This window comes from Pararhodobacter zhoushanensis (genome assembly GCF_025949695.1).
Taxonomy (GTDB): domain Bacteria; phylum Pseudomonadota; class Alphaproteobacteria; order Rhodobacterales; family Rhodobacteraceae; genus Pararhodobacter; species Pararhodobacter zhoushanensis_A.
This window is the reverse complement of record NZ_JAPDFL010000002.1, coordinates 1-115,343: the sequence shown is the minus strand read 5'-3', so window position 1 is coordinate 115,343 and position 115,343 is coordinate 1. Positions and strand designations below refer to the sequence as shown.

At 64.6% G+C, this 115,343-nt stretch carries 100 protein-coding genes and 1 pseudogene (1 of these 101 running past the window's edge); 40 read left to right on the top strand and 61 right to left on the bottom strand.

From position 1 onward, the window contains the following. On the bottom strand, positions 1-709 hold the 5' portion of the coding sequence (locus tag OKW52_RS22630) for an SIMPL domain-containing protein (protein WP_264507856.1). Its footprint begins 146 nt before the window's first position; 709 of the gene's 855 nt are visible here — the first part of the coding sequence; the start codon lies at positions 707-709; its stop codon lies off the left edge, out of view. A 397-nt stretch (positions 710-1,106) separates the two neighbouring features. Between OKW52_RS22630 and OKW52_RS22625 the strand changes: the two genes are divergently transcribed. Beyond that, positions 1,107-2,897, top strand: coding sequence for a carbamoyltransferase C-terminal domain-containing protein (locus tag OKW52_RS22625; protein WP_264507855.1), 1,791 nt, complete (start codon positions 1,107-1,109; stop codon positions 2,895-2,897). Here OKW52_RS22625 and OKW52_RS22620 read toward each other — a convergent pair. The 10 genes from OKW52_RS22620 to OKW52_RS22575 form a co-directional block, all read right to left on the bottom strand. Further along, positions 2,887-4,182, bottom strand: a complete 1,296-nt coding sequence (locus OKW52_RS22620) for a cytochrome P450 (protein WP_264507854.1) — start codon at positions 4,180-4,182, stop codon at positions 2,887-2,889. The two genes, OKW52_RS22625 and OKW52_RS22620, sit on opposite strands and share 11 nt — an antisense overlap. Next, entirely contained in the window at positions 4,179-4,817 is a 639-nt protein-coding gene (locus tag OKW52_RS22615) for a hypothetical protein (RefSeq protein ID WP_264507853.1), read from the bottom strand. Before OKW52_RS22615 ends, OKW52_RS22620 begins: the two co-directional genes overlap by 4 nt. Further along, positions 4,769-5,320 carry a hypothetical protein gene (locus OKW52_RS22610; RefSeq protein ID WP_264507852.1) on the bottom strand — a complete coding sequence of 184 codons (552 nt, stop codon included), beginning with the start codon at positions 5,318-5,320 and terminating at the stop codon, positions 4,769-4,771. Before OKW52_RS22610 ends, OKW52_RS22615 begins: the two co-directional genes overlap by 49 nt. Beyond that, positions 5,317-6,102, bottom strand: coding sequence for a hypothetical protein (locus OKW52_RS22605; protein ID WP_264507851.1), 786 nt, complete (start codon positions 6,100-6,102; stop codon positions 5,317-5,319). The genes OKW52_RS22610 and OKW52_RS22605 overlap by 4 nt, the downstream gene beginning before the upstream one ends. A gap of 26 nt (positions 6,103-6,128) precedes the next feature. Next, positions 6,129-8,402 carry a tetratricopeptide repeat protein gene (locus OKW52_RS22600; protein ID WP_264507850.1) on the bottom strand — a complete coding sequence of 758 codons (2,274 nt, stop codon included), beginning with the start codon at positions 8,400-8,402 and terminating at the stop codon, positions 6,129-6,131. Between the two features lie 126 nt (positions 8,403-8,528). Then, positions 8,529-9,287: an SDR family NAD(P)-dependent oxidoreductase gene (locus tag OKW52_RS22595; protein ID WP_264507849.1), complete on the bottom strand. Its 759-nt coding sequence runs from the start codon at positions 9,285-9,287 to the stop codon at positions 8,529-8,531. Then, complete coding sequence (aliA, locus tag OKW52_RS22590) at positions 9,284-10,927, bottom strand: cyclohexanecarboxylate-CoA ligase (RefSeq protein WP_264507848.1); 1,644 nt, start codon at positions 10,925-10,927, stop codon at positions 9,284-9,286. The genes OKW52_RS22595 and aliA overlap by 4 nt, the downstream gene beginning before the upstream one ends. 74 nt (positions 10,928-11,001) lie before the next feature. Further along, positions 11,002-12,159, bottom strand: a complete 1,158-nt coding sequence (locus OKW52_RS22585) for an acyl-CoA dehydrogenase family protein (protein ID WP_264507847.1) — start codon at positions 12,157-12,159, stop codon at positions 11,002-11,004. 61 nt (positions 12,160-12,220) lie between these two features. After that, on the bottom strand, positions 12,221-13,003 hold the full coding sequence (gene badI, locus OKW52_RS22580) for a 2-ketocyclohexanecarboxyl-CoA hydrolase (protein WP_264507846.1): 783 nt from the start codon (positions 13,001-13,003) through the stop codon (positions 12,221-12,223). Between the two features lie 4 nt (positions 13,004-13,007). Further along, the gene (locus OKW52_RS22575) at positions 13,008-13,775 is read right to left on the bottom strand and encodes an SDR family NAD(P)-dependent oxidoreductase (protein WP_264507845.1); all 768 of its coding nucleotides are present in this window, start codon (positions 13,773-13,775) and stop codon (positions 13,008-13,010) included. A gap of 216 nt (positions 13,776-13,991) precedes the next feature. On the opposite strand from OKW52_RS22575, the gene OKW52_RS22570 reads away from it, so the two are divergent. Further along, positions 13,992-14,486 (top strand): MarR family winged helix-turn-helix transcriptional regulator, encoded by a 495-nt coding sequence (locus tag OKW52_RS22570; protein ID WP_264507844.1) that lies wholly within the window; start codon positions 13,992-13,994, stop codon positions 14,484-14,486. A gap of 21 nt (positions 14,487-14,507) precedes the next feature. On the opposite strand, the gene OKW52_RS22565 is transcribed toward OKW52_RS22570, so the two are convergent. Both OKW52_RS22565 and OKW52_RS22560 read right to left on the bottom strand, forming a co-directional pair. After that, positions 14,508-15,257 carry an SDR family NAD(P)-dependent oxidoreductase gene (locus tag OKW52_RS22565; RefSeq protein WP_264507843.1) on the bottom strand — a complete coding sequence of 250 codons (750 nt, stop codon included), beginning with the start codon at positions 15,255-15,257 and terminating at the stop codon, positions 14,508-14,510. Between the two features lies 1 nt (position 15,258). Next, positions 15,259-16,932: an FAD-dependent oxidoreductase gene (locus tag OKW52_RS22560; protein WP_264507842.1), complete on the bottom strand. Its 1,674-nt coding sequence runs from the start codon at positions 16,930-16,932 to the stop codon at positions 15,259-15,261. A gap of 186 nt (positions 16,933-17,118) precedes the next feature. Here OKW52_RS22560 and OKW52_RS22555 point away from each other — a divergent pair, with 186 nt between their 5' ends. Further along, complete coding sequence (locus OKW52_RS22555) at positions 17,119-17,967, top strand: helix-turn-helix domain-containing protein (protein ID WP_264507841.1); 849 nt, start codon at positions 17,119-17,121, stop codon at positions 17,965-17,967. Positions 17,968-18,019: 52 nt separating this feature from the next. Further along, positions 18,020-18,577: an NIPSNAP family protein gene (locus tag OKW52_RS22550; protein ID WP_264507840.1), complete on the top strand. Its 558-nt coding sequence runs from the start codon at positions 18,020-18,022 to the stop codon at positions 18,575-18,577. Here the strand turns inward: OKW52_RS22550 and OKW52_RS22545 are convergent. The 11 genes from OKW52_RS22545 to OKW52_RS22495 form a co-directional block, all read right to left on the bottom strand. Continuing rightward, positions 18,570-19,331, bottom strand: a complete 762-nt coding sequence (locus OKW52_RS22545) for an SDR family oxidoreductase (protein WP_264507839.1) — start codon at positions 19,329-19,331, stop codon at positions 18,570-18,572. The genes OKW52_RS22550 and OKW52_RS22545 overlap by 8 nt on opposite strands. Before the next feature lies 1 nt (position 19,332). Next, positions 19,333-20,631, bottom strand: coding sequence for a TRAP transporter large permease (locus tag OKW52_RS22540; RefSeq protein WP_264507838.1), 1,299 nt, complete (start codon positions 20,629-20,631; stop codon positions 19,333-19,335). A 4-nt stretch (positions 20,632-20,635) separates the two neighbouring features. Next, positions 20,636-21,196, bottom strand: a complete 561-nt coding sequence (locus tag OKW52_RS22535) for a TRAP transporter small permease subunit (RefSeq protein ID WP_264507837.1) — start codon at positions 21,194-21,196, stop codon at positions 20,636-20,638. Positions 21,197-21,253: 57 nt separating this feature from the next. Beyond that, positions 21,254-22,312 carry a type 2 periplasmic-binding domain-containing protein gene (locus OKW52_RS22530; protein ID WP_264507836.1) on the bottom strand — a complete coding sequence of 353 codons (1,059 nt, stop codon included), beginning with the start codon at positions 22,310-22,312 and terminating at the stop codon, positions 21,254-21,256. Between the two features lie 54 nt (positions 22,313-22,366). Then, the gene (locus tag OKW52_RS22525) at positions 22,367-23,143 is read right to left on the bottom strand and encodes an enoyl-CoA hydratase-related protein (RefSeq protein ID WP_264507835.1); all 777 of its coding nucleotides are present in this window, start codon (positions 23,141-23,143) and stop codon (positions 22,367-22,369) included. Positions 23,144-23,473: 330 nt separating this feature from the next. Beyond that, positions 23,474-23,743 carry a hypothetical protein gene (locus OKW52_RS22520; protein ID WP_264507834.1) on the bottom strand — a complete coding sequence of 90 codons (270 nt, stop codon included), beginning with the start codon at positions 23,741-23,743 and terminating at the stop codon, positions 23,474-23,476. A gap of 303 nt (positions 23,744-24,046) precedes the next feature. Continuing rightward, positions 24,047-25,102, bottom strand: coding sequence for an ABC transporter ATP-binding protein (locus tag OKW52_RS22515; protein ID WP_264507833.1), 1,056 nt, complete (start codon positions 25,100-25,102; stop codon positions 24,047-24,049). Continuing rightward, positions 25,102-26,829, bottom strand: coding sequence for an ABC transporter permease (locus tag OKW52_RS22510; protein WP_264507832.1), 1,728 nt, complete (start codon positions 26,827-26,829; stop codon positions 25,102-25,104). The genes OKW52_RS22515 and OKW52_RS22510 overlap by 1 nt, the downstream gene beginning before the upstream one ends. Before the next feature lie 59 nt (positions 26,830-26,888). Then, positions 26,889-27,926, bottom strand: a complete 1,038-nt coding sequence (locus OKW52_RS22505) for an ABC transporter substrate-binding protein (RefSeq protein ID WP_264507831.1) — start codon at positions 27,924-27,926, stop codon at positions 26,889-26,891. Positions 27,927-28,018: 92 nt separating this feature from the next. Continuing rightward, the gene (locus OKW52_RS22500) at positions 28,019-28,990 is read right to left on the bottom strand and encodes an NAD(P)/FAD-dependent oxidoreductase (RefSeq protein ID WP_264507830.1); all 972 of its coding nucleotides are present in this window, start codon (positions 28,988-28,990) and stop codon (positions 28,019-28,021) included. After that, positions 28,959-30,626, bottom strand: coding sequence for a UGSC family (seleno)protein (locus tag OKW52_RS22495; protein WP_264507829.1), 1,668 nt, complete (start codon positions 30,624-30,626; stop codon positions 28,959-28,961). The genes OKW52_RS22500 and OKW52_RS22495 overlap by 32 nt, the downstream gene beginning before the upstream one ends. A 108-nt stretch (positions 30,627-30,734) precedes the next feature. Between OKW52_RS22495 and OKW52_RS22490 the strand changes: the two genes are divergently transcribed. Continuing rightward, a complete protein-coding gene (locus tag OKW52_RS22490; RefSeq protein WP_264507828.1) occupies positions 30,735-31,664 on the top strand; it encodes a LysR family transcriptional regulator in 930 nt (309 codons plus the stop codon). Positions 31,665-31,942: 278 nt separating this feature from the next. On the opposite strand, the gene OKW52_RS22485 is transcribed toward OKW52_RS22490, so the two are convergent. Beyond that, a complete protein-coding gene (locus tag OKW52_RS22485) occupies positions 31,943-32,836 on the bottom strand; it encodes a LysR family transcriptional regulator (RefSeq protein ID WP_264507827.1) in 894 nt (297 codons plus the stop codon). A gap of 109 nt (positions 32,837-32,945) precedes the next feature. On the opposite strand from OKW52_RS22485, the gene OKW52_RS22480 reads away from it, so the two are divergent. From OKW52_RS22480 to OKW52_RS22470, 3 genes are read left to right on the top strand one after another with little or no spacing between them, the layout of a single operon-like run. Next, on the top strand, positions 32,946-34,025 hold the full coding sequence (locus OKW52_RS22480) for a 4-oxalomesaconate tautomerase (protein ID WP_264507826.1): 1,080 nt from the start codon (positions 32,946-32,948) through the stop codon (positions 34,023-34,025). 30 nt (positions 34,026-34,055) lie between these two features. After that, positions 34,056-35,144, top strand: coding sequence for a type 2 periplasmic-binding domain-containing protein (locus tag OKW52_RS22475; protein ID WP_264507825.1), 1,089 nt, complete (start codon positions 34,056-34,058; stop codon positions 35,142-35,144). 60 nt (positions 35,145-35,204) lie between these two features. After that, on the top strand, positions 35,205-37,151 hold the full coding sequence (locus OKW52_RS22470; RefSeq protein WP_264507824.1) for a tripartite tricarboxylate transporter permease: 1,947 nt from the start codon (positions 35,205-35,207) through the stop codon (positions 37,149-37,151). Between the two features lie 138 nt (positions 37,152-37,289). Here the strand turns inward: OKW52_RS22470 and OKW52_RS22465 are convergent, their stop codons facing one another. After that, positions 37,290-38,990, bottom strand: a complete 1,701-nt coding sequence (locus OKW52_RS22465; RefSeq protein ID WP_264507823.1) for an ABC transporter ATP-binding protein — start codon at positions 38,988-38,990, stop codon at positions 37,290-37,292. 295 nt (positions 38,991-39,285) lie between these two features. On the opposite strand from OKW52_RS22465, the gene OKW52_RS22460 reads away from it, so the two are divergent. Beyond that, positions 39,286-40,272: a siderophore-interacting protein gene (locus tag OKW52_RS22460; protein ID WP_264507822.1), complete on the top strand. Its 987-nt coding sequence runs from the start codon at positions 39,286-39,288 to the stop codon at positions 40,270-40,272. Between the two features lie 250 nt (positions 40,273-40,522). On the opposite strand, the gene OKW52_RS22455 is transcribed toward OKW52_RS22460, so the two are convergent. The 11 genes from OKW52_RS22455 to OKW52_RS22405 form a co-directional block, all read right to left on the bottom strand. Continuing rightward, entirely contained in the window at positions 40,523-41,341 is an 819-nt protein-coding gene (locus OKW52_RS22455; protein ID WP_264507821.1) for a ChaN family lipoprotein, read from the bottom strand. Further along, the gene (locus OKW52_RS22450; RefSeq protein ID WP_264507820.1) at positions 41,338-43,062 is read right to left on the bottom strand and encodes an ABC transporter ATP-binding protein/permease; all 1,725 of its coding nucleotides are present in this window, start codon (positions 43,060-43,062) and stop codon (positions 41,338-41,340) included. The genes OKW52_RS22455 and OKW52_RS22450 overlap by 4 nt, the downstream gene beginning before the upstream one ends. Positions 43,063-43,066: 4 nt before the next feature. Continuing rightward, positions 43,067-45,367, bottom strand: coding sequence for a TonB-dependent hemoglobin/transferrin/lactoferrin family receptor (locus OKW52_RS22445; RefSeq protein WP_264507819.1), 2,301 nt, complete (start codon positions 45,365-45,367; stop codon positions 43,067-43,069). Positions 45,368-45,890: 523 nt separating this feature from the next. Further along, positions 45,891-46,880 carry a branched-chain amino acid ABC transporter permease gene (locus OKW52_RS22440; RefSeq protein WP_264507818.1) on the bottom strand — a complete coding sequence of 330 codons (990 nt, stop codon included), beginning with the start codon at positions 46,878-46,880 and terminating at the stop codon, positions 45,891-45,893. Then, complete coding sequence (locus OKW52_RS22435; protein ID WP_264507817.1) at positions 46,873-47,796, bottom strand: branched-chain amino acid ABC transporter permease; 924 nt, start codon at positions 47,794-47,796, stop codon at positions 46,873-46,875. The genes OKW52_RS22440 and OKW52_RS22435 overlap by 8 nt, the downstream gene beginning before the upstream one ends. Further along, positions 47,789-48,514 carry an ABC transporter ATP-binding protein gene (locus OKW52_RS22430; protein ID WP_264507816.1) on the bottom strand — a complete coding sequence of 242 codons (726 nt, stop codon included), beginning with the start codon at positions 48,512-48,514 and terminating at the stop codon, positions 47,789-47,791. Before OKW52_RS22430 ends, OKW52_RS22435 begins: the two co-directional genes overlap by 8 nt. Further along, entirely contained in the window at positions 48,511-49,236 is a 726-nt protein-coding gene (locus tag OKW52_RS22425; RefSeq protein WP_264507815.1) for an ABC transporter ATP-binding protein, read from the bottom strand. The genes OKW52_RS22430 and OKW52_RS22425 overlap by 4 nt, the downstream gene beginning before the upstream one ends. 6 nt (positions 49,237-49,242) lie before the next feature. Next, entirely contained in the window at positions 49,243-50,556 is a 1,314-nt protein-coding gene (locus OKW52_RS22420; protein WP_264507814.1) for an ABC transporter substrate-binding protein, read from the bottom strand. Positions 50,557-50,658: 102 nt separating this feature from the next. Beyond that, entirely contained in the window at positions 50,659-51,543 is an 885-nt protein-coding gene (locus tag OKW52_RS22415) for an alpha/beta hydrolase (protein WP_264507813.1), read from the bottom strand. A 9-nt stretch (positions 51,544-51,552) separates the two neighbouring features. Then, positions 51,553-52,317, bottom strand: a complete 765-nt coding sequence (locus OKW52_RS22410; RefSeq protein WP_264507812.1) for a coniferyl-alcohol dehydrogenase — start codon at positions 52,315-52,317, stop codon at positions 51,553-51,555. Between the two features lie 81 nt (positions 52,318-52,398). Then, positions 52,399-53,868 carry an aldehyde dehydrogenase family protein gene (locus OKW52_RS22405; protein WP_264507811.1) on the bottom strand — a complete coding sequence of 490 codons (1,470 nt, stop codon included), beginning with the start codon at positions 53,866-53,868 and terminating at the stop codon, positions 52,399-52,401. Positions 53,869-54,076: 208 nt separating this feature from the next. On the opposite strand from OKW52_RS22405, the gene OKW52_RS22400 reads away from it, so the two are divergent. After that, positions 54,077-55,753 carry a sigma-54-dependent Fis family transcriptional regulator gene (locus tag OKW52_RS22400; protein ID WP_264507810.1) on the top strand — a complete coding sequence of 559 codons (1,677 nt, stop codon included), beginning with the start codon at positions 54,077-54,079 and terminating at the stop codon, positions 55,751-55,753. Positions 55,754-55,775: 22 nt separating this feature from the next. Here the strand turns inward: OKW52_RS22400 and OKW52_RS22395 are convergent, their stop codons facing one another. Beyond that, the gene (locus OKW52_RS22395; protein ID WP_264507809.1) at positions 55,776-56,750 is read right to left on the bottom strand and encodes a LacI family DNA-binding transcriptional regulator; all 975 of its coding nucleotides are present in this window, start codon (positions 56,748-56,750) and stop codon (positions 55,776-55,778) included. A gap of 269 nt (positions 56,751-57,019) precedes the next feature. Between OKW52_RS22395 and araD the strand changes: the two genes are divergently transcribed. The 4 genes from araD to OKW52_RS22375 are packed head-to-tail and all read left to right on the top strand — an operon-like array spanning position 57,020 to position 61,924. Beyond that, positions 57,020-58,762: an L-arabinonate dehydratase gene (araD, locus tag OKW52_RS22390; protein WP_264507808.1), complete on the top strand. Its 1,743-nt coding sequence runs from the start codon at positions 57,020-57,022 to the stop codon at positions 58,760-58,762. 1 nt (position 58,763) lies between these two features. Next, entirely contained in the window at positions 58,764-59,666 is a 903-nt protein-coding gene (locus OKW52_RS22385) for a dihydrodipicolinate synthase family protein (protein WP_264507807.1), read from the top strand. Positions 59,667-59,674: 8 nt separating this feature from the next. Continuing rightward, on the top strand, positions 59,675-60,397 hold the full coding sequence (locus OKW52_RS22380; RefSeq protein ID WP_264507806.1) for a ribonuclease activity regulator RraA: 723 nt from the start codon (positions 59,675-59,677) through the stop codon (positions 60,395-60,397). A 12-nt stretch (positions 60,398-60,409) separates the two neighbouring features. Then, positions 60,410-61,924 carry an aldehyde dehydrogenase (NADP(+)) gene (locus OKW52_RS22375; RefSeq protein ID WP_264507805.1) on the top strand — a complete coding sequence of 505 codons (1,515 nt, stop codon included), beginning with the start codon at positions 60,410-60,412 and terminating at the stop codon, positions 61,922-61,924. A gap of 5 nt (positions 61,925-61,929) precedes the next feature. Here the strand turns inward: OKW52_RS22375 and OKW52_RS22370 are convergent, their stop codons facing one another. Further along, entirely contained in the window at positions 61,930-62,874 is a 945-nt protein-coding gene (locus OKW52_RS22370) for a LysR family transcriptional regulator (RefSeq protein WP_264507804.1), read from the bottom strand. A gap of 100 nt (positions 62,875-62,974) precedes the next feature. On the opposite strand from OKW52_RS22370, the gene OKW52_RS22365 reads away from it, so the two are divergent. From OKW52_RS22365 to OKW52_RS22340, 6 genes are all read left to right on the top strand, one after another. Continuing rightward, positions 62,975-63,964: a tripartite tricarboxylate transporter substrate binding protein gene (locus tag OKW52_RS22365; RefSeq protein ID WP_264507803.1), complete on the top strand. Its 990-nt coding sequence runs from the start codon at positions 62,975-62,977 to the stop codon at positions 63,962-63,964. A 75-nt stretch (positions 63,965-64,039) separates the two neighbouring features. Continuing rightward, entirely contained in the window at positions 64,040-64,882 is an 843-nt protein-coding gene (locus OKW52_RS22360; protein WP_264507802.1) for an MBL fold metallo-hydrolase, read from the top strand. Next, positions 64,879-65,796, top strand: coding sequence for an alpha/beta hydrolase (locus OKW52_RS22355; RefSeq protein WP_264507801.1), 918 nt, complete (start codon positions 64,879-64,881; stop codon positions 65,794-65,796). The genes OKW52_RS22360 and OKW52_RS22355 overlap by 4 nt, the downstream gene beginning before the upstream one ends. A gap of 27 nt (positions 65,797-65,823) precedes the next feature. Then, positions 65,824-66,780 carry a Bug family tripartite tricarboxylate transporter substrate binding protein gene (locus OKW52_RS22350; RefSeq protein WP_264507800.1) on the top strand — a complete coding sequence of 319 codons (957 nt, stop codon included), beginning with the start codon at positions 65,824-65,826 and terminating at the stop codon, positions 66,778-66,780. Positions 66,781-66,835: 55 nt separating this feature from the next. Continuing rightward, complete coding sequence (locus tag OKW52_RS22345; protein WP_264507799.1) at positions 66,836-67,282, top strand: tripartite tricarboxylate transporter TctB family protein; 447 nt, start codon at positions 66,836-66,838, stop codon at positions 67,280-67,282. A 10-nt stretch (positions 67,283-67,292) separates the two neighbouring features. Then, positions 67,293-68,777 (top strand): tripartite tricarboxylate transporter permease, encoded by a 1,485-nt coding sequence (locus OKW52_RS22340; RefSeq protein ID WP_264507798.1) that lies wholly within the window; start codon positions 67,293-67,295, stop codon positions 68,775-68,777. Between the two features lie 151 nt (positions 68,778-68,928). On the opposite strand, the gene OKW52_RS22335 is transcribed toward OKW52_RS22340, so the two are convergent. Beyond that, on the bottom strand, positions 68,929-69,354 hold the full coding sequence (locus OKW52_RS22335) for a Fur family transcriptional regulator (protein ID WP_264507797.1): 426 nt from the start codon (positions 69,352-69,354) through the stop codon (positions 68,929-68,931). A gap of 215 nt (positions 69,355-69,569) precedes the next feature. Between OKW52_RS22335 and OKW52_RS22330 the strand changes: the two genes are divergently transcribed. From OKW52_RS22330 to OKW52_RS22315, 4 genes and pseudogenes are all read left to right on the top strand, one after another. Further along, positions 69,570-70,466 (top strand): metal ABC transporter substrate-binding protein, encoded by an 897-nt coding sequence (locus tag OKW52_RS22330; RefSeq protein ID WP_319800506.1) that lies wholly within the window; start codon positions 69,570-69,572, stop codon positions 70,464-70,466. After that, positions 70,463-71,365: a manganese/iron ABC transporter ATP-binding protein gene (locus OKW52_RS22325; RefSeq protein WP_319800505.1), complete on the top strand. Its 903-nt coding sequence runs from the start codon at positions 70,463-70,465 to the stop codon at positions 71,363-71,365. Before OKW52_RS22330 ends, OKW52_RS22325 begins: the two co-directional genes overlap by 4 nt. Next, on the top strand, positions 71,362-72,225 hold the full coding sequence (locus tag OKW52_RS22320) for a metal ABC transporter permease (protein WP_264507796.1): 864 nt from the start codon (positions 71,362-71,364) through the stop codon (positions 72,223-72,225). Before OKW52_RS22325 ends, OKW52_RS22320 begins: the two co-directional genes overlap by 4 nt. Further along, positions 72,222-73,054: pseudogene (locus OKW52_RS22315) on the top strand (metal ABC transporter permease). Before OKW52_RS22320 ends, OKW52_RS22315 begins: the two are co-directional and overlap by 4 nt. Positions 73,055-73,474: 420 nt before the next feature. On the opposite strand, the gene OKW52_RS22310 reads toward OKW52_RS22315, so the two are convergent. The 6 genes from OKW52_RS22310 to OKW52_RS22285 are packed head-to-tail and all read right to left on the bottom strand — an operon-like array spanning position 73,475 to position 79,411. After that, positions 73,475-74,920 carry an amidase family protein gene (locus OKW52_RS22310; RefSeq protein ID WP_264507795.1) on the bottom strand — a complete coding sequence of 482 codons (1,446 nt, stop codon included), beginning with the start codon at positions 74,918-74,920 and terminating at the stop codon, positions 73,475-73,477. After that, positions 74,917-75,870: a branched-chain amino acid ABC transporter permease gene (locus OKW52_RS22305; protein WP_264507794.1), complete on the bottom strand. Its 954-nt coding sequence runs from the start codon at positions 75,868-75,870 to the stop codon at positions 74,917-74,919. The genes OKW52_RS22310 and OKW52_RS22305 overlap by 4 nt, the downstream gene beginning before the upstream one ends. Continuing rightward, positions 75,867-76,724: a branched-chain amino acid ABC transporter permease gene (locus tag OKW52_RS22300; RefSeq protein WP_264507793.1), complete on the bottom strand. Its 858-nt coding sequence runs from the start codon at positions 76,722-76,724 to the stop codon at positions 75,867-75,869. Before OKW52_RS22300 ends, OKW52_RS22305 begins: the two co-directional genes overlap by 4 nt. Further along, positions 76,721-77,407: an ABC transporter ATP-binding protein gene (locus OKW52_RS22295; protein ID WP_264507792.1), complete on the bottom strand. Its 687-nt coding sequence runs from the start codon at positions 77,405-77,407 to the stop codon at positions 76,721-76,723. Before OKW52_RS22295 ends, OKW52_RS22300 begins: the two co-directional genes overlap by 4 nt. Next, positions 77,394-78,122, bottom strand: a complete 729-nt coding sequence (locus OKW52_RS22290) for an ABC transporter ATP-binding protein (RefSeq protein ID WP_264507791.1) — start codon at positions 78,120-78,122, stop codon at positions 77,394-77,396. The genes OKW52_RS22295 and OKW52_RS22290 overlap by 14 nt, the downstream gene beginning before the upstream one ends. Next, positions 78,119-79,411: an ABC transporter substrate-binding protein gene (locus OKW52_RS22285; RefSeq protein ID WP_264507790.1), complete on the bottom strand. Its 1,293-nt coding sequence runs from the start codon at positions 79,409-79,411 to the stop codon at positions 78,119-78,121. The genes OKW52_RS22290 and OKW52_RS22285 overlap by 4 nt, the downstream gene beginning before the upstream one ends. 207 nt (positions 79,412-79,618) lie before the next feature. Between OKW52_RS22285 and OKW52_RS22280 the strand changes: the two genes are divergently transcribed. Beyond that, positions 79,619-80,326: a TetR/AcrR family transcriptional regulator gene (locus tag OKW52_RS22280; RefSeq protein ID WP_264507789.1), complete on the top strand. Its 708-nt coding sequence runs from the start codon at positions 79,619-79,621 to the stop codon at positions 80,324-80,326. Positions 80,327-80,532: 206 nt separating this feature from the next. On the opposite strand, the gene OKW52_RS22275 is transcribed toward OKW52_RS22280, so the two are convergent. The 7 genes from OKW52_RS22275 to OKW52_RS22245 form a co-directional block, all read right to left on the bottom strand. Beyond that, positions 80,533-80,760 (bottom strand): hypothetical protein, encoded by a 228-nt coding sequence (locus tag OKW52_RS22275; RefSeq protein ID WP_264507788.1) that lies wholly within the window; start codon positions 80,758-80,760, stop codon positions 80,533-80,535. Next, positions 80,729-81,820, bottom strand: coding sequence for a M20 metallopeptidase family protein (locus tag OKW52_RS22270; protein ID WP_264507787.1), 1,092 nt, complete (start codon positions 81,818-81,820; stop codon positions 80,729-80,731). The genes OKW52_RS22275 and OKW52_RS22270 overlap by 32 nt, the downstream gene beginning before the upstream one ends. A gap of 15 nt (positions 81,821-81,835) precedes the next feature. Then, positions 81,836-83,128 carry a TRAP transporter large permease gene (locus tag OKW52_RS22265; RefSeq protein WP_264507786.1) on the bottom strand — a complete coding sequence of 431 codons (1,293 nt, stop codon included), beginning with the start codon at positions 83,126-83,128 and terminating at the stop codon, positions 81,836-81,838. Between the two features lie 64 nt (positions 83,129-83,192). After that, a complete protein-coding gene (locus OKW52_RS22260) occupies positions 83,193-83,669 on the bottom strand; it encodes a TRAP transporter small permease (protein ID WP_264507785.1) in 477 nt (158 codons plus the stop codon). Then, positions 83,669-84,685: a TRAP transporter substrate-binding protein gene (locus OKW52_RS22255; protein ID WP_264507784.1), complete on the bottom strand. Its 1,017-nt coding sequence runs from the start codon at positions 84,683-84,685 to the stop codon at positions 83,669-83,671. The genes OKW52_RS22260 and OKW52_RS22255 overlap by 1 nt, the downstream gene beginning before the upstream one ends. Before the next feature lie 46 nt (positions 84,686-84,731). Beyond that, positions 84,732-86,123 (bottom strand): aminotransferase family protein, encoded by a 1,392-nt coding sequence (locus tag OKW52_RS22250; RefSeq protein WP_264507783.1) that lies wholly within the window; start codon positions 86,121-86,123, stop codon positions 84,732-84,734. A gap of 175 nt (positions 86,124-86,298) precedes the next feature. Then, the gene (locus tag OKW52_RS22245) at positions 86,299-87,033 is read right to left on the bottom strand and encodes a TetR/AcrR family transcriptional regulator (RefSeq protein ID WP_264507782.1); all 735 of its coding nucleotides are present in this window, start codon (positions 87,031-87,033) and stop codon (positions 86,299-86,301) included. 257 nt (positions 87,034-87,290) lie between these two features. Here OKW52_RS22245 and OKW52_RS22240 point away from each other — a divergent pair, with 257 nt between their 5' ends. Next, complete coding sequence (locus OKW52_RS22240) at positions 87,291-89,282, top strand: acetoacetate--CoA ligase (protein ID WP_264507781.1); 1,992 nt, start codon at positions 87,291-87,293, stop codon at positions 89,280-89,282. A 612-nt stretch (positions 89,283-89,894) separates the two neighbouring features. Beyond that, positions 89,895-90,872 (top strand): hypothetical protein, encoded by a 978-nt coding sequence (locus OKW52_RS22235; RefSeq protein WP_264507780.1) that lies wholly within the window; start codon positions 89,895-89,897, stop codon positions 90,870-90,872. A gap of 161 nt (positions 90,873-91,033) precedes the next feature. Here OKW52_RS22235 and OKW52_RS22230 read toward each other — a convergent pair whose 3' ends face one another. After that, positions 91,034-91,720: a hypothetical protein gene (locus OKW52_RS22230; RefSeq protein ID WP_264507779.1), complete on the bottom strand. Its 687-nt coding sequence runs from the start codon at positions 91,718-91,720 to the stop codon at positions 91,034-91,036. A gap of 362 nt (positions 91,721-92,082) precedes the next feature. Between OKW52_RS22230 and OKW52_RS22225 the strand changes: the two genes are divergently transcribed. The 9 genes from OKW52_RS22225 to OKW52_RS22185 all read left to right on the top strand — a co-directional run bounded on the left by OKW52_RS22225 (position 92,083) and on the right by OKW52_RS22185 (position 101,219). After that, the gene (locus OKW52_RS22225) at positions 92,083-93,168 is read left to right on the top strand and encodes a LacI family DNA-binding transcriptional regulator (protein ID WP_264507778.1); all 1,086 of its coding nucleotides are present in this window, start codon (positions 92,083-92,085) and stop codon (positions 93,166-93,168) included. Between the two features lie 43 nt (positions 93,169-93,211). Further along, a complete protein-coding gene (locus OKW52_RS22220) occupies positions 93,212-94,087 on the top strand; it encodes a carbohydrate ABC transporter permease (RefSeq protein WP_127108301.1) in 876 nt (291 codons plus the stop codon). After that, on the top strand, positions 94,077-94,292 hold the full coding sequence (locus OKW52_RS22215; RefSeq protein WP_264507777.1) for a hypothetical protein: 216 nt from the start codon (positions 94,077-94,079) through the stop codon (positions 94,290-94,292). The genes OKW52_RS22220 and OKW52_RS22215 overlap by 11 nt, the downstream gene beginning before the upstream one ends. After that, a complete protein-coding gene (locus OKW52_RS22210; protein WP_264507776.1) occupies positions 94,289-94,909 on the top strand; it encodes a carbohydrate ABC transporter permease in 621 nt (206 codons plus the stop codon). The genes OKW52_RS22215 and OKW52_RS22210 overlap by 4 nt, the downstream gene beginning before the upstream one ends. Before the next feature lie 25 nt (positions 94,910-94,934). Then, positions 94,935-96,227 carry an ABC transporter substrate-binding protein gene (locus OKW52_RS22205; RefSeq protein WP_264507775.1) on the top strand — a complete coding sequence of 431 codons (1,293 nt, stop codon included), beginning with the start codon at positions 94,935-94,937 and terminating at the stop codon, positions 96,225-96,227. 75 nt (positions 96,228-96,302) lie between these two features. Further along, positions 96,303-97,745, top strand: coding sequence for an FAD-dependent oxidoreductase (locus OKW52_RS22200; RefSeq protein WP_264507774.1), 1,443 nt, complete (start codon positions 96,303-96,305; stop codon positions 97,743-97,745). Between the two features lie 24 nt (positions 97,746-97,769). Next, complete coding sequence (locus OKW52_RS22195) at positions 97,770-99,398, top strand: FGGY-family carbohydrate kinase (protein ID WP_264507773.1); 1,629 nt, start codon at positions 97,770-97,772, stop codon at positions 99,396-99,398. Further along, on the top strand, positions 99,398-100,468 hold the full coding sequence (locus OKW52_RS22190; RefSeq protein ID WP_264507772.1) for an ABC transporter ATP-binding protein: 1,071 nt from the start codon (positions 99,398-99,400) through the stop codon (positions 100,466-100,468). Before OKW52_RS22195 ends, OKW52_RS22190 begins: the two co-directional genes overlap by 1 nt. 1 nt (position 100,469) lies before the next feature. Further along, entirely contained in the window at positions 100,470-101,219 is a 750-nt protein-coding gene (locus OKW52_RS22185) for an SDR family oxidoreductase (protein WP_264507771.1), read from the top strand. Positions 101,220-101,348: 129 nt separating this feature from the next. Here OKW52_RS22185 and OKW52_RS22180 read toward each other — a convergent pair whose 3' ends face one another. From OKW52_RS22180 to OKW52_RS22170, 3 genes are read right to left on the bottom strand one after another with little or no spacing between them, the layout of a single operon-like run. Beyond that, positions 101,349-102,722: an efflux transporter outer membrane subunit gene (locus OKW52_RS22180; RefSeq protein ID WP_264507770.1), complete on the bottom strand. Its 1,374-nt coding sequence runs from the start codon at positions 102,720-102,722 to the stop codon at positions 101,349-101,351. Continuing rightward, positions 102,719-105,820 carry an efflux RND transporter permease subunit gene (locus tag OKW52_RS22175; protein WP_264507769.1) on the bottom strand — a complete coding sequence of 1,034 codons (3,102 nt, stop codon included), beginning with the start codon at positions 105,818-105,820 and terminating at the stop codon, positions 102,719-102,721. Before OKW52_RS22175 ends, OKW52_RS22180 begins: the two co-directional genes overlap by 4 nt. A gap of 5 nt (positions 105,821-105,825) precedes the next feature. After that, positions 105,826-106,989, bottom strand: coding sequence for an efflux RND transporter periplasmic adaptor subunit (locus tag OKW52_RS22170; RefSeq protein ID WP_264507768.1), 1,164 nt, complete (start codon positions 106,987-106,989; stop codon positions 105,826-105,828). Between the two features lie 102 nt (positions 106,990-107,091). On the opposite strand from OKW52_RS22170, the gene OKW52_RS22165 reads away from it, so the two are divergent. Beyond that, complete coding sequence (locus tag OKW52_RS22165; RefSeq protein ID WP_264507767.1) at positions 107,092-107,682, top strand: TetR/AcrR family transcriptional regulator; 591 nt, start codon at positions 107,092-107,094, stop codon at positions 107,680-107,682. A gap of 100 nt (positions 107,683-107,782) precedes the next feature. Here the strand turns inward: OKW52_RS22165 and OKW52_RS22160 are convergent, their stop codons facing one another. From OKW52_RS22160 to OKW52_RS22150, 3 genes are read right to left on the bottom strand one after another with little or no spacing between them, the layout of a single operon-like run. Next, positions 107,783-109,165, bottom strand: a complete 1,383-nt coding sequence (locus OKW52_RS22160) for an aminotransferase (RefSeq protein ID WP_264507766.1) — start codon at positions 109,163-109,165, stop codon at positions 107,783-107,785. A 12-nt stretch (positions 109,166-109,177) separates the two neighbouring features. Then, entirely contained in the window at positions 109,178-109,861 is a 684-nt protein-coding gene (locus tag OKW52_RS22155) for an aspartate/glutamate racemase family protein (RefSeq protein WP_264507765.1), read from the bottom strand. Continuing rightward, positions 109,854-110,786, bottom strand: a complete 933-nt coding sequence (locus tag OKW52_RS22150) for a 3-hydroxyacyl-CoA dehydrogenase NAD-binding domain-containing protein (RefSeq protein WP_264507764.1) — start codon at positions 110,784-110,786, stop codon at positions 109,854-109,856. The genes OKW52_RS22155 and OKW52_RS22150 overlap by 8 nt, the downstream gene beginning before the upstream one ends. Before the next feature lie 182 nt (positions 110,787-110,968). On the opposite strand from OKW52_RS22150, the gene OKW52_RS22145 reads away from it, so the two are divergent. Genes OKW52_RS22145 through OKW52_RS22135 form a run of 3 tightly spaced genes read left to right on the top strand, consistent with a single transcriptional unit; the run spans position 110,969 to position 113,866 of the window. Next, entirely contained in the window at positions 110,969-111,727 is a 759-nt protein-coding gene (locus tag OKW52_RS22145) for an SDR family NAD(P)-dependent oxidoreductase (RefSeq protein WP_264507763.1), read from the top strand. A 59-nt stretch (positions 111,728-111,786) separates the two neighbouring features. After that, positions 111,787-113,151 (top strand): glutamine synthetase family protein, encoded by a 1,365-nt coding sequence (locus tag OKW52_RS22140; protein ID WP_264507762.1) that lies wholly within the window; start codon positions 111,787-111,789, stop codon positions 113,149-113,151. A gap of 7 nt (positions 113,152-113,158) precedes the next feature. Further along, positions 113,159-113,866, top strand: coding sequence for a GntR family transcriptional regulator (locus OKW52_RS22135; protein WP_264507761.1), 708 nt, complete (start codon positions 113,159-113,161; stop codon positions 113,864-113,866). A gap of 419 nt (positions 113,867-114,285) precedes the next feature. Here the strand turns inward: OKW52_RS22135 and OKW52_RS22130 are convergent. Continuing rightward, on the bottom strand, positions 114,286-115,343 hold a 1,058-nt coding region (locus tag OKW52_RS22130), incomplete at its 5' end, for an AMP-binding protein (RefSeq protein ID WP_264507760.1).

Here is a 115,343-nt window from a genome sequence, read left to right as displayed (position 1 = left end):
GCAGGTCGCGAACCGTGATGACGGCACCCAACGAAAGACCAGACGACTCGGCCAGCACCTCGGCCTTGCGCCGCGCATCGGCTACGGCTGCGCGAAGGGCGTCATCCATGGCGTCCGCAGCGTTTTCAAGCGTGAAGGAGATGCCGTTGATCTCGTTGGCACCGGCGGCCACGATGGTGTCGAGAACCTCGCCGACGCGAGTCAGGTCCGACATGCGGACGCTGACCATATTTCTGGCCTGATACCCGGTGACGGTGGGCGGCTGGCCCTCGTTATAAGCCATTTGCGGGGACAGGGTCACGCCCGAGGTCTGCAGGTTCTCCCCGGCGATCCCGGCAGCGCCAAGGGCCTCAATCACCGCCGTCTGTTGTTGCGCGTTCAGGCGCATTGCTTCCGCTGCGCTGTCGGCTTGGGTGGTCACGCCGACCTGCACCGTCGCCAGATCCGGGGCAGCGCGTGACTGTCCGTCGCCCACGACACTGAGCCGCGAAGGACCAGCGGTGCCACAGGATTGCAGGTCTGGCATCGGCTGGGCCGTCGCCGAGGCCGCCATCAAAGTCGCCAGAGCTGCGGAGAAAGCAAGGTGACGTCCGCCAAATCGTTGAAAGTTCAGTCGCATGGGTAAGCCCTTCTGATCGTACGTAGATACCGATAGTGATGCTCTCTCGCGATGCGCATTCCAAGGCACCGCGCGGTCACTGGTGATCACATTCTCAGCAGCGCCAGATCGCGAAAGAGATCTGGCTTTCACCGATGGACGCCGCACGCGCGGTATCGCTGGCGAGCAGGGTCTGGACGATTTCCGCCTCGCAGTACCGCTCTGTGCTGCGGTTCTGACCGCACGAACCTTCGATCTTTCGTCGCGCCGCCGCCGCTCAGAACCTCCTTGAACCACAACCTCAAAGCTGTGCCACTGGCACTGACGGGCGACGCTCACACATCCACTCAGATAGTGCGCGCGACCTTTCCATATGCGATGGTCGCGTCTCATTTTCCGGGGGTGGCGTTTGACCATGACTTGCAAAGACGGCCTCTATCTTTCTGTATACGCTCACATTGATGCGCTCTGTCACGCGTATGAGATTGCGGTACGCCATGATCAGAACATGGCGCTCTGGCTCAAGACGGGCGAGCAGGTAACCCTTGTGCGGTATTGGGAGTTCGAGCGGTATTCCGGCCAGAAGCATCACAGCCGGTCATTCGCCAATCCTGCGCAGGCGCTGGAGGTGATTGACAGGTTGTTGGCTGAGGCCGGTGTCGACCGCTCTGATGTGCGGGCGATCTTCGGCACGCCCGGCTTGCCGCACAGTGACGGGGCATGGGACGGTGCTGATGATCTGAACGCGCATACAAGGGCGCATCTGTTCGGGGCCATGCTGGCTGAAACCGATCGCTATTTCGAAGGCGACATGATCGGGCTGGCGCTGGATGGAGGGCCTGACACCGTTCTGGGCAAGCCCGGCCTCAAGTCTCCCCTCTATGCTGGCGCTGTGTCTCGCAAGGGTGACGCCCGCTTGTTTTCGGTCAGCTCGCCGGCGCCTTTGTGGAGCGCAGCACGCCATCTGACAGGGATGGAAGAAGGGTCCCTGATGGCGCTGGGTTCTGCCTCGCGGACGGCGTACATGGGCTCGGTCGAGGATGCTCCCTCGGTGATCGCCATGCAGGATTACAAGGCCGCCTATGAGTGGGTGCAGCGCTTGCATGCCACCCTGTCGGGGCTCGACTCCAGCGCGAAGGGCACAGGGCACACCGGATTTGATCCGCAGTTCAGCGCGTCGGAAAACCGCATCGCGATGCTGATGAAGATCATCCAACGGGTTTCCGAGGCTCAGGTCTGCCGAACCGTGCGAGGGATACTTGAAAGCGAAGGCATGGACCCGGCGAAAACCACTCTGGCCATGGGAGGCGGTTTTGCCCTGAACTGCCGCAGCAATTCCCATGTGATGAGAACTTTTGGCTTCGCCGATTTTCAGGCCCTGCCCGCCGTGAACGACGGAGGAATCTCACTCGGATACGGGTTGATGTACTTCAAGGCGCGAATGGAACGCTTTCAGTTTTCCATGCAGAGCTCAGGACACGGCTCCCTTGCGTCGGTCGAAACGGCATCCGCCCCGGTCAGGACAGATGTAATTCTGGAAGATCTTGCGAAGGGTCCGATTGTCTGGATGGAAGGACGGGCCGAAATCGGGCCGCGCGCACTTGGCCACAGAAGTCTGCTGGCCGATCCTCGTCAGGACACGATGAAGGACCGGCTGAACCAGATCAAACGTCGCCAGTGGTGGCGGCCGGTCGCGCCGGTCATTCTGGCCGATCAGGTCAGGGAATGGTTCAGCGACGCGGATCGGTCGCCCTTCATGCTGCGCACGTTTACGCTGCGACCCGAGAAAGCCGCGCGCGTTCCCGCGATATCACATCTGGATCGGTCTGCGCGCATCCAGACCCTGACACGCGAAGAAGCGCCGCTTCTGTATGACCTTTTGCAGGCATTTCATGCCAGTACCGGTGTGCCGATGCTCTGCAACACGTCTCTGAACGACAAAGGCGAGCCGATCATAAACGTGCTGGAAGAGGCCCTGATCTTTGCCAGACGCCGTGGCCTTCCCGCCGTCTACGTGGACGGGCGGCGCCATGCCGTCGTCGCCGACGCGGTTCGTGATACCACAGTTCTGAGCGAGCGGTCGATAGCACCGCTGTTTCGCTCTGCGCCGGCAGAGATTGCGCGTCTCCGCGCCGAGGTCAATCCGCACGGGCTGGACAGAAACACTTTGGCAATGCGCCAGTTTCTTCCCGCGTTCGAGGGCGTGGACATCACGGTTCGGACGTCGGCAGAGCGCTTGCGCCGATATGCCGCGCGGCTGGCCAGAAACGGTGTTCAGGCCTGGTCTCTCATGCAATGACGGCCGCGCCGCGTGGCTCCAGTGCGTTGAGTGTCACTTTCATTTCGGATGTGGGGGACAACACAAGCTTGTTGGTCAGACCCATGTCCTCGGGCGCGTGTGTCACCCACTCAAACCGGTCCAGCATTGTCGCGAGGACGGCGGCCATCTCGTACATCACGCTGCGCGCTGCCGAACAGGTATGGCGGCCTGCCGCGAAGGGCAGATAAGCCATCGGGTGTTTGATCGGGCGCAAGAACCGCTCGGCGTCGAAGGTGTCAGGCTGGTCCCAGAGATCCCGGTGACGGTGAATCGCGTAGATGGGGACCACGATGACGCTGTTTGCGGGGATCGCTTGACCGCACAGGGTCTCGTCTTGTGTCGTGCATCGCACGGTGGCGGACGAGGGAGACAGGAGACGCAGGGTTTCCCGCAGGACCGCCATCAGCCGCGGCATCTTTCCGATCGCCTCGGGAGACAGCGATCCTGTGGCAGCTTGCGCGTCGCGGGTTTCGCTGCGCAGTCTGCTTTGCAATTCCTCGTCCTGCCCCAGGATCCAGAAGCACCAACTCATGGTCAGCGCCGTGGTCTCCTGACCTGCGTAAAGCAGGGCAAGACGGTTGTCGGCCAGGAAGGGCTCTTGCATCGGACGCGGGCGGGGTGGGAGTGCGCCCGCCATGTCAACGCCGGAGATCGCAGCAGCGCCGGGGCCGCGGGAGGTGCATGTCGTTGCCAACTCGTGAATATGCTGCATCGCCCCGTGCAGATCACCGGCGTGCTGCTTTTCGACCAGACCCTGGGCAATGGCGGCAAGGTGGTAATCTGCTGTTGCGTCCGCGTCATCGCCAACAAGGGTGCGCATGATCACATCGACCGAGATGGCTGTGAAGAACGCCTCGATGTTCACCGGATTGCACGTGGTGGTGGCGTCAAGCGTCGCATGTCGGGCGACATCGACAAGCAACGACCACCGGCTGCTGTGAAACAGTGGTTTGATCGCGCGGCGCAGCGGCGCCCAGTCCGCGTCCGTGGAGGCGAAGATCGTGCCGGTTCCCGTCTCGCGCGCTGCCGAATGGCGATAGATGGGCATCCATTTCGGAAATTGCTTTTCGCTTTCGACAAGGACGCGCGATACCTCGGCGGGATCGGCCAGAAGCACAACCGTTCTGCTGGTGCGCTGCGAAACACAGAGTCGACGATGCAGGATGTCCACGGGCCATGTCTGCTCGGGAAGGCGACACGCCTTGACCGCCGAGCGCAGCGTCGCCTCGGAACCGCGCAGGTTCAGTTTGGGGACGTGGATCATGCGTCGCTCTCAAAGGGAAAGGGATACAGAAAGATCTGGCCGATGGTTTCGATCATGCTCAACCAACCCTCGAAAGACCCCACATCGGCGAGGTGCTTTTGCGTCGGCTTGAAAAGTTTCGACCAGCTTCCGCTGTACAAGCGGCAATGATTGCAATCCACATCGGGCGTGCAGCATTTCATCTGTTTCTGCGTTCCTGCCGTGTCGAAATAACGCAGCGGATCGCGGATGCGGGAGCCGCAATCAAGCGGCAGGCCTGTTGCCGGATCCATGTCGTACAGCGGACCGGGCCGGGTGATCAGATCCGCATACTCGGCCGAAAAGATGACCGTGTCGGGATAGCGTTGCATGGCATCAAGCATCGCCTCATGGGCCTTGGCGAGATCAGCATCCGTAAAGACCGCCCGGGCCAACGAGGGGCCAAGGCGGAAATACTTGCTGTCTGCCGCAGTACCGGCGGTGAGTTTGGCAAGATAGGATGTGGTCGCCGAGTACATGGAGAACGTCAGCTTCACGTCATGATCTTCTGCTGCCTTCAAGACGTCCCCGACACTGTCGAGGTTCCACGGAGACAGCGTGAACAGCATCACGGCGCGGGGGTCGCCGGTATAATTCCGCATGGCCTTGCGCAGCACCGAGCCCCCCGAAGCACCGCATCGTCCGTCTCGTTGCCCCAGACCGATATGCCGATGCGAAAGCTGATGTCGCGGGGGATGACGACGGTGCCGTTGGTCCCGATCTTGCCGTACCGGATATTCTTTGTCGCCGCGCGCAGTCTGTGGGGATAAAGCGACGGTTCCGCCCCCACGAGATAGGCCATCGAGACACCCCTGTCGTGCTCGGCGGCAAAAAAGGCATCCCATCCGTCATCGGACATTTCGTTTCCGACAACCTGCCGTTTGTCGTTTTCGAAGTAGTAGCAGCCCTCGCACCAAAGATTGCACTTTTGGCTGACCTCGTAAAAACTGGGCCTCCGAAAGGCGCGAATGATCTTTCGCGCCGTTTCGTAGCGCGCTTGAAGATCCGGTGCCTGTGCGATCAATCCCTGAATGCGCGCGTTGGTTTGGCGCGCCAGTGTGATTGTCGTGTCGGTCAGCAGATTTTGGCCTGTCCCGGGCTTGGATGCGGATATCGTCACAGCGTCTTCCCGTCTGCCAGCGCGGCGCCGCCACCGTGCCTGTGAATGCTCCCGGCTATCGCTTCGAACAGCGCGTTGGGCAGGTTCAGGTTCTCAGGGCCTTGCTGCAAATACTGCTCCAGATGCGCTTTGTACTGTGACATCCAGATTTGTGCCCATTCGGCCCAGCCGGTTTCTTCGGTCGCATCCGGCATGCGCGCAAGGTCGAACCGGATCTTCCCTGCGTCCAGACGCGTTGCCATCCAGTAACTCGGCACGCGGTGTTTCCAGGCCAGTCGGGGAATCAGGGTGGACACTCTGATCGGCGGCAAATCGAAGAGGGACAGCTCTAGCGTGAAACGATCACTTTCGAACTTCTTGTCCGCGACAATGGGCTGATCAATCGACCCTGCGATTGCCGTTCCCTTCTTCAGCAGAGAAAGCAGTTCGCGCCCGCCCGAGGACGATCCGTCGATCACCAGCGGCGCGCCACTGATCGGAGAGTCCGTTCGTACAGCAGTCTGGTTGGACAAGATACGCAAATTTGGAAGGAATTTGGCAAGCCACCACGCGGCCAAATGCGGTCCCTGATGCGTGCTGGCAATCAGGAAGGGTTCACCGCGCGCGGCATGGTTCAGGAGAATCTGAGCATCCGGAAAGTCCACGAGGGGATCCAAGGCCGAAAAACTCTCAGGATGCTCCATGTAGCAAAGGTTCAACGACCTGGAGACGTTGGCAGCCTTCAGGATCTGCTTCAGCCACGTCTCATAACTGCCGATGCTCGGCTTGGCGATCCGCTTCACAATGGCGACCTGCTCGGAGGGCAGCGTCAGGGGCGCGTATGTTTCGCCGAATAGAATTTCGAGAAGAGGGGCGCGCCCTTGGTTGGGGTCGGCTGTTCATTTCCGGCATGATGACCGTCTGCCAGGGTGACATAGTGTCTGACGTTCTGCCGCAAATACGGAACGGACCCGAGGCGATCAGCGATCTTGAGGGCAGCGCCGTCACCCATCCTGTCGTAGGCTCTGTGAATGCGCATCAGGAAACTTGATCTCACGCTTGGATCTGCGACGCCCTGTACCGCATTTTCCAGACGGACCAGATGGGTTCGCGCCTGATCCCAGGATCGCATCTCGATAAGAAGGTTAATCAGTCGGAACGCCGCTTCATGCTGATCGTTGGGCTGGTCGTTCAACGCGGCCTTGAAGCGCTCAAGGTCGCCCATGGTCCACAAAAGATCCATCAGCCGTTCGCGAACCCGCTTGGATTTCGGGTAGGTGGCAAGAAAGCTTTCGCAAACGCGGACCGCCCCCTCGAAATCCCAAACCGCTGTGCGCAGGGACGTCATGGATGAGACCAGTTCCTCCGAAGCCGGAATGGCCTTCAGCAACGTCTCTTCAAGCGCACCCAGATCATCAAGTTGCAGCGCTGCGATCCGGACCTGAAAGAAGCAGAGCAAAGCGTCCGGGCTGTCCGGAAGCTCGGAAAGCCACGCCTGCACCAGATCGAGAGCTTTCGCAAGCTGCCCCGTTTCAAGACAAAACCTGATTTTCTGCTTTCGCATTTCACGCGCGTCACCGGGCGCTTCGACATAGGTACGCAAGACGGTATCGGCTTCGTCGAACCTGAAATCCTCGATCAAAGCAGCGTGCAGCGACCGGGCAACATGCGGCAACCCGGGCGTGATGGCATGAACCCTCTGCAACTGCTCGATCCTTGCGCTGTCCTTGCCCATATGGGTAAGGACGTCAGCGCGCTTGACACTGAGTGCGATGTTCTTGGGATCGGCTGCAAGGGCCTGATCGATCAACGTCAGCGCGTCATCCAGCTGATGATCTTGCAGCAAACCTTCTATGTGCCCGATCAAGGCACCCTGATGACCCGGTGCCTCGGCAAGAAGAGAGCGAAAAATTGCGGCGCTTTCGCGTGTTTCCCCGGATGCTCGCAGCGACGCGGCAAGGCTGTGGCGAAGGTCGGTGTTGCCGGGATTAAGCGCGAGCGCCTTGCGCAGGTCAGCGATGCTTTCATCGGTCCGCCCAAGCTGCTGCAGCGTGGCACTGCGTCTGCTCAAGACCATCACATTGTCCGGCAGACGCAGCAGGGCCCGGTCTGCGGCCGCGAGAGCGGCTTCGAAATCCCGCGCAAGCGCATTCGTGTCGATACAGGCCAGCAAAGAGGGCCAATGCGCCGGGTGGTTTTTCAGGATGGCTTCGCTCTGCGTCAGGCTGTTGGCATAGTCGCCCAATTGCCGCAGAGTGACCGCCAGTTCATGGGCTTCACCCGTTGCATCGGGATAGGCGTCGACCACCGCAGAAAGCACGGATTTGCTTTCGTTCAGGCGGTTCAACTGGCGAAGGACTATGCCGCGCTTCGTCAGCAATTGGCGATCTTGGGGGATACTCTCAAGTGCCCGGTCTACCGCTGCGAGTGCTGCTTCGACATTCCCGGAACGGATGGTGGCCTCGACAGAGGCCAGCAGGGACGGGCGATGATCCGGACGGCTTGTCAGGATGCTTTGCGTCAATTCATGACTGCCCTCATGGTCACCCATAAGCCGGAGGGTGACGGCCAGTTCATGCTTTGCCGCCAGGTCGTCGGGAAAAATGTCCACGACCGACGAAAGGATCGCGCGGCTTTCGTCAAGCCGGTTCAGATGGCGCAGCATGGCACCGCGTCTCGTCAGGAGTTGCGCGTCGTCCGGCAAGCGCTCGACAGCGCGTTCCGCTGCTGCCAGTGCCCCGTCAAAGTTCCGCGCATGCGCATTGGTATCGATACAGGCCAGCAAGGATGGTCGATGCATGGGACGGGCGGACAGGATCTTTTCACTCAGGTCCAAGCTGCTTGCGTAGTCCCCAAGAAGCCGCAGCGTCACGGCAAGCTCATGCCGCGCGCCCAGATTTTCAGGATGAGCGTCGACCACCGACGTGAGCAGAGACCTGCTTTCGGCCAGTTGTCCGGACTGGCGCAACATCACGCCGCGTTTGATGAAAAGTGGCGCATTTTCCGGGATCTGCATCCGATCCATAGCCAGTTCCGGGTCTGCGCCCAGCTCCAGCGGTTTGCGCGAAGCGTCTGCTGCCAATGGCTGAACGTCACTTCTCATCTGTATGGATCTCGCCCTGAATTTGCAGACTGATCCATCGCTGATCGACTGCGCTTCCGCAACCAAAGAGTGTCCGACCATACTGCAATGAAGGGGATGCCTTGAACCGTTTCGCGCCCCGAGCGGCTACAGATGGGGATGAATGCCGCCCGCCACGGCAAGGATCTCGCCGGTGACAAAGGCCGCCTCGTCGCGCAGGAAAAAGGCGATGGCTGCGGCAGTTTCTTCAGGTTCCGCGAGGCGGGGAATGAAGCTGCCCGCCACCAGCCGCGCGGTCTCGGCGGCGGGCATGTTGCGCGTGACCGACGTGTTGGTCAGGCCGGGAGCAACACAATTCACCGTGACATGCGGGGCAAATTCCGCGGCCAGCGACCGGGTGAGCGAGGCGACGGCGGCCTTGGCGGCTGCGTAGTCGGCCTGCCCCTTTTCCCCGGCAAAGACGATAGACGCGACGTTGACGATGCGCCCGAAACCCCGGTCGATCATCCCCGGCACCAACGCCTGCATCAGATGAAAGCCACCCATCAGGTTCAGATCGAACGTCTGCCGCCAGCGGGTTTCGTCCATCGACAGGAACGGGGTGTAGAGCGCCCTCGACCGCAGCCCGCCCACCAGATTGACCAGCAAATCCACCTGATCGAACGCGGCCAGCGCCGCCTCGGCCACGGCCCGCGCCTCGGCGGCGAGGGTCACGTCTGCGCGCTGCACCACAAGGCGCGGCGCGCCGGGCAGGGCGCGCAGGGTCGCTGCGGTTTCCTCCAGCCGACGGGCGGAAATATCGGTCAGCACCAGTCCTGCGACCCCCTCGGCCACAAGCCGCGCCGCGACTGCGCGGCCCATGGGCCCGCCCGCGCCGGTGACCAGTGCGATCCGTCCCGTGCTCACAGCCCCATCGCCTCGCGCAGTTGGCGGCGAAGCTCGAATTTCTGGATCTTGCCCGAGGCGGTTGCAGGCAAGGCCTCGCGCAGTTCCAGCCGTTCGGGCCAGTACTGGATGGCGAAATCATGCGACTTCAGATGCGCGGTCATAGCGTCGAAACTCAGGCTCTGGCCCGGTTTCGGCACTACAAAAGCACAGGCGCGTTCGCCCAGCCGGTCATCGGGATAGCCGACGATGGCAACAGTCTGCACCGCCGGGTGTTTGAACAGCGCGGCTTCGACCTCGACCACCGGGATATTCTCGGCACCGCGAATGATGATGTCCTTGGAGCGTCCGCAGATGCGGATATAGCCCTCGGCATCCCTGCGCGCGATGTCGCCGGTGTCGAACCAGCCGTCGGCATCGACGTTGTTCCAGTGCGGGCGCTTCAGGTAACCGCCGAAATTCGAGCAACCGCGCACGTAGAGGTCACCCTCAAAGCCGGGGTCGCTAACCGGCTGCCCGTCACGGTCGCGGATCTGCAGCTCGATGCCGGGCAGCGGTACGCCGTCAGTCTGGGCCGCACGCTGCGACGGATCCGAGGGTAGGACCGTCGTCACGGCCCCGTTCTCGGTCATCCCCCAGGCTGAAATCACCCGCGCGCCCAGCACGTGCTGCGCGCGTTCGACAACCGGGCCGGGAATGACCGTGCCAGCGCACAGGAAAATGCGCAGCGACTGCGGATCGGTCCCCAGCTCTTCCATCGCGCCGGTCAGGTCCAGCAGGAACGGGGTCGACGCCATCGTCCAGGTCACACCGTCCCCTTCGATGGTGCGCGCTGCCATGGCCTTGTCCCACGTATCCATCAGCACGAAACGGGCCTTGAGCATCAAGGGCAGCAACAGCCCGTACATAAAGCCAGTCTGATGCGCCATCGGCGAGAACATGAGGATCACATCATCTGCCCCCATGCCCAGCCGATCGGCGAAAGGGGCAAGGTTGGCGTACATCGTGTTGGCGGTGTGCATCACGCCCTTTGGTTCGCCCGTCGTGCCCGAGGTGTAGATCAGCTGGCACACATCATCGGGGCCAAGCCGTGTCTCAGGCGTGATCGTCGCGAGATCCGCGTCAAAGGCGGGGGTGTTCATCAACGCGTCAAAACTGTTCGCTCCGGCACCCCCCGCCACAACGATGTGGCGCAGGTCGGGCAGGTCGGGCTGCATCGCCTCGGCCATTGCCTCATGGTCGAAGCCACGAAAGAGCTTGGGCACAAGGAAGACCTTGCTCTCGCCATGGCGCAGCATGAAGCGCAGCTCATGCTCGCGGAACATCGGCATGACCGGGTTGAACACAGCCCCAATGCGCGAGCAGCCCAGATAGGTGGCGACAAATTCCCAGCCGTTGGGCAGCTGGCAGGTCACCACATCATTGCGCCCGACGCCAAGCTTGCGCAGTCCAAGCGCGGCCCGGTTCGCCAGCAGATCCAGCTGCGCCCAGGTCAGGTCACGCCGCGCGCCGTTGGCGACGGTGATCGACGACAGCGCCATGGCGTCCGGGTTCGTGGCAAGGCAAGCGTCGAAAAAGTCGTCGGCAGTCTTGTCCAGCCACAAGCCCGCAGCGACCATTGCGGCGCGGCGGGGCTCGATGAGAACGGCGTCGAAATCCATGGTATCCTCCCAAGGCGTTAGGGTTTCCCCGTTGTGGCCCGAGCGCCCTCCCCGACGCCCGGAAAGGCGGGCCGTCAGCCCGTCACGGCCTGACGGCCAGCCCGCTCGCGGGCGATGATGTTCTTCATGATGTGCGCCGTGCCGTCCCCGATCTGCAGCCCCAGCACATCGCGCAGGCGCTGCTGGAAGGGCAGTGTGTCGGAATAGCCCGCGTGGCCGTGGATCAGCAGGCACGCATGGATCGCCTCATAAGCCAGAAGCGGCGGCCACCATTTGGTCATCGCGGCCTCGGCCGTGTGGGGCAGTCCCTGATCCTTGAGCCAGAGCGCGTTGTAGGACATGAGCCGTGCCGCCTCGACCCGTGTGTCGAAATCAGCCAGCTGATGCGTGATGCCCTGATAGGCGGCCAAGGGTTTGCCGAAGGCTTGCCGTTCACCGATATACGCCCAGGTCTCGTCCAGACTGGCGCGCGCGGTGCCGACGCATTGCAACCCGATCAGGCTGCGCGAAAAGTCGAAGCCCTGCATGACCTGCGCAAAGCCCTTGCCTTCGGTCCCCAACAGGTGATCGGCGGGCACTCTCACGTTGTCGAACCAGATCGAGCCGTGACCGATTGAGTTCTGACCCATGTTGGCAAATTTGGACGTGGTGATGCCGGGCAGATCCAGCGGGATCAGCACCGCCGAAACGCCCTGCGCGCGGTCCTCGGGGCGGCCGGTCCGGGCGAAGGTGATCACGCCCTTGGCGATCTGGTTGGCCGAGATCGATGTCTTCTCGCCGTTGATCACGTAGTGATCGCCGACCCGCTCCATTTTCAGCCCAAGATTGGCCGCGTCCGAGCCCCCTTTGGGTTCCGTCAGCGCAATGGCCAGTAAATGCTCGCCCGCCACCAGCCCCGGCAGCCAGTCGGCGGCGATATGGGGCTGCGCGAAGCTGGACAGGATATGCCCATTCAGCGAGGCCAACAGCGAGACATAGCCGAAGGTGAAGTCGGCCTTGCCCAGCTCCTCGATGATGGCACCCGAATAGAGATACGGAGCACCCATCCCGCCATAGGCTTCGGACAGTTCCGGCGCGATCAGACCCAGCGCGCCCATTTCACGCATCAACGCGGCGTCGAACCGACCCTCGCGTTCGCGCTGAAGATAGCCGGGAGCCACCCGATCCTGCGCAAACTTGCGGGCGAGGTCGCGGATCTGGTCCAGTTCCTCGGTGTCGAAAATGGTTTTCATGCAGGCCTCCCAACCCCAGAACCAGAAAATGGCGGGCACCTCAGCGCCCGCCGCCATCGCGTCAGCGGTTGAACTTGCGGAAGTCCGGCTTGCGCTTTTCCTTGAAGGCGATGCCGCCTTCTTTGGACTCGTCGGTGTCGTAATAGAGTGACAATCCCAGCATCCCCAGTCCTGCAATGCCGCGCTGATGCTCGGTGTCCATGTTGAAGCTGCGTTTGGCCAGAGCGATGGCGGTCGGCGACTTCGCCATGATCTCGGCGCACCATGTCTCGACCTCGGCGTCGAGTTGATCATCGGGCACAACCGTGTTCACCAACCCCATGGCCAGCGCTTCCTGTGCCGTGTAGCGGCGGCACAGATACCAGATCTCGCGCGCTTTCTTCTCGCCGACGACGCGGGCCAGAAACGCGGTGCCATAGCCCGGATCGACCGACCCTACCTTGGGGCCGACCTGCCCGAACTGCGCGCTCTCGGCGGCAAGGGTGAAATCGCAGATCGTGCACAGCACGTTGCCGCCGCCAATGGCGAAGCCGCGGACCTTGGCGATCACTGGCTTGGGCACGTCGCGGATGATCGTGTGCAGGTCTTCCATTGGCAGGCCGATGGTGCCGCGCCCGTCGTACTGGCCTTCGTGCGCAGATTGATCGCCGCCGGTGCAAAAGGCCTTCTCGCCCGCGCCGGTGAGCACGATCACGCCAATCGACTTGTCCCAGCCCGCCTTGTTGAACGCGTGGATCAGCTCTTCGCAGGTCTGGCCGCGAAAGGCGTTGTACTTGTCGGGGCGGTTGATGGTGATGGTGGCCGTGCCGTCCTTCACCGAATAGAGAATGTCCTGATAGTCCATGATCTTACCCGTGCATGGTCAGGCCGCCGGAGACCGAAATCACCTGACCCGTAATGAAGGAAGCCTCGTCCGAGGCGAAGAAGGCAATGATGCCGGGCAGATCCTCGGGCTTGCCCAGCCGCCCCAGCGGCACGGCGCGGGTAAAGGCCTCGCGCAGCTTTTCCTTGTTGCCGGCGCTGTCCATGAAATTTTCCAGCATGCCGGTTTCGGTCACGCCGGGACAGACGCAGTTGAAGGTGATGCCATGGCGCGAATGCTCGCGTGCCAGCGTCTTGGAAAAGGCGACAACCCCGGCCTTGCAGGCGGCGTAAACGCTTTCGCCCGACGAGCCGACGCGCGCGGCATCCGACGCGATCGACACGACCCGGCCGGCTTTGCGTTCGACCATTCTGGACAGCACCGGATGGGTGATGTTCAGCACGCCCCGCAGGTTGTTGTCGATGATCTTGGACCAGAAATCCGGGCCGGATTTCAGGAAGGGGACGAAGATATCCCAACCCGCGTTGTTCACCAGCACGTCAATCGGACCGAAATCGGCTTCGATCTGGTCAACGGCAGTCTGGCACGCGGCCAGATCCGTGAGATCGAAACCCAGCGCCAGAGCCGCGCCGCCCGAGTCCCGGATCTGGGCGGCAACAGCCTCGGCGGCTACCGCGTTGATATCGGCAACCACAACCTTCGCGCCGTCTTCGGCGAAGCGCAGGCAGGTGGCCGAACCGATGCCCCCGCCACCGCCGGTTACGACAACCACTTTACCTTTCAGACCTTTCAAGGCGATCTCTCCTTCTGCTGTGGGAATGAACGCGCAGGACCGTATCCGCGCCTCTTGCGCGGAAAGCCGGTCGCACCAACGCGAATCCCTCCCAGTCTTCAAGAGCAATGGTTAGAGGGGCTCTAATTTTATGTCAACTACTTTACATATTTTCCGACCCATGATCGCGCGGGACCACTGCTTGACGCCGCAATGCAACGGGGCGATAGTAGGAAAATGAAGCAAGACATTGACCAATCCGGAACATTGACGGCGGATCTGTCGAACCGGCTGGCGTTTCGCCTGTATCAATGCGCCAACCAGCTCAACAAGACCGGCACCCGGTGGCTGGATCGCCACGATGTCACCACCCAGCAATGGGCTGTGCTGGGCGCTCTGGTGCGTGAACGCTGGGTCAACGGAATTGCGGTGCGCGATCTGGCCAAGCTGCTGATGGTCAGCCGACAGAACCTCACCGGCGTGCTGTCGCGGCTCGACGCGCGGGGGTGGATCGAGCGGGTCGTGGACGTGAACGACAACCGCTCACGGCTGATCAAGCTGACGCCGGTCGGCTGGCAGCGGTGGGCTGACATGCAAGGCGACATTGCCGCCTTTTATGCGGAATCGATGGGGAACCTGTCGAACAACGACATGATCCACATGCTGCATTATCTGGACATCCTGCGCGAAAACTTCCGCGCCATAGACGACGCTCAGGGCGGCGAGGATTGACCCGCCTCCCGCCGTCGCGCCCTAGCGCGCGTAACCGGGGCGCGGCACCAGCCCCATCAGGGCCTGTGACAGCCCGCCATCCACCACGATTTCCTGCCCGGTGACATAGCCCGCGCGCGGCGAGGCGAGGAAGAGCACCGCGTCGGCCATGTCGGCGGGCGTGCCGATGCGACGCAGCGGCACCACGGATTCGCGGCGGGATTTCACCTCGGGATCGTCGTAAAACCGCTGCGACAGCGGGGTCAGCACCAGTCCCGGGCTGACCACATTCGAGCGGATCGCCTCGGGCCCCAGTTCGACGGCCAGTTGCCGCGACAGCATCGCCATCGCCGCCTTGCCGGGACTGTACGCACCGGAGAACGGCTGCGGATTGCTGGCCGAGATCGAGGCGACATGCACCAGAGCACCACCGCCCCGCGCCCGCATCTGCGGGACCAGCGCCTGCACCATCCGCAGCGCGCCGGTCAGGTTGATGTCCAGCATGGCCGACCAGTCTGCGATACTGACATCCTCCAGCCCGCCGGGTTTCAGGATGCCCGCATTGTTGACAAGGATGTCGGCCCCGCCCCGCTGCGCGATGATCGCGGCGGCGGACAGGACGGCGGCGGGATCGCCCAGATCGCAGGCGATGCTGCCGGGGTCATCCGCACTGCGATCCACCGGGATGGCGACGGCGCCCGCTGCCCGGAACGCCTGCACGCAAGCCCGCCCGATCCCGCCGGAGCCGCCGGTGATCACCGCCACCTTGCCCGCAAGTCCCAACCAGTCCATGTCAGACCACCCCCGCCAGATGCCGCCCGGTGACATAGCCAAAGGTCATCGCTGGTCCCAGCGTGATCCCCGCGCCGGGATAATTGCCGCCCATCACCGACGCGCGGTCATTGCCCACCGCGAACAGGCCGGGGATCGGCTGGCCCGCCATGTCCAACACCTGCCCCTTGGGCGTGCATGCCAATCCGTCGAAGGTTCCCAGATCCCCCATCAACAGCTTCACCGCGTAGAACGGCCCCTGCCGGATCGGTGCGACACAGGGGTTGGGGCCGTGCTCGGGGTCGGCAAGATAGCGGTTGAACGCGGTCGAGCCGCGCTGGAATTCCGGGTCTTCGCCTCGCTCGGCCCCGGCGTTGAAGCGGCGGACCGTTGCTTCGAACTCCTCGCCCTTGATGCCACAGGCACGCGCCAGTTCAGCCAGAGTACGCCCCGATTTCAGATAGCCGTTGCGCAGGAAGCGACCGATCGGCATCGGCGCGGGTTTCACAAAGCCCAGCCCGTATGTGCGCAGCGCCTCGCGGTCGGCAATCAGCCAGCAGGCGGCTTCCGCCTCACCCTCGCAGGCCGCGATCATCGCCGCGCCGACGTCGTGGTAGCTGTTGCTTTCATTGGTAAACCGCTTGCCGTTCGGCAGGACGGCGATCACGCCGGGTTTGTAGCGGTCGATGAGATGCGGGAAGGCTGCGCGTTTTCCGCCGCCGACCGGCACCGCCGACACCGGAATCCAGGCTGCGGTCGCGGGCAGGCGCGTGTCGAACCGGGCGCCGATTTGCTGCGCCAGCGTGATGCCGTCGCCGGTGTTCGCCTCGGGCACGGGGGACAGATGGTCGCCGCCCTGCCGTAGATGCGGATAGGCCTGCCGGATGCGCGCCACGTCCTGCGCGAAACCGCCCGCCGCCAGCACGACGCCGCGTCGCGCGGTCACCGTTACCGGGCCTTGCGGCGTGCTGATCTCGGCCCCGGTCACGCCCCCGGGGCCGTGCAGCAGGCGCAGCGCGGGGGTGTCGGTGTGGATCTCGATCCCCAGATCGAAGCAGCTTTTGGCCAGCCGTGCGGCCAGCGCATTGCCCGAGGTCACGGTGACCCCGCGCCCGTAGCGCCCCAGCTCGACCATATGCGCGGCAAGGCGTTTTGCGACGTAAAAGAAGGACTTGGCGGATTTCGTCGCGTTGAAGAAGTGTTTGATATCCGCATTCGACGAGTTGAACATCATCCCCATGAACGTGATCGTTTTCAGCGGTGGCCGCAGTCGCTTGAGATTGTCACCCAGCACCGAGGCATCGAACGGCGCGGCCAGCACCGAGCGCCCGACCTTTGCGCCGCCGGGCGCGTCGGGGTGGTAATCGGGGTACAGGGTGGGGACGAATTTCATCGCCGTTTCGCGCTCGAAAAACGCCATCATCCGGGGGCCTTCGTCGAGGAAAAGCTCGACCGCTTCCTCGTCATAGAAATTGCCGGTCTCCGATTTCAGGTAGGTCCGCGCGGCCTCGCGTCCGCTGGCATCCGCGGGGTTCCCCGGGATCCACAGCACGCCGCCGGAAAACGCCGTGGTCCCGCCAAAGACCGGGGCCTTTTCGATCACCATGACCTTCAGCCCCAGCTTGGCCGCCGTGATGGCTGTCGCCATTCCCCCGGCACCCGCGCCCACCACCAGAACATCGCAATCGCGCTGCATATCCTCTCCCTCCGAAGCCATCTTCGGTCAAGGAACACCACGATCTGTCCAACGACAGAATGGACGCTGATCTGCATTTATTGCACGATACGCAGGCGACGTGAGGGAGGCGACAAACCGATGGACTGGACAGGGACTGGCATACCGAGTTGTTTTCTCTACGGAGAATCCGCACCCGACGTCGAGATGGATTTCCTGCATATCGAGCGGATCCCCGAACGCAGCGGCCGCCACGATTGGACGATTCCGCCGCATGTGCATCCTGACCACATCCAGATTCTGCTGGTCGATAACGGCGGCGGCACCCTGCGGGTCGAGGGGGAGGACTACACCGTTCCCCCCGGCTCGCTGGTCGTGGTTCCGGCGGGGCTGGTGCATGAATTCCTGTTCGTGCCGCGCACCGATGGGGCCGTGATCAATGCCGCCGTGCCCTTCATCGCCCGCCTCACCCAGGACGTGGCCGATCTGGCCGCCGCGCTGACCCAGCCTGCCGTCTACGCGCTGGTTACCCCGCCCGGTGCCATGGATCACGCCGCGTCGCTGTTTCATGGCCTGCAGGAGGAATACGTCCAGTCCGTGCCTGGCCGTGTCCGTGCGATAGAGGGCTATCTGCATTTGATCCTGATCACCGCCATGCGCCGCCACCGCGCCGCACAGCCCGACATGCGCCCCCTCGCGCAGGACCGCGAGTATGTCTTGCTCTGTCGCTACCGCAATGCGCTTGAGCAGAATTTCCGGCACGAGAAATCCATGGAGTTCTACGCCGCCGATCTGGGCGTCACCGTCCAGCGGCTGACGCAAGCGTGCCGCGCGCGGACCGGGCGAACCGCGTCAGAACTGCTGTACGAGCGGCTGGTTGTCGAGGCCAAGCGCCACCTTGTCTATATGGCGCGCACCGTGGCTGAAGTGGGGTACGAGCTGGGGTTTGAAGACCCGGCCTATTTCAGCCGCTTCTTCTCGCGCCGGGTCGGCATGGCACCGGGCGAGTACCGCCGCAGCCGGCACGCGGAAAAAGCACAAGAATTCACCGCTTGAATCCATGTCCCGGCCGACCGCGCTGCGCAGTATGGCGCGGCAGGAGGGGCCAATGATTTTCGAATGGCGCAGCTATGATCTGAGTGTGGGCAAGGCGTTGGACTACCTCGCCCTGTTCAGCCGCGAGGGCGTTCAACACGCCACCCGTCATCTGCCCTTGGGCGGCTACTGGCTGGCGGAAAGCGGGTCGCTGAACCGTATTCACCATCTGTGGATCTACGGGTCTTTGGCCGAGCGTGACACCTGCCGGGCAGGCCTTGGCGGCGAGGCGGGTTGGACACAGGGTTTCATGCCGCGCGGCTTTCCCCTGATCGAACGGCAGGAAAACCGGCTGATGCGCTTGCAGCGCGGATCGGCGGCGCTGGAGGCCGTCGTCGCTGCCCGCCGCGCACCGCATGCGGCGCTGGAGCCGGGCGCACCGCTTTTTGCGCCGGGGTTCATGACCCTGACCTTTGGTGCCGCGCCCGATGAGGCGCTGGCGGTCTGGAGCGTCGCGCACGGCGACACCCCCGGCGCGCTTGTGGCCCTCAGCCCCGGGACGCCCGTTGCACCGCCGGGCGCAACCGCGCATCACCTGCTCCGCTCGCTGAGCGTTTCACCGCTCAGCTAGCGTCCCCAGGTGCGCCAAACGCCATCCACCCGGCATCGACCGTCAGCGTGGCCCCGGTGATCGCCGAGGCCGCAGGCGAGCACAGGAAAGCCACCGCCGCGGCGATCTCGGACGGCTCGATCAACCGGCCCATCGGGCAACGCCGCTCAATCGCTGCGACGTCGAGCAACCCGTCCTCAATCAGCTTTGCCACCAGTTCGGTGCGCACATAGCCCGGCGCCACCGCGTTGACGCGGATGCCCTGCGCCGCCCATTCGCACGCCAGCGACCGGGTCAGCGCCACGATCCCGGCCTTGGCCGCACCGTAGCCATTGCGCCGCGCCAGCCCGGTGAGCGCGGCGATTGACGCCATGTTGACCATTGCGCCGCCCTGACCGTGATCTGTCATCGCCCGCGCGGCCGCGCGCGCGACCAGAAAGGCGCCGGTCAGGTTGACGTCCAGCATCTTGCGGAAATGCGCGCCGGTCTGGTCAAGCGTCGGCAGGTTCACGTCGCCGATTCCAGCGTTGTTCACCAGCACGCGGATCGGTCCCAGCGCCGCGCCGACCTGCTGCACCGCCGCCGCGACCGCCTGTTCATCGGTGACATCGCAGGCCAGTCCGAGATGCTCTGGCCCCAACGCCACGGCTCGTTCAATCGCCTTGCCGCCGTTCAGATCCAGCAGCGCAACGCGGTGTCCGGCGGCGGCGAGGGCCTGCGCGCAGGCCCAGCCGATCCCGTCCGCTCCGCCGGTGATAATCGCACAATGGGTCATGTCAGTTCATCAGATTGGGAAGCAGCAGGATCAGGTCGGGGAAGGCCACGATCACGCCGATGATGACGATTTCCCCCAGCAGGAACGGTGCAACGCCCTTGAACACGCTCTCCAGCGGGATATCGGGCCGGATGCCGTTCACCACGTAGCAATTCAACCCCACCGGCGGCGTCACCACACCGACCTCGATCAGTTTGACCAGCAGGATGCCGAACCAGACCGGATCATACCCCAGCGCGACAATGGACGGGAACACCACCGGAAGGGTGAGCAGCATCATGCCCAGCCCGTCCAGAATCATCCCCAGCAGCAGGTACATCACGATGATCCCGCCCAGGATCACCCAGCGCGGCACGTCCAGATCGGTGATGCCTTCGGAAACCGACGCGGGCAGGCCGGTAAAGGCGAGGAACCGCACGAAGACCATGACGCCCCAGATCACCATGAAGATCATGGCGGTGGTCTGAACCGTGTCCAGCAATCCGTGCCCGAACTCGCGCAGCTTCATCCGTTTGCGCATCGCCATCAGCAGGATGATCGCCGTCGCCACCCCTGCCGATTCCGTGGGGGTCATCCAGCCCATGTAGATGCCCACAAGGATCACGCCAACGACCGAGAACACACCCGCCACCTGCGGCAGCGCGCGGATCTTTTCCATCATCGGCACTGCCGGTTCGATCGGGGCCAGACCGGGACGCAGTTTGACGACGATGGTGATCACCGCAAGGTAAACCACGATCGACAGGACGCCCGGCAGGAACCCCGCCAGCAGCAGTTGTGCGACCGAGGTTTCAACGATGATGCCGTAGATCACCAGCAAGGCCGAGGGCGGGATCAGAGCGGCCAGCGTGCCCCCGACAGCCACCACCCCGGCCGAAAAGGCCAGATCGTAGCCGCGCTTTTCCATCTCGGGCAGGGCAAGGCGGGTGAAGACCGCGGTCGAGGCGGTCGAGGCGCCAGAGACCGCCGCGAAACCGGCGCTGGCGAAAATTGTCGCCGTGGCCAGCCCGCCCGGTGCGCGACCGACCCATTTGCGGGCAGCGTCATAGGCCGACGTGGTGATGCCCGCATGCATTGCCAGAAAACCGATGGCCACGAACAGTGGCAAAACGCTGAGCGAATAACTGGCCGAATTGGCGAAAGGGATCATCCCGGCCAGCCCCTCGCCGACGGCAGGGTTGCGGATATAGCTGATGCCGATGATCCCGACAAAGGCCGACGCAAAGGCGACTGGAACGCCCAGCAGGACCAACAGGACCAGCGCGCCGATGCCCAGATAGCCGATCGTAACAGGGTCCATGGCGTCAGCCCTTTCCAGTTGCGGCGGCTGAAGGCCGCTCGATGCCGAACACCCGCGAGGCCGAGCGCGGCAGCGCCAGCAGGCGCAGGGCCTCGATTAGTTGCAAATGCAGCCGGGCCAGCAACAGCGCCAGTGACACGGTGACAAAGCTGATGCCGATCCAGGTGGGGATGTGGATCTCGGCGGTGTCGGCACCGCTGCGCCAGGCGCGTTGCAGGAAGCCGTTCGAGCCCTGCATCAGCACCCAGACAGACCACGCGGCGATGGTGTAGGTCAGCGCTTCGAGCAGCCAGCGCGGCCGGTCGGACAGACGCCCCGTCAGGATCGTCATGCGCACATTGCCCAGCCTGGATTGCGTGTAGGGGATGCCCCCAGCCGCAGCGATGGCCATCATCTGTGACACGATGTCGATGCTGCCCCGGATCGGATGATGCAGCGCCGAGCGCCCCACAACCTCGGCGCAGACGACGACCATCAGGCCCATCACCACAATCCCGGCGGCCAGCGCGAAGACGCGCTCGACCTGCCCAAGGGCCTTGTGGATTACCTCGATCAGTCCTTGCATGCTTTCCCCATTGGATGAGCCCGGCGGGCGGTGTCCGCCCGCCGGCAAGTGTGCGGCTTATTGCGCCGTGGCGGCTGCGGCCGAGGTCAGGATGAGGTCCAGAAGCTCTTGCCCCGGATAGCCGCGGCTATCCATGTCAGCGACCCATGCCTGCCAGCTGGGCGTGACCGCCGCTTCAAGCGCGCTGCGCACGTCATCCGGCATCGGCACCCGCACAAGACCGCGCGCTTCGAAATCGGCCTCGTTGGTGGCGTCCACCTCGGAATAGGCCTCGATCTGGTGGGCATAGGCGGCGGGGATCGCCTCGTCGATCAGGTCGCGGTATTGCTGTGGCAGCGCGGCATAGGCGTCAGCATTCGCCGCCAGCGCACAATGCACCGTACCCAGATTCCAGCTATCGGTGACCCAGGTGGACAGTTCCTGCAGCGAATAGGCGGTGAAAGCGTAGGTGTAGGGATAGACGATCGCATCCAGCGCGCCGCGCTCCATCGAGCTGTAAAGATCCGGGGCCGGAATCGTCGTTGACACCGCGCCAAGCGCCTGCATCAGCGCGGCATGCCCGCCCGAGGCGTTGATCCGCAAGCCCTGCCACGCCGCCAGATCCATCGGCGGCTCGCCGCGGCCCATGACTTCGTAGTTGGGCATCAGCACCGACATCACCGGCACCGCATTCCATGTCGCCCATTCCGCCGCCACCGCCGGGTGACGCAGGTATTCGGCATAGGTGCGGTACTGACTTTCCAGCGTCGGCAGCGGCAGCAGGGCAAGGTTCAACCCGGTCGAGACCGGAAGCTTGCCGGGATGATAGAACGAGCAGACCGTCGCCATCTCGAAGGCACCGATCTGGATGCCGTCGATGTTCTCGGTGGGGTCCGACAGCACGCCGCCATATTGCAGCGACAGCTGGAAGTTACCGTCAGTCTTTTCGGCCAGATAGGCTGCCAGCGCCTCGACCCCTTCGGTAAACCCGCGGCGGTTGCCCCAGAGCGAGACCTCCCAGGTGATCGCCGGGCCCTCGACTTCGGCAGCCATGGCGGGTGCCGCGACAGTAAGGGGCAGGCTGCTCAGGATCAGCGATCCCAGCGCAAGTGGTGTGGTCAGTAAACGCATCGTCATGTTTCTCCTCCCAGGACGGTGTTGTTTTCGTGCGGTTCGCGGGGCCCGTTCGCCTCAGCGGTTGGTGAAAACGGGCGGGCGCTTTTCGGTAAAGGCGGTCATGCCCTCGCGCCGGTCGTCGGTGGCGAAGGTCGCGTAAAGCAGGCGGCGCTCCAGATAGATGCCTTCGGACAGATGCGTCTCATGCGCGTGGTTCACGGCCTCTTTGGCCAGCATCATGATCGGGCGAGACCGGGCAGCGAGCTGCCGTGCAAGCGCCAGCGCCTCGCCGAAATAACTGTCGGCTGGCGCCACGCGGCTGACGACGCCGCGCGCCAGCGCTTCGGGCGCATGCATCACGCGCCCAGACAGGATCATATCCATCGCCACGGCCTTGCCGACGATCCGCGTCAGCCGTTGCGTGCCGCCTGCGCCGGGGATCACCCCGACGGCAGATTCCGGCAGGCTGAAGCGCGCGGTTTCCGAGGCAATGACGATGTCGCACATCAGCGCGATCTCGCAGCCACCACCCGCCGCGTGACCCGACACCGCCGCGATGATCGGCTTTCGGCAGGTGGCCGGTCGCTCCCAGCTGCGGGTGATGAGCTGTTCGGCGTAGACGTCCGAAAACGTCTTGTCCTGCAGCTCCTTGATGTCTGCCCCGGCGGCAAAGGCCCGCGCATTGCCGGTCAGCACAATCGCCCCGATCGCGTCGTCTTCCTCAAACGCGGTCAGCGCGGCCGACATCTCGGTCGTCATCACCAGATTGAGCGCGTTCAGCGACTGAGGGCGATTGAGCCGGACAATGCCGACCGGACCGTCCGTCTCGGTCACGATAGAGGTCCAGCTCACAGGCCCTCACCCCTTCTTGTCAGCACGCGAACGCGGCGCGCGTTTCGTGCTGGAAACGGGGGTAATGCGATCAGCGATGGACAAGCCATCGGCAATGCGGGCCGCCAAAACGGTCGCCTTCATGAGTGTCTCCTCCCACCTGAAAACTATGTAAACATATTAACATAGTTTCAGCAAGCTCTGTGTGAAAGCCACTTCACTGAGCCGACGCAATCCAGCTACCCTACTGCATAATTTAGGAATAATCTGTGCATCTAGCGTGGCATCTCTTGCACTCTAAGCGCAAAATGCGGCGCGGCACTTTACGGACTAACGACAATATATTGCCCTTTAGTCACGGCAGGCGGCAGTGCCGGATCGCGCCTTGCGCCGCAGCCCGTTCGTGAGATGGCTGCGCGACGGTGTCGGCCAAGCGATGCAGACTTGCGGGGTGTTGGGCGACTCGTTTCCGGCCTGCAGGCGCTCGACAAGGCCGATGCGGCCCGAGCAGATATCGGCGGCGTGTTCCTCGGCGCGGTTCTGCGACACCAGTCTGGCCCGGATGGGAGACGAGATGTGCCGGATCTCGCTGGCCGCGCTGCCGGTGCTGATCAGCAGCATCCTTGCCCCGGCACGAAGCACTTTCGGCAAGAGCCACGCGAAAGTCGCGGTCGAGGCACGTGATTCCAATCAGGCGCGGGCGTCGGTAGCGGGCCTGATTCAGCCACGGCCTTTTGCATGAACAGACGTGTCCTGCGCACGCAGCAACGCCCTTGCGTGCAACAGGGGCTCGGTCGCTGTCTTTTGCAGGGCGTTGCCGTCAGCGTGGTCTCGAAGGCGGCGCGAGAACCGCCCTCCCGACATGCCCAACACAGCGCGCCAATGCTGCGTTCAGACCTGACGATGCAATGGTCACCGCTTCGGTCAGTGGATCTGCACGATCTGATCCTGCGAGGCCGTCGCCCAGACATCGTCGCCCAGTTGATAGATCTGGTGCGGGCGCGCGACGATGCGCAGCTCGAGCCCGCTGTCGGTGCGAAACACGTAATCCCAGGTCTCACCCAGAAATGCCCGTGCGCTGATCTTGCCGCGCAGCTTGAACAGATCGTCGGTGACCGGTTCGGTCGCGCTCAGATGCAGCGATTGCGGACGGATCGAGATGAAGACCTCGGGTTCGGTCCCGGTAAACAGCGACAGCGGCAGCGCAAAGCCGGTGAAGTCGACCTGTCCCGCCCGCCGCGTGCCGGTTATCTGATTGGTCCGCCCGATGAACCCGGCGACAAAGCGCGTCGTGGGGCGGGTGTAGATCTCATAGGGCGTGTCGATCTGCTCGACCTTGCCATGGTTGATCACCGCGATCCGGTCCGATGTGACCATCGCCTCGCTCTGATCATGCGTGACATAGACCGAGGTGATGCGGAATTCATCGTGGATGCGCTTGATCTCGAACCGCATATCCTCGCGCAGCGAGGCATCGAGGTTCGACAGCGGCTCGTCCAGCAGCAGCAGTTTCGGGCGGATCACCAGCGCCCGCGCCAGCGCCACGCGCTGCTGCTGGCCGCCTGACAGCTCGGACGGATAGCGGTCGGCCAGATGGCTCAGGCGCACGGCTTCCAGCATCTCGCCGGCGCGGCGGCGCACATCGGCCTTGTCCATCTTGCGCAGTTTCAGACCAAAGGCGACGTTCTCCAGCACCGTCATGTTCGGCCAGATCGCATAGCTTTGAAAGATCATCGACATGCCGCGCTTTTCCGGCGGGACCGACCCGCGCGGCGACGATACCTCGACCCCGTCCAGCAGGATCGAGCCCGAGGTCGGCGCGAGGAACCCGGCGATCATCCGCAGTGTCGTGGTCTTGCCGCAGCCCGACGGACCCAGCAGCGACAGAAACTCGCCCGGTTGCAGCGTGATGTTGACATCCTTGACCGCGTCGACGTTACCGAAACGGCGACCGAGATCCTTCAGGACCAGACCTTGCATCAGGTTCTCCTCAGCATGAAATCACGTCCGAGCAGCTTGACGCCGATCAGCACAATGGCGGCAATGATCAGCAGCAACACGCTGCCAAGCGCCGCAAGACGTTCGAAAGTGCCTTCCTCGCTCATATCCAGCAGCACCACGGATACGACGCGGGTATGCGGACCGACGAGGAACACGGCGGTGGACAGCTCTTGCGCGGCGGGCACGAACATCAGGATCCAGCCCGAAGCCAGCGTACGCTTGAGCAGGGGGGCTACGACCTTGCGGATCGCCGTGAACTGCCCGCCGCCAAGGATGCGCACGGCCTCTTCCATTTCAGGGTTGATGGCACGCACACCATTGGTGCTGGTGGTATAGGCGATGGGCAGAAAGCGCGTCGTGAAGGCCAGCACCAGAATGATGTAGGTGCCATACAGCCCCACCGGCGGCAGCGCATAGACGGCATAGAACCCGATCGCCAGCACGATGCCCGGAATGACGAAGGGCGACATGCACAAGAAGGCAAGCACACCGCCGTAAGGCAGCAATCTACGCTGCACGATATACGAGATCGACAGGGCCAGCGAGATCGCCAGCGTGGCCGCAGCAGCGCCTGTGCCAACGCTGGTCAAGAGCGCCTTTTGCGAACTGGAATGCTCGAACAGGACATAGTGGAAATGCTCCAGCGTGAAATTGTCGATGCTGAACCCGTCCACCCAGGAATGACTGAACGCGGCCATCAGCAGCACCAGAAGCGGCATCGCCACGGACAGGAGCACGACCAGCATCGCATAGGCAAAGACCGCCCATTTCCAGCGGCCCAGATCAATGATCCGGCGCTCACCGCCCTTGCCGCCAACGGCGGTGTATCCCTTGCGGCCCAGCACGCGGCGCTGCAGCAGCAACAGGCCGATGGTGATGCCCAGCAACGGGATGGAATAGGCGGCAGCGACCTCGATGCGGATGGGGAAGGAAAAGAACTCGGCCAGCTGGATCACCACCACCGGATACCGCGCCGGGATCGAGATCAGCGCGGGCACGCCGTAAAGCGCAATTGACACCAGAAAGGTCAGCAGCGCGCTGCCCAGGATCGTCGGCATCGCCATCGGCAGGGTGATCTTGAAGGCGGTGGTGAAGGGACCGGCACCCAGGATATTGGCGGCGTCCTCCATCTCCGAGGACAGCAGCTCGAACGCGGCGCTGACCAGAATGAAGATGGTAAAGAACGTGCTGACGCCCATTACCAGCACCAGACCGCCGAACGAAAAGATATTGACCAAGGGGTCACCCAGCCCGGTCAGCGCGGTCCAGGCCTGATTGATGAACCCGGCATTCGGCCCGGCGAGCAGGATCCAGCCCACCCCGGTCAGATAGGGCGGCATCAGGAACGCGCCGAACAGCGCGATCCGCACAAGGGTGCGTCCGGGCATATTGGTACGCGTGCAGGCCCAGGCAGTCGGCACCGCCAGCAAAACGGCCAGCACCGTGGTGCACAGCCCCATGATCAGCGTGTTCCACAGCGCCTGCACATGGCGCGCGCGCCCGTATGCGGCAACGTAATTGTCGAAGGTAAAGCCGCCGCTGCCCGCTGCGGTAAAGCTTTTGATCACCAGCATGGCGATAGGGGCCACAACCAGCAGCGCCAGCGCCAGTGCAAGGCCCAGCCAGACCAGCCGGACGGGTTGCAGCACCGAAAGCCGGTTACTGAAGGACCGCTGGTGTGTCACGGTTTGGGGATCGGTCGTCATGGGGACTCCGCTGTGCTGATGGTGTCGGCCGACCCCGACAGGGCCGGCCGAGAGCGGGCTCAGATGCCGAAGATGTCGCGGAACATTTCGGCGACGTCTTGCTGGTTGGCCAGCGATTCAGCCACCGACACGGTCAGCACGCTGACCTGATTAAGGTCTGGTGTGCCCTCAGGCGTGGCCACATCGGTGCGCAGCGGGTTGCGGCCCATGGACGCCAGCCATTCCGAGAACTCGGTCGAGGCAAGGAACTCGGCGAACAGGCGCGCGCTGTTGGGGTTGGGCGATCCGGCCAGCACCCCGGCGGCGCTTGGCGGCAGGAACATGCCTTCGTCCGGCACGACCAGATCGACGGGCTTACCGTCGCGCATCGCATCACGCCCCAGCGCCAGCGAGGTCACGGTGAGCGAACGCTCGCCGGTGGTGACCATCGTGTAGCCATCGGCAATCGAGCGGCCGATCTGCGGCTCGTTCGCTGCCAGCCCCTCGAAGAACGCGCGCCCATACAGGCGGTCCATCGCAATCGCCCATTGCCCGGCGCTGCCCGAGAAACCGGGGTGCGCAATGGCAATCTGGTCCCTCCAGCGCGGGTCTGTAAGGTCGTTCCAGCTGTGCGGCACTTCGTCGGCGCCAACCAGATCGGTGTTATAGACAAAGCCGAAAGGCGACACCCCAGAGACGAAATAATAGCCGTCCGAGTCGTTGAGTGCGGCCAGCGACGGCTGCATGCCTGACAGGTTGTCGGGCATGTATTGCGCAAGCCCGCTCAAGGCCTTGAACTCTTCAAAGTCGGAGACGCTGTTGGTGCTGACGATGTCGCCCTGCACCGCGCCCGCCTGAATTTCCTGCACCACGCGCTGCAGCGTGCTGCTGCCATTGGCGCGGACCGGATAGCAGGCGATGCCCTCGAACCGGGTCGAGAACCGCGCGCAAACCTCTTCGGCCTGCTCGGTGGTCAGCTGCGACGTGTACCAGGTCACGCCATTCTCGGACTGCGCCGCCGCATAGAGCGTGCTTTCCGTCTCTGTCATTTCCGTAGCCTGCGCCAGCGACGCGGGCAGGATCATGGTGGTGATCACCAGAGCCTTGAGAGTCTTCATGGGTGTTCTCCTCCTCATGGGTGCGGCGCATGTCCGCGATCTGCTGCCGGCACGAAACCGGGCAGCACGGCTGGGGCCCGTACGTGTTTCTCCTACCCCGCCGTTTTCCTCTGGTGCAGCCCGTCCAGTGCCGAACGGGCTGCGCGCTGGCCGTCGGTGACGGCCTCGCTTAGCATGCCGATGCTGCCAACCCGCAGATCGCCCGCAGCATAGAGCGCGGGTGCTGTCGTCTGCAGTGTCGCTGTAACCATCAGCCGCCCGGCTGCATCCCGGTCGGCGATCCCCTCCAGAAACGCCGTATTGGGTTGTAGTCCGGTGTAGACAAAGAGCCCGTTGGCGCTTTGCGTCTGTTCGGTGCCTTGGGCGGCGTTGTGCAGGGTGACGCCGGTCATCCCGGTCTCGTCGCCCAACACCGCCGTGACGGTGGTGTTCCAGAGCACCTCGATCGTGTCACAGGCGGTGATCCGTTCGGCCTGGCCTTGAGTGGCGTCAAAGCCGGTGCCGCGATGGACCAGCAAGACCCGACCGACCACCGGGGCCAGCACCAGCGCTTCATCGAGCGCGGAATCTCCGCCCCCGGCGACGACCACGGTCTGGTTGCGAAAGAACCCGCCATCGCAAGACGCGCAATGCGACACGCCGCGCCCGGTGTAAGCCTCCTCACCCGGTACGCCCAAGGGTTTGCGGGTCGAACCGCAGGCGATGATCACCGCATCTGCGGTATGATCGCCCTCGCTGGTCGCCACGCGCCAGAATTCGCCGTCACGGGTCAGCCCGGTGACCTCGGCCAGCGCGAGGGCTGCGCCGGCGTCTTCGGCGTCTTCTTGCAGCATCGGGCCCAGTTCGAACCCGCCGATCTCATCCTGACCGGGGAAATTCACGATGCGGTCGATGGTGGACACCTGTCCGCCTGCGCTCAACCGCTCGATCACCAGCACGCGCGCGCGCGCCTCGGCGGCGACGCGCGCCGCTGTAAGTCCGGCGGTTCCGGCACCGATGACGATGATATCGTGATCCGCCTGCGTCATGGGTTCAGCGCCACGCGTCGATGCTGAGCGTGTCATGGCGCGTGACGCTCATGATCTGCCAATAGCCGTTGGTTTCCCCGCCGGTGACGACCACATTGATCCGCTCTTTCAGGAATTTGTGGATCAGCTCGTCCGGCGCGGCCTTGAGCCGTGTCGCCAGCGGTTCCTCGCCAAATGTCGCGCGCGGATAGACATAGTTCTGCACCAGCTGCAGATCCCAGTATTCCCCGGCGGGAACCTTGGCGAGATCGTGGATAAAGTCGATCAGCGCCGCCTTGTCGGCGAACCCGCCCCGGTCAACAAATTGCTGCGCGCAGATCGGGTCCAGCACCAGACAGGGCGCGGTGATCGCTTCGGTGCCGCGCAGCATGTCGGCGACGTGCTCGCGCCAATGCTTTTCGCGCAGGCCCAGAGAATGCGTCACCGCCCGCAAGCCCGAGAAAATGCTGACCGTGCTGTCTTCCGCCTTGAAGCCATGCTGCACATGCAACGGCTCCCAGGGGCTGCGCTCTTCGTTTTCGGCGAAGGTCAGGCCTGAATAGGAATAGGCGCTGCCCATCGTGCCCATATAGGTCTGATCGGGGGTCGAGCCGCCCTGCAGGTTCTGCGACAACAGGCTGTAGGCGCGGCCAATGGTGGCATTGGCGTGGTTATAGGGGCCCATCGCGCCGATGCCGAAATTCATGCCGATCTCATGCCGGATCGGGCCGTTCACCACAACCATCGTCGCGACCGACGACGAGGATGAGCGGCGCGAGGAAAACTCGGACGCGGCCAGCGCCAGGATCACCGGGAAATACTCGGGCCGTGCGCCCGCCATCACCGCGTTGATCGCGACCTTCTCGACGGTATAGCTCCACGCGCCCCGGTTCGGGGTGGGTTGCATGCGTCCGATCACCTCGTCACGCGCGCGGCTGGTGCCCGCCAGCATCTGCTCGACACGCGCCTCGGTCGGCAGCACGATGGGCAGGAAATCGGTCCACAGGTTCTGCTGGTAGAGCGCGTGCAGGTCATCTTCGCTGTCCGCCCAGACCAGCCGCTCGCGCGGGGTCGCGGGGTCGCTGTCCCTGGTGACCGGGGGCAGGCTGGTGGTCAGCGCCTCGACGATCTCCTGCATGACTGCGCCCCCGCGCACCGGATCCGTGCCATGCACATAGGCGCGCAGCTCGGCCTCGGTCTTGCCCATCACGGGTTGCGGTACAAACACCAGCGGCGCTTGCGGCAGACCGGCCATCTTGGTGACCGAGCGCACGACGCGGTCGAATTTCTCGGTATGCACGGCGACGGTTGGTACGCCGTATTTCGTCTCGAGTGTGATCGCATGGGTCGACACCGCAGGCGCGCAGGTGCTGCAATGACCGACGCCGATGATCGCGGCATCCCCTTTGTCGCGGATCTCTTCCCACAGCGCGGGGTCGTCCTTGGCATAGGTGCTGGCCAGCTGCCTGATCTCGACGGTGACACCGGGCATGACCTCGGAGAACCAGATCTTGATCTGCTTGAGCAATTCGAGGGAATCGTCGAACCGGCTGTCCACCAGATAGACAGTCTTGCCCTCCAGCGTGGAAAGCCGGGGCGCGGCCGTCTTGCCAACCACAACCGGGGGAAAACCTGTCGGGTCCAGCGCCGCAACGCGGGTTTTTGTCTGGGCACTCTGCAGATCGCGGGTCATGGCTGACGGTCTCCCCCTAACAGTCAGCAGACCCTAGCCTTGCCTGTGAGGGATAAAAATTACATAGTTTCGACAGGATGTGTCTAAAAAATAGAAAGCTTGCGCCCGATGGACATCAGACAGTTGCGCTACTTTCAGGCAATCTATGACAACGGCTCGCTTCTGGCGGCCTCGGCGCGGGTGAATATCGCCACGACCGCGCTGAGCTATCACCTGACGCGTCTTGAGACCGAGCTGGCCACGCCGCTATTCATCCGCAAACCCCGGGGCATGAGCCCCACTGCCGCCGGAGAGCGGCTTTACCAGCACGCCACGTCCATCTTGCGCTCCATCGACGTTGCGGTGGCCGATATCCGCGAGGGGGGCAAGGAAATCTCAGGCACGGTGCGCGTCGGCATGGCCTATTCGGCGGTCAAGGCGATCGGGGTGCAGTTGGCAAAACGGATGATGGCCGACCATCCCCGTGTCCAGCTGAGCCTGAATGAAAGTCTGTCTGGCGCGACGCTGGCCTTCCTCATGCGCTCTGAGGTCGACATGGCGCTGGTCTATAACCCGCCGACCGACGCAAGGCTCAAGTCCAGCCCCTTGCTCAGTGAGCGGATGGGCTGCGTCGGCGCGCCGGAGCTACTGGGCAACGCCGAGGTGCCGATCACAGTCGAGGAAATGATGTCCCTGCCGATCATCATGATGCAGCAGGGCGTCTCGTCAGGGCCGATCCTGGACGAAGTCGCGTTGCTCAAGCGCATTGAAAGCAGCGCAGTGCTGAAGATGAATTCGGTTCAGGCCATATCCGGCGCGCTGCGCGAGCGGCTGGGCTGCACCATCGGCACCAAGCTTTCGGTCAGTGAAGCGATCGCAAATGGAACCCTGACCTACCGGCCCATCATCGAGCCGTCGCTGTCGCGCACGCTCTATCTTTGCGAGCTTGCGGATCGGCCGCAGACCTATGTGCAGGAGGTAGTTCGCGCGTTGCTGATCGAGTTGGTAAGCAACGGCGTGACCTCGGGCCGCTGGGATGCCACGCTGATCGGTGCGTGAGTGCGCAGGTCAAGTACACGCAAATGAGCAGACGACCTGACGCCGATGCACGAGAACCCGCCCTGGGATTGTTGGGTTATTGGGCCCTTCGGGCAGGGTCAGGGCCTTTAGAAGCCAGGATCCAAAGGGGTTTCTTGTGCCGTGATCCGTTTCTTCTCGCACCACCCCGGCGCAATAGCGACGGCTGCGTCTGTGGCGCGAAGGGGGCTGCGGAACCGATCGGGTTTGCAAAGCGCAGGACAGGTCCCGGTGATGGGAACTGCGCGCGGGCAGTCGGTTTACCTGTCCTGCCACCGCTCCATCATCATGGTGTAAAAGCGCTCGGCTGAGGGTGACAGTGTCGAGCCGACACGCCGGACCAGACCCACGGTGCGTGTCACCACCGGGTCCTTCAGTGGACGGCTTGCAATCGTCGGATGGTCGCCCGTCGGTAGGGACATGCGCGGTAGGGCTGCGATACCCAGCCCGGCCTCGACAAGGCCCAGCGACGTCGACAGGTGCTGGACCTCGTAGAACCACTTTGGCCGTATCCCGGCCCGCCCAAGGCCAAGGTCGATGATAAGCCGGTTACCGCTGGAGCGCCCGACGGTGATGAAGCGATGCTCTGCCAGATCGCTCCAGGTCACCGATGCCCGTTTTGCAAGCTCATGGTCGGTGCGGCACGCCAGCATGAACGGCTCTTCGACCAGCGGCGCGAACAGGACATCGGGATCGTCAGCGCCAAGGAGGGTGATGCCGAAATCGACTTCGCGGTTCAGAACGCTCTGCAGCACCTCATTCGCGCCATCATCGACGATGCGTATGCGGATGGCGGGATAGGCCGTGTTGAAGGCGCGCACCACGTCGGGGAGAAAGTAATAAGCCGCAGTCGGAATGCAGGCGATGCTGACCAGACCTGACCGGCGTTCGGCGATTTCACGAACCGACAGCAGCGATGTCTCGAAATCGTCGAGAAGCCGCCGCGCGCGCCCCAGAAAATCGCGTCCGACCGCCGTCAGCTCGACCCGCCTCGTGGTCCGTTCGAGCAATGTCACGCCCAAAGCCTGCTCAAGCTTCTGGATGCGCCGGGTCAGGGCAGGCTGCGACAGATGGATGCTCTCGGCTGCCGTTCCGAAATTGCGCATCTCGGCGGTGGCGACAAAGGCGCGGAGGTCTTCGAGATCTATATTCATGTGTCTAGCGCATTAAACAGTGTGAAAAATGCATTTCACACAAAAGAAGGCAAATGGCAAGGTTCCTTCAAGCGGTCGGACAGCGACCGTAGTGAGGAGGAACCCGCCAATGCCGACAATACCCTGCGTTCTGATGCGTGGCGGCACCTCCCGTGGCCCCGTTTTTCTGGCCTCAGATCTCCCGGCCAACACCGCAGCCCGTGACGCCATGTTGATTTCGGCGCTCGGCTCGGGTCACCCGCTGCAGATCGACGGGATCGGCGGCGGCAATGCCCTGACCAGCAAGGTCGCCATCGTCGGCCCGGCCACGGTTCCGGGGGCGGACGTCGATTACCTCTTCGCGCAGGTCAACGTCGAGCGCGCTCTGGTCGACACCGCGCCCAATTGCGGCAACATGCTTGCCGCGGTAGGGCCCTACGCCATCGAGCGCGGTCTCGTCACCGCTGGCGACCCATTGACGCGTCTGGTGATCCACAACGTCAACACCGGCAAGCTGATCGAAGCGACCGTCGAGACGCCCAATGCCCGGGTGACCTATGACGGAACAACGGCCATCGCCGGCGTTCCGGGCACCGCCGCCCCGATCCGCCTGGCGTTTCTCGATGCCGCAGGCTCGAAGACCGGGAAATTCCTGCCCAGCGGGCAAATCCGTGAGATGATCGACGGGTATGACGTCAGTTTGATCGATATGGCAGTCGCTGCGATGATGGCCGATGCTCGAAGCTTTGGAAAAACCGGCGGCGAAAGTCCCGCCGCGCTTGATGGCGACCGCTCCTTCATGGCGCAGCTTGAAGCCATCCGGCTGCAGGCAGGCAGGGCGATGGGGCTGGGCAATGTGGCCGACCTCGTCATTCCGAAACCCATTCTGGTATCGCCCCCTGCGGCCGGGGGCACGATCCGCGCCCGCTATTTCATGCCGCATTCGTGCCATACGGCGGTTGCCGTGACCGGCGCAGTCTGCATTGCCGCCGCCTGCTGTACGCCCGGTTCGGTTGCCCACGCGCTTGCCGCGTTGCCTCAGCCGGATGCCCAAGGGCGTCGCCTGCTGCAGATCGAACACCCGTCGGGCAGCACGCCGATCGAGATCGAACAGAACCCGGAAACCGGCGAAGTGACCCGCGTGTCGGTCATCCGTACCGCGCGGCGCATCTTGGACGGCGTCGTCCACGTGCGCGACGTCGCTGCCTGACCCAGACTTAACTTAGGAGGAGGAGAAACCATGACCATCCTGAAAGCCATTAGCCTTCGGGCGGCCCTCGTTTGCGCGACGGCCTTCGCGCCCGTGGCAATGCCCGCCATCGCCCAGGACTTCTCGGGCCAGAACGTTGAATGGACAATTCCGTTCGGCGTTGGTGGCGGCACCGATGTCTGGGCGCGCTTTTTCGCCCCGCAATTTAGTCAGGCCCTGCCGGGCAACCCCAACGTGGTCGTGCTGAACGTGCCCGGCGGCGGCTCGATCACCGGCGCGAACCAGTTCGCGGCGCGCGCCGGTTCGAGCGGTTTTGAGGTACTGGGCACCTCGGCCTCGACGCAGTTCCCGGCGATCTTGGGCGATCCGCGTGTGCGCTACGATTATGCCAACTGGACTGCGGTCCTCGCCTCGCCGACCGGCGGCGTGGTCTATATCGCACCGCGCTACGGCGTGACCGGGCCGGGTGACATCGAGGCGCTGCGCGCCGCCGATATCCGCTTTGCGGCGCAGAGCGCGACCGGGCTTGAACTGCCAGCGTTGCTGGCCTTCGAGATGCTGGGTCTTTCCATACGTCCGGTCTTTGGCATGGAAAGCCGTGGCGCCGGGCGTCTGGCGTTTGAGCGCGGTGAGGCCGGGATCGATTTCCAGACCACACCCGCCTATCTCAACAGTGTCGTACCGCTGGTAGACTCGGGCAACGCAATTCCGCTGTTCGCGCTTGGCGTGGTCAACGCCGATGGCTCGGTCGTGCGTGACCCGTCCTTCCCCGACCTGCCGACCTTTGTCGAGTTCTTCGAGCAGGCGACGGGTGCTGCGCCTGAGGGGCAGGCTTTTGCGGCCTGGCAGTCGCTGATGCTCGCCGGTTTCTCGCTGCAGAAGATGATGGTTCTGCCCCGCGATGTCCCAGCCGAAATGCTTGCTGCCTATACGGCCGCCGCGCAACAGATCGTCGATGCGCCGGACTTCCGTGAGCGCGCCGGCGAGGAGCTGGGTGTCTATGAGCAGCTGGTCGGGGCCGAGGCCGACGCCGCGCTGACGCAAGCACTGGAGATTGACCCGGCGGTCCGCGAGTATCTGGTCACCTGGTTGCGCGACGAATTCAACGTCAACCTGTGACGCATTGTCGACGGAACCCCGAGGAGGTTCCGTCGACGTTCTATTTTGGGAGGGACAATCATGCTGGACGCCGCACTTCTTGCGCTGAGTCAGGTCTTCACCGGCGCGCATCTGGGATTTCTGGTGATCGGCGTCCTCGTCGGCCTGGTGGTGGGCATCCTGCCCGGGCTGGGCGGCATCGCCGGCATGTCTATCCTGCTGCCGTTTCTCTACGGGATGGATCCGACCTCGGCGCTTGGCATGCTCATCGGCATGGTTGCTGTGATCCCGACAGGTGACACGTTCACGTCGGTGATGATGGGGATACCCGGGTCCAGTGCAAGTCAGGCAACGGTGCTCGATGGCTTCCCTCTCGCCAAGAAGGGTGAGGCCGCCCGCGCCCTGTCGGCAGCCTTTGCAAGTTCGCTGTTCGGCGGTGTCATCGGCGCGCTGGTCCTGTCGGTGGCGATCGTCCTGGCGCGACCGCTGGTTCTCTCTTTCTCCTCGGCCGAACTCTTCATGCTCACGCTCTTCGGCCTGTCAATGGTCGCGGTGCTTTCGGGCCGAAGTCTGGCCAAGGGCATTGCTGCGGCGGGCCTCGGGCTGATCATCGGCGTGATCGGGACCGCGCCTGCGACCGGCGAGCTGCGGATGACGCTGGGCATCGACTATTTGTATGACGGCATTCCGCTGGTCGTGGTGGCGATGGGCCTGTTCGCCATCCCCGAGATCATCGACCTTCTCAAGCGCGGCACCGCGATCTCCGAGACCACCGGGCTGGGCGGCGGCTGGGGCAAAGGTCTGCGCGATGTGCTGCGTCACCCTTGGCTGGTGGCCCGCTGCGCGGGTCTCGGCTGTGTCATTGGCGCCCTGCCGGGTCTTGGCGGCGCGGTGGTCGACTGGATCGCCTACAGCCATGTGGTGCAGACCAGCCGCGACAAGTCGCAATTCGGCAAGGGTGACATCCGCGGCGTTATCGCGCCGGAATCCGCCAACAACGCCTGTCAGGGCGGCGCGCTGATCCCGACGCTTCTTTTCGGCGTGCCGGGTTCGGGCTCGATGGCGGTGTTCCTTGGTGGCATGGTGCTGCTGGGGATCCAGCCCGGCATCACGCTGGTCGAGACGCGGCTTGACCTGACCTACACGATCATCTGGTCCCTCGCGCTGGCCAATATCGTCGGCGCCGGGCTTTGCGTCTTGCTGGCGCGCTATGTCGCGCGGTTGACGCAGATCCCCTTCGTCTATCTCGCGCCGTTCATGATCATGATCACCATGTTTGCCGCCTATCAGGCAACGCGGTCCATCGCCGATCTGGTGGCGCTGCTGGTGATGGGGGCGGTCGGACTTTATATGCGCCGCTTTGGGTGGCCGCGTCCGGCACTGCTCATCGGTTTTGTGCTCGCGCCGGGGGCCGAGGGCTATCTTTATCAGGCTGTCCAGTTCTACGACTGGGACTGGATCTGGCGGCCGGGCGTGCTGATCATCGCTGGCATTACGGTCGCCTCGGTGGTTCTTGGCCTGCGCTACGGCACCGAGATATCGAGCGAGGGCGACACCGATCCCGCTGCAAATGCGACCCGGCCGCGCCAGTTTGCCTTTGCCGCGCTGTTCCTCGCGGCGTCGGGTGCCTGTATCGTCACCGCCTTGGGGCTCAGCTTCCTTGGCCAGGTGTTTCCGCTCACGATCGGGCTTCTGGCGGGTGGCGGCGCGCTCTGGGTGCTGACCCATCTCTACGGAGCGCGGGCCTCAGCGATCCACGATGATGACGCGGCGCTGGCCCTTCAAGGGCGCTGGTCCGGGCGCGAGCTTTACCTTGGTGTCTTCATCGCCGTGGTTGCCGCAATCTGGCTGATCGGGTTTCTGGCGGCGATGGCGATCTTCTTTCCGGTCTTCCTGATCGTCGCCGGAAAGGCCCCGCTGCTTCGCGCTGCAATCCTGACCAGTGCGGCCGTTGCTTTCATCTATGGCATCACCACGGCCATGTCCCTGCGCCTTCCCGAGGGCCTGCTCATGTCCGTCCTCAGCTGAGCCGGTTTGGGCCGGACTGCGCGAGGCAATGGCGCACAGTCCGGCACCACCAGCCCGCGACCCTGATCAACGCCGGAAAACGCGGCCTTCGGGTGGTCCGACGTTGGGGAGCGGATCAAGTTCAGGGGCAGGTCACACTCAATCCACCATCGAGAAATACGCGGATCGGCGGTTCACGAGCTGATCATGGCGACCGCTTTCAACGATCCGGCCCTCGTTCAGGACGACGATCAGGTCAGCGTGACGAATGGTTTGCAGCCGGTGTGCGATGACCAAGGTGGTCCGGCCCTGAGAAAGCGTTTCAAGAGCGGCCTGCACCTTGCGTTCGGTGCCCCGATCGAGGGCGGATGTTGCCTCGTCCAGAAGCAGGATCGGCGGGTTGCGCAGGAAGACCCGCGCGATGGCGACCCGCTGCTTCTGACCGCCGGACAGCATCACCCCCCGCTGACCGACCCTTGTCTCCAGCCCCTCGGGCATCCGCGCTACCAGATCTTGCAGCTGCGCGTTCTCGACGGCGGACAGGATCTCTTCCTCGCTGGCATCGAGTCGGCCATAGGCGATGTTTTCCCTGAGGGTGCCGCCGAACAGAAACACATCTTGCGACACCAGCCCGATCTGGTTGCGCAGGCTCTCGAGCGTCATCTGGCGCACCGGGATGCCGTCGATCCTGACGTCGCCACCGGTCGGCTCGTAAAAACGCGGCAACAGGGCCATCAACGTCGTCTTGCCCGCGCCCGACGGCCCGACCAGAGCCACCGTCTGACCCGGCTCGACGACCAGCGAAACGCCGTTCAACACGCCTTGCGCGCCGTCATAGGTGAACGCCACATCGTCAAACTCGATCCGTCCCGCGAAGGCGGGCGCAGGCCGGGCATCGGGGCCGTCCGCGATGTCCGGCTGTTCGGCCAGCAGCGCTTGAAAACGCTGAAAGCCCGCGATGCCACGGGGATAGGTTTCGATGACCGCAGCGATCTTTTCCAACGGGCGGAAAAACACCCCGACCAGCAGCAGAAACGCCACAAAACTGCCTGTCGACAGGGTGCCTGCGAAAACAAAGACGGCGCCTGCCACCATCACGATCACCTGCACAAGGCGCAGGCCCATGTACTGCAGCGTGGTTGCTGCCGCCATGATGCGGTAGGCGTCCAGCTTGGTCGCGCGGTAGTCGTTGTTGGCTTGTGCGAAGAGCTCTCGTTCATGCGCTTCGTTGGTAAAGGCCTGCACCACACGGATGCCGCCCAGCGTCTCTTCGAGCCGCACGTTGAACTGTCCGACACGGCCATAAATCGACTGCCAGGCCCGCGTCATGCGCCCGCCATAGACCGCCAGCAGGATGACCATCACCGGCACGATGACCGCGGTCATCAGTGCCAGCGGGACGTGGAACCAGAGCATCAGGGCGAAGGCGCCCACGAAGGTCATGATCGCGATGAACAGGTCTTCGGGCCCGTGGTGTGCGACCTCGCCGATCTCTTCAAGATCGCGGGTCACGCGGGCCACCAGTTTGCCGGTCTCGGCCTTGTCGAACCAGCGCCAGTTAAGGCGCGTGAGATGCGCGAAGGCGCGGGCGCGCATCTCGGTTTCGATGGTGATACCCAGTTTGTGGCCCCAATAGATCACCACCGCCATCAGCCCCGCATTGATCACGTAGATCAGCACCAATGCCGTTGCTGCCCACAGTGTCAGCCCGACTTCGCCACGCGGCAGCAGGTGGTCGATGAAACCCGCTATGGCCAGCGGGAAGGCCAGTTCCAGCAGTCCCGAAAGCACGGCGCAGCCGAAATCCAGCCAGAAAAGGCGCATGTGCGGACGATAGTAGGCGAAGAACTGACTGAGCATGGGCGACCTTCAGGCGTTGGGGGTTGGCTGACCGAAGGCTGGCTACCGCAAGGTTTTTGCGCGCAAAAGTGGCGCGCGGCAAGATCGGCGTGGCAAGAAAGACCACTTGAAAGCGGATTTTCGGGGGGATGAACGGCGCTGGGGCAAGACACCGTTTGACCCCACAAGCTGCCGAGGCTACATCACACGTGCCAGCCCGATAGCCCGCCTCGTTCCCAGATTTCAACCGACGAGAGCGCAGCAGATCATCCGTGGTCTGTCTCGTCAGATTGACGAACAGGTCAGGAGGCTCCCAATGCCCACCGCAACCGGAATGCTGCCTATCGAGGCCCGTACAGCGCTGTCCCCGCTGGCCGAGCGCGCACGTGCCCGTGGCGCTGCCGTCGAGAGCCGTGAGGGTCAGGTGACGATCCGTTCCAGCGCCGGTGTCGTCACCGCTGCCGCCCATCCGCGAGGGGTGCAGATCAGCGTGGCTGCCACCGAGACGCAGCAGATGAGCGCGTTGGTCGACCTGATCAACGGGTTCTGTGCGACGGCTTTCGACGCGGTGCCGCATTGGATGGGTCTGCAACCGCCGAAGATGACGATGACAAGGGTGGTTTCGATCAGGCAGATCTCGCCAAACTTCCGCCGGGTCAGACTGGCGGGTGATTTCTCGGCGTTCATGGATGGCCAGAGTGCGCATTTCCGCTTTGTTCTTGGCCCTGAAGGTGCCGACTGGCCGCGGACGGGCGAGGCGGGCGTGGAATGGCCCGGCGGCATCGACGCATGGCACCGCCCGCCCTATACCATCGTCGCGCTGGACCCGGAGGGGCGCTGGCTGGACACCGATGTCTTTGTGCACGAGGGCGGGCGGGTGACCGAATGGACCGCGACCGCGCAACCGGGCGACGCGATGTTGATCGCGGGACCGGGTGGCAAGGCGGTTCGGCAAGCGCCGTGGCTGGGGCTTGTCGGCGACGAGACGGCGCTTCCAGTGATCCTGCGCGCCTTGAAGGCCGCTGAACCTGGGACGCGCGGGCACGCTTTCGTGCTGGTGCCCGATCTTGCAGACGCTCAGGAGGTGGCACTGCCGGACGGGCTGTCGCTGACGTGGATCGCGCGCGGCGCGGGTGTTGATCTGTTGTCACTGCTGCACCGGCTGTCGCTGCCGGACGGGCCGCGCTCGGCTTTCTTCGCGGGCGAACGGTCCGAGGCAACCGCCGCGCGCGAGATCGCCGCCGCGATGGGGCTTGGTCCTGACGAGTTCCGCGCCGCGACCTACTGGACTGCAGGCCGGTAGCCGCCCGCAAGCCAGCGCCAAAGCCGCAGATTTTGACGTCAGGACTGTTTGCGCGGGACCGGCACTGCGCGAACGGTCTTGGGGTCAATGATCACGCGGACAGGCAGTCCGGACACGTGTTCCAGCCGGTCCTCGCCGCATTGCCCGACCCTGACGGCACGCCATGTTCAGGGGCCGGGCAACAGCAGATCGTCTGAAAAACCCAGCGACGCGGGACTTGGATCTACTCCAGACAGCTGCGCCGGACCTGTCAGTCCGGCACCATCGGCAAGCCGTAGACCGCGCAGGCCAGATCGGGGGCAGGGGGCGTTGCCGTCGGGCCTGCCTCTTGCGGCAACAATACGCGCGCGCCGCTGAAGCCGAGGTCATCAAGCTGCGCGGGCGTGCCGCCGCGGTACTCCAGATGACCGCGCCCGATGATCCCGACGACCAGCGCATCCGGCCAGCGCTGTGCAGCCTCGACGATGCGGCAGGCAAAGGCCCGGTCCCAGGTCTGCTGCGCCCGCACGAAGCGGTCAAATGCCGGGTCGTCAGGCCCTTGCGCTGCCCGGTCAGGTCGCGCGCCGCCGGTGATATCGAACAGGTAGCGCCGATAGGCGGGGCTTGCCGGTGCTGAGGGGGTGATCCCCTCGCGGGCCTCGACGGGAATGCTGTCCCAGCCCCCGGCACCCACGTCGCTGACCAGCGCGCGGCGGCAGTTCAGGCCGACCATCGGGACGCGATGCAGGCGGCAGAAGTGGAAGAGCGGCAGGTAAAGCTCGGCCGGGAACCCCCAGACCTTGCTCCATTCCGCCCGTTCGAGAAACTGAGCCTCGTCGAGATTGCCTGCAACCCAGTCGGCCAGTACAGGATCCAGCCGCTGCGGGAACATCTCGAACCCCATCACCAGCTTGGGCCGGTGCGCCAGCAACCCGGCCGCGACCTGCATCTGCCAGCGGTGCTGGTCGGCGCGGTCATGCCGCTCGCCGAGCAGAACCGCAGGGGCGCGGGCCATCTCGGCCATCACCTGCGTGTGGCCGGGCGTTGTGCCATCGGCGGGATAGAGCCATTTTCCGGGCGCAGGTGTCATGCGCTGATCCTTTCATCAAAGGGACCGATAGCCAGCTCGCCATCGGGATCCAGCCCGACAGGAGGGCGGTGCGCGACGCAAAGTATCGTCGCCTGTGGCAGCTCGCGGCGCAGCAACGCCAGAAGCCGGGTTTCCGACGCGGGATCAAGCGCGCTTGTCGCTTCGTCCAGCAACAGCCAGCGCGGACGCAAGAGCAGCGCGCGGGCCAGCGCCAGCCGCTGACGTTCGCCCATCGACAGACCCTGCAGGGTGCCGGGCCCGTCGGTGGTTACAAGCCGCGCTTCCAGCCCGACCTTGCGCAGCAACGCATCCAGCATTGCGCGGTCATAACTTGCCGGATCCAGCGGATAGGACAGTGTTGCCAAAAGCCCGTCCGAGAACGCGACGGGAACCTGCGGCAACGCCATCAGCGGGGCATCGGGCAGCGTGATACTGCCCGTGCCATAAGGCCACACACCGCGCAGCGCGGAAAGGAGTGTCGTTTTCCCGCGCCCTGAAGCACCCCGGATCCAGATCCTTTGCCCGGCCGTGATGGTACAGTCGGGAACCGGGTCCAGCGCCCGCCCCGACGGGGTAAAGAGCTGAAGGCCCGACAGGCGCAGGCGGTCGCCGCCGCCGGTCACCCGCAGCAAGCTGCGCGGCGCATCGGGTGCGGGACGGGGCGCGGCGGTCGCAAGGAACAGCCCGTCCAGCCGCTCGGATACGGCGACAAAGCGGGCGATCCGGGCGTAGTAGAACACGAAATAGCTCAGCGTGGTCGTGACGTTGGAAAACGCGCTGGCCGTCTGCATCAACCCGCCCAGCGTCACTGCCCCGCCGAAATAGGCGGGCAGAGCCAGAAAGGTCGGAATGCGCAGGACGGTGTAGCGGTAAGGCTGGGTATAGAGACCCAGAATGAACTCCCGCCCGATCAGCTGTTTCCAATTGTCCCTGAGGCGGGCAAAGCGCGCCGCCAGCCGCCGCCGCTCGGCGTCTTCTCCCCCGGCCAGGGCGATGGCATCGGCGTTGTCGCGCACCTGAACCAAGCCGTGCCGGAAATCGGCCTCGACGCGCTCTTGTCGAAAGGCGAGGTTCTTGAGCGGCTTGCCGAGCAGATGGGTGATCAGCGTCGAAAGTGCGACATAGAGGAAGGCCGCCCAGATCATGTAGCGCGGGACGATGATGTCGATTCCGACAAACGAAAGCGACAGCGGAAAGCCCGAAAGGTTCCACAACACGGCAAGATAAGTGACCAACGCGACCGAGCGGGCGATCATGTCAACGGAAAATTCGAGCAGGTATTCGATGAACAGGTTGCAATCCTGCGCGATACGCTGATCGGGGTTGTCGATCGGATCGGGGCTGAGGCCGGGGCGCAGATGCCAGTAAGCGCCATCGGTCAGCCATTGATTGAGCGCCCTTTCGGTCAGTCGCTGGCGCCACGCAATCTGCAACTGCTTGGTCAGCCAGGTGCCGATCAGGGACGCGCCGGCAGTCGCGGCGATCAGAATCGCGAAGACGCCGATCTGGCGCAGCGCTTCAACCGCATCGAGTTGTTCCAGCGCGTCGTAAAAGACCTTGGACCAGTTGATCATCTGAACCGAAAGCCAGACGCCAGAGAATTCGAAACCGAGGATGAGCACGAAAAGGCCGAGTCCGGACCAGGCGCCCATGAGCCCCCGGTCCGGTCCCGAGGCGGCCAGCCAGGCCAGTCGCCCCAGGCGTTTGAGCACAACGCCCATCGCGTCAGAACCGCGCCTGAAGCGCGACGGTGATCTCGCGCCCTGAACCGAGGCGCAGGTCGAGAGGGTTCTGCCGCGCAACCGCCTCGGTGGGAGAGGTCGTGACGCCGATTGCTGAATCGGTGAAATAGGCCCGATCAAAGAGGTTGGTCACGCCGATGCTGAGCACGGCTGTTTCGGTCAGTTCGTAGCGGGCAAAGAGATCGACCAACCCGTAGCCTGCCGGGCGGAATCCGGTGTCGGAGGCGGTTTCCTTAACCCCATCCGCGAAGCGCAGGTAGCTGTCCATCGACCAGCGGCTTCCTGCGGGCTGCCAGTTGAGGCCAACGACGCCGCTGAGTTCACGCAGATCGGCACGGGTTTCGGCGCTGGCGGGTGTCACGCGATCCACGCCGCGCTGCCAGTTCAGCGAGCCGTTCAGCGTCCATTCAGTGTTCAGCCGGTACTCGCCCGCAAACTCGATACCCCAGACTTCGCGTTCGGAAATGTTGCGATAGGTGTAATCATTGGTGCCGGGCGGGTTGTAGAACGACTGAATGAAGTCCGAATAATCCGCATGGTACGCGCTGACCGACAGGTAGCCCCAGCCAGCCTCGGCCCGCGCGCCGATTTCGACGTTGAGCACGTGCTCGGGCAGCAGGTCCGGTGCCGGGACAAGGTCAAAGAACGTCCCCGGCAGCGAGGTATAGAGTTGCTGCGCGGTTGGCATCTTGAAGCCCTGGCCGATGTTGCTCCACAGTGTCCATGTCGGCGATATCTCCCAGCGCGCGCCCAGACTTCCCAGCAGTTCGGCACTGCGACGGGCCACGGGTTCGGACCCGGGCACGACGGCGTAATCGGCATTCGGGCGCGGGTCGATCTCGTAGGTTGCATAGCGCAGGCCCGGCGTCAGTTCGAACCGGCCACCGGCAAGGCTGATGCGGTCCTGCACATAGATATCCGCACGCGTCGTCGTGGAATTGGCAAAGTTGAAGCCGCCCGCAAAGGTGGTCACGTCGGACCCGGTGGTCTGGTTCCAGACGCGGCTGGCGCGGTAGTAATCGGTTTCGGTCACGTCGCCATCAAAGCCGAACGTCAGCGCGTGCTCGGCCCCGCCCAAGCTGAAGCTGCGCACGCCCTGTATGTCGAACTCGGTGAAGGCCTCGTCGTAATCGAGCCAGTCCTCGGTCTGGACAAGCTCGCCCGTGCCCGTGACATGGCGCCGGACGCGATAGGTGGCATATCCGCCCGGCGCATACGACAGGGTCGTGGTCAATGAATCGACGACGCCGCTTTCGGGCGTCCATTCATGGCTCAGCGCATAGCGCTGACGGCGAAGATCCTGCTGACGTTCGTCGACCTGAACAGTGTTTGTCGACCCCGTGACGAGGCCGAGGTTCTGGTCGAAGGCAACCGTGGTCACCCTGCGCATCAGGTCGGCGGTGAAATCGAAACTATGCTCGGTGGTCGGCGTCCAGTGCAGCCGGACAAGGCCGCGCTGGGTTTCGATATCGGTCGGGTCGAACTGGTTGCACGGGGTTGCACCGGCGGCCAGATCGCGCGGGCAGCCCCCCCAGAGGTCGCTGTAAAGCCCGCCATTGGCCGAAGCAGTCGACGTTTCAGGTTCGTTTGCGGCCAGGGTTGACGCGCCAACCAGCAGCGTCAGCGAGTCCGAAAGGCGTTGCGCGAAGGTGACCGAGGCGGTGCGGGTGTGGGTATAGCTGTCATAGCCCGTTCGGGTTTCACCACCGCGGTCCCGGCCTTGCAACATGTCCTCGGCGGTGATTGTTTGCAGCGCAACAACACCGCCAAGCGCATCCGCCCCCCAGACCACCGACGCCGGGCCGCGCACGACTTCCGCCTGCCGGATGAAGCTGAAATCAAGGTAATCGCGCGTGCCGTCGGTGATGCGTTCCGGCAGGCGAGAGCCATCAATCAGCGTCAGCACCCTGTTGCCGCCGACTCCGCGCATGTTGAAGCCATCGAAATCATTGAAAGGCTGCGCCGCGTTGATCTGCCGGTTGACCGTCAGTCCCGGCACGTAGCGCGTCAGCTGCTGCATGTCGGTCACGCCCTGTTCCTGAAGATCCTCGCCGTCAATCACCGTTACGGTTGCGGGGACTTCCAGCACAGGACGCGGCAGGCGGCTGGTGAAATAGGTGATCCGGCCAAGCCATTGGGGCGCTGCGGTCGATGCGTTCTGCTGCGCCTGAACCAGCCCGGGTGCCAGCGCCGCGCACAGCGCCAGGCCTCCGACGGTGGCCAACAAGCGCGCACACTGGTGGGATGACCGCGCACCGGGCGCGGTCAGATGGTGAGATGTCATAAGTGTTATCCTGCCGCGACGGGCGGTTTCTGAGACGCTGGCAGGTCGCTGGCGAGGTGAACGTTGAGGGGCGCGGACCCTGTCAATGCGTGCGCATTGCCGAGTGGGCCGCGAGTGCCTCGAAACGGGTCGATGATGGTCGGGGATCTGGCCGCTGGGGGACGCGATGGTCCCCGCCCGCTGGATGCGCATTACCTGACAATTATAGTCACCTTTAGCAAGCGGTATTCCGCCTGCCAGCACCGGGCACCCGCACATGTTGCCGATCAGCAACGGATCCGCGGCATTGGCCCGGTCGCACGCTTGTCTTTGTAACGGCTTTCGTCGCGCAGGGCATCGCTTCCCTGATCCTGACGCCAACGGCGGAAAGTGCCGGGAACTTCAGGAAACGCGTTCACCGGCAAGCCCGAATTGTTGAGCAGAGGGGCGCGGGCTTAGGCGCGGCACCAGCAGGGAAATGAGCCACAGATAGAGGATGCCGCACACCATGAGCGTCAACGCGCGGCGGACAAGGGAGGCCGCGCTACCGTCGCGTGTCGGCCAGAAGCCTGCGCATCGTCAGCGGCTCTCTGCCCTGTCGTCTGGACAAGGCACCGACCAGCCCGCCGGGCAGGAACAGCGCGAAACCGATCGCCAGCGCGCCGACGCCAAACAGATACCATGCACCGATATCGCCGAAGAGCTCTTGCAACGCCATGAGCAGCACAGCGCCGACCAGTGGCCCGGCGAAGGTGCCGAGGCCTCCGGTCAGCACCATGAACAGCATGAACACGGTCCATTGTATCCCAAACCCCGTCCGGGGCTGAAACGTGATGGCCGAGGCGAGCCAAAGCGTCCCCGCCAGTGCGCAGCCCGCGGCAGCGACCACGAAGATCAGACGTTTGACGCGGAAGGTGCTGACGCCGACCGCCGCAGCGGCTTCCTCGTCATCGCGGATCGCCTGTGCCTCGGCCCCCAACCGTCCGCGCAGCAAAAGGTAGCTGCCGACCAGCGCCCCGGTCGCCGCCGCAAGGGTGAGCAGATAGATCACGGTGCGCCGCACCTCGGGGTCAAAGGCGTTGAGCGCGATCAGCGAGGTGCCGGTTTCGCCCTGCACCAGCGGATCGAACATGACGACCTGGCGGAAGACCTCGGCGATCACCCACATGGCAATGGCGAATTCACCAATCTTGAGGCGCAGCACGAACCACGCAAGCAACCACGCCACCCCGGCCACCAGCACGGGTGCAAGCACCAACGCGGGGAAGGGGCCGACGCCCGCCTCGACCAGCCGCACCATCGCGTAGCCGCCCAAACCGACGAAGGCTTGCTGCCCCACCGAGACAAGACCCGCATACCCGGCAAGCAGGTTCCACATGAAAGCGAGCAGGACGTAGATGCCCAACTGCGTGAGCTTGTCGACCACCAGCGCGGGCGCGACCACCGGGGCGAGCACCAGCAGAACCAGCAGCGCGCAGGCCCCGCCGATCAGGTGGCGGTCCGCGCCGGGCATGGGCAAGAGACGCTCAGACATTGGATTTTCCTTCCGTGCGGCGCAGCAAGGCGGACCAGCCACCCCGCGACAGGGCCTCATCACGCAGCACCCGGAATGCCAGTACCGCCAGCAACACCAGATGACCGGCCAACAGCGGCGCCTGTGCCGAGATCGTGCCACCCAGCGTCTGCGCGACGCCCAGAATGATCCCGCCCACCAGCGTGCCCCACAGGCTGCCAATGCCGCCAATCACCACGGCCTCGAACGCGAAAATCAGCTGCGCGGGACCGGAATAGGGCGTCACCTGCGCCCGCATCGCCAGCAGAACGCCGCCCAACGCTGCCAAGGCCATGGCGGTTGCAGCGGCGGCGCGGTGAACCTGACGGGCATCGACGCCGGAAAACTCTGCGGCTTCGGGGTCAGAGGCGGTGGCACGGATCGCGCGGCCCAGCGGCGTATGGGTCAGCACCAGATGCAGCAGGCCCAGCACAACGACTGCCAGCACGAAGGTCAGCGCCGGAAGCGCGCCGACGTTGATCCCGCCGGGCAACAGCCAGCCCGACCACGACAGCGTACCGATATGGGCTCCCAGCGACCGGGTGTTGGACCCAAACAGGCCGAACATCGCGTTTTGCAATGCCGCGCCCAGACCGACGGTCACAAGGATCGGCACCAGCGCGCCCCCCTTGAGCGCACGCTCGAACATCAGACCCTGCATCAGCCAGCCCAGTGCCGCCATCACCGGCAGCACCGTCACCAGCGCCAGCCAGAGCGGCCAGCCTATCTGCTCGACAGCGAACAGCGCCAGCATCGCGCCCAGCACCAGAAAGTCGCCATGCGCCAGATTGATGAATCGCACGACGCCAAACATCAGCGACAGCCCGGCGGCGATGATCGCGTAATAGCCACCCAGCAGGACGCCCTGCACCACGGCATTGAGATAGGTCTCAAACATGCTGCACCTCGTCCTCGGTCAGTCCGAAATAGGCGCGGGTAATCGCCGCGCGGGTCAGGTCAGAGGGGCGGCCCGCGAGCACCGCCCGCCCTTCGGCCATGCAGATCACCCGGTCGGCAAAAGCCAAGGCGCGGGTCAGGTCTTGCTCGACGACCAGCATCGCCATGCGGCCAGCGGCGCGCACCTGCGTCAAAGAGGCATAGACGCCCTCTACCGCCGCAGGAGACAAGCCCAGCGAAACTTCGTCCAGCAGCAGCACGTCCGGATTTGCCATCAACGCCCGGCCAATCGCAGCGGCCTGCCGCTGTCCGCCAGAGAATCCGCCGGTCGGCAGGTCGATCAGCGGGGCGAGCTGGGGGAAAGCCGCGAGAACACGCTCAAGCGTCCAGTCACCGCGACGGCCATTCTCGGCGGCGATCCTCAGGTTCTCGCGCAGGGTCATCTCGGGAAACAACCGCCGCCCTTCCGGCGACAGCGCAATGCCGGCGCGGACCCGGCGATGGGTCGGCAGCGCGGTCATGTCCTGCCCGTTCAGCAGGATCTGCCCGTGGGCCAGCACATGCGCCCCGGCAATGGCGCGCATCAGGGTCGTCTTGCCCGCTCCATTTGCCCCGATCAGGCACACGACCTCGCCGGGGTCCAGCGTCAGCGACACGCCGTTGACGGCGGTCAGCAACCCGTGACGGGCCGTGGCAGTCTCGACAGACAGCAGGGTCATTCGGGGTCACTCCCCAGATAGGCGGCCCGGACCTGCGCGTCGTCCATCACCGCGCGCGGAGAGCCTTGGGCCAGAATGCGCCCCTCGGCCATGCAGACCAGCCGGTCGATGACGCGCAACAGCGCATGCAGGATATGCTCGATCCACACGATGGTCAGACCCTGCGCTTTCAGGGTCAGGATCAGGGCGACCAGCACGTCCAGCTCGCCCTCGGTCAGCCCGCCGCCGATCTCGTCCAGCAGGATAACGCGGGGTCTGGTCGCCAGGGCGCGGGCCAGTTCCAGCCGCTTGCGGTCGAGCAGTCCCAGCGCCCCGGCAGGTCGGTTGGCCATCGCGCGCAGTCCGGTTGCGCCCAGGATCTGCGCGGCGTGGTCAATCGACGCCTCGGTTTTCAGATCGCCACCGGCACGGGCAGCGACCTGAACATTCTCGAACACCGTCATCCCCAGAAACGGGCGCGGCACCTGATAGGTGCGGGCGATCCCCAGCGCGCAGCGTCGGGGCGCGGGCAGCGGCGTGATCACCGCGCCGTCCAGCCGGATCTCGCCCGCGCTGAGCGGAAACGCCCCGGCCAAGGCGCCAAACAGCGTGGTTTTGCCCGCGCCATTGGGACCGACGATCCCCAGCGCCTCGCCCGGCTGGACGGCGATATCGACACCGTCCACCGCGCGCAGACGGCCATAGCTTTTGACCAACCCGGTCCCCGACAGGATCGCCTGCATGCTGGGTCAGCCCCCCAACTGGTAGGCGGTCATCGGCGCCGTTAACGGCACAGCCGGATGATCGGCGTTCGACACCACGTCGAGCTGGTATTGCCACGGACCCTGCGCCGCGCGGTTCCACTGCACGCCGACCAGATGCGTCTGAGCACAGTTGGGCACCGGTCCGGCAGTGAAGTCGATCGGCCCAACCGCCGTGTCACAGCGCAAGGTCGCCAGCGCACCCGCCACCGCCGCCTTGTCCCTGGGTGCACCCGAGGCGCGCAGCGCGGCCACCGCCGCGTCAAGCAGGCTGGCCGTTGCTCCGACCTGCTGGTTCCACTGCTTGCCCGTCGCGGCCTCAAACCCCTGCGCGATCTCGGTGTTGTTCAGCCCGGTTGCGGCCGAGGCGAAGGGGAACTCCGGGTGCCAATAGGCACCGGCGTGCAGACCGTAGCCAAGCGCCCCCATCGATTCCAGCTCGGCCGCGAACAGCCCCGCCTTGGCCATTTGCATCACCTTGACCCGCTGCGCCAATCCTTGCTGTGCTGCCTGTCGCCAGAAGACCGGGAAGTCGGGCGGGAAGGGGAAGGCGTTGACGATCTCGACACCCGCATCGCGGAAGGCGGCGATGTGGCGGGTGAAGTCGCCCGCGCCGTTCTCATAGGGGCCGGGATCCAGAATATCCCAGCCTTTTTCCGCCAGGGCGGGCAGCAGACCCATGCGGATCGCGTTGCCGTCAGCATCGTTGGGGGCGAGGATGCCGACCTTGCGGTTGGTCTGCACCTGTTGCCACTGATCGTCATAGAGGGTGACGAAATTCCCGGTGCCAAAGCAGAAATGATAGGTCCAGCGGAAGGGCGAGGGGGCACCGGGACGCGCGCCACGTCCGAAGTAAAAGCTCTCCCACGGCGCGGTGGTCGAGAGGCAGGGCACGCCCGCCGCCTCACAGGCATCCGCCACGGGGTTCACCGTTTCGGGCGTCGAGGCCGTGATGATCAGATCGGGGGCCTCGCCCGTGATCAGATCGCGCGTCACCAGACTGCCGCGCACCGGGTCAGACTGCGTATCGGCGAGCAGGATCTGCACGCCGTAGCGCCGCCCGCCGATCTCGATCCCGTCGACATGGGTGCGGTTGAAGTGCTCGACCAGAAACGCATCGCCGTCGCCGAAGATGCCCAGTGGACCGGACCTTGGCCCGACAAAGCCGATGCGGAGTGTGTCCGCGTCCTGCGCCGACACCCGGCGGGCAGTGGCGGGCACCATCAGCGCGGCGGTGCCAGCCCCCAGCAAACGATTGAACGACCGGCGCGTCAGCGCGGTAGAGTGGGTTGGTTTGGACATGCGGTTTCCTCCCGTGGGTTGCAGAAATCACCCCGCCAGAGATCCTCGGCGCGTCTCCTCAGCGCGCATCGGTCTCGGCGGCAGGGTGGTCGGTTCGGTGGTCTAAAGCGTTGCGCGCACGAATGCCCCGGCCTCATCCAACGAGGCCATGCCCTCGTCGATGAAGGGGGCCCAAAGCTGATGGTTGTGGCACATGCCCTCCCAGAGTTTCAGCTCGACGCGAACGCCGGCGGCGCGCAGGCGCTCGGCGATGGTGACGCTGTCGTCGCGCAGAAACTCCCAGGTGCCGACATGCACCAGAACCGGCGGCAACCCCGCCAGACTGGCCGCGAAAGGGGTGGCCAGCGGCGAACGCCGGTCCAGCGCGCCCAGATACGCCCCGGTGAACATCGCGCTGAACGCGGCATTCACCAGCGGCGCATCGGCCATGCTGCGATGCGACTCGCCCTCGTCGGCAAAGTCGAGCGCGGGTGAGAGCAGCACCAGCGCGCCGGGCAGCGGGAGCTTTGCGTCCCGTGCCCGCACCGCGGTCGCCAGCGCCAGATTGCCGCCCGCCGAATCCCCGGCGATAGCAACACGCCCCGGCGCATAGCCTTGCGCCAGCACCCATTTCCACAGCGCGAAGGCGTCGTCATGGGCAGCGGGGGCAGGGTGCTCGGGGGTAAGTCGGTACTGCGCCGACAGCACCGTCTTGCCGCTGGCGCGCGCGAGGTTCGACGCGATCACCCGGTGCGAACGGGGCGAGCCAAAGACAAACCCGCCGCCGTGAAAATAGAGCAGCAGATCCCCGATTGCCGCGCCGTCGGGGCGCAACAACTCGCAGGGCAGCCCATCGATATCGAGCGGCTCGATGCTGACCCCCTCAGCCGTGGGGACCGGGGCCATCGACCCTTCAAACCACGCGCGCAAGGCCTGGGGACCGCCCTCAAGCGGCGGCGGATTCTGCGCGCCCCTTTGCAGGACGGCCATCAGCTGATCTTGGGACATGATCCGGCCTCAAGTATAAAGCGCGTCGATGCCACCATCGACGGGCAGGTTGATCCCCACCACCCAGCGGGCGGCGTCCGAGCACAGGAAGACCACGGGCGGGGCGATCTCGTCGGGGATGGCGGGGCGCTTGATCTTGCTCGCATCGGCTGCAACGCGGTCTTCGCCCAGCATCTGCACGAATTCACCCAGGATTGGCGTCATCACCGGCCCCGGCGCGACCGAGTTCATGCGGATGTCGTGCTGCATGAACAGCTCAAAGCCGCGCGTCTTGGTCCAGACGATCAACGCCTCTTTGAAATACTGATAGCAGGTCGCTTGCGGTACTGGATTGGCGTCCAGCCAGGCCGCGCCTTTGGCAAAGGACGGCGTTGCGGCCAATGTCTTGTGCGCCTCCAACCGCTCGCGCCAGTCAAAGCCAAGGATCGACGCAATGTTGACGACCGCCCCGCCACGCAGCTTGGCAACCAGTGCTTCGGTCAGATGGCGCAGGCCCAGATAGTTGATCTTCGCGACAAGATCGCGATCCGCCAGCCCCGAGATCCCGGCACAGTTCACCAGCGCGTCGATTTTTTCCGGCAGCGCATCCGCCGCCGCGTCGATCGACGCCGGGTCGGCCATATCCACCGACACAAATCCGTCGAGCGAGACCATCGGGTCATTGCGGTCCATGCCGATCACCCGCGCGCCGTGGAAACGCGCCAGCCGCGCAACCTCACTGCCAATGCCCGAGGATGCGCCGGTCACGACCACTGTTTTGCCGTGCAAAGTCATAAGAGTGCCTTTCAAGAGGGTCGGAGCCGCCACCCGCCCCGGGTTTGGGGGCGGCGTGGTCTTCTGTTCAGGGATAGAGGGTCAGAACGGGTAGGTGCGCGCCTCGGGCAGGGTGGTCACCCAGACCCATTGCGTGAATTCCTCCCACAGCGCCGGGCCGGAAATCCGCGTGCCGTTGCCCGACCGCCCGCGCCCGCCGAAGGGGGCGAAGGGGCTGGCGGCGACGGTCTGGTCGTTGATGTGCAGATGGCCGACCTTGAGCTGGTTGCCCAAGGCGCGGGCGCGGGCCAGATCGGTGCCGATGATCCCGGCGGCAAGGCCAAAGTCGGACAGGTTGGCCAGCCGCACCGCGTCCTGATCGCCGTCATAGGCGGCAACCACGGCGACGGGGCCAAAGATTTCCTCGTCAAAGGCGCGCATGCCGGGTGTCACCTCGGCCAGCACCGTGGCCGGGAACATCGTCCCTTTGGCCGTGCCGCCCGCCAGCAACCGTGCGCCCTTGGCGACCGCGTCCTGCACGATCCCCTCGATGCGCGAGGCTTCCTGCCCCGAGATCAGCGGCCCCAGCGCCACCTGTTCGGTCGCCGGATCGCCCACCGGCAGATGCGCAGCCTTGGCGGCCAGCGCCTCGGCCAGTTTGCCGGCGATGGCGCGCGGGGCCAGGATCAGCCCCGTCGCCATGCAGATCTGCCCCTGATGCATCCACGCCCCCCAGGCGGCGTTCGACGCCGCGCGGTCGAAATCGGCATCGTCCATGATGATCAGGGCGTTCTTGCCGCCCAGTTCCAGCTGCACGCGCTTGAGATTGCGCCCGCAGGCCTCGCCTACCTTGGAGCCTGCCTCGGGCGAGCCGGTGAAGCTGACCATGGGGATGTTGGGATCCTCGCACATTGCAGCCCCGACATCGGCCCCGCCGGGAACGATGTGCAGACAGCCGTGCGGCAGCCCTGCCTCTTCAAAGATCCGCGCGATGATGAAGCCACCGCTGATCGGCGTGCGCGGGTCGGGTTTGTGCACGACGGTGTTGCCGGTGGCGAGCGCGGCGGCAATGGCGCGGATCGACAGGATCAGCGGGAAATTGAAGGGAGAGATGACCCCGACAACGCCATGCGGCACGCGGATCGCCTCTTCATGGCGACCGTCCATGCTGGGCAGGATGCGGCTGACGGGTTCAACCGCCGCCGCCGCTGCGGCACGCAGAAAGCCCGCGCTGTGCTCGATCTCGATACCCGCTTTTGGCGGGATCGAGCCGGTCTCGCGGATGATCCACGGCATCAGTTCAGGGCCATTCGCTTCAAGCAGATCGGCGGCAGCGTTCAGGATCTTCGCGCGCAGATGCGGCGGGGTCGCGGCCCAGCCGGGCTGCGCGGCGGCGGCGGCTTTGGCGGCACGGTGCAGGTCTTGCGCCCCGGCCTTGCCGACCCGTGCCACAAAGGCACCATCTGCGGGTGCTGTCACCTCGGTTTCAGCGCCAGTGCTGGTCCAGCCGCCGGAATAGATGCGCCCCGTCCAGGCGCTTTCGTGCAGAAAGCTGCTAGGTGTTCCGTCCATGATCGTCCTCCCTTGCCGCGCTGGTCCTCCCTGACGCGGCGTGATGAGCGAGAGTGAGAATTCGATGAAGCTGCGGGCAAGGGAAATTTTAGGCGACGAGAGAATCTGAAGTAAGAATATGATTATTATGGAATAATCAGAAATTCTTGCGGGCGCAGAAATTTCATGTCTAGATGAAGTCGGTTCTCAGAGTTCATCATATCCGACAATGACCAAACGAATCTCGCTCACCGAAGTCTCTCGCCGCGCCCCGCGCATTCTTTCAAGAGGCGATTCAAAGCTGTTGGATGAGGGGGCGCCACCCACCCTGTCCGACCTGGCCGGCGCGCTGCAATTCGCGCTGGGGGATGGGCGCATCTGGCTGAATGACGACCGCATGGTCCTGATGCAGACAACCTCGCTGGGCCAGTTGCGCAAAGAGATGATCGACGCGGTCGGCATCGATCAGACACGCCGGATGTTCCGCCGGGTGGGCTGGTTTCAGGGCATCCATCTGGCCGATGTGATCGCCAAACGATTCGAGCAACAGGACCTGACCGCCGCATTGGCCGCCGGGCCGCGCATTCATACGATGGAGGGCTTCGTCAAGGTCACCACCAAGCGCTTCGAATTCGACGTCGCGCGCGGCCATTACCATGGCGAGTTCTACTGGCATGACAGCACCGAGGCCGTCGAGCATCTGGCCCATTTCGGCATCTGCGACTGCCCGGTGTGCTGGATGCTGATCGGCGTGCCCTCGGGCTATACCACGCGGCTGTTCGGCCATCCGGTGATCTTCCGCGAGATGGAATGCACCGGCATGGGTGCCGAACGCTGTGTGATCATCGGCCGCAATGCCGAAGCCTGGGGCGATGATGTGCCCGAACTGGCCGAGTTCGGCCTGAACCAGCCCAAGACCCGGGCACAACCCTGGAAGCCGCCGGTCGATTTGCCCAAGCCCGAAAAAGACGGACCGACAACCATTCAGGGCCGCTCGCCGGCGATCATGCGGGCACGGCGGTTGCTAGAGCGCGTCGGCGGCTATGATGAGCCAGTCCTTTTGCTGGGCGAGCCGGGCACCGGTAAAGAGCTGTTCGCGCGACGCCTGCATGAGATCGGCCGCACGCCTGCCGGGCCGTTCGTCTCGGTCAATTGCAGCATGTTCGACGCCGAGGAAACGCAGGCCGCCATCGCCGGGCTGGAGGCACAGATCGAGCGAGCACGGGGCGGGACGCTGTTTCTCAACGACGTTCTTGCCCTGCCGAAACCGTTGCAGGGACATCTGGCGCTGCGCGTTCAGGCCGACGACGGCAAGCGTCTGGGTTTTCGCATCCTCTCCGCCTGCGCGGGCCAGCCGCGCGCCGCCGTGCAGTCGGGGGCGTTCAGAGCGGATCTGTTTTACCGGCTGTCGCTGCTGCCTGTCATGCTCCCCGCGCTGCGCGAGCGGCGCGATGATCTGCCGATGCTGATCGAGCATTTCCTGACCCGCCATTCGCGCCGCCACGGCAAACCGCTGCGCAAGATCGGCGGTGCAGCGATGGATCTTCTGCTGCGCTATGACTATCCCGGCAATGTTCGGGAATTGTCGAATATGATCGAGCGCGGGGTGATCTTTGCCGAACCGGCAGGCGATCTGGAAATCTCGCATCTCTTTGCCGGGCTTGAGGAAATGCCGGGTTTCATCGAGCGTCTGCACGCCAGCGGAACCATCGTGCGCAGCGCCGCTGACGGCAGCAGCGAGGGGCGGACGCTGCAACAGATCGAGATAGACACGTTCAGCCGCGCGATGGATGCGGCGAAAGGCAACGTCTCTGCCGCCGCGCGCGCGCTGGGTATGACGCGCGCGCAGTTGGATTACAGGTTGCGCAAACTGGAGATATGGGGCGGCCCGAACTCTGCAAATTAGCTGCGGGCGCGGCCCTCGCTGCTCAGGCCGATCGGCGTCGGATGAGCGAAAAGCCGACGCCGATGACAGGGTGCGCAGGGTCTTCGCCACGGATCCGGGCCAAGACGAGGCTCGCGGCTGAGCGCCCCAAAGCCTCGCGGTTTACCCGGATCGTGGTGAGCGGCGGCTCTACAGCCGCCGCAAGGTCCTGATCCCCAAACCCGATCACCGCCAGATCCTCGGGCACCGTCAGGTTGCGCGCCGCTGCCTCGATCAGCACGCCATGTGCAAGGACGTCCGAGCTGCAGGCGATCAGACCGCCCTGAAACGTGCCGCTGTCCAGCACGTCTGCCAGCATCGCGCGGCCCTGTGCCAACCCGCCGACCGCCGTTACCTTTACCGGCACCGGCGTTCCGCTCTGTGCGCTGAACCGCTCGGCGAAGGCCGCCAGACGCCGCCGCGCCCGCTCGTCGCCCGCAGAGAAGCCGACCGCCGTGCGATAGCCTGCCGAAACCGCGAAATCTGCCATCGTGTGACCGGATGCCGGGTGCGAGAAGCCGACGCACAGGTCGATCGGCGTCTCGGTGATATCCCAGACCTCAACCACCGGAATGCCCGCGCCAAGCAGCATCTTGCGGGTGCGCGGGGCGTGATGGACGCCGGTCAGCAGGATCGCGTCGGGGCGACGCGACAGGTGCAGTTCAACGGTGGCGGCCTCTTGCTCGGCATCGAAACCCGTCTCTGACAGCAGGATCTGATAGCCGCGCGCGCGCAATTCCTCGGAAAAGGTCGCAAGCATCGAGGAGTAGACGATATTGGTCATCGACGGCACCAGCGCCGACACCAGCATGCTCTTATGTGACGCCAGCGCCCCCGCCAGCGCATTGGGGACAAAACCCGTCGCCGCAATCGCCGCATGAATGCGCGCCAGAGTCTCGGGCGAGACTTTCGACGGGTCAGACAGCGCGCGCGACACGGTGACCTGCGACACGCCCGCCATCCGTCCAACCGCCTGCATCGTCACGCCCCGAGGCGGGCGTCTGGGTGCGGTACGGTCGGGCGGATCAGAAGAATTCATGGCGGCATAGTCTGTTCTGTTGCGGCGAAAGGCAAGAGGCTGTCCCGCAATGACTTCGCATACATTGTCATGACGTTAGAGGTCAGAATCCCGCAGCTGTTGTCCTTCTGTTCGGAATTTTTATGGCCAATAGAGGATTTCCTGTTGAGCCGCTGTCAATTGTGCGGCTATGTATGCGCATACATTCGAGTCACGACACAGAGACACCCATGCCCGCATCTCACCGCAAAACGCCTGAATCCCTTCGCTCGACGCGGTGGTTTGGCCCCGACGATCTGCGCAGCTTTGGCCATCGGTCGCGGATGATGCAGCTGGGCTATTCTGAAAGCGATTTCATGGGGAAGCCGATGATCGGCATCCTGAACACATGGTCCGAACTGAACAGCTGCCATGCGCATTTCCGCGAGCGGGCCAAGGACGTGAAACGCGGCGTGTTGCAGGCAGGCGGCTTCCCGGTCGAACTGCCCTCGCTGTCGGTTGACGAAAGCTTCACCAAACCGACCTCGATGCTCTACCGCAACATGCTGGCGATGGAGACTGAAGAGATGATCCGCTCGCACCCGCTGGATGGCGTGGTGCTGATGGGCGGCTGCGACAAGACCACGCCGGGGCTGGTGATGGGCGCGATCACCGCCGGTGTGCCGATGATCTACCTGCCCGCCGGGCCGATGCTGCGCGGGAATTACGCCGGGCAGAAGCTGGGCTCGGGTTCGGATGCGTGGAAATACTGGGACGAACGGCGCGCGGGCAACATCTCGGACGCCGAATGGCAGGGCGTGCAGGGTGGCATCGCGCGTTCGGCCGGGGTTTGCATGACGATGGGCACCGCCAGCACGATGACGGCGATTGCCGATGCGATGGGGCTGACGTTGCCGGGCGCGTCGTCTGTCCCTGCGGTGGACAGCGGCCATCAGCGCATGGCGGCGGATTGCGGGCGGCGCATCGTCGATATGGTGTGGGAGGATCTGACCCCCGACCTGATCGTCACCGAGGCCTCCGTCAGAAATGCGGCTATTGTTGCGATGGCCACCGGCTGTTCGACCAATGCCGTTGTCCACCTGATCGCCATGGCCCGCCGCGCCGGAGTCGACCTGAGCCTTGATGATCTGGATGCGCTCGGGCGCGTGACGCCGCTGATCGCCAACGTCCGGCCTTCCGGCAAAGACTATCTGATGGAGGATTTCTACTACGCCGGCGGCCTGCGCGCGCTGATGGCGCAGATCAAGGACCGGCTGGCGCTGGACGCGCTGACCGTCACCGGCAAGACAATGGGCGAAAACCTGATCGGTGCGCAGGTCTACAACGATGACGTGATCCGCCCGCTGTCGAACCCGGTCTATGCCGAGGGCTCGCTGGCCGTACTGCGCGGCAACCTGTGCCCGGACGGCGCGGTGATCAAACCCGCCGCCTGCGATGCGAAATACCATGTGCACCAAGGCCCGGCGCTGGTCTTTGACAGCTATCCCGAAATGAAGGCGGCGATCGACGACGAAACGCTCGACGTCACGCCCGACCATGTTCTGGTGCTCAGGAACGCCGGTCCGCTGGGCGGCCCCGGTTTCCCTGAGTGGGGCATGTTGCCGATCCCCAAGGCGCTGATCAAGCAGGGCCACCGCGACATGCTGCGGATCTCGGACGCGCGGATGTCCGGCACTTCCTACGGTGCCTGCGTCCTGCACGTCGCGCCCGAAAGCTATGTCGGCGGACCGCTGGCGCTGCTGAAAACCGGGGACATCATCCGGCTGGACTTGCCGAACCGGCGGCTCGACATGCTGGTCGATGAGGCCGAGCTTGAGGTGCGCCGCGCCGCATGGCAGGCACCCGATCCCCGGTTCGAGCGCGGCTGGGGCTGGATGTTCTCCAAGCACGTCACGCAAGCCGACAAGGGCTGCGATTTCGATTTCCTCGAACGGAGCTTCGGTGCTCCCGCAGGCGAGCCGGAGATTTACTGACATGACAAAACTCACCCTTGATCAGGCCCTGACCGGGATTTCGGGGATCCTTGTGACCCCCTTTGACGCCGCTGGCGATATCGCCCCTGCGCGGCTGGCACCGATCCTTGAACGCGCGCTGAAGGCCGGGTTGCATATGCCCGTGGTCAACGGCAACACCGGCGAGTTCTACGCACTGACCACCGCTGAGGCCGTCACCATGGTGCGCGAGGTTGCTGCGATGGTTGCCGGTCGCGCGCCGCTGCTGGCCGGTGTCGGGCGGGGTCTGCGTGACGCCGCGCAACTGGCGCGGGCGTCGGCTGACGCGGGGGCGGCGGCGCTGATGGTCCATCAACCGCCCGATCCCTTCGTCTCGCCGCGCGGGTTGGTCGATTACCTGAGCGCGATCAACGATGCGTCGGGCGGGTTGCCGATGATGCTGTATCTGCGCAACGACGCCATCGGCACCGCCGCGATTGCCGATCTGTGCGCCGTGCCGGGCGTCAAGGGCGTGAAATGGGCGACGCCGAACCCGATGAAACTGGCCGAAGCCAAGGCCGCCTGCGATCCGTCGATTGTCTGGGTCGGCGGTCTGGCCGAGGTCTGGGCACCCAGCTTTTACGCCGTCGGTGCGCGCGGTTTCACCTCTGGCCTGATCAACGTTTGGCCCGAACGTTCGCTGGCGATTCACGCCGCGCTCGAGGCAGGGGACTACACCAAAGCCAACGCCCTCATCGCCGGGATGCGCGTGTTCGAAGACATCCGCGCCGAGGAAATGGGCGGGACCAATGTCACCGGCGTCAAATCGGCGCTCATCGCCCAAGGGCTCGACTGTGGCCCCACGCGCCCGCCCTCGGCCTGGCCGCTCACGGCGTCGCAAGCCACGCGGCTTGACCGCTTTCTCGCCGACAACCGCCTGACCTGAGGCCCGCCATGACCGATTACACCCTTTCCGACGCGACCCGCCACAAGCTGCGCAAGGTCTCGACCGCTTCGGTCGCCACGGCGCTGTTCAAGCGCGGGCTGCGCAGCCAGTTCATTCAGGGTGCGCGACAGGTTGCGCCCAAGCCGACGATGGTCGGGCAGGCCTTTACCCTGCGCTACATCCCCGCACGCGAGGACCGCAACCCGCTGACCGCCTTCCGCGATCCCGAGCACAAGCAGCGCGTCGCGATCGAAACCTGCCCTCCGGGTCAGGTGCTGGTGATGGATGCGCGCAAGGACGCGCGCGCGGCCACGGCAGGCTCGATCCTGATTACCCGGCTGGCCCTGCGCGGGGCTGCGGGCGTGGTCAGCGACGGCGGCATGCGCGACGTCGCCGGGATCGCCGCGCTGGACATGCCCGCCTATTGCGCCGGTCCCTCGGCCCCCACCAACCTGACCCTGCACGAAGCCATCGAAATCAACGGCCCCGTTGCCTGCGGCGATGTCGCGGTGTTTCCGGGCGACGTGCTGGTGGGCGACGGCGACGGCGTGATGGTGATCCCTGCGCATCTGGCCGACGAGATCGCCGAGGAATGCACGGGCATGGAATCGTTCGAGGATTTCGTGCTGGAGCAGGTAAACGCCGGGGCAGGGGTGATCGGGCTCTACCCGGCCACCAAAGACGAGAATCTGCAGAAATACCAAGCCTGGCGCGACAAAACCGGGCGCTGAGAAGGACACGGCATGACCTATCAACCCCACGGCGACCACCTGATTGCAGGTCAGCGGATCGGAACCGAGGCCCGCTGGACGTCAAGCCCGGCGCACGGCCCGGTGCATGCGTTCTCGACCGGCTCACCCGCGCTGGTCGCGCAGGCCTGCGCGGCGGCGGAAGCGGCGTTCTGGAGTTTCGGTTACACCGCCCGCGCCGAGCGTGCGGCCCTGCTGAACGCCATCGCCGACGCCATCGAGGCGCGCGGCGCGCAGATTACCGAGATTGGCACGCAGGAATCCGGGCTGCCCGCCGCGCGGCTCGAGGGCGAGCGCGGGCGCACCACGGGGCAGTTGCGGCTGTTTGCCGAGCATATCCTCAAGGGCGACTATCTGGATCGCCGCCATGACCCTGCCCAGCCGGATCGCCAGCCCGCGCCGCGCCCGGACATGCGCATGATCCAGCGACCCATCGGTCCGGTTGCCGTGTTCGGCGCGTCGAACTTCCCGCTGGCGTTCTCGGTCGCGGGCGGTGACACGGCAGCGGCACTGGCGGCGGGTTGTCCGGTCGTGGTCAAGGGGCACTCGGCCCATCCCGGCACCGGCGAGATTGTCGCCGAGGCCATCGCCGAAGCGATCGCATCGCAGGGCATGGACCCGGGTGTGTTCTCGCTGGTGCAAGGCGGCAAGCGCGATGTGGGCGAGGCGCTGGTGCAAGACCCGCGCATCCGCGCGGTGGGGTTCACCGGATCGCTGGGCGGCGGGCGGGCGCTGTTTGATCTGTGCGCAGCGCGGCCCGATCCGATCCCGTTCTTTGGCGAACTGGGGTCGGTCAACCCGATGTTCCTTTTGCCGCACGCCCTGGCCAACCGTGGCGCGACGATTGCGCAGAACTGGGCAGGCAGCCTGACAATGGGGGCAGGGCAGTTCTGCACGAACCCGGGCATCGCCGTGCTGATCGACGGGGCGGATGCGACCGACTTCATCGCGACGGCAAGCGCCGCGCTGGCCAAGGTCGGACCGCAAGTCATGCTTACCGACGGTATAGCTGATGCTTATCGCCAAGGCCGTGACCGTGTCCGTGCCGGCACCGGTGTGACCGAGGTGCTGACATCGGCGTGCGATCTGCGAACCGCGACGCCGTATCTGTTTGAAGTGTCCGGCGATGCGTGGCTGGAAAACCATGCTTTGGGGGAAGAGGTCTTTGGCCCGCTGGGTCTGGTCGTGCGCGCCCGTGATGCCGAACAGGTCGCGCAGATTGCCCGCAGTCTGCAAGGGCAATTGACGTGCACGCTGCATCTGGACCCCGAAGACAGCGGTTTTGCCCGCCGCCTGCTGCCTATCCTTGAACGCAAGGCCGGGCGTGTGTTGGCTAACGGCTTTCCAACCGGCGTCGAGGTTGCGGACAGCATGGTGCATGGCGGACCCTATCCGGCCAGCACCAATTTCGGGCACACCTCGGTCGGGACGCTGTCGATCCGGCGCTTCCTGCGCCCGGTGTGTTACCAGAACATGCCGACCGACCTGCTGCCTGTCGACCTCGGTTAACAGGCTCAGTCCGCCCTGTCGCGCAGATCCAGCAAGCCCTGCGCGACATGGCGGGTCGATGGTCCGGCCTCGTCGAGTTTCCAGTAGAACCCGATCGGCTCCAATGGCGCGCCGACATCGAAATCCAACTCGACAATACTGCCATCAAGCAGCCATGCCGCCGCGACGCTTCGCGGCGTAAGGCACAGTAATTCCCCGCTTTTCAGCATAGACCAGATCAGCATGGGGATGCGGGAAATGAACTGGACCTCATCCAGTTCGACCCAGCCGTACCGCTCGCGCAGGTCGTCAAAGACATGCCGTGCCAGCGTTGCAACATGGTTCTGCAGCCAGCGCGCCGCCCCCAGATCCGCTGCCGTTACGCCGGTTTTCTGGGCCAGCGGATGGCGTGCCCCGGCCACAATGATCGCGGCATCATGCCGGCAGGGAACAAAGGTCCAGCCTTCGTGCACGACCGCCAAACGGCGGCAGAGGATGAGATCGAACTCGGTCCCGCTGAACGACGCTGACAACCCTTGCCCCATCACATTGTCCACTTGCACCTGAACATTAGGGTGCGAGCGCGCGAGAACTGGCAGCGCCGGGTCCAGCAAGCCGCCCATCGCCGCGACGGTTGCCGCCACGCGCACCGGGCCGCTGTCACGCCGGATGCGCGTGGCGATCAGCTCGGCCCCCTCTTCCATCGCAGCCAGAATCCGGCGGGCAACCGGCATCAGATCCTGCGCAACCGGCGTCGGATCGACCCCGCGCGAATGGCGCAAGAACAGCGTCGTCTCCAGCAGGGCCTCCAGTTCGGCGACCAGTTGCGTCATCGCGGGCTGCGTCATCCCCATGGCCTGAGCCGCGCGGCTCATGGATCTGAGGTCGTTGAGCATGATCAGCGCCTGCATGTGCCGCACGCGCGCGCGGGTCGTCAGACGGCGCAGAAGGGTTTGGGCGTTGAGGGCCACGATATTAGCTTACCTTATGACTAAGGCCGATATTCAATTTCCGAAACTGGCCCCAAGTCAATAGCCTCTTCTGCAATCGAGGTGTCTGGGAGGACTCACAATGACCACATCCACTATCCTGAACCGCCGCCTGTTCCTGTCGCTGAGCGCCGCCGTTGCTGTCGCCGCGCTGCCGCACGTCAGCAGCGCGCAGACGGTCTGGCCCACCGGCACCGTTCAGCTGCTGGTGCCCGCCCGCGCCGGGGGCGGCACCGATGCTGCGGCCCGTGTGCTGGCAGGCGCGCTGCAAGAGCGGACCGGCCAGTCCTTCGTCGTGGTGAACAACCCCGGCGGCGGTGGCGTTGTTGCTGCCGAGACCGTGCGCGCTGCCGCGCCGGATGGGCAGACCCTGCTGTTCTTCCACAGCGGCATCTTCTCAATGTATCACACCGGCACCTACGATCACAGCCCGCTGGACGAGTTCACCACGGCCGCCGAGCTGGCCGTCGGCAGCTCGTACTCGCTCGCCGTTTCCGCCGATTCGCCGTATCAGACGACCGCCGATCTGGTTGCCGCATCCATCGCGGCGCCGAATTCGATCTCCTTGGGCGTGCAACTGCGCGGCTCGACGCATTTCATGGCCGGGCTCCTGGTGATGGACAGCGACGCACAGTTCCGCATCGTCGACGCGGGCAGCGATGCCGACAAGCTGGTGCAACTGCAAGGCCATCAGATCGACGCCGCGCTGGTGAACACCTCGGGCGCACTGCAATACGTCGAGACCGGCGATCTGCGCATTCTGGGTACGATCGGCGGCTCGCCCGACCGCGACGCGGCGACCCCCGATATTCCGTCGCTGGTTGAGCAGGGCTATGAGCGCGTGGTCTATGGGCTCGACTTCCTGATCATGGGTCCGGCAGGCATGGACCCTGCGGTCGTCTCGGCGATCAATGCCGCGATCAATGGCACCGTCGAAGACCCCGAGGTTTCCGCGCAGCTTGCCACGATGAACTTCCCGCTGACGGCAATCGCTGCGGATGACATTCCGGCACGGCTGCAGTCGATCGACGCAAGCGTTTCGGCTACCGCCGAACTGCTGGGCCTGAACTGACCACACCTGCCCCGACACATGGCAAGGGCGGAAGGCCCGCCCTTGCCCTTTTTCTCCAAGACACACGGAATTCCGATGGCCCGCCGCGCTTTGCCCCCTCTTCCCACCGATCCCTATGAGTGCCTCATCCAAGGCTGTGAGCGCCCGTGGGAGGTAGCGGTCGATCCGTTCCCGGTCGCCCCGCGCACCTGGTATGTCGGCAACAACTGGGTCGGGGCTTATCTGCTGCAAAGCAGCGAAGGGCTGATCCTGATCGACACGACCATGCAGCCGCAGGTCTATCTGGTCTTCGAATCGATCCGCAAACTGGGTTTTGACATCACCGATCTGAAGCTGATCCTGGTGTCGCACATGCATTATGACCATCTGGGCGGTGTGCGGCCTCTGGTTGAAGCCTCGGGCGCCAAAGTGATGATGAGCCGAGAAGATTGGGCGTTCCTCAACGACCGGCCCGACCAATTGCTCAACAATGGTTACCCTTGGGGCTCGTTTGAGCCTGACGCGTTCTATTCCGACAACGAGCCCGTCGTGATGGGCGACCGCGAGATCCGCACGCTGCTCACGCCGGGGCATACGCCGGGCACGACCTCGTTCTTCTTTGACGTACCGGGTGAGGCAGGGGCCACGCATCTGTGTGGACTGCACGGCGGGGCCGGGGTGATCACCGTCACCAACGAATACCTGCGCGACAACAACCTGCCGATGGCGCTGCAACAACAGTATCTGGAGACGATGTTGCGGGTGCGGGACATGCCGGTGGACATCACGCTGGGATCGCACCCGGCGCAGGTCGCCATGATGGACCGGGTTGACGATATCCGCGACGGGCATAACCCGTTCCTGGATCGCGCGGTCTGGCCCCGGATGATCGACGGAAGGCTCGATCAGATCCGCAAGGTTCTGGAACAGACCGAATGAGCACCAATCTGCCCGAGTTTGCCCTGAGCCAGCAAGAACGGCTGGAACTGGCCGCGCACTTGCGCGGGACCAATCTGGTCGAAACCAAGATGACCGACGAGATGGCCAGCGACCTTGCGCGGGTCACGGTTGACGAACGCTTCATTCCCACCCGCGCCGGCGACACGCGCCTTCTGATCGTGACGCCGAAAACACCCGCTGACGGTCCGCGCCCGATGGTGCTGAACATCCACGGCGGCGGGTTCGTGCGGGGGTATCAGGCACGCGATACTGTGTTCTGTGCGCATCTGGCGGTGCAGCTGGACGCCGTGGTGATCGATCTCGACTACCGCCTCGCGCCGGAGTTTCCCTTCCCGACCGCGCTCCATGAAGGTTACGACATCGCCGTCTGGGCCGTGACCAACGCTGCGGCTCTCGGCGGAGATCCGGCGCGCCTTGCCATCGGCGGGCATAGCGCGGGCGGCAACCTGACGGCGGCGATCTGTCTGATGGCCAATGAAAGCGGCGCGTTCCGGCCTGTCGGTCAGGTGATGGATTACCCGTTCCTCGACGGGATCACCCCGGTCGAGGACAAGCTGGAGCCGCACAGCATCTTCCCGCCCGCCCGCCTGCGCGCGTTCAGCGTTTGCTACGCCGGGGTCGAAGAGAACCTGTACAACCCGCTGCTGTCCCCCGTCCTGGCACAACCCGAGGCGCTGACCGGCCTTCCGCCCGCGCTGATCATCACCGCCGGGCTGGACCCGCTGCGGTTTGAGGCCCGGCGCTATGCCGCCATGCTGATCGACGCGGGGATTGATGTGAGCCTGCGCAATTTTGCCGACGCTGACCACGGCTTTCTGATCGCTGGCCATTCGCGCTGGCGCGAAGGCCGGGCAACCATCGTGGCCTGGCTTGCCGCGCTGTTTAACCGCTAAAGACTTGTTCAAATGGGAGGAACGATCATGACCCCGCGCAAGGCGCTTGCCACACTTCTGGCGGTAACGCTCTCTACCGGCGCCGCCTCGGCCCAGGACTGGCCCACCGGAACCATCCAGATCATCATCCCGTCGCGCCCCGGCGGCGGCACCGATATCATGGGCCGCATCTTTGCCGACTACCTGCAGCAGGCGACCAACAACCCCGTAGTGGTGGTCAACCAACCCACCGGCAGCGGCATCGTGGCGCAGGAAGAGGTGCGCACCGCCGATCCTGATGGCCTGACGATGCTGTTTCAGCACACGGGCATGCTGGTGGGCTATCAGACCGGCCTCTATGACCATCCGTATACCGACTTCACCATTCTGGGCATCGCACAATCCTATCCGCCGCAGGTCTATGCGGTGGCCGCCGATGCACCGTGGGAAACCATCGCCGATTTCGTCGCGGATGCGCGCGCGCATCCCGGCCAGTACACCGTCGGTGTCTCGCTGGGTCAGACCACGCATTTCATCGCGGGCATGCTGATGGCCAACGAGGACGTCGACCTGCGCCTGGTCGAGGCCTCGGCCGAGGTGGACAAGGTCGCCGGGATCCAGGGCGGCCACATCACGCTGGGCAATCTGGGCGCAGGCCCGGCGCGGCAATATGTGCAGTCGGGCGACATGCGCGTGCTGTGTCTGGTCAACCCCGAGGCCGATCCCCGCTACCCCGAATTCCAGACCTGCCGCGAGCAGGGCGTCGACGTATCGTGGATTGCCCCGCTCTTGATCCTTGGCCCGGCGGGTATGGACCCGGCGATGACCGAACAGATCAACGCCGTGATCCGGGCCATGGGCGACGATCCGCAGGTGCAGGAACGTCTCGCAGCGGCCGATAGCGCGTTCGAGCCCTATGATCTGGCTGCGGCGCATGATCTCGTGGCTGGCGAAGACGCCACCATCGACCGGCTCGCCCGTCATCTGGGCCTCTCGGCTCACTAACGCCAAACCTTGCGCGGGGGGCCCGGCCCCCGCCCGTTCAAACCGGAGACCGGTCATGAATACCGAACGCCCCCTTGGCGCTGCCTTGCTGGCGCTTGGCGCTGGCGGGATCGCTGTCGCTTCGCAGATCAGCGTGCGCACCTTCAACAGCGACCCCGGGCCAAAACTGTTCCCGATCTTTGCCTGCGCGATCCTTGTGATCTGCGGGATCGGCCTGCTGCTGAGCAAGCCCGAGGGCGAGGAAAGAAAGCTGGACATGGCGGCGCTGCTGCGCGGTCTGAACATGGCCGGGCTGATGGTCGGCTACGCGCTGGGGCTCTGGCTGGTCGGGTTCCACATCGCCACGCTGGTCGCCGTTTTCGCGCTGTACTGGGTGATCGCGGGCGCCGAGCGCCGGGGCTGGTGGCGCGGTCTGATCTATGCGGTTGCCGTCACCGGCGCCGTGCATCTTTTGTTTGCGGTGGCGCTGAACGCGTTCCTGCCGCATGGCATCCTTCTGTAGGGGCGGCGCTATGATTGACTCCTTGCTGACACTCCTGCAGCCGATGACGCTGCTGATCATCCTGCTGGCCACGACACTGGGCATCATCCTGGGTGCCATCCCCGGATTGTCGGGCGGGCTTGGCGTGGCGCTGATGCTGCCGATCACCTTCGGCATGGAGCCCGAGGTCGGGCTGGCCATGCTCATGTCGATCTGGATCGGCGGGGTTTCGGGCGGCATGATCGGCTCGATCCTGCTGGGCATTCCCGGCTCGCCCTCGTCCATCGCGACCTGCTTTGACGGCTACCCCATGACGCGCAACGGCGAGGCCGTCCGGGCGCTGGGGGCGGCGATCATCGCCTCGTTTCTGGGCACGCTGGTCTCGATCCTGATCGCGATGTTCCTGTCGCCGGTCATGGCGCGGCTGGCGCTGCGGCTGGGACCGTGGGAGTATTTCTCGCTCGGGTTCTGCGCCATTGCGCTGGTAGCGGCCCTGGCGCGCGGCTCGGTGTTTCTGGGCATGGCCTCGGCGGCGCTGGGGTTGCTGCTCAGCACCGTCGGCTTCGCGCCGATTGACGGGCACGCACGGTTCACCTTCGGCTCGATCTATCTGAGCAGTGGCATCGACCTGATCGCGCTGATGCTGGGCCTTTTTGCGCTCAAACAGATCATCGGCGACCACGCACGTGGCGAACAACAGGTGCCCGAGGTCGATGTGTCCGACATCAAGGGCTTTGGTGTCAGCGCGCGGGACCTGATCGACAACACCTGGAACATGATCCGGTCGTTCCTGATCGGTCTGTGGATCGGGTTTCTGCCCGGTATGGGCTCGGCCCTGTCGAACATGATCGCCTATGCGCAGGCGAAATCGTCGTCCAAACATCCCGAGAAATTCGGCAAAGGTTGTGTGGACGGCGTGTTCGCCTCGGAAACCTCGAACAATGCCTCGGTCGGCGGCTCACTGATCCCGATGGTTGCGCTGGGGATCCCCGGCGACGGCACGACGGCGATCTTGTTGGGCGGTCTGATGATCCACGGCATTCAGGCCGGACCCTTGCTGTTCACCAACAACCCCGAGATCGTCTACGCACTGTTCCTCACCGCGCTGATTTCGGCGGTCATGGTGCTGGTGCTGCAGTATTTCGGCATGCGCCTGTTCCCGGCGATCCTGAAAATTCCCTACCACTATCTCTATCCGGCGATTGTGGTGCTGGGCTTTATCGGTGTGTTCGTCGGCTCGTCCACCGGCTTCAACTATTTCCTGCTGCTTGGTTTCGCGGCCTTCGGTCTGTTGATGGACAAGGTCAAGCTGCCGGTCGGGCCGTTTATTCTGGCCTTCATCCTTGGGCCGATGCTTGAGCTGAACCTGCGCCGCGGGATCACCTATACCGACGATGGCGTGCTGCCCTTCTTCACGCGCCCGATCTCGGCGGCGCTGCTGCTGGTTGCGGCATTCAGCATCATCTGGCCGTATCTGGGCCCCTGGCTGAAAGCCCGTCGCGCGCGTTCGCTGTAAGGCCACGACGACGCCGTTTGCGCGGCGTCGAAACCCGGGAGGATTTTCCATCCTCCCGGACCCTCCTGGAGGATATTTGCAGACAGAAAATGGGCGCGGTTAACGAAAGATTTACGCGCCCGCTGGCCAAGAACGGGTGCGACAGTCCGGCTTAACGCGTTTTGCGGGGTTTGACGTAGAGTTCCAGTTTGTGGCTGACGATCTCGAACCCGTATTTCTGCGCGATTTCTTCCTGCAGCCGCTCGATTTCGTCCGAGCGGAATTCGATGACTTCGCCGGTTTCCACATTGATCAGATGGTCATGATGCTCGTCGGGCGCAGGCTCGTAGCGCAGGCGCCCGTCGCCGAACATGTGGCGCTCGATCAGGCCCAGCTCCGCAAGCTTGTTCATCGTGCGGTAGACCGTCGCGATGTTCACGCCGGGTTCGCGTTGGCCAACCCTGCGGTGCAGTTCCTCGACGTTCGGGTGGTCATCGGCGGCATCCAGAACCTGCAGAATGACCCGCCGTTGCCCGGTGATACGCAGCCCACGTTGGCGGCAAAGGTCGATCAGGGGCTCTTGCTTTGGCTTGGTCATCGGGTGTCCGCTCTGGCTGAAGTCGCGTCAGCCTGACATCGGAGCGGGCCGATCTGGCTGAGGGAACCCTGTAGCACGAAGAATTTCCGCGGTCATCCGTCTTGCGCCCTGGAAGCGTCCCCCCTTTTGCAGTTGCAATGCACTTGCAAGAAGCGGCGGACCTGCTATGCATACCTGCGACTCACTTGCATCTGGATGCTGAAAAAGGACCGATCATGACACTGACGATAGCCCGCCTTTTGGCGGCGGCAGGGGCCAGCGCGTTGATGGGGGGTGCCGCCATGGCTGACGAGCACCGGATGAAGGTCGTCACCACCTTCACCGTTCTGGCCGACATGGCGCGGCAGGTGGCGGGTGACGCGGCCGATGTGGTGTCGATCACCAAGCCGGGCGCAGAGATCCACGGCTACGAACCGACGCCGCAGGATATTGTCCGGGCGCATGGCGCTGATCTGATCTTGTGGAACGGGATGAATCTTGAGCTGTGGTTCGAGCAGTTCCTGACCAATCTGGGCGATGTGCCGTCGGTGACGCTGACCGAGGGGATTGATCCGATCCCGATCGCTGCCGGTTCCTACACCGGAATGCCCAACCCCCATGCGTGGATGGGTCTGGATAACGCGCTGATCTACATTGACAACATCGCCGCTGCCTTCATCGAGCACGATCCCGACAACACCGAGGTCTATCGCGCGAATGCGGCGGCCTATCAGGATGAGCTGCGCGCAACGCTTGAACCGCTCCGCCAGCGGATCGCCGCGATCGCGCCGGAACAGCGCTGGCTGGTGACCTGCGAGGGCGCGTTCAGCTATCTGGCGCGGGATTTCGGCCTGCAAGAGCTGTACCTGTGGCCGATGAATGCCGATCAGATGGGCACCCCGCAGCAGGTGCGCGCCGTGATCGACGGCGTCCGCACGCATGACATTCCGGTGGTGTTTTGTGAAAGCACGGTCAACACCGCCCCGGCCGAGCAGGTCGCCCGTGAAACCGGCGCGCAATACGGCGGGGTGCTCTATGTTGACAGTCTGTCGGAGCCCGATGGCCCGGTGCCGACCTATCTCGACCTGCTCCGCGTCACCGCGCAGACCGTCGCGAACGGGCTGGCGCCATGACGCAGGACATCCAGCCGGACAAATCGGCAACGGCCGGGGACATGTCGGCCGGTGGCGGAATCACCGCGCAGGACGTGACCGTGACCTACCGCAACGGCCACACGGCCCTGCGGGACGCCACGTTCACCATCCCGCGCGGCACCGTGACCGCTCTGGTCGGCGTGAATGGCGCGGGGAAATCCACGCTTTTCAAGGCGATCATGGGGTTTGTGCCGGTGGCGCGCGGTGAGATCCGGCTGCTGGGTCTTGGCGTGAAACAGGCGCTGAAACAGAACCTCGTCGCCTATGTGCCGCAGTCGGAAGAGGTCGACTGGTCCTTTCCGGTCCTGGTAGAGGACGTGGTGATGATGGGCCGCTTTGGCCATATGGGCTTTCTGCGCCGCCCGTCTCAGATCGACCGCGACGCGGTCGAGGCTGCGCTCGGGCGGGTCAGCATGCTGGACCATCGTCACCGCCAGATCGGCGAGCTGTCCGGCGGCCAGAAGAAGCGCGTTTTCCTGGCCCGGGCACTGGCGCAGGACGGGCAGGTGATCCTGCTGGACGAGCCGTTTACCGGCGTGGATGTGAAGACCGAAGAGCAGATTATCGCCCTGCTGCGCGAGATGCGCGACGAGGGGCGGGTCATGCTGGTCTCGACCCATAATCTGGGCACCGTGCCGGAATTCTGCGACCGCACTGTTCTGGTCAAAGGCACGGTGCTGGCCTCGGGCCCGACGGAAACGACCTTTACCCGCAAGAACCTCGAAGCGACCTTCGGCGGTGTGCTGCGTCATTTCACGCTGGGCGGGGCTGATCTGCATGACGACGCGGACACGCGCAAACTGTCGATCCTGACCGACGATGAACGGCCCTTTGTCGCTTACGGGGACAAGACAATGATCACCGAGGCGTCGAAATGAACACGCTGCTTGAGCCTTTCACCTATGGCTTCATGACCAATGCCATGGGCGTCTCCGCGCTGGTCGGCGGGGTCTGTGCGTTTCTGTCGGCGTTTTTGATGCTCAAGGGCTGGTCGCTGATCGGCGACGCGCTGTCGCATGCCGTCGTGCCCGGAGTGGCCGGGGCTTACCTTCTGGGACTGCCGTTCGCACTGGGGGCTTTTCTGTCGGGCGGACTGGCAGCGGCGGCGATGCTGTTTCTGTCGGATCGCTCGGGGCTGAAGGTCGATGTGATCATCGGCATCATCTTCACCTCATTCTTCGGGCTGGGGCTGTTCATTGCGTCGGTCAACCCGATGTCGGTGTCGATCCAGACCATCACAATGGGCAATATTCTGGCGATCACCCCGGCGGACACGGCGCAACTGCTCATCATCGGCGTCGTCTCGCTGGCGATCTTGCTGGCGAAATGGAAAGACCTGATGGTGGTCTTCTTCGACGAAAACCACGCGCGGTCGATCGGCTTGCGACCCGGCTTGCTGAAGGCCGTGTTCTTCATGCTGCTTGCGGCCTGCGTGGTCGCGGCGATGCAGACGGTGGGGGCCTTTCTGGTCATCGCCATGGTGGTGACACCCGGCGCGACGGCCTATCTGCTGTGCGACCGGTTCCCGCGACTGATCGCGACCTCGGTCGCCATCGGCACCGTGACCAGCTTTGTCGGTGCCTATGCCAGCTACTTCCTCAATGGCGCGACCGGCGGGATCATTGTCGTGCTACAGACGCTGATCTTTCTCGCCGCCTTTCTCTGGGCACCCAAGCACGGGCTTTTTGCCGCGCGGCGCAAGGCGGCGCAGGCCCTGCGGGCCGAGGTAGCGCCATGATCGACACGCTGTTGCTGCCCTTTCAGTTCGGCTTCATGCAGAACGCCTTCTGGATCTCGCTGATCGTGTCGGTCCCCACCGCGCTGCTGTCGTGTTTTCTGGTGCTCAAGGGCTGGGCGCTGATGGGCGATGCCGTCAGCCATGCTGTCCTGCCGGGGATCGTGCTGGCCTATGTGCTGGGTTTTCCGCTGATCCTTGGCGCTTTCGGGGCAGGGATGATCACAGCCCTCGCCACAGGTTATCTGGCCGAGAATTCGCGCGTGAAGCAGGACACGGTCATGGGCGTGGTGTTCTCGGGCATGTTCGCGCTGGGGATCGTGCTGTATGTGTCGATCCACACCAATGTCCACCTCGACCACATCCTGTTCGGCAACATGCTGGGCGTCGGTGCCGAGGATCTGTGGACCGCAGGGATCCTGTCGGCCTGTGTCGCGGTGGCGCTGCTGCTCAAGTGGAAAGATCTTATGTTGCATGCCTTCGATCCGGCGCAGGCGAGGGCGTCGGGCCTGCCGGTCGGGCTGCTCCATTACGGGCTGCTGACCATCCTGTCGCTCACCATTGTCGCAACGCTGTCAGCGACCGGATTGGTGCTGGCAGTCGGGCTGCTGATCGCGCCGGGGGCCATTGCGTTTTTGCTGGTGCGCAGTTTCGGGCGGATGCTGGCAGTGTCGGTCGTCGTGTGTACCAGTTCGATGCTGCTGGGCGCCTATGCGAGCTTTTTCTCGACAGTGCCCCGGCGCCGACGATCATCCTGATCCTGACCGCGCTCTTCGTGATCGCGTTTTTTCGCCGAATTCTGCAGGTCAGACGACGCTCGGCCCTTGGTTGACGTCAGGCCCCGGTGGGAAGCGCACCGTCACGCCTTGGATGTCAGACCGGTCGCAGATCAACCGGGTCCACAAAAGCCGCCCCGAGGTTTCGACCGGCTCAGACGTTTTGCGCGCCCGGACCGTCAAGCGCGCCGCCATGACTGTGACCGTCTGGTCGGAGAGACGCGGGCCTGGGACAATCCCACCCTTGTGGGCCTGGCATCACGGCTACACGCTGCTCAACCTCGATCAACTGCGCCAACGCGAAACCGGGGTCGGAACAGACAACCTTACCGAACCGATCTCGGCGGGCCTTTTGCGGGGATGAACGGCCCGTTGACCGGCAGGGCCAGAAAGCCCCCAGGACGGCGCGCATCATCGACGCGCGCCGCTTCGGTCAGCGGATGCCAGAAGCGCGGGGCAGCCGTTCCGTCCGGGCGCTATTCGAACCCGGGCGGCACGGTGAAGCCGCCCACCGCCTCCTCGCACAGCTCGGCCAACTTGAGCACCGTGCGGTCGCCGAAGGCGGGGCCCATGATCTGAACCCCGGCGGGCAAGCCGTTGATCCCTCCCGGTATCGGGCAGGCAACAGCGGGCAGATGCGCAAAGGTCGCAATGCCCGGCCATAGCAGGTTCTTGAGATAGGATTCCGGCTTGCCGCCGACATCCAGCGTCTCTGGCAGTTTCGACACCGGGCCGAACCCACCGCCCAGCATATGCGGAAACGCCTGACCCATGGAGACCGGCATCAGCACCGCGTCGTACTCCTTGAACCATCCGTCCCACGCGGCGATTGTCTGGGCTTGTGCCTCGAACAACTGCGCGACGTCGGCCATGCTGGACGTGACCGAACGCGCAATGAGCTGAACGATCGGAATATCGGGGTGAGCAGCGGCAACGGCGGCGTAGCCTGCGACCTCGTCCGGGGGCGATCCCGCGCCAAGGACAGCGAACAGCAGCTTCAGATACAGATCATCCGCGCCTTTGAGCGGGGATGGCATCGTATCGAGGACCGTAACCTGCGCGCCTTGGCCAGCCAGCGAATTCGCATAGCTGTCGATTCCGGCGGCATAGGCTGTGTCCACCGGATAGCCGCCGGTCCAGACGGCGATGCGGAAATCGGCAAGTCGCTGGTGACGCGACGCGGGCAGGCTCAACTGCCAGGCACCCGGCCCACCGCCGGCCAGAACATCAAGCGCCAGCGACAGATCCTTCGCCGACCGGCCCAGTGGCCCCGAAACGCCCAGAGGCGAGGGTGCCAGCGCACCGGGGCCGGGAGGGATATGGCCACGCCCCGAAACGATGCCATAGCTCGGTTTGAGCCCCCAAACGCCACAGAAATGCGCCGGCAGCCGGATCGAGCCGCCGATGTCGCTGCCCAGTTCCAACGCGGTAAAGCCGCCGGCGACGGCAGCCGCGGCACCACCTGACGATCCGCCCGGGGTGCGCTCGAGGTCCCAGGGATTGCATGTCAGGCCATAGATCGGATTGACGGACTGGTGATCCGCAGCGGCCACCGGAACGTTGGTCTTGCCCCAGATCACCGCCCCGGCCTTGCGCAACCGGGCGACGGCATCGGCATCGCGCGTCGGGCGGTTGTGGGCCAGATCAGGGATCCCCGCCGTGGTCGCGAAGCCGGTCACGTCGTAGGTTTCCTTGATGGTCATCGGCAGCCCGTGCAACGGACCCAGCGGGGCGCTTGCCTTGTCTGCGGCCTGCGCAGCCGCTCGGGCGGTGTCAAGGTCGGTGGCGATCACCGCATTGAGCGGGCCGTCCAGCCGCTGCTGCCGCGCGGTCATGTGGTCCAGCAGTTCGACAGCGCCGATCCGGCGTTTTCGCAGGGCCTCGACGGTTTCAGTCGCGCTCCAGCAATGGGGCTCGTTCATGGGTGTGATCCTTTCTTGATTTTCAAAGCCAGCCCTGCAAGCGCGGGCCACAAGCCGCGCGGGCTGACCAACAGCACCACCACCGACAGCAGGCCCATGACGATCCAGTACTGGTCGCCGGAAAAGCCCGCCGCGGTCATTGCCTCGCGCAGCCCGATCAACAGGGCGGTTCCCAGCGCGGGGCCCGTCAACGTCCCGGTTCCGCCAATCACCGTGACGACCATCATCGCCACCACCCAGTTGAGCTGAAAGGCATCGACCGGCGTGATGTAGAGCGTCGTGATGTAGTAAAGTCCGCCCGCAGCGGCGCATCCCGCCGCCGTCAGCGCAAACAGCACCAGATGCAGGCGGCGGACATCGACTCCGGCGGCGCTCGCCGCGGCTTCGTTGTCGCGCAGGGCCAGCGTTGCCAGCCCGGCGCGGGTGCGCAGGAAGATACGCAGCGCCACCATCAGCCCGACAGCCGCCACCAGCGCCACGGCGAACACACTCTGCTCGGGGTAGCCCTGCATCGGATGCCCGCCGGGCCGCAGCATCAGCCCCATGCCGCCGCGGGCAAAAGGCAGCTTGAGGGTCAACTGCATCACGATTTCAGCGACAACCCACATGCCAATGGCAAAATAGGCGGCCTTGAGGTGGAACATCACCATGCCCAGCGGAATTGCCAGCAGCCCGACAATCACCGGCACCCCGGCCAGTACCAGCCACACCGGCAAGGGTGTCGCATTGGCGATCAGAAAGAGCAGGTAAGCGCCCAGACCGACGAAAACCTGATGCCCCAGCGAGACCTGTCCGGCGTAACCCGCCAGCAGGTTCCACATTTGCGCCATCAGAAAGATCACCAGCATCTCGCACAGCAGGAACAGCAATCCTGCGTCCAGCAGGCGGCCTCCGGCGATCCCCAGGCCCAACGCAAGGGCGAGGGCGAGCAGTTCCAAGGGACGGATCATGCCAGCCTCCCGGTCACGGCGCGCCCGACAAGCGCTGTAAAGAAGACGAGATGCACATAGAGCAGACCGGCATTCGCATCGAACCGTTGGGCAACGACCTGCGCCAGACCCAGAATCAGTCCGGCGATCAGCACACCGCGGATCCGCCCGATGCCCCCCAGAACCACCACCTCGAAAGCGATGAGCAGATGCGACACGCCCGAGAAGGGCGAGACACTGGCGCGCATCGCCAGCAGAACCCCTGCCAGCGCCGCGAGCCCGGCCGAGAGCCCGGCGACAAGCAGGTGGATCCGCTTGACCCGAACGCCAAGGATCGCGGCGATCTCGGGCCGGTCAGAGACCGCGCGCACCTCGCGGCCAAAGCGGGTGCGAAAGATCAGCGTGGCGAGCCCGGCAAACGCGGCCAGCGCCAGACCCAGCGTGATCAGCGGCAACAGCCCGAAAGACTGCCCCACCAGCGTTATCCGCGCCTGCGCCAGCCCGCCAACATCGAGTCCGCGTTGATCGGCACCCAACGCTTCAAGCAGCCCGTTGCGGATCATCACCGCCAGCCCGAAGGTGACCAGCATCGGCACCATCGGGTCGCGGAACGTCATCGCCCGCTCGACGAAAGCGGCTTGCAGCACCACGCCGATCAGCGCGCAGCCAAGGAACGCGCCCGTCAGGATCAACGGCAAGGGCAACGCGCTTTGCGCGGCAACCAGCCCGACGGCCATGAAGGCACCCAGCGTGATGAACTCGCCATGCGCCAGATTGACGACCTTTAGGATGCCGAAATTCAGCGCCAGCCCGGCACCGATCAGGCCATAGAGCGCCCCAAGGGTCGCGCCCTGAAACAGAAGGTCAATGATCATCCCGCCACCCCGAAATACGCTGCGCGCAGGCTTTGCGCGGTGACACCGGCAGCCGGGGCCTGATGCGAGACCCGGCCTTTCAGCAAACAGGTGACGTGTGTGGAAACGCGGCAGGCGCGGGCGATATCCTGATCGACCAGCAACACCGTCATGCCCTGCGCCCTGACACGCGCCAGCGCGACGTAAACGTCGCCGACGACGGCAGGTGCCAGACCCAGCGCGATCTCGTCGCAGAGCAACACCGCCGGATTGGTCGCCAGCGCCCGGGCAATCGCCACCATTTGCTGCTGCCCGCCCGACAGATCGGAAGGGCGCGCGTGGCGCTTCTCGGACAGGATCGGAAACAGCGCGTACAGGGCGGTCAGTGACCAAGGCCCCGCACGGTCACGGGCGCCGAGGATGACATTTTCTTCGACCGTGAGACTGTCGAACAGCAATCGCCCTTCGGGCACCAACGCCACGCCGTCAGCCGACGCCTTGCGGGGGTCATAGGGTTTGCCGTTCAGCGTGATGGTGCCGGTGTACACCGGGACCAATCCGCAGAGCAGGCGCAGCAGGGTCGACTTCCCCGCGCCGTTCGCCCCCACAAGGGCATGGGTTTGCCCGGTCTCCACGGTCAAAGTCACGGCATCGAGTGCGCGTGCTTGCCCGTACCAGGCGCTGACCTCGTCAAGCTGCAGCATCGCCGGGCACCCCCATGTACACGGCTTGCAAGCCGGGATCGCTCCAGACCTGCGCGAAAGGTCCGTCCAGTGTCTTGACCCCGCGTTCCATCACGATCAGCCGCTCGCAGGCTTCGCGCAGGGCCATCGGAATATGCTCGACCCACAGGATCGCACGGTCGTCGCGCAGCGACTTCACCAGCACGACCATTTCTTCGACTTCGGGTTCCGTCAGCCCGGCGGCGATCTCGTCCAGCAACAAGATGCGCGGCCGCGCCGCCAGCGCCTTGGCCAGCTCCAGTCTCTTGCGATCAAGCAAGCCCAGGGCGCTGGCATAGGCCTGCGCCTTGTCCGCCAGACCGCAGCGCTCAAGCACAATTGCCGCTTCGGCGCGGGCCTGCGTGTCGGACAACCCTGCCCCGTAGAGCGCGGGCAGGCGCACGCTTTCACTGACCGTGAGCCGATCAAAGATCTGCGGAATTTGCGCCGCGCGCGCGATCCCTGCGCGGACGCGCGCAGGGACCGGCAGCCGGGTGACCACCGTGTCATTGAGGCTTATCTGGCCCGACGTAGGCCGCAGATCGCCCACCATAAGCGCCAGCAACGTGCTTTTCCCGGCGCCATTGGGGCCGATCAAGCCAACGCATTCGCCAACCCGCAGGGAAAGATCCACCGCATCAACGGCCGTGAGCACGCCGAACCGGCGGGTCACGCCTTGCAAGGTCAGCTGGGTCATGACGGGCTCATCACGATCATCTCGGCCTCGACCGGAATTTCCGGCGCCGAGGCGTTGTTGACGATCTTCAGCGCGTAGGGATGCTGCCCGCCCAGCCGTCGCCATTGCCCGCCGACAAGGGGCATGATGGCAACGTTTCGCACCGGCGAGGTGGCGAAATTCACCCGGCCAGCAACGGTGTTCAGATCAAGTCCGGCGATGGCATCGCGCAGCGAGTCGGGGTCGCGGGGGTCATCGGCGGCAGCGATGGCTGCAAGCCCCACCTCCCACATCGCATGACCATAGCCCAAGGGTTGCGTCCATTGCGCGCCGGTCTCGGTCTCCCATTGCGCGGCCAGTTCCGCCGCACTCTGCCCGGTCAACGACGAGGCGGTGGGGAAGGCGGGCGACCAGAAGACCTCGGTCGCGACGCCATCGGCACTGTCGCCCATCGCTGCCACGGCCCCGGGGAACAGGAACGCTGCAGACATCATCACCGCCTTCGGCGCGACGCCCGCCTGCCTGAGCTGATTCCAGAACGGGATGAAATGGTCGGGATACATGAAGCCCGACAGGATATCCGGCTGCTCGGCGGCAAAGCGTGACACGAAGGACGAGAAGTCATTGGTGGTGACCTGAAACGGCCCAGCGGCAATTTCGTCGTATCCGCCTTGCCGCAGGAAGGCGGGCAAACCCGTTTCGGGATTCATCAGCCCCTGTCCCGGCGGGTTGTCGACGTAAAGCGTGCCGACCTTGGCGTTCGAGGGCACCATGTCCATCATCTGCACGAAATTGCTTAACGCCCCGTCGCTGCCGCCGAAGAAGTGGAACGTATAGGGGAACCCGTCGACCGGATTGCCACCGCGCGGGAACATCCAGGCCTGCCAGGGCATCATCGACGACAGGGTCGGCACGCCGCGACTGTCAGCCAGCTCTCCGACCGCGAAAGCCGCCTCGCCATCCTGCGCGAGGATCAGATTGCACCGCTCGCGGAACACCAGATCTTGCGCGACCGATGCCGAGCGGGCGCCGCTGGATTGGTTATCGCGGATCACCAGCTCGATCGGGATGCGCCGGTCGCCGACCATCAATCCCTCGGCCAACCGCGTCTGGATCTGTGCCAGCGTCCATTGCTCGGTTTCGCCAAAGATGCCGCGGATACCCGACAGCGATCCGACATAGCCGATTTTCACCGCTGCTGATTGTGCCCGCAAGATCGACGGTGCCGCGAGGCCAGCCGCTGCCGCCGCAAGGCCATGCGCCATCACTCCGCGCCGGGTAAGGCCCGGCTGGCCGAAACGTTCCTTCATTGGAACCCCCTGTTTTATCGTTTTTATTTTGTTACGCGTCGGTGATCACAGGTGTGTGCGACCACTGGTCACATACGCTTGCACCACGTCCTGATTCGGTCAAGAAAAAATGTGTCCATTGGTCACTTAAGATGTACAACCCGCATAGCGACTTGCTCGCACCCCTGCGGTTGTCCAGAAAGGCACTCGAGGCGAAAGGAAAGGTTTATGCGTAGCACTGACGAGCAGAGTGAAGCCGACGCCGCGACCGACGCCCCCAAGACGCGGCGCAAAACCGGATATCACCACAACGACCTGCGCAACGCGGTGCTCGCCGAAGCCATCGATTTGATCGCAACGCGCAACGGACCCCATTTCTCGATGCGCGAGGTTGCCGGCGCGCTTGGCGTTTCGCATTCGTCGGTTTACCGGCATTTCGCCGACAAGGAAGCGTTGCTTGATGCCTTGACCGAAGAAGCCTTTCGCATGCTGCACATCTACCAGCTTGATGAGCTTGCCAAATGGCCCGACGATGCCTTGACCCGCTTGCGCGTGCTGTGTTTTTCCTATGTGCGCTTCGGGCAGGAACAGCGGGGCTTCTTTCGCCTGCTGTTCGACAACCGCCCTGACTCTAACGCCAGCCGGTGGGGCACCTACGACCGTGCGGCGGTCGCAACGCTAATCGACGCCATTCGTCGCTGCCAGGACGCGGGGATTCTGATCCCTGGCGATCCGTCGCGTCTGGCCGGATACATGGTTCTGGCACCGCACGGGCTGGCACATTACACGTCGCAACCCCGTGCGCCAGGCGTGAAGTCACAGGAATTGCTGTCCTTGATGGCGGTCGAGGAACTGGCCGATCTGGCAATCACGCCGCTGCTACGCAACCCGCCGTCGCCCGAAGAAATCGCGGCACGTTTCTTCGGCGATGCCTAAGACAGCGCCGGGCTTGGACACGCGCCCGGATCGGATGGCAATCGCGGCGGTTGATGCCTGACAGCGATGGCCATCGCAGCAGGGTTCACGCCCCGAAAAACCAAAGATCCGGGTGCGGCACGGCTGCTCGAACCGCTGGCGATGCTCATTGTTCGTTTCGGTTATGGGCTTGAAAAGGCAGACCCCCGCAGGACCGGCAGACGCGCTCAGGTGTTCTTCGCCGCGTCGTGACCGAAATCTACCGCCAGATTGACCATGGCCTTGAGTGCGGTCAGCAGGCCCTTTTCGTTGACCGTAAAGCTGGGTTCGTGGTGGAAGCCCGACACAGCGGTGTCGCCCTCATCCAGCCCGACGCCGACGGTAAAGAACATCAGGGGCGCGATCTGCGAGAAGTTCGACACGTCATCGAGAAAGCAGTTCTCGACCTTGACCACCGGCTTGTCTCGCCGGTGCCGCGCGGTCCAGTGACGGGCGCATGCGGCGGGTCAGGTCAGTATCATTGTGTACCAGCGGCACGCGCATGTACCAGTCCACCTCGGCGCTGCCACCGGCGGCTTCGGCGATGCCCTTGGCGATAGATTCGACGCGTTGTTCCAGATAGGGGCCGGTCGTCGTGTCGGTAAAGCGCAGCGCGCCCTCCATTTCGGCCTCGTCCGGAATCACGTTGAACTTGGTGCCGCCCTTGAAGATGCCGATCGAGAGGGTGACGGCGTTCTCGTTCACATCGACATTCTTCGCCGGGATACTCTGCAGCGCCGTCAGCACCTGCGCGCCGATCAGCAGCGGATCGACCGTGCGCCACGGATAGGCGCCGTGGCCCCCGCGCCCGCGGATCTTGATGCGCATCAGGTTCATCGCATAGGTGCCGTCGCCTTCGTGCACGCGGATCTCGCCCGCGGTGCCGGGGCGTTCGTCCTGCAGGACGTGGAAGCAGAAGAACGCGTCGGGCTTGGGGTCGTCAAAGACGCCATCGGCAACCAGTCGCGCGGCACCGGACAGGCCCTGCCAATCCGGCGCGGGGCCTTCCTCGGCGGGTTGAAAGACCAGCATCACACGGCCCTTGATCGCTGCCCGCTCGGCGACCAGAATTTCCGCCACCGCCATTTGCACGGCCGTATGCGCGTCATGCCCGCAGGCGTGCATCGCCGGCATGGTTTCCCCACCCCAGAGCGCGGTTGCGGTTGAGGCAAACTCAAGCCCCGTCGCCTCGCGCACCGGGAGCGCGTCCATGTCGGCACGCAGGGCGACGCAAGGGCCGGGCTGACCGCCCTCAAGAATACCGACCACCCCGGTCGAGCCCCCCAGTCCCCGGCGCACCTGATCAAAGCCGAGGCTCTCCAGATGATCTGCCACGATCCCGGCAGTGCGGTGTTCCTGATTGCCCAGTTCAGGATTGGCATGGAAATCCCGCCGCCAGGCAATCATGCGCTCGAAGATTTCTTCGCTTCGCTGCGCGAGGCGCGCCTGCAGGGAAACGTCGGTCTCGACTGTCATGGCAACATTCCTTGCTTAATAGACCAGATAGAGGGCGATGGACGGGAAGAGGATCAACAAGAGCAGGCGCACCAGATCCACCGCAATGAACGGCATCACGGCCCGGTAAATCCGCCCCAGCGAGATATGCCGGGCAATCGAGTTGATCACGAAGACATTCATCCCGATGGGCGGCGTGTTGACTCCCAGAGTCACCGTCATCACAAAGATCACCCCGAACCAGATCGGATCAAAGCCCAGCGACTGGATCACCGGAAACACGATGGGCAGCGTCAGCAGGGTGATCGCCAGTTCGTCCATCACCGCACCCAGTACCAGATAGCCCAGCAGGATCAGCGTCAACACGCCGTAGGGGCCGACGGGCTGGTTGGCCAGCCAGCCGATCAGCGCGGTGGTGGTGCCGGTGACGGTCAGGAAATAGCCAAAGGTCAGCGCGCCGATCACGATGGTGAAGATCGCCGCACTCATTGCCAGCGCCTCGCCCAGACACTCAAGCGTCGCTTTGACGCCCAGCCGACCGCGCAGCGTGCCGATCAGCCATGCGCCGAACGCGCCGATGCCGGCGGCTTCGGTGACGGTGAAGACCCCGCCATAAATGCCGCCGATGATCAGGCCGAACAACAGCGCGATGGCCCAGACGCGGCTCAGGCTGATCAGCTTTTCGCTCCAGCTGCTGGACCCGGCAACGGGCATGCTGGCGGGGCGGAAAAAGCCGAGGATCAGAATAGCCGAGGCATAGCAGGCCAGCCCCAGCAGACCCGGCAGGATGCCTGCAATAAACAGATCGGCGACGTTCTGCTGGGTGATGAAACCATAAAGCGCCAGCACCGCCGAGGGCGGGATCATGATGCCCAGCGTCCCGCCTGCGGCGATCACCCCGGCCGAGAGCGCGCCGTCATAGCCGTTACGCTCCATCTCGGGCAGCGCAACGCGGGTCATGGTGGCCGCCGTCGCCATGGATGATCCGTTCACCGCCGCAAATCCGGCCGAGGCCACCAGCGCCGAGAACGCCATGCCGCCCCTGAACCGGCCCAGCCATGCCTGACTGGCGCGGAACATCTCAAGGCTGAGATCGCTCTTGGCCGCGAAAGTGCCCATCAGGATGAACATCGGGATGATCGAGAATTCATAGGCCGTCAGCGCGTTGAAGGCGACCTGACTGACCATGCTGATGGCAGGATCAATCCCGACCACCAGCGAAAAGCCCGCGATACCGGCAATCGCCATGGCGATGCCGACCGGCACACGGATCAGTAGCAGGACCACCAGAATGGCGAACCCTGCAAGGGCAATAGCTGTAAGAGACATCGTCCATTCCTTGGCGAGGCTGCCCGGCCGCCCTGACGGGCGGCGCGGTTGGTCGCAGGGGGTGTCAGGCGGCGCCGCGCGTGTAGCCGCCATTCCGCACAAGGCGGATGCTGGCGAAGACCACAAAGCAGGCTAGGGCGATCCCCAGTGTCATGGCCGCGTGAAAGCCCCAGATCGGGATGCTCAGCTCGGCCGTGGACAGGTTCGACAGCATGTTGCGATAGGCGCGCTGTGCCATGGCGAGAGTAAGCACCAACAGAAACGACCCGGTGATCACCCGCGCCACGATATCCATCACCCGGCGACCGCGTGGACCCATCAGGGTCCACAGGCCGTCGATGGTGATGTGCTCGCTGCGGTGGGTGGTCACGGCGATCCCCCAGGCCAGCGCCAGTCCCTGCGCCATGCGCGTCAGGTCGAACGAATCCATCAACGCACTGTTAAAGCCGAAGCGCATGACCACATTGGCAAAGGTGATCAGCGTCACGACCCCGAGCATCAGGCTTGCTGCCAGCTCGATTGCACGCAGGAACCGGTTCATCACTGTGCCGCTGCTGCCGCGTCGACCGCCGCGTCAAGGCTGGCGCGGATCTCTTGCGGGTCAAGGCCTTGGGCGACCATGGTTGCAGCCCAGCGGTCATACGAGGGTTGCGCGGCCTCGTGCCAGGCAGCCAGCTCTTCGGGCGTCGATTCGTGGATCGTGTGGCCCATATCGGCAAGCACCTGACGGCCGTTGTTCTCGAACTCGACCCAGCTTGCGCCGACGCCAACCGCCCATTCCGACGTACAAACGCTGTCTACGGCGGCGCGCATTTCGGGCGACAGACCCTCGTACCGCGCCTTGTTCATCACGATACCCGCCCCGACGTAATAGAGCGTATCGGCGATGTGATAGGGCACCGCGTCCGAGATGCCGAAGAAATCGATCGAACCCCAGGGGAAGGTGATCGCATTCGCCACGCCGCGCTCGATGGCCTGACGGGCCTCGGTCGCGGGCACCTGCACCGCCGAACCACCCAGATCAGCAATGAAGCGGGCCATGGACCCGCTGGCCGGGCGGACCTGCAGCCCGGCAACGTCCGACGGCAGGGTGATCGGCTGGGCCGAATGCAGCGCGCCGGGCGCACCGACATGAGCCAGACAGAAATGCACGTCCGACATTTCCTGACCGGCATACGCAGCGTACCACGTGTTCACCGCGACCGAGGCCACATCGCGCGGCACTTCCAGCGAGAACGGCAGGTCGATTAGATCGGCAATCGGAAACGCGCCGGGCGTGTAGCCGAAATTGACCCAGGCGACGTCAACGATACCGTCGCGCACCATCGCGTAATGGTCGGCGGGCGCGCCCATCTGACCGGCGGGAAACACCTGAACGGTCAGCTCACCGCCCGAGGCCTCGTCCAGCGCCGCACCCCAGGCGTTGACGTCATTGTCGAAATAATGGCCCGGCGGCAGGAAGTGCGAAAAGCGCAGGGTATCGGCGAGAGCGGGCGTGGCGGCGCTGACAATCATGCCAGCAGCGGCCAACGCGGTGAACGAGACGGACAGGTGCATTGTTGGTTCCCTTGTTGGTTCGTTATAGTGGTTTCTTATGGGCAGCTCAGGCGAGCGCTTCCGCCTGAAAAGCCGCCAGAACCTCGGTGAGAAGTTCCATCATTTCATCAAGTTGCGCTTCGGTCATGATCAGCGGCGGGGTGATCATCAGCCATTCGCCATAGCGCCCGCCTGCCGTACTGCGCGAATAAAGCAAGAGCCCGCGCTCGAGCCCCAGCTCGACAATCCGCGAGATTGCCTTGGCTTTGGGCGGGAACGAGGTCTTGGTTGTCTTGTCCGCCACGATCTCGAGGGCGCGCAGCAGGCCGATCCCGCGCACGTCGCCGACGATGGGCGAGGATTCCATCAGCGTCGCCAGCCGGTCGCCCAGCAGAACACCCAGGCGCTCGGCATTGCCGATCAGATCCTGCTCGACCACTTCGCGCAGCACCGCGTCACCGACCGCACATGACAGCGGGTTCGCGCTGTAGGTGTGACCGTGCAGAAAGCCGCCGTTCTCGACCACCGTCTGCACCATCTCACGCGACGCAAGCACCATGCCCATCGGCGTGTAGCCAGCGGCGACACCCTTGGCCAAGGTTACCATATCGGGGCGCGCGTCGGGCCAGTGCTCGGCGGCCAGAAAGCGCCCGGTGCGGCCCGCGCCGCTCATCACTTCGTCGAAGATCAGCAAGACACCATGGCGCGTGCAGATGTCGCGCACGGCGGTATAGTAGGCGTCCGGGGCCACCAGTGCGCCCGTTGCCAACCCGCCGACCGGCTCCATGATGAAGGCCAGAACGCTGTCGGGCCCTTCTTCAAGGATCGCATCCTCAAGCGCCTGCGCGCAATCGCGGGCATGGGTGTCGGCGTCAATATTGCCGGGGGTGCGATAGGTAAAGGGCGCGGGAACGCGGGGCATGATCCGCATGACCGGCTCATACAGCGCGTCGGTTTCGGGATCGCCGGTGACCGACACCGCGCCCAGCGTCGCGCCATGGTAGCCGGGGTTGCGCGCCAGCACCTTCCAGCGGCCTTTTTCACCGCGCGCCACGGCGTATTGCCGTGCCAGTTTCATCGCAGCTTCCGTGGCCTCGGACCCGCCCGAGACCACAAAGACCCGCTCGAACCCCGGACCGGCCAACTCGGCCACCCGCTCGGCCAGCGCGATATTCGCCGTGTTCTCGAACAGCGCGCGCGACGCGTAGCACACCTTCGCGGCCTGCTCGTTCATCGCCGCCAGAACTTTCGCGTTGCCGTGGCCAATGTTGCTGACCACCGGCCCCGAGGTCGCGTCGAGATAGCGTTTGCCGTCGGTGTCCCACATGTAGATCCCTTCGGCATGCGAGATCGTCGGACGGCGGGGTGCGTCCAGCGGCGTGTAAAACACCTGAATCGGGCCGCCGCGCTCGGCGAAGGGGCTTTCGGTCGCGATCTTGGGTTTATCCGGCGCGGTCATATCGTCTTCCTTCATGGTCTTGCAGGTGGCGCCCGACGGACGGGAATCACCTCTTGCTGTTCACCGTACAAGTACTCTTGTTCACCGATCAAGAAATATCTTGTACGCCGAACAAGAAAGGGCCGCACCCCTTCCCAGAGGTGCGGCCCGGATGCGCGCGATGCTTGGAAAATGATCAGACTTGGGAGGGGTTCGGTGCCAAGGCAGCCTCAAGCCCGGTCACGAAGGCTTCGACATAGGTGGCAAACGCGCCATCCATCGGCTGTGCCGCCCCATTCTGCCAGCGCAGGATAAAGGCCGAGCCGAGCATGCGCGGGGCCAATTGTGCGAGATGTGGATGCTGGCTGCTGTCGATGCGCTGCGGGACGTCTTTCAGATTGGCCTCAAGTTCTTCAACATCGGGCGGCAGCATGGCGAATTCCTGCGTGGTGAACCCGACCATGCCCCCGATCACTGCGTTGTAAGCGTTGATCAGCGCCTCATCGCGAAAACCTGCCTCGTGCAGCTTGGCCAGCGCCCCCTCGATCAGATCCAGATCGACCGCGGCATTCGACACCAGATTGACCCCGATCAGCGGCGCGACATTCGGGTGCTTCGAAATCGCCTCGCGATACCGCCGGAACAGCGCGCGCAGCCAGTCCTGCCAGCCCAGCGACAGGTCGGGGACCACGTCAGCCAGCACGACGGTAATGATCTCGGCAATCAGGAAATAGCGGCTCGGCGTGTACCAGTAGATCGCGGTCGGATAGCATTCGAGCGTTTTGGCCAGATTGCGGACCGAGAAGGACTGCAGCCCCTTTTCATCGATCAACCGCAGCGCGGAGTCGACGATCTGGGCCTTGGACAGCTCAGGCGTCGACTGCCCCGCCCCTTTGCCGCGGCGCTGCCCGGATGTGGTTTTCTTGGCCATAAGGCACCTTTGTTTCGGGGCCCCCTCGGATCAGGACGAGCCGGAAAGAACCAAAGACTTCATAAAACACATAGTGTTGTGACGGCAATCAATCATGTCCCTTGCCGCGCCGAGGTCGGCCATGGTCCTTTATCTGGACAGGATCAAGCGCTTGCTGTACGCCGTACAATAAATGATCGCAGGCCGTAGCTCGCGCTGTCTTTTTAGGCTATTGCCAGCGTAGTCTCTGACACGATCGCAACAGACATGGGGGTATGATGATGGTCGCGGAAGGCGATATTCTCTGGCAGGCGACGCCGGACCGGCGCGAGGCTTCGATGGTCGCACAGTTCATGCGGTTTGTCGGCAAGAACGGCCCCGATCTGACCGATTTCGCGGCGCTGCACCGCTGGTCGGTGAACGAGCCTGCGGCATTCTGGAAGGCAGTAAGCGACTTTTTCGAGGTCGAGATGGAAGGTCAGCTCGATCAGGTGATGACCGACGACCCCATGCCGCGCACCCGCTGGTTCACCGGCACGCGGCTGAACTATGCCGAGCAGATCCTGCGCAACGAGACGCGTGGCGACCCTGAGCGCGTCATGTTGCACCATTGCAGCGAAACGCGTCCGCTGGCCGCGATGTCCTGGGCCGAGGTCGGCGCGGCGGTGCGCAAACTGGCCACCCGGTTGCGCGCGATGGGTGTGCAAAAGGGCGACCGCGTGGTTGCCTATATGCCCAACATCCCCGAAACCGTGATCGCCATGCTCGCCTCGACCGCGATTGGCGCGACATGGGCCACCGCCGCGCCCGAATTCGGCCCGCAGACGGTCATTGACCGTTTCAGCCAGATCGAGCCCAAGCTGGTCTTCGCGGTGAACGGTTACCGTTACGGTGGCAAGAATTTCGACCGCACCGGCGACCTGACCCGCATACTGGCCGAGCTTCCGACCGCGACCTCGCTGGTCATGCTCGATTACCTGCCCGACGCCAGCAGCGCCCCGGCTTTCCACGGCGAAGCGCTGATGTGGGACACGCTTTTCACCGGCGATGACGTGCCCGCCGATGCCTTCACCTATGAGCGCGTCGCCTCGGATCATCCGCTGTGGACGCTGTTCTCCTCTGGCACCACGGGCCTGCCGAAACCCATCGTGCAGGGCCACCATGGCATCGTGCTGGAGCATCTCAAGAACGGCGCGTTCGGCTTCGACATGGCCCCAAACGATACCTATTTCTGCTATTCCACCACCGGCTGGATGGTGTGGAACACGCTGATGACCGGCCCGCTGCTGAACGGCAAGGTCACGCTGTATGACGGCCATCCGACCTATCCGGATGCCGGTGCGCTGTGGCAGATCATGCAGGACACAGGCGTCAGCCATTTCGGCGTCTCGCCCACGTTCATGCAGTTGGTGCGCCAGCAGGGCATTGTCCCGGGCAAGGATTATGACCTGTCCAAGCTTACGACGATGTTCCTGACCGGCTCGCCCGCAACGCCCGAAATTCTGGCCTGGGTGCATGAGGCGGTGAAGCAGGATCTCTTCGCCACCTCGCAATCGGGCGGCACCGAGCTGTGTTCGGGCATTCTGGCCGGCTGCGTCCTGCTGCCCGTCCGCGCCGGCGAGATACAGGCACCCGCTCTGGGCTGCGACGCCTGCGCCTTTGACGAGGACGGGCGGCAGGTTATCGGCGAGGTTGGCGAGCTGGTCATCCGCAAGCCAATGCCCTCGATGCCGCTGTGTTTCTGGGGCGACGTGGATTTCGCGCGCTATACCGACAGCTATTTCGACATGTATCCGGGGATCTGGCGGCATGGCGACCGGGTGCGGTTCAATGACCACGGCGGCAGCTATGTGCTGGGCCGGTCGGACGCCACGCTCAACCGCTTCGGCGTGCGCATCGGCTCGGCCGAGATTTACCGCACGATGGAGGGGATCGACGGCGTCGCCGACAGCCTGATCATCTGCATCGAGGATGGCCAGGGCGGCTATTACATGCCACTGTTCGTGCAGATGCAGCCGGGTGTGGCGCTGGATGACGCCAAGAAGGCTGAGATCGTCAAGCGCCTGCGCGCAGAACGCAGCCCGCGTCACGTCCCCGACGAGATCGTCGCCGCCCCCGAGATCCCGACCACGCTGACCGGCAAGAAGATGGAAGTCCCGGTGCGCAAACTGCTGCTGGGCCAGCCGGTCGACAAAGTCGCCAGCCGTGACGCCACCAAGAACCCGGCCGCACTCGACTGGTTTGCGGCGTTCGCGGCAAGACGCGCCTGACAGCGCGTTGCGACGGCAGTGTTCTCGATGATCCGGCCCCGCTTGCAAGGCAGGCGGGGCCGCTCGGTTGTTGCAATGCTGCGCTTGCGGCTGCCGGGCTCAACGCGTTGCGGTGGCTCTGGTGCACACATCGGGTCAGGGATTAAACTGGTGGTTACAGCGGTGTCACCAGACTACATCAGCAGACCTGTCAAAGAGACCGTGGGATAAATCTGCCCGCAAAAAGAGAGACCTCGACCCTCAAACGGCTGATGAGAGCTTCGGATGCGCGGCACCCGCCCAGCTCAGGGCGACGCTGGCAAGTGAGGGCGCGAACCTCGACTATCGCGAGCGACGCGCATCATGTGAAAGTCCGAAAAACAGCGTACACCGGACAAATCTTGCATTTGGTCCTGGGGCTGGACAGTCTGGCAGGGCGCTGACAACAGCGACGCATCCGGGCGCTTTACCCTGCGCCCGGGGCTGGACAGAAGGGAGAGCCGTGACCAAAGCGCCAAAAGACAAAGCGGTTAAGGCCCAGACCCTTTTGCTGCGGCTGGAAGTCGGCGAAACACTGGCGCGCGGTGTGCAATGTCGCCAACGACATCGGCGCAGCGATGGGCTTTGCCGCGCATGACTGAAGATGAGGACGATCTGTGGTTTCTGCCCGGTCCAATGGACGACGATGTGCCTCCGGGCGCACCGCCATTGCCGCGCGCAGACCGCCGCGCGCTGATCGACCCTGCCACATGGCGTGCGGCGCAGGGCGCGCAGTCTGATGGCTTGGCGCGGCTGGCCCTGACCTTTGGCGAGATGGATGCCCGCTTGCGCGCTGGCAGCGTTGGCCTGCGCCAGCGGCTCGCGCTGGCCGAAGCGGCAGATATGGCGTGGTGGGCGGGAGAGCGCTTTCCGGCCGAGCGTCTGGGCCTGTGGGTCGGACTTCGGGTCGGCTCGACCGAGGATAGCGAAGGCGCGTTGGCGCGCGCTGGCTGGGCCGCGCGCCGGTTGATGCAGGGAAATGCTCCGGTTATGGGGATGGGCGATTTTCTCAACCGCCCGTCCGAGGCTGTTTACGACCTTGCGGCACTGTTGCCGGAGATTGAAGACCTCCACCCGGTCACGCAATCGGCGATCCTGTTTCACGCCTGGCAACTGACCGGTCCCGACCGGGGCCGCGATCTGGAAGCAGCGGTGCTGGCCGCGCGCCATGCGGCGGGGATGAGCCGTCTGCCGGGGCAGGGGGCCTTGTTCGTCCCCTTGGCAATGAACGGTCCTGACAGTTTGCGCGCCCGTGGCACGCCCGCGCAGCGGCTTGCCCAATGGATTGCCGGGGCGGAACGCGCCACGCTGGCGGCGCTGCTGATGCTGGACCGTCTGGGGGATTGGCGCACGCGGGCCGATGGGGCGATTGCCGATCTGTCCGGGCGCGTGCCGGGTCTGCTGCTGGAGGTGTTGCAAAACTGGCCGCTGGTGCCTGCGCCGTTGGCCGAAGCTCAGACCGGGGCGTCGCGCGCTGCCGTACAGCGCAATCTTGACCGGCTTTCAGAGCGGGGTTTGATCCGCGAGGTAACCGGGCAAGGCCGGTTCAGGGTCTGGGTGGCGCGGATCTAGCGACGGCGCAGCCTCCGCCAAGCCTGTCGCCGGATAAGATTTTCGCCCCGTAAGGGGCGAAAAAGGGGCGTTGGTCAGGTCAGAAGAACCAGCAAGAGCACGACCCAGAGCGGAACGCCAATCAGCCAGATTAATATAGCACCCATTGTTCGATCTCCTCCTCAGGTCCAGCGACCAAAGCGCGCAAAGACACGCTGGTCGTCACGGTGTTGCCCGCCCATTCCTGCGGCCCAATAGGCTCCGGCCCCGGCAATCAGCTGCGCGGCGGCAAGGATAAAGGCGGACAGGATCGCGTATTTGCGGGCGGTTTCGGCGCGGGCGGCGGCATCGGCATCGAGCGTGGCGGCATCAGCACCGGCCACAGGGGCGGTGCCTGCTGCCTCTTGGCCTGTTATCGTCTCACCAACGGCGGCGACACTGGCTGACATGTCCGAAGCGGCATCGAGCGTCGAACTGACCGAGCCGCTCAGAACCATCGCCCCCAACAGAAGCGCGACGCCCCAGACGGCCAGTCCATGCACACCGTCGCGCACGCCCGTTTCGTCCGGGCTGGTGCCCTCGATACGGCGACGCATACGGCCAGCGATATAGCTGCCTGCCATCACACTGGACACCGTGGTCCACACGATCCACGAGCCGATGGCAATCAGTTTTGCCGTGGCCGACCCGTCACCCTCATAAGGCGAGATCATGGTCAGTCCCAAGGCCAGCCCGAAGGTGGTGAAGACAAAGCCGACCCCCGACGCGACCACACCGCCGATCAGGATGGCGGGCCAGTCCACATAGCCGCGGTCCTGCGCAAGGCCGACCGGCGCGGCGGGAACTGGTGTTACAGGTTGTTGTGTCATTGTTTCATCCTTTCAAGGGTTTGGGCTGTGCGTTTTTCAGCCCAGACCCAGAAACGACAGAATCGCCATCACGACGACCACAAGGCCCACGAGGTAAATGATACCGTGCATCTAAGCTCTCCTAGATAGGTTCTGATCCGAGCACCGGTGACGTAAGCGGTGGCGCTGGCTTGCTTTGAGGTAACGTCGCCGCGAGCAATAGGTTCCCGCTATAGCTGTGCAGCCGTCGCAAATAGCGCGCCGCAAAGGCCAGAAATCCGCGTCAAGAAAATGCTTGCGGGATCAGAAGTGCCAAGTTAAACGTTTAACGTAAATCGTTTAACCGCAATCGAATCGCTTATCCGTAGCCGAATCAGGACCCCATGCAAAAGAAACGCGCGACGATCAAAGATGTAGCCTCGTTGGCCGGGGTCTCGACGGCGACCGTTTCGCATGTCGTCAATGGCTCGAAGCCGGTCAAGCAATCGGTGCATGACCGGGTTATCGCTGCAGCCCGACAACTGGACTATCACGCGGATCGCGCGGCGTCGCAGTTGCGCTCGGGCCAGACCAAGGTGGTGGCCATTCTGGTCCCGGATCTTGACGATGCCTTCTTTACCTCGCTGGTGTCGCGGCTTGAGGTGATGGCAGGCAAGGACGGGTTTGACGTCATTGTTGCCAGTTCACGCGATGATCCGGCGGTTGAGCAATCGCGCCTGCGCGCGCTGCTGGGCTGGCGTCCGGCAGGGATGGTGGTTGTCCCGTGCACCGACAGCTTGCCGTCCGTGCTGATCGAAGAATGCCGGCGCACGCCGGTGGTGCTGGCGGACCGCGTGGTGCCAGCGGGCGCACCGGCGGACACGGTAACGATTGATAACGCCGAAGCGGGTGAGATCGCGGCCCGGCATCTGGTGGCGATGGGGCACCGCGATGTCGTCATCGCCGCGTCCAATCTGGCGATAGCGCCGATCCGCGAACGCGAACGCGGCGCGCGTGACTTCTTGCGGGCCGCGACCGGTCGGGCACCGGTCACGATTGAACTGGGCTCAAACAGCATCACCGGTGCCGAGCGTTTCGCCCATTGGCAAGAGCGCCACGCGCGCCCGACCGCCGTTCTGGCCCTGACCAACGTGACCACGCTGGCGGTTTTGTCCGCATTGGCGCAGGCGCGGGTGGATATTCCCGAGCAGGTTTCGGTCATCGGCTTCGATGACTACGCCTGGATGAGCGCGCGCAAGACCGCTTTGACCGCGATCCGCCAGCCGCTGGATGTGATGGCGCAATCGGTCTGGGACCGGTTGACGACGCGGATGGGTGGCGAAACCGGCGCGCCGGTGGCGATCAGCCTGACCGCATCGCTGCAGGTCCGCGATTCCGTGCTGGGATTGCCCGCTCTCGGGGGCGGCGAGGGGGCGACCCCCGGCTCTGACCCCCTCAACCCCGGTGAGGGGAAATCTGCCATTCACTGACGCCATGTCGGGCGTCGCAGTCACACAGCGTTGGGAGGCGTGGGTGCGAACAAGAAAATTGACCGAGCTGTTGCCGTTTGTCGCACCGGTTCACGTCCTGATCCTCAGCGTTATCGTGCTTCCGGCGCTTTATGTCGCGTGGCTGAGTCTGATGGAATCCAGCTTTGGGCAAGCACCCAGTTTTGTCGGGTTCGATAATTTCATCCGGGTGTTGAGCGATCCGTCATTTCGCAGCGCCCTGTGGAATACCGTGGTGCTGGTGGTGGTTGCGGTGCATGTCGAGCTGTTGCTTGGTCTGCTGCTGGCACTGCTGTTTGCCAGCGGCCTGCCGTTTCGCCGTGTGCTTCTGGTCTGCACGCTGGCACCTTATGCCGTCAGCGAAGTGATCGCCGTGGTCAGCTGGCGCTATCTGTTCGACCCGCAGGCCGGGCCGGTCACGCAGCTTTTGCTGTCGCTGGGTCTGCCGGTGCTGGACTGGTCGTTCGAGCCCGTGCACGCGATGATCCTGATCGCCATGCTGACGATCTGGCTGCATCTGCCCTTTACCTTCATCATCCTCTACGCCGCACGGCTGGCGATTCCGGGCGATCTTTATGAAGCAGCGCGCATCGACGGCGCGCGCCCGTGGCAGGCCTTCCGCCGGGTGACGCTGCCGATGCTGGGACCGGCCATCGTCGTCGCCCTGCTGTTTCGCTACATCTTTGCCTTCCGCATCTTTTCCGAGGTCTGGCTGCTGACCGGCGGTGGACCGGCGCGCACGACCGAGGTGGTCGCGGTCTATCTGTACCGCGAAGCCTTTACCTACAACGCCTTCGGGACAGCAGCCGCGACGGCGTGGATCATGGTGTTGGCGTCGCTGCTTCTGGCCCTTGGCTATGTTCTTGTGCTGCGCAAACAGGTGACCGGCAATGCGCATTGATCGTCTGTTCATCGGGCTGGGCAAGGCTGTGGCAGTCTGCATGCTGCTGTTGTGGTCGCTGGTGCCGATCGCCTTCGTGGTGATCTCGTCCTTCAAGCCGGGCCGCGAGATCTTTGCCGTCCCGCCACGCCACCTCTTCACCCCGACGCTGGAGCATTACGCGGCGCTCTGGTCACGCTGGGGGTGTTCTTTGACGGGCTCTTGAACAGCGCGATCATCACCGTTGGTGCGACCGTGCTGGCCGTCGCCGCCAGCACCTGCGCGGGGTATATCTATTCGCGCAATTCCAGCCGGTTCCTGAACGGCAGCGTGCTGTTTCTGATCGTGGTCCGCCTGATCCCGCCCATCGTCATTACGCTGCCGCTGTTCCCCATCGTCAATTTTCTGGGGATCAACGACACGCATGGCGTGCTGATGGTGCTCTACGCCACGTTCTTTGTGTCGCTGGGCACGGTGCTGATGCGCACCTTCATCGACCAGATCCCGCGTGAACTGGACGAAGCCGCACAGATTGACGGGGCAGGAAGGCTGACGATCCTGCGCCGGGTGATCGTGCCGCTGGCCTCGCCCGGGATCCTTGCGGTGGCGGTTTTCGTGGTCGTCTTCGCGTGGAACGAATTTCTGTTCGCCTTCATTTTTACCGGCACCAACGCCAAGACCGCGCCGCTGGTCATTTCGGAAATGATCGGCTCGATCGACGGGGTCGACTGGGGAATTCTGTTCGCCGCCTCAACCGTCCAGCTGGCGCCGGTGTTGCTGTTCGTCGTGTTCATGAACCGATTTCTGGTGGCCGGGCTTACCGCCGGCGCCACCAAGGGATGACTGATCGTCTGAAAGGGAGGAAACCATGAAAGACCTGAGAACCGGACTAACCCGTCGCCGTCTTCTGGGCACGGCTATCGGAGGGGCGGCAGCCATGGCCGCGTTCCCAAGCTGGGCGCAAGCGCGCACGCTCAACATCCTCAGCCATGCCGTGCACGAGCGCGTGCTGGGCACCGCCGAGGGCGATCTGCTGGCGGAGTGGAAGGCTGCGAATGACGCCAGCCTCAGCTTCACCACCTTCGATTCGAACCCGTTGCAGGACCGGCTCTTCCGTGAGGCCAGCCTGCCCGAAACCGAGTATTCGGTGGGGTATCTGATCGACAACCGCCCGACCTCGGACATTGCGGCGCTGTTCGAGCCGCTCGGCCCGCTGAATGACGCCAATCCGATCGAGGATTTCGGCGACATCGCCCCCGGCTTGATTCAGGGCATGACGGTGGATGGCAATCTGATCGGCATCCCTGTGCGCCACGCCACGCAGGCCCTGTTCTACAACGAGGCGCTGCTGGAAGAAGCGGGCATTTCCGCCCCGCCGCAAACGCTGGAAGAGCTGGTAGAGCAGGCCAATCAACTGACCTTCACCTCTTCTGCCGGGACGCCGGTGACCGGCATGGTGCTGGCCAGCGATCTGGCGGTGTTCCCGGTGATGTTCGCTCGGGCCTTTGGCGGCGATTTCATCACGCATGACTTCCAACTGGTGCCTGACCGCGCCGCGATGGAGCAGGGGCTGTCCGTCCTGCGCGGCCTGTTCGAGGCGGGCGCGCTGCCGCGCAGCTATGCCGCGACGCGCAATGACGACATGGTAACATGGATGCAGCAGGGCCGCGCGGCCTTCACCGTGCTGCCCTTCGCCCGGTTCGCGCAGCTCAACAATCCCGAGCAGAGCAACTTCGCCGGTCGCATCAAGGCGATTCCCTTCCCCGGCTCGTCGACGCTGCCCGCCGGCACGCCGATGTCGGCGGTGGTCGAGGCCTGGGCAATGGTCATTCCGCGCAACGCGACCGACAAGGAACTGGCGTGGTCCTATATCCGCGAAGTTGCCAGCAAGCGCGTGACGCTGGGCATGGCGCTGAACGGCAACGGGCCGGTGCGGGTGTCCAGCTATGCCGATCCCGCGCTGATGCAGGCCAATGCCGTGGCCGAAATCGAAGCCGCTGTGCTGGCCGATGCGCGCGGGGCCTTCCCGCCCTTCCCCGAAGCGGCGCGCGCGCAGGCAACGATGCTGGAAGAAGTTCAGCTTGCCGTGCTGGGCCGCAAGAGCGTGACCGACGCCGTCGGCGCGATCATCGACCGCGTTGGCCCGATGATGCCCGCCTGACCCTGTGGCGCCGGGCCTCTGCAGGTCCGGCGCACGCCCCCACTTTTCCCCACTGATCCCAACAAGGACTGACCGATGACCGCTCCTCAGGTCCGCAGCATCGAAGAACCTGCCCGCAAGATCCCCGTCGCCGCCGAGTATGATGTGCTGGTTGTCGGGGGTGGCCCGTCGGGCCTGACCGCCGCTCTGGCCGCGTCCGAGGACGGGCTGCGCGTGGGTCTGGTCGAAAGCCGCAGCTTTGTCGGCGGCAACATGACCATTGGCCTGCCCGTGCTGGGCTTTCTGGGCCAGAAGGGCAATCGCATCATCGACGGTCTGCCCGAGGCGTTCATCCAGCGCCTGCGCGATGAGCGCGACGGCGCCAGCGAACACCGCCCCTGTCCGCTGCACATGGGCATCACGCTGGTCGAACCCGAGGCGGTCAAGACGGTCGCGTTGGATATGCTGACCGAGGCCGGGGTGGACGTGCTGTTCTACACCTTCTTTGCGGGCGTGGTGATGGACGGCGACACCATTCGCGGCATCATCACCGAAAGCAAAAGCGGGCGCAGTGCGTTGCTGGCGCGGGTGGTTATCGACTGCACCGGGGACGCGGATGTGGCGTACCGCGCCGGGGTGCCCTGCGAGAAGGGCAACGCGCAAGGCGGCATGCAGCCGCCGACGCTGATGTTCTGTCTGGGCGGCGTGGACACCGATGCGCTGCGGATGTCGATTGCCAATTCCCCACCCGAGGCGCGCACCTATCTGACAGATTTCATTCCGGCCGAATACTTTGGCCAGAACCACCAGTTCATCGTGGTTGGTCTGCGCGAACTTATGGCCAAGGCCAAGGCCGAGATGAATCTGACCATTCCCAACGAGCGGACGATCATCATCACCGGTCTGAAGAAGGGCGAGGTCTGGATCAACATGACGCGGGTGGCCGGGACCGATGGCACCGATGCCCGCAGCCTGACCAAGGGCGAGATCGAGGGCCGGGGCCAGATCGACGATATCGTCACCTATCTGACCAATTACGTGCCCGGTTTCGAGCAGGCCTATTTCACCAAGACCGCGCCGTTTCTGGGCATCCGCGAGACGCGGCGGATCAAGGGGCAATACGTCATGACGCAGGATGATGTCCTGTCGTGCCGTCACTTCGACGATGCCATCGCTGTCGCCAGCTATCCCATCGACATTCACCGCCCCGAGGATAACGGCTGCACGCTGATCTGGTGCGGCGATTGCTACGATATTCCCTACCGATCCCTGGTGCCGCAGAAAGTGGAAAACCTGCTGGTCGCCGGGCGCAGCATTTCGTGCACGCATGAGGCCATGGGCGCGATCCGCGTCATGGCCACCTGCATGGCGATGGGCGAGGCAGCCGGGCGCGCCGCGCGGATCTCGGCACGCGGAAACCGTCCGCCGTCCGAGATCGACGTGGCCGACCTGCGCCGTCAGCAATTGGAGCGCGGGGTCTATCTGCGCAATCCCGATGGCACCCGCGCCGCTGCGGGCGCGCGGCACCCTGCCTCGTGATCCTGCGTGGATAAGGAGCAAGCGATGACGGCCAGGTATCTTCTGGGCTGCGATGTCGGCACCGGCAGCGTTCGGGCGGGGATCTTTGATGTGGCGGGGACGCTGGTCGCGACCACCAGCGCACCGATCCGCACCTGGCGCGAGCCGGGCGATATCGCCGAGCAATCCTCGGACGATATCTGGCGCGCTGTCGCCACCTGCACCCGTGCGGCGCTGGCCAAGGCGGCGCTGACGGGGGCAGATATCGCCGGGGTCGGCTTTGACGCGACCTGTTCGCTGGTCGTGCTGGGCGAGGGCGGTCAGCCCTTGCCCGTGGGCACCCACGGCGACGCGGCGCGCAATGTCATCTTGTGGATGGACCACCGCGCGACCGGACAGGCCGAGCGGATCAACGCCACCGGCCACCGCGTGCTCGATTACGTAGGCGGCGCGCTGTCACCGGAAATGGAAACGCCCAAGCTTTTGTGGCTCAAGGAAAACCTGCCGCAGACATGGCAGGCGGCCCAACAGTTCATGGATCTGGCGGATTTCCTGACATGGCGGGCGACCGGCAGTCTGGACCGCTCGGTCTGCACGGTGACGTGCAAATGGACCTATCTGGCCCATGAAGACCGCTGGGATCCCGGCTATTTCGACACCATCGGCCTGGGCGATCTGGCGCAGGAAGGCTTCGCGCGGATCGGCACGACCGTTGTTCCTGCCGGAACCGCGCAGGGACGCGGCCTGACGCAGCAGGCGGCGGATGATCTGGGTCTGTTGGCGGGCACGCCCGTCGGGGCCGGGCTGATCGACGCCCATGCCGGTGGCATCGGGTCGCTGGGGGGCGGGGCCGAAAACCGCATGGCCTATGTCATGGGCACATCGGCCTGCACCATGGCCTCAAGCGCGCAGCCACGCTTCATTCCCGGCGTCTGGGGGCCATATCTGTCGGCGATGGTGCCGGGTCTGTGGCTGTCCGAAGGCGGACAATCCACCGCAGGTGCGGCAATCGAGCGGGTTCTGTCCCTGCACCCCGCCGCATCCGCGCTTCAGGCCGAGGCGCAGGCACTGGGGCAATCGTTGCCCGATCTGCTGGCCGACCGTGCGGCGGCCAGCGCCGCGTCGCTGTCCGAGGCCGTGCGCCTTGCTGCGGGGCTCATCGTGATCCCGGACTTTCTGGGCAACCGCGCGCCGCACGCCGACCCACAGGCGCGCGGGTTGATTGCCGGGCTGGACATGGCAGGCGACGCTGACAGCCTGCGGGCACTCTATGTCGCTGCCGTCACCGGGCTGGGCTATGGCCTGCGCCAGATCATCGCCGCCAGCCGCGCACAGGGCGCACAGATCGACGCGCTGGTGATCAGCGGCGGTGCCGGGCGTCACCCGGTTGTGCGCCAGCTTCTGGCCGATGCCACGGGCCTGCCCGTCGACATCCCGCGCAGCCCCGAGCCGGTTCTGCTGGGCGCAGCCATCCTGGGTGCGACCGCTGCGGGTGTCTTTGCGGATATCGGTGCTGCCATGACGGCGATGTCGCCCGTCGATACCACCGTTCCCCCCGCGACAGGGGCGCTGGCAACTCTGCATGCGGCCCGGTTTGCGGCCTATGAAACCCTTCAACGCGCCGAGGCTCAGGCCCGCGCCCATCTCGCTGCAACGCGCGAGGGAGACAGCTGATGACCGATCTGACCCTGCACAATCTCACCAAGAACTATGGCGCCGTTGACGTGATCCGCGGTGTCGATCTGGACATCAAGAGCGGTGAATTCGTGGTGTTCGTCGGGCCCTCGGGGTGCGGGAAATCCACGCTTTTGCGGATGATCGCCGGGCTTGAAGATATCTCGGGCGGCGATCTGACCATAGGCGGGCGGCGCTGCAACGATCTTGAGCCGCGTGATCGCGGCATTGCCATGGTCTTTCAATCTTACGCGCTCTACCCGCATATGAGCGTGCGGCAGAACATGAGCTTTGGCCTCAGTCTGGCAGGAACCCCCAAGGCCAAGATCAACGAAGACGTCATGGCGGCGGCGCGGATCCTGAAGCTGGAACCCCTCTTGGATCGCAAACCCAGCCAGCTGTCCGGCGGCCAGCGCCAGCGCGTGGCCATCGGGCGTGCCATCGTGCGCCAACCCTCGGTCTTTCTGTTCGACGAGCCGCTTTCCAACCTTGATGCCGCGTTGCGCATGGACATGCGGATGGAGATCGCCCGCCTGCACAAAGAGCTGGGCGCGACCATGATCTATGTGACGCATGATCAGGTCGAGGCGATGACGCTCGCCGACCGTATCGTCGTGCTTGAAGGCGGGCGCGTGCAACAGATCGGCGCGCCGATTGATGTCTATAAATCCCCCGCCAACCGCTTCGTTGCGGGGTTCATCGGCTCACCGCGCATGAATTTCCTGCCGGTCAGCGTCAGTGCTGCCACCGCCGAAACCGCAACCGTATCGGCCCCGTCGCTGGCACCGATCACGCTGCCGGCGAAGGGGTTTGCAGCCGGTCAAAGCGCCGTTCTGGGACTGCGCCCACAATATCTGCACCGCCAGCCCGCGCCCGGCATGTCCGCGCGCGTATCGGGGCAGGTGGTGCTGGTCGAACGTCTGGGGGCCGAAACCGTGGTCAATCTGCGTACCAGCGACGACCAGCAGGTGCTGGCCGTCTTGCCGCAGGATGCCGCCTTTGGTGCTGGCGAGACGGTTGATTTTCACTTTGAACCCACCGCCGCGCATCTGTTCGCGGCGGAGGCATGACATGAGTCACAAGGAGAACGCGGCGATGCAGGGGCTTTCGGACAAGGTAGCGGCGGTGACGGGCGCGGCATCGGGGATCGGACTGGAATGCGCGCGCGCGATGCTTGAGGCCGGCGCGCGGGTGGTGCTGATCGACCGCGCGCGGGACGCCCTGCACGCCTGCTGTGCCGAACTGGGCGATCAGGCGATCCCGCTGGTGGTGGACCTGTCCGACAGTGCCGCCGTTGCCGGAATGATGCCCGCCATCCTTGCGCTGACCGGCCAGCTGGACATTCTGCACGCCAATGCCGGGGCCTATGTCGGTGGCCCGGTGATCGACGGCGACCCAGATGCGTGGGACCGGATGCTGACCCTGAACATCAACGCGGTGTTTCGCTGTGTGCATGCGGTGTTGCCGCATATGATCGAGCGCAAGACGGGCGACATTCTGGTGACCAGCTCGATCGCCGGTGTTGTGCCGGTCGTGGGCGAGCCGATCTATACCGCGTCAAAACACGCCGTGCAGGCTTTCGTGCATACCCTGCGCCGTCAGGTGGCAAGCGCGGGTCTGCGGGTCGGCGCGGTGCTGCCCGGCCCGGTGGTCACCGCGCTGCTGGACGACTGGCCGCGCGACAAGCTTGAGGCTGAACTGGCATCCGGCGGATTGCTGGAACCGCGCGACGTGGCCGAAGCGGTCTTGTTCATGCTGACCCGTCCGCGCAGCGTGACGATCAGGGATCTGGTGATCCTGCCACAGCGCAACGACCTGTAAGATGCGCTGACGGGCGAGGTTGCACCACGCCCGCGCCGGCAAGATTTCGGCCGCGCTCCAACGGGAATGCGCGGCCGATTTTATTACATAACATCGCTTATCGGATTTGACGGCACGCCGAACCGGTGCTCAGGGTTGCTGAGCGCCGGCGCCGGTGGCGATCTGCAGCGCGGCCCATTCCAGCGCGCTGGCGTGGCGGGCGTTGGCAAGCGTCAGACGGGTGCTTGCCCGTGCGCGGTCGACCTCCAGCAGGTCAGGCAAGGGCAAGGCCCCGCCTTCGTAGCTTTGCATCGCCAGATCATACGCCCGGTCATACGCCGACAGCGCGGCGTTCAGCGTCGCGACCTGCTGGCGATAGCGCCGCAAGTTGGACTGCGCGGTCTGTACCCCGCCAACCGCTGCCGTGACCGACGCCCGCCAGGCGATCTCGGCCTGACGGGCCTCGGAAATCCGGCGATCACGGGCGGCGCGCAAGCCGCCCTGATTGAAGATCGGCAGCGACACCTGCGGGCCAAAGCCCCAGGCATTGCTGGCACCGACATCGCTGACCCGCCCGATCAAACTGACCGAGGGCAACAGATCCGCCGTCGCCACACCCACCCGCGCGACAGCGGCGGTCATGTCTTGCTCGGCGGCGCGGATATCGGGGCGCGCGCGCAGCAGATCCGCCGGAACGCCAGTCCCGGGGGTGGCCGGTGTCCGCAACTGCGGCGCACCGCGCTGCATTTGGCGCATCAAGCCGTCGGCGGGTTCGTTCAGCAGAACCGACAGCTGATAGACCTGCGCATCAAAACGCGCCGCCAACGTCGGCAGCTCAGAGCGCGTCAGCTCCAGCAATGCCTGCACCTGCGCCAGCTCGAACTGGGTCGCGGTGCCGGCGTTGATGCGCGAGCGGGTTATGTCGACCGTGCGCTCGCGGGAAGCGACCGTAGCGCGGGTCAAAGCCAGCGATTCCTGTGCTACCCGTGCGCTGCTGTAGGCTGCGATCACCTCGGCGACATAGGCCTGCCGCGTCACCTCGGCGCGGGCTTCGGCGGCGTGCAGATCGGCCTCGGCCCCCTGTCGGACCCGCAGCGCGCCGCCAAAGATGTCCAGCACGAACCCGGCATTCAGCGACGAACGGTTGGCCGCCGCCGAGGGCGTACCCTCGGCCCCGACCCGTTCGCGTGCCACCGTCGTCTCGCCGCCCAGCTGTCCGCTCAAGGGTGCCGCGCCGCGAACCCCGGCCTCTGCCGCACGGATACGCTCGTTCGCGGCGAGGATCGACAGGCTCTGACCCAACCCGCGCGACAGCAGTGCCGACAGCATCGGATCGCGGTACTCTGCCCAGAACGCCGGGGCCACAGTAGCCCGTGTCGTCACCCCCGCCTGACCGTCAAAGCTGGTCGGCAAGGCGATCTGCGGCGCGGCGAACGGGTCCGGCCCGACAGCCGCGCAGGCGCTCAGCGCCAACAGCGACACCAGACCCAGCGCGCGGGCGCTGCGATGAGAAACGCGGATCATGCGTTGCTTCCTTTCCGGCTGACCTTGCGGGCCACGCCGACCACAGCCACGTAGAACACCGGGATCACGAAGATACCGAACAGCGCCGACGTGGCGATACCGCCCAGAACCCCGATGCCGATGGAGTTCTGCGCCCCTGCCCCTGCCCCGGTAGCCAGCGCCAGCGGCAGAACGCCGAGAGCGAAGGCGAAGGTAGTCATCAGGATCGGACGCAGGCGCAGACGCGCGGCGGTAACGGCCGCATCCCACAGGCTGGCCCCCTGATGCAGCTGTGCCTGCGCGAATTCGACAATCAGGATCGCGTTTCGAGACGCAAGGCCGATTGTCGTGAGCAAGCCCACCTTGAGATAGACGTCATTCGACTGCCCGAAATACATCGCCGCCGCGATGGCACCCAGAATACCGATCGGCACGGTCATCAGCACCGCGATGGGCACCGACCAGCTTTCATAGAGCGCGGCCAGCGACAGGAACACCACCAGCGCCGACAGCGCGAACAGGATCGGGGCCTGATTGCCCGACAGCCGTTCCTGGAACGACAGCCCGGTCCAGGCGACGCCGAAATTGCCTTCAAGCCCGGCAACCATCTCTTCCATCGCCAGCATCGCATCGCCCGAAGACAGGCCCGGCGTCGCCGAGCCGCTGAGTTCCAGCGCGCGGGTGCCGTCAAAGCGGGACAGGCTTTGCGCCTGCTGCTGCCACGACGGCGACGAGAACGCGCCAAACGAGACCATCTCGCCGCTGCTGTTGCGGGCGAACCAGCGGCTGATGTCGTCGGGTTGCGAGCGGGCCTCGGGGTCGCCTTGCACGATCACCGGGCGCAGGTCGTTGCCCAAGGCGAAATCGTTGACGTTGGCGCCTGAGAAGATCACCGCCAGCATCGCGTTGATCTCGCGCAGGGACAGGCCATAGGCCGCCGCGCGCTGCTGGTCGATGTCCAGCCGCAGCGCGGTTTGCGGCGGCGCGGACGAGCCGCGCACACCGGTCACACGACCATCGGTCTGCGCTTGCGCCATCAGTTGGCCGACAGCGGCGCTCAGCGCCTCCTGACCCTGCCCGCTCTGGTCGACCAGATACATGTTGAAGCCCGACGACACACCCAGCGACGGAATCGCCGGCGGCTGCAGCACGTAGACCGTGCCCGCACGGTTGGTCATGTAGAAGTAACCATTGGCGCGCTGGGTCAGGTCGTTCAGCGAAAGGCCTTCACGATCCGCATAGTCGCGCAGGCGAACGAAGGTCATCGCATAGCTCTGCCCCATGCCCGAGAAGCCAAAGCCGATCACCGAGAACACCGCCTCGACGCTCTCGCTTTCGTTTTCCAGCATGTAGGTTTCGACCTGCTCGACCAGCGTGCGCGTCTGCTGGATGGTCGAACCCGTCGGGGTTTCGATCATCACCATCAGCACGCCCTGATCCTCAGGCGGCAGGAACGAGCCCGGCAGATCCTGAAACAGAATAAAGACGCCGTAGCACACCGCGCCCAGCATCAGCACGATCCGCAAGGGCCTGCGCACCAGCCAGCCAACCGACCCGCCAAAGCCGTTGGTCAGCTTGTCCATGCCGGTGTTGAACCAGCGCGCCGGTGCAATCTTGCGATGCGAGGGGCGCAGCAGGCTGGCGCACATCGCGGGCGTCAGGATCAGCGCGACGCCCAGCGACAAGACCATCGCGGTGATGATCGTGACCGAGAACTGCCGGTAGATCACCCCGGTAGAGCCGCCCATGAAGGCCATCGGCACAAAGACCGCCGACAGAACCAGCACGATGCCGACCAGCGCCGAGGAAATCTCGCGCATGCTCTTCTCGGTGGCTTCGACCGGACCGAGGTTATCCTCGTGCATGACGCGTTCGACGTTTTCGACCACGACGATGGCGTCATCGACGAGCAACCCGATGGCCAGCACCATTGCGAACATGGTCAGGGTGTTGATCGAATAGCCCGCGACCGCCAGCACGCCGAAGGTGCCTAACAGAACCACGGGGATCGCCAGCACCGGAATGATCGTCGCCCGCCAGCTTTGCAGGAAGATCAGGATGACGATAAACACCAGCACCACGGCTTCGCCGAGCGTCACATAGACCTGATGGATCGACTCGGCGACAAAGGGTGAGGTGTCAAAGGGATAGACCACCTCAACCCCATCGGGCAGCGCCGCCTCCAGTTGGGACATCGTGCCGCGTACGGCCTCGGCGACGGCGACCGCGTTGGCCCCTGTCGCCAGATTGACGGCAAAACCGGTGGACGGATAGCCGTTATAGCGGGACTCGAACTCGTAGCTTTCCTGCCCGATCTCGATGCGGGCCACATCGCCCAGAAACACCGCCGAGCCATCGGTGGCGACGCGCAGCAGAATCCGCTCGAACTCTTCAACCGTCGACAACTGCGACTGCGCCGAAACCGGGATGGTGATCTGCTGGCCATAGGTTGCAGGCGCAGCCCCCAGCGTGCCGACGACGACGTTGGTGTTCTGTTCCGCCACGGCAGCGGTCACGTCAGAGGGCGTGACCTGAAACTGCGCCATGCGCATCGGGTCCAGCCAGATCCGCATCGCGTAATTCGCCGCAAAGCTCTGGATCGAGCCGACGCCATCGGTGCGCAGGATGCGATCCTCGACCAGACGGGCAGAGAAATCGCTCAGCTCATGCGCGGTGTAGCGCCCGTCCGGCGAGGTGAGCGACACCACCATCAGAATGGACGAGGTCGAGCGCGACACCGAGACACCGTTCTGCTGCACCACATCGGGCAGCTGCTGGCTGACCAGTTGCAACTGGTTCTGAACCTGAACCTGCGCGATGTCGGGATTGACGGAATCGTCAAAGGTCAGCGTCACCGAGGCGCGGCTCGGGGATGAACTGGCGGTCATGTATTGCAGACCGTCAAGGCCGGTCATGCCATCCTCGATCACCGTGGTGACCGAGGCTTCGACGATCTCCGCCGAAGCCCCCGGATAACTGCCCGAGATCCGCACGGTGGTCGGTGCGATCTCGGGATATTGCGCGGTGGGCAGCGTGGACAGGCCAAGACCGCCTGCCAGCATGGTGACAAGCGCCAGAACCCAGGCAAACACCGGGCGATGAATGAAAAACTGTGCCATGACTGTTAGTTCCCGCTCGGCGCTTCTTGGGGTGTCGGTCGGACAACCCCGTCCTCGCCAACCGTGGCAGGAACCGGCACGACCTCCATCCCCGGGGCAATCCGGGACAGCGCGTCGACGATAAGCAGCGTGCCGGGCTCCAGCCCCTCAGGCACGATCCAGTGATGGTCCTGCGAGCCGGTCGCGGTCAGGGCGCGTTGCACAACATGGCCGTCTTCGACCACCATGACGGTAATGGCACCGGTCTGATCGCGCCGCGCGGCGGTTTGGGGCACCAAAAACACATCGCTTTCGCCAAAGACGATCCGACCGCGCAGGAACATGCCCGGAATGATCAGGCCTTCGGGGTTTTCAAAGCGAAAGCGCATCTCGATGGCGCCGGTGGACATCGACACGCTGGTGCCGGGCGCGACCAGTTCGCCGCGCGCCTCGTATTGGCGTCCGCTTTCCAGCGTCAGGGTTGCGGTCAGCTCGTCTGCCTGACGAAGCTGCCCGGTGCGCGATTCTTCAACGACGCGCTGCAACCGGACCGCTGGCTCCAGCAGATCCACCTCGATCGGGTCAAGCCGCGTCACCGTCGCCAGTGCGGCTTGCTGATTGGCCGCGACCAGATCACCAACCGTGACGCTGGCCAGACTGGCGATGCCGGAGATCGGGCTGGAAACGGTGGTCCAGCTCAGTTCCAGTTCGGACATCTGAAAGCGCGATTGCGCCCCGGCAAGCGCGGCTTCGGCCTGATCCAGCGTGGCGCGCAGGTTGTCCACCTCGGCCTGCGTCGCGCCCGAGCCGACCAGCCTTTCGGCCCGCTCGAACGAAGTCCGCGCCTGACGTACGACAGCCTCGGCCGACACGACATTGGACTGCGCCTGCGTCACTGCCGCCTGTTGCACCAGCGGATCGATGCGGAACATGGGCGTGCCGGCGTCGATCGGCGTGCCCGGTCGATACAGGATCTCGCTGATGATCCCGCCAACCCGCGGGCGAATCGCCACTTCTTCCGAGGCGACAGCCCGGCCGGGCACGTCCAGAACGCGCGCCACGGGCTGCGGCTGCAGTTCAATCACGCCGACGTTCTGCGGCGGCGGCGTCTGCGCCAGCACGGGCCCGGCCATGACCATGAACACCGCCGCCACCATCGTGGCAGATCTTGACCTTTTCCCGCACTTCATCCGCGACTCCTGTAAGATAGTCTTGCTTGCATGTCGTGCATCACATGCATAACTTGCAGTCAATGCAAAAAGGTGAGATTCGTACAACCAGATGGCTGACAGATGAAAAAATGCACGCTCAGTCTCCGCGAGCGTCGTCGCAACCAGACGGCGGAAGAGATCCAGCGGGCGACGCTGCGACTGGTCGAATCCATCGGGTATGAGCACGTCACCGCCGAACTGATCGCGACCGAGGCCGGACTCAGCGTGCGCACCTTTTTTAACTATTATCCCAACAAGTTGGCCGCTGCTGTCGGGCCCGAGATCCTGTTCCCCGACGATGCCATTGCTCATTTTGCGACAGGCAAGGGCACGCTGCTGGACGATGCGGCGCAGCTGCTGAAGGACCATATGTCCGACCGCAGCCCTGAAAAATCGACGATCGAGATCATATTCCGGCTGGCCGATAAAGTCCCTGAATTGGCAAGGGCCTTCATGGACTGCTCCACCGCTTTGATTCGTCAACTCTCGTCGGCGATCATCGAACGGAACCAAGCGATTGATCCCGTCACCGCCGATTTGATCGCCCGCGTCATCATGTTGGGTTTCAGCGCGGTGATCGGGGCGTGGTCCACCGACAAGGACATGACCATCGACGGCGCCATGGAGATCTTCATTGACCAGTTGCGCGCGGTTGCGACAGCCTTTGGCTAGCGCACCGGCACGATAGCGTTGGCTTCAGCGGTGCAGAGCGCAGCGCGCCGCTGAAGCATCGGTCGCCTTTGCGGCGTTTACGGTTCTGTCCCGCCGCGCGTCAGCGCAGCGCGTCCAGTTCGGGCATCGCCGCTGCCAGCGCGCGGGCGTAGCGCTTGCCGGCCTCGACGATCTCGGCTTCGGTCACACACAGCGGCGGCGAGAACGACGTCACCGGGCGATACGGCAGGCCACGGGTCAGAACGCCGTGCTGCATGGCGTGTTTCGCGACGATCTTGTGCGGCGTGCCCCCTGCGCGGAAGCCCGCGAACTCAACGCCCGCCATCAGCCCGACGCCGCGCACATCGCCGACATGCGGGTTGCCTTGCGTCGCCTCGCGCAACGACTCCAGCAGCACCGGGGCCAGACGGGCGGCGTTTTCCACCATGCCCTCACGCTCGATCACGTCGAGATTGGCCAGCGCCACCGCCGCGCCGACCGGGTGGCCGGAATAGGTGAAGCCGTGCATGATCGCGCCGCGCTCTTCGGACGCACCCGCGAACACCTCCCACATGCGGTTCGAGATGATCGAGGCCGACATCGGGAAATAGGCGCTGGTCAGCCCTTTGGCGAGCGAGACGATATCAGGGCGCAGCCCATAGGTGCCACAGCCGAACCATTGTCCGGTGCGCCCGAAACCGGTGATAACCTCATCCGCGATCAGCAAAATGTCATGCCGGTCAAGCACTTGCTGGACGCGAGCGAAGTATCCCTCGGGCGGCAGCAGCACGCCGCCGGTGCCCATCACCGGCTCGGCGATGAAGGCCGCGATGGTATCGGCGCCTTCCCGCGCGATCATCTCTTCCAGCTCGACGATCAGGCGGTCGGTGAACGCCGCTTCGCTTTCTCCCGGCTGCGCGAAGGCAAAATGATGCGGGCAGCTGGTGTGCAGCACGCCTTTGATCGGCAGATCGAAGGCGGTGTGATAGCCTTCGATCCCGGTCAGGCTGCCCGAGGCCAGCGTGAGTCCGTGATAGGCACCCTGCCGCGCGATGATCTTCTTCTTGGCAGGTTTGCCGCGCAGGTTGTTGTAATAGATCACCAATTTCATCGCGGTGTCATTGGCATCTGACCCCGAGTTGCCAAAGAACACCCGCGCCATGTCCGAGCCCGGCACAGTATCGCGGAACAGGCCCAGCAGCCGGTCAGCCAGCCGGATCGTCGGTTCGGCCGAGGCGCCGCCAAAGAAATGCTGGAAGCTGAGCTTCTGCATCGCCTCGGCCCCGGCCTGCACCAGCTCGGGGCGGCCATAGCCGACATTCACGCACCACAGCCCCGCGCCCATATCGAGCAAGGTCTGCCCGGTGTCACGCGTCACCTCGACGCCCTGCGCCGAGGTATAGATCTGCGGGCCGTTAACCTCGATATCGTGAATCGACGTGACGGGATGGAACAGGCTCGCCTGATCCATCTGGGTCAGCGACATGTTGGACAGTTCGGTCATAGGGAATGCCTTTCAGGAGAGAGCGAGAAGACGGCGCAGGGCCAGAACCGCGCTGTCAGGTGTGGTGATGACGGGACAGGTCAGTTGCGGGCGCAGGCGCATCGCGGCGCGCGCAAGACTGAATTGTCCCAAAAGAACAACGTCCTGCGGCCCGATCTTCGCACAGGCATCAAGCACCGCAGCGTCATGACCGTCGCCGTCGCCCGCTTTGAGCGCATCGAGCGCACCATGGGCGAGCACCGGCGTGATCTTTATGGTCAGTCCCTGCGCGGCCGCCATGTGCTGCAGCTCTTGCGTGAGTGCTGGCAGCGAAGGCGCAAAGGTTACCACCAACGCAATACGCGGACCAATCGCCAGCGCTTCGGCAAAAGCTGCTTCATTCGGGCGCATCACGGGCAGGTTTTGGTCGGCTTTGACGGCCTCGATGGCCGGACCGAAAGCCGAGCAGGTGAACAGAATCGCTTGGGTGTCATGCGTCCCGCTGCCGCGTGCGGCATAGCGACCAAGGGTCAGGAACCGCTGGATCATCGCGGCGTCCAGTGAACCGGCTGCGGCAAGATCCACCGAGAGCGACGCATCGAGCAGGTCGGCGGTCTTGGCCTCGGGCCAATGCCGGGCAAAAGCCGCACGAATGGGCGCAACAGAGTCCTCCAGCGCGTGGATCAGGGCGATGCGCGAGGCCTTGAGGTCAGACATGAGGCGCTTCCTTGCGCGCGCGCAACGCGGCGATCAGCGCGTTGTCACGGGCAGTTTCCAGCGCAGCGATGCTCCGCCCCACCGCTTCACGCTCAACTCCCGCGACCAGCTCGGCCTGCACCGCGGCGCTGAGCGTCGGCGTGCCCAGTGCCGCCCAGCGGCGTTCCTGACTGGGGCCGAGATGCGCCAGATACCCGGCCATACCGCCCGCGCCGCCGCCCAGATGATAGGCCATATGCGCGCCCAGAACCGACCAGCGCAGCCCCGGTCCGTTGACAAGCGCGGCGTCGATCGCCTCGACATCGGCGATGCCGTCCTGAACCATGAACACCGCTTCACGCCATAGGGCCGAGGCGAGCCGGTTGGCGATGTGCCCGGTCGCGTCCTTTTTCAGCCGCACCGGCACTCGATCCGCGCGGCGATAGAGCGCCTCGGCCCGTGCAAGCCGGGCGGGATCGATGCCGTAGATCTCGACCAGCGGCACCAGATGCGGCGGGTTGAACGGATGGGCAGTGATCAGGCGCGCAGGATCGCGCAGCCCGGGACTGAGATCGGACCATGTGAGTGCCGAGGTCGACGACGCCAGCACTGCGTCATCGGCCATCAGCGCCTCAACCTGCGCATAAAGTGCGTGCTTCAGCGACAGGGATTCGGGCGCGTTTTCCTGAATCAGGTCCGCCCCCGCGACAGCTTGCTCCAGCGTATCACACAAGATCACACTGCCCCGAGGCCCGGCCTCAGGCGCAACCTCGGCCAGTTGCGCGCGCGGCACTGCCATGCGGGCTGACAGCCCGGACAGCGCCCCGTCCACCGGATCCCACACCCGCACCTCGGCACCGTGATGCACGAACAGCGCCGCCCAAGCCGCACCGATCAGGCCAGCGCCGAGGATTGCGATCTTCGGCGTTGAGGGGAGTTCATCCATGCGCCACCTTAAACTTGTGATCGCAGTTTACACCGGCGAAGACGCGGCGCAAGTGGGTCACTCCGCCGATATTTTCGTTTTGACATAGGCGATAGAGGCAAAGACAAAGCGACAAAACTGCCAAGATTGACTTTTGCGATCGCAAATTCTAGAGACGGGTTCAACCAAGTGACGAGCGCCCCATGCCCCCTGAAACCAAGCGCTGCGCAATTGTGACGGGTGCCACCTCGGGCATCGGCGAAGCGATTGCCGAGGAATTGGCCGCGCAAGGTTATGCGCTGTTTTTGGTCGGACGGCGGCAGGCGCAAGGCGCGGCGCTCACGGCCCGCTTGGCCGCCAACGGTACGCCCGCCCGGTTTCTGCGCGCGGATCTGTCGGATCGCAGCGCGTCCGAGGCGATTGTGCGGGACGCTGTCGAAACCTTTGGCCGCGTCGATGCGCTGATCAACAATGCGGGGCTGCTGTGCCATGGCACGGCCGAGGAAACCTCGGATGCGGACTGGGATCAGATGATGGATGTGAACCTCGGTGCTGTCTTTCGCCTGTCACGCGCCGCCCTGCCCGCCCTGCGCCGGAGCGGCGGTTCGATTGTGACGATTGCATCGGACTGGGCGCTGACCGGGGCGCGTGGGGCCGTGGCCTATGCGGTGTCCAAGGCGGCGGTCGCCCAGTTGACGCGCTGCATGGCGCTGGATCACGCCAGCGAGGGCATTCGCATCAACGCCGTGTGCCCGGGCGATACCGACACGCCAATGATCGCCGCCGGGCTGACAGGCGACGACAGAGCCGCCAGGCTTGCCAGCTACGGCGCTCAGGTTCCCATGGGACGGGTCGGCACGCCGCAAGATGTCGCACGGGTTGTGGCGTTTCTGCTGTCCGAGGCAGCAGGCTACATGACCGGCACGCTGATCCCGGTCGACGGCGGCATGACCGCCGGATAAGGCCTTTGCACTGGCCCTGCAGGCCATCCCCCACACCAATGACCAACAGAGTGCCGATCATGACCCACCGCCTCCGCGCACCGCTGTCCGAAGCGACCGACTTTCTGGCCGCCTATCCCGATGTGCAGGCCATCGATATCGTGCTCAGCGATCTGCACGGTGTGGGCCGGGGCAAGATCATTCGCCGACATGAGCTGGAAAGCCTGTTCACAGCGGGCCGCGGCATGCCTGCCTCGCTGTTCGCACAGGACGTGTCGGGCGATGATATCGAAGCGGCAATTGCGCTGATTCAGGACGGCGGCGGGGACAGCCGGTGCTGGCCGGTGCCGCAGACGCTGGGCTTTCATCAGGCCACCGGGCGCGGCGTCGTTCTGTTGCAGATGGAAGGCGCCGATGGTGCGCCCTGCCCGCTTGACCCGCGTGCCGCGCTGCTGGCGCAGATCGACCGGGCGCAGGGCATGGGTTTCACCCCGATGGGCGCGCTGGAGCTGGAATTCTACCTGCTCGACAAGGACCGTGACGGCGCGGGTCGCCCACAGCCCGCGCGCGCGCCGATGACCGGTCGGCGGTTGTCGCATACCAACTGCATGTCGGTCGATGAGCTGGACGAGATGGCGCCGTTCTTTGACGCCGTTTATGCAGGGGCAGCGGCGCTGGGTCTGCCGATGGAAAGTCTGATCTCGGAATACGCCGCCGGGCAGTTCGAACTGACCCTGCGCTACCGCGACCTGGCGCAGGCAACGGATGATATCGTGCGTGCCAAACGCCTGCTGCGCGCCAGCGCGCGGCGCTTTGGCATGGAGGCGTGCTTCATGGCCAAGCCGTTCTCGCGCAGTTCGGGCTCGGGAATGCATCTGCACCTGTCGCTGACCGATGCCGCCGGGGTGAACCTGTTCGCGGACCCGTCCGAAGGGACGCTGTCACCGCTGATGCTGCACGCCATTGGCGGCATCCGCGCCAGCATGGCCGTGTCGATGCTGGTGCTGGCGCCTGTGCTCAACAGCTGGCGGCGCTTTGCCGGGACGGTGTATTCGCCTGCCGCGAATACATGGGGAAATGAAGATCGCAACGTTGCCCTGCGCATTCCGGCGGGCAGCGCCAAGTCCCGCCACTTCGAGCACCGGGTGGCAGGGGTCGATGCCAACCCCTATCTGGTCGCCGCGATCACGTTGGGGGCGGCGCTGGACGGGATCGACGCGGGCACCACCCCGGGCATCGAGGGTGCCGGGGGCGCAGCGGCCTATCCCCCAATGCCGCGCAGCTGGCTGGACGCGATTGACGCGTTCGAGGCTTCGGACAGCATGAAATCCCTCCTTGGCGCACCCCTGCACGCGCTCTTCGCCGCGCTCAAGCGCGGCGAACACGACGCGCTGGCGGTCAGTGTCACCGATCTGGAATGGCAGCTCTACGGCACAACCCTGTGAGGCCCCGGTGACACCGCAACCGCCCCTTGGTCTGCACCCGATCGAGACCCAACCGCTGCACGAGCAGGTCTACGAGCGGCTGCGGCTGGCGTTGATGGCAGGTCAGATCGAACCGGGCCGCAAGCTGACGTCCCGCAAGTTGGCGCGCGAGCTGGGCACCAGTGACATGCCCGTGCGCTCGGCGCTGTTGCGGTTGCAGGCATTGCGGGCGCTGGATCAGCTGGCGAATGGCTCGATGATCCTGCCAGCGATGACCCGTGACCGCTTTGCCGATCTGATGGCGACACGGCTGGTGTGCGAGCCTGCGGCGACGCGGCTGGCCGTTGCAGGCATGACCCGCGCGCATCTGCTGCGCCTGCGCCAGATCGCTGTCGCACTCACCGCCGCGGCCGAGGATCAGGACATCGACGCCTATCTGCGCGCCAACCACGATTTCAAATTCGGCATCTATGCGGCCTGCGGATCGCCGTCGCTGCTGTTCCTGATCGAGACGCTCTGGCTACAGGTCGGCCCCTTTCTGCGCCAGTTCGGCGGCCAGTTCGACAACGACCTGCGCGGCATTCTGGCGCTGGATTACCACGACGAGATTGTCAAACGTCTGGAAGACAACGACGGCGAGGCCGCCGCCGATCTGTTGGCCCGCGATATCCGCGAGGGGTTTGCCTTCCTGATGGAAAGCGGCTCGTTTGAAGAGGGCGCAGACCCCGCTCCGTGAGACTTGACGCCGCATTCGGCATTGCCGCCCGGCGGAGGGTCGATGCCCTGCCTGGTGTCTTGTCCCGAGCTTCGAACCAGCGCCGCTTGGTTCCCTGCATGCGCGGTGGCTAGCGGGCCGTGGCGGCGCTGGACCAGACTATCCCGAGCGCCGCCGAAGAGCCGACGCCGGATGCCCGCGCCAACCGCCTGCCTTGCCAGCCTGCTGACCATCCGGTTCGACGGCCTGTTCCCCTTCTTGCGCACGACCGCCACGCAGGTATTGCCAGCAGAATTGCAGATAAAGAAGCGTGCCGCGACAATCCGCATACCCCAGCCATTCCGGCAGCAAGCCGTCTTGGTGCCGACAATAGCCCGCCCGAGGCACTGCCGGTTGAGAAAGCGCGCAGCGTCACCGCCCCGGCAGGGCAGCAGCGCGCCTTAAACGGCAGCGCGGCGGGCGATCTCCTCGTCGCGTAGGTCGCGGCGCGATGTCTTGCCAACCGCCGTGCGCGGCAATGCCGCGCGCAGTTCCAGTTCGGCGGGCATTTCATGCCGCCCCAGCCGCCCGTTCAGAAACGCGAGCAACACCGGCAGCGACAGCGGCTGCGCGCCGGGCCGCAGGACTACGAACGCCTTGGCCGCCTCGCCGCGATAGGGGTGCGGAATGCCGATCACCGCGACATCGGCGACATCAGGGTGTTCGTGGATCGCATTCTCAAGCGTCAGCGGATAGATGTTGAACCCCGAAGACACGATCAGCTCTTTCTTGCGATCGGTCAGAAAGAAGAAGCCGTCGGCGTCGCGGTGACCCACATCCCCGGTCAGCAACCAGCCATCCACGAAAGCCTCGCGCGTTTCGTCGGGGCAGTTGTGATATCCGGCCGTCACGTTGGGGCCGCGCACGCGCAATTCGCCGGTCTCACCAGCGCCCAGCACCCGGCGCGGATCGTCCAGCGCGACAATCTGCACCTCGACCCCCGGCAAGGGGATGCCGATGGTGCCCGCTTTGCCCTCGGGCATCTGCACCGGAATATTGGTGCCCGACGGGGCGGTCTCGGTCATGCCCCAGCCGCCGCGCAGCGCGAGCCCGGTCAACTGGCGCACGCGGCGCTCTACCTCGACCGGCAGCGGCGCGCCGCCGGACCCGGCATAGGACAGACTGGTCAGATCGCGCCGGTCAATGTCCGGCAACTGCGTGACAGCGATCCACGTCGTCGGCACCCCGCCGAACGCGCCAATGCGGTGGCGCTCGATCAGGTCCACCGCCTCGGCTGCATCAAAGCGTTGACGCAGGTAGACCAACCCACCCTCGGCCACCCGGCGCAGCAGGTTCGTCGTCAGCCCCAGAATGTGGAACAGCGGCGAATAGGTCAGGACCGACTGGCCCGGGCCGGCGTGCGCCTCGCTGCGGAACCATTCGGAATAAATCAGCGTCGCGGCGGAGAGGTTGCGATGCGTCAGGATCGCCGCACGCGCCTTGCCGGTCGTGCCGCCGG

Coding starts and splice junctions, on each gene's coding strand:
- OKW52_RS22445 (WP_264507819.1), bottom strand. CDS start 45,367: ATGACATCTCACCATCTGACCGCGCCCGGTGCGCGGTCATCCCACCAG.
- OKW52_RS22550 (WP_264507840.1), top strand. CDS start 18,020: ATGATTTTCGAATGGCGCAGCTATGATCTGAGTGTGGGCAAGGCGTTG.
- OKW52_RS22160 (WP_264507766.1), bottom strand. CDS start 109,165: ATGACCGAACTGTCCAACATGTCGCTGACCCAGATGGATCAGGCGAGC.
- OKW52_RS22285 (WP_264507790.1), bottom strand. CDS start 79,411: ATGAAGGAACGTTTCGGCCAGCCGGGCCTTACCCGGCGCGGAGTGATG.
- badI (WP_264507846.1), bottom strand. CDS start 13,003: ATGGACTATCAGGACATTCTCTATTCGGTGAAGGACGGCACGGCCACC.
- OKW52_RS22345 (WP_264507799.1), top strand. CDS start 66,836: ATGAATACCGAACGCCCCCTTGGCGCTGCCTTGCTGGCGCTTGGCGCT.
- OKW52_RS22440 (WP_264507818.1), bottom strand. CDS start 46,880: ATGTCTGAGCGTCTCTTGCCCATGCCCGGCGCGGACCGCCACCTGATC.
- OKW52_RS22505 (WP_264507831.1), bottom strand. CDS start 27,926: ATGAAGACTCTCAAGGCTCTGGTGATCACCACCATGATCCTGCCCGCG.
- OKW52_RS22165 (WP_264507767.1), top strand. CDS start 107,092: ATGAAAAAATGCACGCTCAGTCTCCGCGAGCGTCGTCGCAACCAGACG.
- OKW52_RS22510 (WP_264507832.1), bottom strand. CDS start 26,829: ATGACGACCGATCCCCAAACCGTGACACACCAGCGGTCCTTCAGTAAC.
- OKW52_RS22190 (WP_264507772.1), top strand. CDS start 99,398: ATGACCGATCTGACCCTGCACAATCTCACCAAGAACTATGGCGCCGTT.
- OKW52_RS22415 (WP_264507813.1), bottom strand. CDS start 51,543: ATGTCCCAAGATCAGCTGATGGCCGTCCTGCAAAGGGGCGCGCAGAAT.
- OKW52_RS22295 (WP_264507792.1), bottom strand. CDS start 77,407: ATGCTGCAGCTTGACGAGGTCAGCGCCTGGTACGGGCAAGCACGCGCA.
- OKW52_RS22255 (WP_264507784.1), bottom strand. CDS start 84,685: ATGCACCTGTCCGTCTCGTTCACCGCGTTGGCCGCTGCTGGCATGATT.
- OKW52_RS22490 (WP_264507828.1), top strand. CDS start 30,735: ATGGACATCAGACAGTTGCGCTACTTTCAGGCAATCTATGACAACGGC.
- araD (WP_264507808.1), top strand. CDS start 57,020: ATGCCCGCATCTCACCGCAAAACGCCTGAATCCCTTCGCTCGACGCGG.
- OKW52_RS22425 (WP_264507815.1), bottom strand. CDS start 49,236: ATGCAGGCGATCCTGTCGGGGACCGGGTTGGTCAAAAGCTATGGCCGT.
- OKW52_RS22310 (WP_264507795.1), bottom strand. CDS start 74,920: ATGAACGAGCCCCATTGCTGGAGCGCGACTGAAACCGTCGAGGCCCTG.
- OKW52_RS22600 (WP_264507850.1), bottom strand. CDS start 8,402: ATGAGAAGTGACGTTCAGCCATTGGCAGCAGACGCTTCGCGCAAACCG.
- OKW52_RS22250 (WP_264507783.1), bottom strand. CDS start 86,123: ATGACCGCGCCGGATAAACCCAAGATCGCGACCGAAAGCCCCTTCGCC.
- aliA (WP_264507848.1), bottom strand. CDS start 10,927: ATGGATTTCGACGCCGTTCTCATCGAGCCCCGCCGCGCCGCAATGGTC.
- OKW52_RS22450 (WP_264507820.1), bottom strand. CDS start 43,062: ATGGGCGTTGTGCTCAAACGCCTGGGGCGACTGGCCTGGCTGGCCGCC.
- OKW52_RS22350 (WP_264507800.1), top strand. CDS start 65,824: ATGACCCCGCGCAAGGCGCTTGCCACACTTCTGGCGGTAACGCTCTCT.
- OKW52_RS22430 (WP_264507816.1), bottom strand. CDS start 48,514: ATGACCCTGCTGTCTGTCGAGACTGCCACGGCCCGTCACGGGTTGCTG.
- OKW52_RS22265 (WP_264507786.1), bottom strand. CDS start 83,128: ATGTCTCTTACAGCTATTGCCCTTGCAGGGTTCGCCATTCTGGTGGTC.
- OKW52_RS22360 (WP_264507802.1), top strand. CDS start 64,040: ATGGCCCGCCGCGCTTTGCCCCCTCTTCCCACCGATCCCTATGAGTGC.
- OKW52_RS22395 (WP_264507809.1), bottom strand. CDS start 56,750: ATGCAGGCGGTTGGACGGATGGCGGGCGTGTCGCAGGTCACCGTGTCG.
- OKW52_RS22195 (WP_264507773.1), top strand. CDS start 97,770: ATGACGGCCAGGTATCTTCTGGGCTGCGATGTCGGCACCGGCAGCGTT.
- OKW52_RS22215 (WP_264507777.1), top strand. CDS start 94,077: ATGCGCATTGATCGTCTGTTCATCGGGCTGGGCAAGGCTGTGGCAGTC.
- OKW52_RS22560 (WP_264507842.1), bottom strand. CDS start 16,932: ATGCAGCGCGATTGCGATGTTCTGGTGGTGGGCGCGGGTGCCGGGGGA.
- OKW52_RS22545 (WP_264507839.1), bottom strand. CDS start 19,331: ATGACCCATTGTGCGATTATCACCGGCGGAGCGGACGGGATCGGCTGG.
- OKW52_RS22380 (WP_264507806.1), top strand. CDS start 59,675: ATGACCGATTACACCCTTTCCGACGCGACCCGCCACAAGCTGCGCAAG.
- OKW52_RS22620 (WP_264507854.1), bottom strand. CDS start 4,182: ATGATCCACGTCCCCAAACTGAACCTGCGCGGTTCCGAGGCGACGCTG.
- OKW52_RS22480 (WP_264507826.1), top strand. CDS start 32,946: ATGCCGACAATACCCTGCGTTCTGATGCGTGGCGGCACCTCCCGTGGC.
- OKW52_RS22585 (WP_264507847.1), bottom strand. CDS start 12,159: ATGAAAACCATTTTCGACACCGAGGAACTGGACCAGATCCGCGACCTC.
- OKW52_RS22145 (WP_264507763.1), top strand. CDS start 110,969: ATGCCCCCTGAAACCAAGCGCTGCGCAATTGTGACGGGTGCCACCTCG.
- OKW52_RS22280 (WP_264507789.1), top strand. CDS start 79,619: ATGCGTAGCACTGACGAGCAGAGTGAAGCCGACGCCGCGACCGACGCC.
- OKW52_RS22495 (WP_264507829.1), bottom strand. CDS start 30,626: ATGACCCGCGATCTGCAGAGTGCCCAGACAAAAACCCGCGTTGCGGCG.
- OKW52_RS22155 (WP_264507765.1), bottom strand. CDS start 109,861: ATGTCTGACCTCAAGGCCTCGCGCATCGCCCTGATCCACGCGCTGGAG.
- OKW52_RS22625 (WP_264507855.1), top strand. CDS start 1,107: ATGGCGCTCTGGCTCAAGACGGGCGAGCAGGTAACCCTTGTGCGGTAT.
- OKW52_RS22245 (WP_264507782.1), bottom strand. CDS start 87,033: ATGGCCAAGAAAACCACATCCGGGCAGCGCCGCGGCAAAGGGGCGGGG.
- OKW52_RS22260 (WP_264507785.1), bottom strand. CDS start 83,669: ATGAACCGGTTCCTGCGTGCAATCGAGCTGGCAGCAAGCCTGATGCTC.
- OKW52_RS22400 (WP_264507810.1), top strand. CDS start 54,077: ATGACCAAACGAATCTCGCTCACCGAAGTCTCTCGCCGCGCCCCGCGC.
- OKW52_RS22200 (WP_264507774.1), top strand. CDS start 96,303: ATGACCGCTCCTCAGGTCCGCAGCATCGAAGAACCTGCCCGCAAGATC.
- OKW52_RS22300 (WP_264507793.1), bottom strand. CDS start 76,724: ATGATCATTGACCTTCTGTTTCAGGGCGCGACCCTTGGGGCGCTCTAT.
- OKW52_RS22470 (WP_264507824.1), top strand. CDS start 35,205: ATGCTGGACGCCGCACTTCTTGCGCTGAGTCAGGTCTTCACCGGCGCG.
- OKW52_RS22270 (WP_264507787.1), bottom strand. CDS start 81,820: ATGACAGTCGAGACCGACGTTTCCCTGCAGGCGCGCCTCGCGCAGCGA.
- OKW52_RS22500 (WP_264507830.1), bottom strand. CDS start 28,990: ATGACACGCTCAGCATCGACGCGTGGCGCTGAACCCATGACGCAGGCG.
- OKW52_RS22565 (WP_264507843.1), bottom strand. CDS start 15,257: ATGGACTGGTTGGGACTTGCGGGCAAGGTGGCGGTGATCACCGGCGGC.
- OKW52_RS22305 (WP_264507794.1), bottom strand. CDS start 75,870: ATGATCCGTCCCTTGGAACTGCTCGCCCTCGCCCTTGCGTTGGGCCTG.
- OKW52_RS22365 (WP_264507803.1), top strand. CDS start 62,975: ATGACCACATCCACTATCCTGAACCGCCGCCTGTTCCTGTCGCTGAGC.
- OKW52_RS22180 (WP_264507770.1), bottom strand. CDS start 102,722: ATGATCCGCGTTTCTCATCGCAGCGCCCGCGCGCTGGGTCTGGTGTCG.
- OKW52_RS22475 (WP_264507825.1), top strand. CDS start 34,056: ATGACCATCCTGAAAGCCATTAGCCTTCGGGCGGCCCTCGTTTGCGCG.
- OKW52_RS22140 (WP_264507762.1), top strand. CDS start 111,787: ATGACCCACCGCCTCCGCGCACCGCTGTCCGAAGCGACCGACTTTCTG.
- OKW52_RS22355 (WP_264507801.1), top strand. CDS start 64,879: ATGAGCACCAATCTGCCCGAGTTTGCCCTGAGCCAGCAAGAACGGCTG.
- OKW52_RS22335 (WP_264507797.1), bottom strand. CDS start 69,354: ATGACCAAGCCAAAGCAAGAGCCCCTGATCGACCTTTGCCGCCAACGT.
- OKW52_RS22385 (WP_264507807.1), top strand. CDS start 58,764: ATGACAAAACTCACCCTTGATCAGGCCCTGACCGGGATTTCGGGGATC.
- OKW52_RS22485 (WP_264507827.1), bottom strand. CDS start 32,836: ATGAATATAGATCTCGAAGACCTCCGCGCCTTTGTCGCCACCGCCGAG.
- OKW52_RS22375 (WP_264507805.1), top strand. CDS start 60,410: ATGACCTATCAACCCCACGGCGACCACCTGATTGCAGGTCAGCGGATC.
- OKW52_RS22290 (WP_264507791.1), bottom strand. CDS start 78,122: ATGACCCAGCTGACCTTGCAAGGCGTGACCCGCCGGTTCGGCGTGCTC.
- OKW52_RS22175 (WP_264507769.1), bottom strand. CDS start 105,820: ATGGCACAGTTTTTCATTCATCGCCCGGTGTTTGCCTGGGTTCTGGCG.
- OKW52_RS22410 (WP_264507812.1), bottom strand. CDS start 52,317: ATGACTTTGCACGGCAAAACAGTGGTCGTGACCGGCGCATCCTCGGGC.
- OKW52_RS22455 (WP_264507821.1), bottom strand. CDS start 41,341: ATGACACCTGCGCCCGGAAAATGGCTCTATCCCGCCGATGGCACAACG.
- OKW52_RS22540 (WP_264507838.1), bottom strand. CDS start 20,631: ATGGACCCTGTTACGATCGGCTATCTGGGCATCGGCGCGCTGGTCCTG.
- OKW52_RS22325 (WP_319800505.1), top strand. CDS start 70,463: ATGACGCAGGACATCCAGCCGGACAAATCGGCAACGGCCGGGGACATG.
- OKW52_RS22460 (WP_264507822.1), top strand. CDS start 39,286: ATGCCCACCGCAACCGGAATGCTGCCTATCGAGGCCCGTACAGCGCTG.
- OKW52_RS22320 (WP_264507796.1), top strand. CDS start 71,362: ATGAACACGCTGCTTGAGCCTTTCACCTATGGCTTCATGACCAATGCC.
- OKW52_RS22340 (WP_264507798.1), top strand. CDS start 67,293: ATGATTGACTCCTTGCTGACACTCCTGCAGCCGATGACGCTGCTGATC.
- OKW52_RS22230 (WP_264507779.1), bottom strand. CDS start 91,720: ATGACACAACAACCTGTAACACCAGTTCCCGCCGCGCCGGTCGGCCTT.
- OKW52_RS22535 (WP_264507837.1), bottom strand. CDS start 21,196: ATGCAAGGACTGATCGAGGTAATCCACAAGGCCCTTGGGCAGGTCGAG.
- OKW52_RS22555 (WP_264507841.1), top strand. CDS start 17,119: ATGGATTTCCTGCATATCGAGCGGATCCCCGAACGCAGCGGCCGCCAC.
- OKW52_RS22150 (WP_264507764.1), bottom strand. CDS start 110,786: ATGGATGAACTCCCCTCAACGCCGAAGATCGCAATCCTCGGCGCTGGC.
- OKW52_RS22185 (WP_264507771.1), top strand. CDS start 100,470: ATGAGTCACAAGGAGAACGCGGCGATGCAGGGGCTTTCGGACAAGGTA.
- OKW52_RS22520 (WP_264507834.1), bottom strand. CDS start 23,743: ATGCTGCTGATCAGCACCGGCAGCGCGGCCAGCGAGATCCGGCACATC.
- OKW52_RS22205 (WP_264507775.1), top strand. CDS start 94,935: ATGAAAGACCTGAGAACCGGACTAACCCGTCGCCGTCTTCTGGGCACG.
- OKW52_RS22170 (WP_264507768.1), bottom strand. CDS start 106,989: ATGAAGTGCGGGAAAAGGTCAAGATCTGCCACGATGGTGGCGGCGGTG.
- OKW52_RS22530 (WP_264507836.1), bottom strand. CDS start 22,312: ATGACGATGCGTTTACTGACCACACCACTTGCGCTGGGATCGCTGATC.
- OKW52_RS22435 (WP_264507817.1), bottom strand. CDS start 47,796: ATGTTTGAGACCTATCTCAATGCCGTGGTGCAGGGCGTCCTGCTGGGT.
- OKW52_RS22405 (WP_264507811.1), bottom strand. CDS start 53,868: ATGGACGGAACACCTAGCAGCTTTCTGCACGAAAGCGCCTGGACGGGG.
- OKW52_RS22235 (WP_264507780.1), top strand. CDS start 89,895: ATGACTGAAGATGAGGACGATCTGTGGTTTCTGCCCGGTCCAATGGAC.
- OKW52_RS22225 (WP_264507778.1), top strand. CDS start 92,083: ATGCAAAAGAAACGCGCGACGATCAAAGATGTAGCCTCGTTGGCCGGG.
- OKW52_RS22330 (WP_319800506.1), top strand. CDS start 69,570: ATGACACTGACGATAGCCCGCCTTTTGGCGGCGGCAGGGGCCAGCGCG.
- OKW52_RS22515 (WP_264507833.1), bottom strand. CDS start 25,102: ATGCAAGGTCTGGTCCTGAAGGATCTCGGTCGCCGTTTCGGTAACGTC.
- OKW52_RS22420 (WP_264507814.1), bottom strand. CDS start 50,556: ATGTCCAAACCAACCCACTCTACCGCGCTGACGCGCCGGTCGTTCAAT.
- OKW52_RS22570 (WP_264507844.1), top strand. CDS start 13,992: ATGAAGCAAGACATTGACCAATCCGGAACATTGACGGCGGATCTGTCG.
- OKW52_RS22465 (WP_264507823.1), bottom strand. CDS start 38,990: ATGCTCAGTCAGTTCTTCGCCTACTATCGTCCGCACATGCGCCTTTTC.
- OKW52_RS22240 (WP_264507781.1), top strand. CDS start 87,291: ATGATGGTCGCGGAAGGCGATATTCTCTGGCAGGCGACGCCGGACCGG.